Origin of the sequence: Thermomonospora cellulosilytica (assembly GCF_014138835.1) — a bacterium.
Classification (GTDB): Bacteria; Actinomycetota; Actinomycetes; order Streptosporangiales; family Streptosporangiaceae; genus Thermomonospora; species Thermomonospora amylolytica.
Genome location: NZ_JACJII010000001.1, coordinates 1,919,168 through 2,034,510, shown reverse-complemented (window position 1 = coordinate 2,034,510; position 115,343 = coordinate 1,919,168). Strand labels below are relative to the sequence as shown.

Annotated in this window: 105 protein-coding genes and 5 pseudogenes (2 of these 110 running past the window's edge); 61 read left to right on the top strand and 49 right to left on the bottom strand. The window is 68.7% G+C overall.

All coding sequences use genetic code 11. From position 1 onward, the window contains the following. Window positions 1–395: the 5' portion of a hypothetical protein gene (locus HNR21_RS09790; protein WP_182704960.1), read on the bottom strand. 328 nt of this gene lie to the left of the window's left edge; the window shows 395 of its 723 coding nt (coding positions 1–395); it begins with the start codon at window positions 393–395; its stop codon lies off the left edge, out of view. A gap of 557 nt (window positions 396–952) precedes the next feature. Here HNR21_RS09790 and HNR21_RS09785 point away from each other — a divergent pair. From HNR21_RS09785 to HNR21_RS09750, 8 genes are all read left to right on the top strand, one after another. After that, complete coding sequence (locus HNR21_RS09785; RefSeq protein ID WP_182704959.1) at window positions 953–1,738, top strand: RNA polymerase sigma factor; 786 nt, start codon at window positions 953–955, stop codon at window positions 1,736–1,738. Window positions 1,739–2,074: 336 nt separating this feature from the next. Beyond that, window positions 2,075–2,302, top strand: a complete 228-nt coding sequence (locus HNR21_RS35140; RefSeq protein WP_246442056.1) for a pilin — start codon at window positions 2,075–2,077, stop codon at window positions 2,300–2,302. 467 nt (window positions 2,303–2,769) lie between these two features. Continuing rightward, window positions 2,770–4,104: a TrbL/VirB6 family protein gene (locus HNR21_RS09775; protein ID WP_182704958.1), complete on the top strand. Its 1,335-nt coding sequence runs from the start codon at window positions 2,770–2,772 to the stop codon at window positions 4,102–4,104. Further along, complete coding sequence (locus tag HNR21_RS09770; RefSeq protein WP_182704957.1) at window positions 4,101–5,072, top strand: PrgI family protein; 972 nt, start codon at window positions 4,101–4,103, stop codon at window positions 5,070–5,072. The genes HNR21_RS09775 and HNR21_RS09770 overlap by 4 nt, the downstream gene beginning before the upstream one ends. Before the next feature lie 104 nt (window positions 5,073–5,176). Then, the gene (locus HNR21_RS09765; RefSeq protein ID WP_312880954.1) at window positions 5,177–6,841 is read left to right on the top strand and encodes a VirB4 family type IV secretion system protein; all 1,665 of its coding nucleotides are present in this window, start codon (window positions 5,177–5,179) and stop codon (window positions 6,839–6,841) included. Further along, on the top strand, window positions 6,838–9,246 hold the full coding sequence (locus tag HNR21_RS09760) for a DUF8128 domain-containing protein (RefSeq protein ID WP_312880953.1): 2,409 nt from the start codon (window positions 6,838–6,840) through the stop codon (window positions 9,244–9,246). Before HNR21_RS09765 ends, HNR21_RS09760 begins: the two co-directional genes overlap by 4 nt. Continuing rightward, the gene (locus HNR21_RS09755; protein WP_182704956.1) at window positions 9,243–10,157 is read left to right on the top strand and encodes a replication-relaxation family protein; all 915 of its coding nucleotides are present in this window, start codon (window positions 9,243–9,245) and stop codon (window positions 10,155–10,157) included. The genes HNR21_RS09760 and HNR21_RS09755 overlap by 4 nt, the downstream gene beginning before the upstream one ends. Beyond that, on the top strand, window positions 10,157–11,125 hold the full coding sequence (locus HNR21_RS09750) for a C40 family peptidase (protein WP_182704955.1): 969 nt from the start codon (window positions 10,157–10,159) through the stop codon (window positions 11,123–11,125). Before HNR21_RS09755 ends, HNR21_RS09750 begins: the two co-directional genes overlap by 1 nt. A 961-nt stretch (window positions 11,126–12,086) precedes the next feature. Here the strand turns inward: HNR21_RS09750 and HNR21_RS09745 are convergent. From HNR21_RS09745 to HNR21_RS09715, 7 genes are all read right to left on the bottom strand, one after another. Next, the gene (locus HNR21_RS09745; protein ID WP_182704954.1) at window positions 12,087–13,046 is read right to left on the bottom strand and encodes a hypothetical protein; all 960 of its coding nucleotides are present in this window, start codon (window positions 13,044–13,046) and stop codon (window positions 12,087–12,089) included. Between the two features lie 688 nt (window positions 13,047–13,734). After that, window positions 13,735–14,337, bottom strand: coding sequence for an ATP-binding protein (locus HNR21_RS09740; RefSeq protein WP_182704953.1), 603 nt, complete (start codon window positions 14,335–14,337; stop codon window positions 13,735–13,737). 208 nt (window positions 14,338–14,545) lie between these two features. Then, window positions 14,546–15,448 (bottom strand): YwqG family protein, encoded by a 903-nt coding sequence (locus HNR21_RS09735; RefSeq protein WP_220500110.1) that lies wholly within the window; start codon window positions 15,446–15,448, stop codon window positions 14,546–14,548. 120 nt (window positions 15,449–15,568) lie between these two features. Next, on the bottom strand, window positions 15,569–15,850 hold the full coding sequence (locus tag HNR21_RS09730; RefSeq protein WP_182704951.1) for a hypothetical protein: 282 nt from the start codon (window positions 15,848–15,850) through the stop codon (window positions 15,569–15,571). A 10-nt stretch (window positions 15,851–15,860) separates the two neighbouring features. Then, the gene (locus HNR21_RS09725) at window positions 15,861–16,112 is read right to left on the bottom strand and encodes a hypothetical protein (RefSeq protein ID WP_182704950.1); all 252 of its coding nucleotides are present in this window, start codon (window positions 16,110–16,112) and stop codon (window positions 15,861–15,863) included. 210 nt (window positions 16,113–16,322) lie between these two features. Beyond that, window positions 16,323–16,475 (bottom strand): hypothetical protein, encoded by a 153-nt coding sequence (locus HNR21_RS09720; RefSeq protein ID WP_182704949.1) that lies wholly within the window; start codon window positions 16,473–16,475, stop codon window positions 16,323–16,325. Continuing rightward, on the bottom strand, window positions 16,475–16,930 hold the full coding sequence (locus HNR21_RS09715) for an ATP-binding protein (RefSeq protein WP_182704948.1): 456 nt from the start codon (window positions 16,928–16,930) through the stop codon (window positions 16,475–16,477). The genes HNR21_RS09720 and HNR21_RS09715 overlap by 1 nt, the downstream gene beginning before the upstream one ends. A gap of 369 nt (window positions 16,931–17,299) precedes the next feature. Here HNR21_RS09715 and HNR21_RS09710 point away from each other — a divergent pair, with 369 nt between their 5' ends. Further along, window positions 17,300–18,958, top strand: coding sequence for an NsdA family TPR-like regulatory protein (locus HNR21_RS09710; RefSeq protein ID WP_182704947.1), 1,659 nt, complete (start codon window positions 17,300–17,302; stop codon window positions 18,956–18,958). On the opposite strand, the gene HNR21_RS09705 is transcribed toward HNR21_RS09710, so the two are convergent. Beyond that, a complete protein-coding gene (locus HNR21_RS09705; protein ID WP_182704946.1) occupies window positions 18,913–19,482 on the bottom strand; it encodes a GNAT family N-acetyltransferase in 570 nt (189 codons plus the stop codon). The genes HNR21_RS09710 and HNR21_RS09705 overlap by 46 nt on opposite strands. Before the next feature lie 294 nt (window positions 19,483–19,776). Here HNR21_RS09705 and fxlM (HNR21_RS09700) point away from each other — a divergent pair, with 294 nt between their 5' ends. The 11 genes from fxlM (HNR21_RS09700) to HNR21_RS09650 all read left to right on the top strand — a co-directional run bounded on the left by fxlM (HNR21_RS09700) (window position 19,777) and on the right by HNR21_RS09650 (window position 31,548). Then, window positions 19,777–21,006 (top strand): methyltransferase, FxLD system, encoded by a 1,230-nt coding sequence (gene fxlM, locus HNR21_RS09700; RefSeq protein ID WP_182704945.1) that lies wholly within the window; start codon window positions 19,777–19,779, stop codon window positions 21,004–21,006. A 361-nt stretch (window positions 21,007–21,367) separates the two neighbouring features. Continuing rightward, window positions 21,368–21,691 (top strand): hypothetical protein, encoded by a 324-nt coding sequence (locus HNR21_RS09695; RefSeq protein ID WP_182704944.1) that lies wholly within the window; start codon window positions 21,368–21,370, stop codon window positions 21,689–21,691. Next, window positions 21,612–22,124 carry a DUF6879 family protein gene (locus HNR21_RS09690; protein WP_182704943.1) on the top strand — a complete coding sequence of 171 codons (513 nt, stop codon included), beginning with the start codon at window positions 21,612–21,614 and terminating at the stop codon, window positions 22,122–22,124. Before HNR21_RS09695 ends, HNR21_RS09690 begins: the two co-directional genes overlap by 80 nt. Before the next feature lie 3 nt (window positions 22,125–22,127). Next, complete coding sequence (locus tag HNR21_RS09685) at window positions 22,128–22,988, top strand: helix-turn-helix domain-containing protein (protein WP_182704942.1); 861 nt, start codon at window positions 22,128–22,130, stop codon at window positions 22,986–22,988. Window positions 22,989–23,098: 110 nt separating this feature from the next. Next, the gene (locus HNR21_RS09680; protein ID WP_182704941.1) at window positions 23,099–23,422 is read left to right on the top strand and encodes a hypothetical protein; all 324 of its coding nucleotides are present in this window, start codon (window positions 23,099–23,101) and stop codon (window positions 23,420–23,422) included. 162 nt (window positions 23,423–23,584) lie between these two features. Then, complete coding sequence (gene fxlM, locus HNR21_RS09675; protein ID WP_376766579.1) at window positions 23,585–24,880, top strand: methyltransferase, FxLD system; 1,296 nt, start codon at window positions 23,585–23,587, stop codon at window positions 24,878–24,880. 15 nt (window positions 24,881–24,895) lie between these two features. Beyond that, entirely contained in the window at window positions 24,896–25,087 is a 192-nt protein-coding gene (locus HNR21_RS09670; protein WP_182704939.1) for an FxLD family lanthipeptide, read from the top strand. 107 nt (window positions 25,088–25,194) lie between these two features. Beyond that, on the top strand, window positions 25,195–28,326 hold the full coding sequence (locus tag HNR21_RS09665; protein ID WP_182704938.1) for a lantibiotic dehydratase: 3,132 nt from the start codon (window positions 25,195–25,197) through the stop codon (window positions 28,324–28,326). Beyond that, window positions 28,323–29,558, top strand: a complete 1,236-nt coding sequence (locus tag HNR21_RS09660; protein ID WP_312880951.1) for a lanthionine synthetase C family protein — start codon at window positions 28,323–28,325, stop codon at window positions 29,556–29,558. The genes HNR21_RS09665 and HNR21_RS09660 overlap by 4 nt, the downstream gene beginning before the upstream one ends. Further along, a complete protein-coding gene (locus tag HNR21_RS09655; protein WP_182704937.1) occupies window positions 29,540–30,616 on the top strand; it encodes a thiopeptide-type bacteriocin biosynthesis protein in 1,077 nt (358 codons plus the stop codon). Before HNR21_RS09660 ends, HNR21_RS09655 begins: the two co-directional genes overlap by 19 nt. Beyond that, on the top strand, window positions 30,616–31,548 hold the full coding sequence (locus HNR21_RS09650; RefSeq protein ID WP_220500109.1) for a hypothetical protein: 933 nt from the start codon (window positions 30,616–30,618) through the stop codon (window positions 31,546–31,548). The genes HNR21_RS09655 and HNR21_RS09650 overlap by 1 nt, the downstream gene beginning before the upstream one ends. An 8-nt stretch (window positions 31,549–31,556) precedes the next feature. Here HNR21_RS09650 and HNR21_RS09645 read toward each other — a convergent pair whose 3' ends face one another. Next, complete coding sequence (locus HNR21_RS09645; RefSeq protein WP_182704936.1) at window positions 31,557–32,498, bottom strand: hypothetical protein; 942 nt, start codon at window positions 32,496–32,498, stop codon at window positions 31,557–31,559. 270 nt (window positions 32,499–32,768) lie between these two features. On the opposite strand from HNR21_RS09645, the gene HNR21_RS09640 reads away from it, so the two are divergent. Together HNR21_RS09640 and HNR21_RS36610 are read left to right on the top strand one after the other, a co-directional pair. Next, entirely contained in the window at window positions 32,769–33,998 is a 1,230-nt protein-coding gene (locus HNR21_RS09640; RefSeq protein WP_182704935.1) for a hypothetical protein, read from the top strand. A gap of 364 nt (window positions 33,999–34,362) precedes the next feature. Then, window positions 34,363–34,722 (top strand): annotated as a pseudogene (locus HNR21_RS36610) (transposase family protein); the annotation flags it as partial. A 145-nt stretch (window positions 34,723–34,867) separates the two neighbouring features. On the opposite strand, the gene HNR21_RS09630 reads toward HNR21_RS36610, so the two are convergent. The 3 genes from HNR21_RS09630 to HNR21_RS09620 all read right to left on the bottom strand — a co-directional run bounded on the left by HNR21_RS09630 (window position 34,868) and on the right by HNR21_RS09620 (window position 36,591). Then, complete coding sequence (locus HNR21_RS09630; protein WP_246442054.1) at window positions 34,868–35,617, bottom strand: DUF6879 family protein; 750 nt, start codon at window positions 35,615–35,617, stop codon at window positions 34,868–34,870. A gap of 65 nt (window positions 35,618–35,682) precedes the next feature. Beyond that, window positions 35,683–35,880 carry a hypothetical protein gene (locus HNR21_RS09625; protein ID WP_182704934.1) on the bottom strand — a complete coding sequence of 66 codons (198 nt, stop codon included), beginning with the start codon at window positions 35,878–35,880 and terminating at the stop codon, window positions 35,683–35,685. A 255-nt stretch (window positions 35,881–36,135) separates the two neighbouring features. Then, window positions 36,136–36,591 (bottom strand): hypothetical protein, encoded by a 456-nt coding sequence (locus HNR21_RS09620; protein ID WP_182704933.1) that lies wholly within the window; start codon window positions 36,589–36,591, stop codon window positions 36,136–36,138. Window positions 36,592–37,009: 418 nt separating this feature from the next. On the opposite strand from HNR21_RS09620, the gene HNR21_RS09615 reads away from it, so the two are divergent. After that, on the top strand, window positions 37,010–37,534 hold the full coding sequence (locus HNR21_RS09615) for a hypothetical protein (protein WP_182704932.1): 525 nt from the start codon (window positions 37,010–37,012) through the stop codon (window positions 37,532–37,534). Between the two features lie 585 nt (window positions 37,535–38,119). On the opposite strand, the gene HNR21_RS09610 is transcribed toward HNR21_RS09615, so the two are convergent. Beyond that, window positions 38,120–38,326 (bottom strand): hypothetical protein, encoded by a 207-nt coding sequence (locus HNR21_RS09610; RefSeq protein WP_182704931.1) that lies wholly within the window; start codon window positions 38,324–38,326, stop codon window positions 38,120–38,122. A 133-nt stretch (window positions 38,327–38,459) separates the two neighbouring features. Between HNR21_RS09610 and HNR21_RS35940 the strand changes: the two genes are divergently transcribed. From HNR21_RS35940 to HNR21_RS09560, 10 genes are all read left to right on the top strand, one after another. Beyond that, a complete protein-coding gene (locus HNR21_RS35940) occupies window positions 38,460–39,041 on the top strand; it encodes an SAF domain-containing protein (RefSeq protein ID WP_182704930.1) in 582 nt (193 codons plus the stop codon). Window positions 39,042–39,044: 3 nt separating this feature from the next. Continuing rightward, window positions 39,045–39,830 (top strand): CpaE/TadZ family protein, encoded by a 786-nt coding sequence (locus HNR21_RS09600; RefSeq protein WP_182704929.1) that lies wholly within the window; start codon window positions 39,045–39,047, stop codon window positions 39,828–39,830. After that, window positions 39,827–41,185: a TadA family conjugal transfer-associated ATPase gene (locus HNR21_RS09595; protein ID WP_182704928.1), complete on the top strand. Its 1,359-nt coding sequence runs from the start codon at window positions 39,827–39,829 to the stop codon at window positions 41,183–41,185. The genes HNR21_RS09600 and HNR21_RS09595 overlap by 4 nt, the downstream gene beginning before the upstream one ends. 173 nt (window positions 41,186–41,358) lie before the next feature. Beyond that, window positions 41,359–42,051 (top strand): type II secretion system F family protein, encoded by a 693-nt coding sequence (locus tag HNR21_RS09590; RefSeq protein ID WP_182704927.1) that lies wholly within the window; start codon window positions 41,359–41,361, stop codon window positions 42,049–42,051. Next, the gene (locus tag HNR21_RS09585; RefSeq protein WP_182704926.1) at window positions 42,048–42,941 is read left to right on the top strand and encodes a type II secretion system F family protein; all 894 of its coding nucleotides are present in this window, start codon (window positions 42,048–42,050) and stop codon (window positions 42,939–42,941) included. Before HNR21_RS09590 ends, HNR21_RS09585 begins: the two co-directional genes overlap by 4 nt. Window positions 42,942–42,958: 17 nt before the next feature. Then, window positions 42,959–43,183 carry a hypothetical protein gene (locus tag HNR21_RS09580; RefSeq protein WP_182704925.1) on the top strand — a complete coding sequence of 75 codons (225 nt, stop codon included), beginning with the start codon at window positions 42,959–42,961 and terminating at the stop codon, window positions 43,181–43,183. Continuing rightward, entirely contained in the window at window positions 43,180–43,572 is a 393-nt protein-coding gene (locus tag HNR21_RS09575) for a pilus assembly protein (RefSeq protein ID WP_182704924.1), read from the top strand. Before HNR21_RS09580 ends, HNR21_RS09575 begins: the two co-directional genes overlap by 4 nt. Continuing rightward, window positions 43,569–44,021 carry a TadE/TadG family type IV pilus assembly protein gene (locus HNR21_RS09570; protein WP_182704923.1) on the top strand — a complete coding sequence of 151 codons (453 nt, stop codon included), beginning with the start codon at window positions 43,569–43,571 and terminating at the stop codon, window positions 44,019–44,021. Before HNR21_RS09575 ends, HNR21_RS09570 begins: the two co-directional genes overlap by 4 nt. A gap of 5 nt (window positions 44,022–44,026) precedes the next feature. After that, window positions 44,027–44,473, top strand: coding sequence for a TadG family pilus assembly protein (locus HNR21_RS09565; protein WP_182704922.1), 447 nt, complete (start codon window positions 44,027–44,029; stop codon window positions 44,471–44,473). Beyond that, a complete protein-coding gene (locus HNR21_RS09560; RefSeq protein WP_182704921.1) occupies window positions 44,470–47,139 on the top strand; it encodes a BTAD domain-containing putative transcriptional regulator in 2,670 nt (889 codons plus the stop codon). The genes HNR21_RS09565 and HNR21_RS09560 overlap by 4 nt, the downstream gene beginning before the upstream one ends. A 114-nt stretch (window positions 47,140–47,253) precedes the next feature. Here HNR21_RS09560 and HNR21_RS09555 read toward each other — a convergent pair whose 3' ends face one another. The 8 genes from HNR21_RS09555 to HNR21_RS09520 form a co-directional block, all read right to left on the bottom strand. Continuing rightward, a complete protein-coding gene (locus tag HNR21_RS09555; protein WP_182704920.1) occupies window positions 47,254–47,622 on the bottom strand; it encodes a hypothetical protein in 369 nt (122 codons plus the stop codon). 449 nt (window positions 47,623–48,071) lie between these two features. Continuing rightward, the gene (locus tag HNR21_RS09550) at window positions 48,072–49,577 is read right to left on the bottom strand and encodes a class I SAM-dependent DNA methyltransferase (RefSeq protein ID WP_182704919.1); all 1,506 of its coding nucleotides are present in this window, start codon (window positions 49,575–49,577) and stop codon (window positions 48,072–48,074) included. Continuing rightward, window positions 49,574–50,878, bottom strand: coding sequence for a restriction endonuclease subunit S (locus HNR21_RS09545; protein ID WP_182704918.1), 1,305 nt, complete (start codon window positions 50,876–50,878; stop codon window positions 49,574–49,576). The genes HNR21_RS09550 and HNR21_RS09545 overlap by 4 nt, the downstream gene beginning before the upstream one ends. Further along, complete coding sequence (locus HNR21_RS09540; protein ID WP_220500108.1) at window positions 50,875–53,997, bottom strand: type I restriction endonuclease subunit R; 3,123 nt, start codon at window positions 53,995–53,997, stop codon at window positions 50,875–50,877. The genes HNR21_RS09545 and HNR21_RS09540 overlap by 4 nt, the downstream gene beginning before the upstream one ends. A 553-nt stretch (window positions 53,998–54,550) precedes the next feature. Then, entirely contained in the window at window positions 54,551–55,519 is a 969-nt protein-coding gene (locus HNR21_RS09535) for an ImmA/IrrE family metallo-endopeptidase (protein WP_182704916.1), read from the bottom strand. Continuing rightward, window positions 55,489–55,830, bottom strand: coding sequence for a hypothetical protein (locus HNR21_RS09530; protein WP_182704915.1), 342 nt, complete (start codon window positions 55,828–55,830; stop codon window positions 55,489–55,491). The genes HNR21_RS09535 and HNR21_RS09530 overlap by 31 nt, the downstream gene beginning before the upstream one ends. Continuing rightward, complete coding sequence (locus HNR21_RS36600) at window positions 55,823–56,056, bottom strand: colicin E3/pyocin S6 family cytotoxin (protein ID WP_182704914.1); 234 nt, start codon at window positions 56,054–56,056, stop codon at window positions 55,823–55,825. The genes HNR21_RS09530 and HNR21_RS36600 overlap by 8 nt, the downstream gene beginning before the upstream one ends. A gap of 720 nt (window positions 56,057–56,776) precedes the next feature. Beyond that, the gene (locus HNR21_RS09520) at window positions 56,777–60,082 is read right to left on the bottom strand and encodes a type ISP restriction/modification enzyme (RefSeq protein WP_182708566.1); all 3,306 of its coding nucleotides are present in this window, start codon (window positions 60,080–60,082) and stop codon (window positions 56,777–56,779) included. 1,069 nt (window positions 60,083–61,151) lie between these two features. Here HNR21_RS09520 and HNR21_RS09515 point away from each other — a divergent pair. The 4 genes from HNR21_RS09515 to HNR21_RS09495 all read left to right on the top strand — a co-directional run bounded on the left by HNR21_RS09515 (window position 61,152) and on the right by HNR21_RS09495 (window position 64,113). Next, the gene (locus HNR21_RS09515; protein ID WP_220500106.1) at window positions 61,152–62,255 is read left to right on the top strand and encodes a hypothetical protein; all 1,104 of its coding nucleotides are present in this window, start codon (window positions 61,152–61,154) and stop codon (window positions 62,253–62,255) included. Then, window positions 62,252–62,854 carry a 3'-5' exonuclease gene (locus HNR21_RS09510; RefSeq protein WP_220500105.1) on the top strand — a complete coding sequence of 201 codons (603 nt, stop codon included), beginning with the start codon at window positions 62,252–62,254 and terminating at the stop codon, window positions 62,852–62,854. The genes HNR21_RS09515 and HNR21_RS09510 overlap by 4 nt, the downstream gene beginning before the upstream one ends. Further along, a complete protein-coding gene (tmk, locus tag HNR21_RS09505) occupies window positions 62,835–63,497 on the top strand; it encodes a dTMP kinase (RefSeq protein WP_182704912.1) in 663 nt (220 codons plus the stop codon). Before HNR21_RS09510 ends, tmk begins: the two co-directional genes overlap by 20 nt. Window positions 63,498–63,747: 250 nt before the next feature. After that, the gene (locus tag HNR21_RS09495) at window positions 63,748–64,113 is read left to right on the top strand and encodes a MazG C-terminal domain-containing protein (RefSeq protein WP_182704910.1); all 366 of its coding nucleotides are present in this window, start codon (window positions 63,748–63,750) and stop codon (window positions 64,111–64,113) included. An 857-nt stretch (window positions 64,114–64,970) separates the two neighbouring features. Here the strand turns inward: HNR21_RS09495 and HNR21_RS36595 are convergent. Further along, window positions 64,971–65,036, bottom strand: coding sequence for a hypothetical protein (locus HNR21_RS36595; protein ID WP_182708564.1), 66 nt, complete (start codon window positions 65,034–65,036; stop codon window positions 64,971–64,973). 223 nt (window positions 65,037–65,259) lie between these two features. Here HNR21_RS36595 and HNR21_RS09485 point away from each other — a divergent pair, with 223 nt between their 5' ends. The 9 genes and pseudogenes from HNR21_RS09485 to HNR21_RS09450 all read left to right on the top strand — a co-directional run bounded on the left by HNR21_RS09485 (window position 65,260) and on the right by HNR21_RS09450 (window position 73,069). Then, window positions 65,260–66,072: a Crp/Fnr family transcriptional regulator gene (locus HNR21_RS09485; protein WP_246442051.1), complete on the top strand. Its 813-nt coding sequence runs from the start codon at window positions 65,260–65,262 to the stop codon at window positions 66,070–66,072. After that, the gene (locus tag HNR21_RS09480) at window positions 66,041–66,766 is read left to right on the top strand and encodes a nucleotidyl cyclase domain-containing protein (protein ID WP_182704909.1); all 726 of its coding nucleotides are present in this window, start codon (window positions 66,041–66,043) and stop codon (window positions 66,764–66,766) included. Before HNR21_RS09485 ends, HNR21_RS09480 begins: the two co-directional genes overlap by 32 nt. Beyond that, window positions 66,759–68,621 (top strand): hypothetical protein, encoded by a 1,863-nt coding sequence (locus HNR21_RS09475; protein ID WP_182704908.1) that lies wholly within the window; start codon window positions 66,759–66,761, stop codon window positions 68,619–68,621. The genes HNR21_RS09480 and HNR21_RS09475 overlap by 8 nt, the downstream gene beginning before the upstream one ends. A gap of 41 nt (window positions 68,622–68,662) precedes the next feature. Then, window positions 68,663–69,343, top strand: coding sequence for a hypothetical protein (locus HNR21_RS09470; RefSeq protein WP_182704907.1), 681 nt, complete (start codon window positions 68,663–68,665; stop codon window positions 69,341–69,343). Further along, window positions 69,340–69,615: a helix-turn-helix domain-containing protein gene (locus HNR21_RS09465; protein WP_182704906.1), complete on the top strand. Its 276-nt coding sequence runs from the start codon at window positions 69,340–69,342 to the stop codon at window positions 69,613–69,615. The genes HNR21_RS09470 and HNR21_RS09465 overlap by 4 nt, the downstream gene beginning before the upstream one ends. After that, window positions 69,612–70,751 (top strand): hypothetical protein, encoded by a 1,140-nt coding sequence (locus tag HNR21_RS09460; protein WP_182704905.1) that lies wholly within the window; start codon window positions 69,612–69,614, stop codon window positions 70,749–70,751. The genes HNR21_RS09465 and HNR21_RS09460 overlap by 4 nt, the downstream gene beginning before the upstream one ends. 210 nt (window positions 70,752–70,961) lie before the next feature. Then, window positions 70,962–71,081, top strand: a pseudogene (locus HNR21_RS36745) (IS30 family transposase); the annotation flags it as partial. 426 nt (window positions 71,082–71,507) lie between these two features. Further along, entirely contained in the window at window positions 71,508–71,762 is a 255-nt protein-coding gene (locus tag HNR21_RS09455) for a helix-turn-helix domain-containing protein (RefSeq protein WP_182704904.1), read from the top strand. A gap of 50 nt (window positions 71,763–71,812) precedes the next feature. Next, window positions 71,813–73,069, top strand: coding sequence for an IS256 family transposase (locus HNR21_RS09450; protein ID WP_376766621.1), 1,257 nt, complete (start codon window positions 71,813–71,815; stop codon window positions 73,067–73,069). A 72-nt stretch (window positions 73,070–73,141) separates the two neighbouring features. Here HNR21_RS09450 and HNR21_RS36590 read toward each other — a convergent pair whose 3' ends face one another. After that, window positions 73,142–74,029 carry a transposase domain-containing protein gene (locus HNR21_RS36590; protein ID WP_376766578.1) on the bottom strand — a complete coding sequence of 296 codons (888 nt, stop codon included), beginning with the start codon at window positions 74,027–74,029 and terminating at the stop codon, window positions 73,142–73,144. Here HNR21_RS36590 and HNR21_RS35125 point away from each other — a divergent pair. Further along, window positions 73,944–74,432 (top strand): annotated as a pseudogene (locus HNR21_RS35125) (transposase family protein); the annotation flags it as partial. The gene HNR21_RS36590 and the pseudogene HNR21_RS35125 sit on opposite strands and share 86 nt — an antisense overlap. Before the next feature lie 13 nt (window positions 74,433–74,445). Here HNR21_RS35125 and HNR21_RS35120 read toward each other — a convergent pair. Then, a complete protein-coding gene (locus HNR21_RS35120) occupies window positions 74,446–74,916 on the bottom strand; it encodes an ATP-dependent nuclease (protein ID WP_312880949.1) in 471 nt (156 codons plus the stop codon). Window positions 74,917–75,293: 377 nt separating this feature from the next. After that, a complete protein-coding gene (locus HNR21_RS09435) occupies window positions 75,294–75,575 on the bottom strand; it encodes a helix-turn-helix domain-containing protein (protein ID WP_182704901.1) in 282 nt (93 codons plus the stop codon). 29 nt (window positions 75,576–75,604) lie between these two features. Here HNR21_RS09435 and HNR21_RS09430 point away from each other — a divergent pair, with 29 nt between their 5' ends. From HNR21_RS09430 to HNR21_RS34635, 5 genes are all read left to right on the top strand, one after another. Beyond that, on the top strand, window positions 75,605–76,735 hold the full coding sequence (locus HNR21_RS09430; protein ID WP_220500104.1) for a hypothetical protein: 1,131 nt from the start codon (window positions 75,605–75,607) through the stop codon (window positions 76,733–76,735). Window positions 76,736–76,854: 119 nt separating this feature from the next. After that, window positions 76,855–77,979, top strand: coding sequence for a hypothetical protein (locus HNR21_RS09425; protein ID WP_182704900.1), 1,125 nt, complete (start codon window positions 76,855–76,857; stop codon window positions 77,977–77,979). A gap of 45 nt (window positions 77,980–78,024) precedes the next feature. Next, window positions 78,025–80,232: an ATP-binding protein gene (locus HNR21_RS09420; protein ID WP_182704899.1), complete on the top strand. Its 2,208-nt coding sequence runs from the start codon at window positions 78,025–78,027 to the stop codon at window positions 80,230–80,232. A gap of 858 nt (window positions 80,233–81,090) precedes the next feature. After that, window positions 81,091–81,666, top strand: coding sequence for an SDR family NAD(P)-dependent oxidoreductase (locus tag HNR21_RS34640; RefSeq protein ID WP_220500103.1), 576 nt, complete (start codon window positions 81,091–81,093; stop codon window positions 81,664–81,666). 42 nt (window positions 81,667–81,708) lie between these two features. Beyond that, the gene (locus HNR21_RS34635; protein ID WP_220500102.1) at window positions 81,709–81,876 is read left to right on the top strand and encodes a hypothetical protein; all 168 of its coding nucleotides are present in this window, start codon (window positions 81,709–81,711) and stop codon (window positions 81,874–81,876) included. Between the two features lie 87 nt (window positions 81,877–81,963). Here the strand turns inward: HNR21_RS34635 and HNR21_RS09410 are convergent, their stop codons facing one another. The 4 genes and pseudogenes from HNR21_RS09410 to HNR21_RS09400 all read right to left on the bottom strand — a co-directional run bounded on the left by HNR21_RS09410 (window position 81,964) and on the right by HNR21_RS09400 (window position 84,474). Continuing rightward, entirely contained in the window at window positions 81,964–82,173 is a 210-nt protein-coding gene (locus HNR21_RS09410; protein WP_182704898.1) for a hypothetical protein, read from the bottom strand. A gap of 23 nt (window positions 82,174–82,196) precedes the next feature. Continuing rightward, entirely contained in the window at window positions 82,197–83,120 is a 924-nt protein-coding gene (locus HNR21_RS09405) for an aldehyde dehydrogenase family protein (RefSeq protein WP_312880948.1), read from the bottom strand. A gap of 39 nt (window positions 83,121–83,159) precedes the next feature. Continuing rightward, a pseudogene (locus HNR21_RS36585) lies at window positions 83,160–83,322 on the bottom strand (aldehyde dehydrogenase family protein); the annotation flags it as partial. A 129-nt stretch (window positions 83,323–83,451) separates the two neighbouring features. After that, window positions 83,452–84,474, bottom strand: a complete 1,023-nt coding sequence (locus HNR21_RS09400) for an SDR family NAD(P)-dependent oxidoreductase (protein WP_182704897.1) — start codon at window positions 84,472–84,474, stop codon at window positions 83,452–83,454. A gap of 169 nt (window positions 84,475–84,643) precedes the next feature. On the opposite strand from HNR21_RS09400, the gene HNR21_RS09395 reads away from it, so the two are divergent. After that, entirely contained in the window at window positions 84,644–87,406 is a 2,763-nt protein-coding gene (locus HNR21_RS09395; RefSeq protein WP_312880947.1) for an AAA family ATPase, read from the top strand. Between the two features lie 79 nt (window positions 87,407–87,485). On the opposite strand, the gene HNR21_RS09390 is transcribed toward HNR21_RS09395, so the two are convergent. The 5 genes and pseudogenes from HNR21_RS09390 to HNR21_RS09370 form a co-directional block, all read right to left on the bottom strand. Next, complete coding sequence (locus tag HNR21_RS09390; RefSeq protein ID WP_182704895.1) at window positions 87,486–88,751, bottom strand: multidrug effflux MFS transporter; 1,266 nt, start codon at window positions 88,749–88,751, stop codon at window positions 87,486–87,488. 549 nt (window positions 88,752–89,300) lie between these two features. Next, window positions 89,301–90,293 (bottom strand): alcohol dehydrogenase, encoded by a 993-nt coding sequence (locus HNR21_RS09385; protein WP_312880946.1) that lies wholly within the window; start codon window positions 90,291–90,293, stop codon window positions 89,301–89,303. A gap of 394 nt (window positions 90,294–90,687) precedes the next feature. Further along, window positions 90,688–90,914, bottom strand: a pseudogene (locus HNR21_RS09380) (transposase); the annotation flags it as partial. A gap of 223 nt (window positions 90,915–91,137) precedes the next feature. Continuing rightward, window positions 91,138–91,488 (bottom strand): VOC family protein, encoded by a 351-nt coding sequence (locus tag HNR21_RS09375; protein WP_182704893.1) that lies wholly within the window; start codon window positions 91,486–91,488, stop codon window positions 91,138–91,140. Between the two features lie 287 nt (window positions 91,489–91,775). Then, window positions 91,776–92,330, bottom strand: a complete 555-nt coding sequence (locus HNR21_RS09370) for an SRPBCC family protein (RefSeq protein ID WP_182704892.1) — start codon at window positions 92,328–92,330, stop codon at window positions 91,776–91,778. A 58-nt stretch (window positions 92,331–92,388) separates the two neighbouring features. On the opposite strand from HNR21_RS09370, the gene HNR21_RS09365 reads away from it, so the two are divergent. Then, complete coding sequence (locus tag HNR21_RS09365; protein WP_182704891.1) at window positions 92,389–92,865, top strand: winged helix-turn-helix transcriptional regulator; 477 nt, start codon at window positions 92,389–92,391, stop codon at window positions 92,863–92,865. A gap of 185 nt (window positions 92,866–93,050) precedes the next feature. After that, window positions 93,051–94,295, top strand: coding sequence for a PP2C family protein-serine/threonine phosphatase (locus HNR21_RS09360; RefSeq protein ID WP_182704890.1), 1,245 nt, complete (start codon window positions 93,051–93,053; stop codon window positions 94,293–94,295). Window positions 94,296–94,412: 117 nt separating this feature from the next. On the opposite strand, the gene HNR21_RS09355 is transcribed toward HNR21_RS09360, so the two are convergent. From HNR21_RS09355 to HNR21_RS09345, 3 genes are all read right to left on the bottom strand, one after another. After that, window positions 94,413–95,459, bottom strand: coding sequence for a TerC/Alx family metal homeostasis membrane protein (locus tag HNR21_RS09355; protein ID WP_312880943.1), 1,047 nt, complete (start codon window positions 95,457–95,459; stop codon window positions 94,413–94,415). A 564-nt stretch (window positions 95,460–96,023) separates the two neighbouring features. Continuing rightward, complete coding sequence (locus HNR21_RS09350) at window positions 96,024–96,473, bottom strand: STAS domain-containing protein (RefSeq protein ID WP_182704889.1); 450 nt, start codon at window positions 96,471–96,473, stop codon at window positions 96,024–96,026. 196 nt (window positions 96,474–96,669) lie between these two features. Then, window positions 96,670–96,948 (bottom strand): hypothetical protein, encoded by a 279-nt coding sequence (locus HNR21_RS09345; RefSeq protein ID WP_182704888.1) that lies wholly within the window; start codon window positions 96,946–96,948, stop codon window positions 96,670–96,672. Between the two features lie 262 nt (window positions 96,949–97,210). On the opposite strand from HNR21_RS09345, the gene HNR21_RS09340 reads away from it, so the two are divergent. After that, window positions 97,211–97,504, top strand: coding sequence for a hypothetical protein (locus tag HNR21_RS09340; protein ID WP_157995718.1), 294 nt, complete (start codon window positions 97,211–97,213; stop codon window positions 97,502–97,504). A gap of 166 nt (window positions 97,505–97,670) precedes the next feature. Here the strand turns inward: HNR21_RS09340 and HNR21_RS09335 are convergent, their stop codons facing one another. Next, window positions 97,671–97,829 carry a hypothetical protein gene (locus tag HNR21_RS09335; RefSeq protein WP_157995717.1) on the bottom strand — a complete coding sequence of 53 codons (159 nt, stop codon included), beginning with the start codon at window positions 97,827–97,829 and terminating at the stop codon, window positions 97,671–97,673. Between the two features lie 456 nt (window positions 97,830–98,285). Between HNR21_RS09335 and HNR21_RS09330 the strand changes: the two genes are divergently transcribed. The 3 genes from HNR21_RS09330 to HNR21_RS09320 all read left to right on the top strand — a co-directional run bounded on the left by HNR21_RS09330 (window position 98,286) and on the right by HNR21_RS09320 (window position 102,603). Next, the gene (locus tag HNR21_RS09330; RefSeq protein WP_182704887.1) at window positions 98,286–99,335 is read left to right on the top strand and encodes an NAD(P)-dependent alcohol dehydrogenase; all 1,050 of its coding nucleotides are present in this window, start codon (window positions 98,286–98,288) and stop codon (window positions 99,333–99,335) included. A 62-nt stretch (window positions 99,336–99,397) separates the two neighbouring features. Continuing rightward, complete coding sequence (locus HNR21_RS09325) at window positions 99,398–101,227, top strand: glycoside hydrolase family 15 protein (protein ID WP_182704886.1); 1,830 nt, start codon at window positions 99,398–99,400, stop codon at window positions 101,225–101,227. Beyond that, window positions 101,224–102,603 (top strand): glucose-6-phosphate dehydrogenase, encoded by a 1,380-nt coding sequence (locus HNR21_RS09320; protein ID WP_182704885.1) that lies wholly within the window; start codon window positions 101,224–101,226, stop codon window positions 102,601–102,603. Before HNR21_RS09325 ends, HNR21_RS09320 begins: the two co-directional genes overlap by 4 nt. Here HNR21_RS09320 and HNR21_RS09315 read toward each other — a convergent pair. From HNR21_RS09315 to HNR21_RS09285, 7 genes are all read right to left on the bottom strand, one after another. Then, window positions 102,600–103,544, bottom strand: a complete 945-nt coding sequence (locus HNR21_RS09315; protein WP_312880938.1) for an SMP-30/gluconolactonase/LRE family protein — start codon at window positions 103,542–103,544, stop codon at window positions 102,600–102,602. The two genes, HNR21_RS09320 and HNR21_RS09315, sit on opposite strands and share 4 nt — an antisense overlap. Window positions 103,545–103,807: 263 nt before the next feature. Beyond that, window positions 103,808–104,047, bottom strand: coding sequence for an EF-hand domain-containing protein (locus HNR21_RS09310; protein ID WP_182704884.1), 240 nt, complete (start codon window positions 104,045–104,047; stop codon window positions 103,808–103,810). A gap of 309 nt (window positions 104,048–104,356) precedes the next feature. After that, complete coding sequence (locus HNR21_RS09305) at window positions 104,357–105,082, bottom strand: nucleotidyl cyclase domain-containing protein (RefSeq protein WP_182704883.1); 726 nt, start codon at window positions 105,080–105,082, stop codon at window positions 104,357–104,359. A gap of 28 nt (window positions 105,083–105,110) precedes the next feature. Next, window positions 105,111–106,439, bottom strand: coding sequence for a DUF4407 domain-containing protein (locus HNR21_RS09300; protein WP_182704882.1), 1,329 nt, complete (start codon window positions 106,437–106,439; stop codon window positions 105,111–105,113). Further along, complete coding sequence (locus HNR21_RS09295) at window positions 106,439–107,728, bottom strand: hypothetical protein (protein ID WP_182704881.1); 1,290 nt, start codon at window positions 107,726–107,728, stop codon at window positions 106,439–106,441. Before HNR21_RS09295 ends, HNR21_RS09300 begins: the two co-directional genes overlap by 1 nt. A gap of 1 nt (window position 107,729) precedes the next feature. Next, entirely contained in the window at window positions 107,730–109,874 is a 2,145-nt protein-coding gene (locus HNR21_RS09290; RefSeq protein WP_182704880.1) for a hypothetical protein, read from the bottom strand. Beyond that, entirely contained in the window at window positions 109,871–110,719 is an 849-nt protein-coding gene (locus tag HNR21_RS09285; RefSeq protein ID WP_182704879.1) for an AfsR/SARP family transcriptional regulator, read from the bottom strand. The genes HNR21_RS09290 and HNR21_RS09285 overlap by 4 nt, the downstream gene beginning before the upstream one ends. Window positions 110,720–110,939: 220 nt before the next feature. Here HNR21_RS09285 and HNR21_RS09280 point away from each other — a divergent pair, with 220 nt between their 5' ends. After that, entirely contained in the window at window positions 110,940–111,134 is a 195-nt protein-coding gene (locus HNR21_RS09280) for a DUF397 domain-containing protein (RefSeq protein WP_182704878.1), read from the top strand. Window positions 111,135–111,199: 65 nt separating this feature from the next. On the opposite strand, the gene HNR21_RS09275 is transcribed toward HNR21_RS09280, so the two are convergent. Continuing rightward, window positions 111,200–112,042: a DUF5753 domain-containing protein gene (locus HNR21_RS09275; protein ID WP_182704877.1), complete on the bottom strand. Its 843-nt coding sequence runs from the start codon at window positions 112,040–112,042 to the stop codon at window positions 111,200–111,202. A gap of 107 nt (window positions 112,043–112,149) precedes the next feature. After that, entirely contained in the window at window positions 112,150–112,326 is a 177-nt protein-coding gene (locus HNR21_RS09270; protein WP_182704876.1) for a hypothetical protein, read from the bottom strand. A gap of 153 nt (window positions 112,327–112,479) precedes the next feature. Between HNR21_RS09270 and HNR21_RS09265 the strand changes: the two genes are divergently transcribed. Next, window positions 112,480–113,328, top strand: coding sequence for a helix-turn-helix domain-containing protein (locus HNR21_RS09265; RefSeq protein ID WP_182704875.1), 849 nt, complete (start codon window positions 112,480–112,482; stop codon window positions 113,326–113,328). A gap of 595 nt (window positions 113,329–113,923) precedes the next feature. Here the strand turns inward: HNR21_RS09265 and HNR21_RS35115 are convergent. Continuing rightward, on the bottom strand, window positions 113,924–115,343 hold the 3' portion of the coding sequence (locus HNR21_RS35115; RefSeq protein ID WP_246442048.1) for a glucuronyl esterase domain-containing protein. It continues 134 nt past the right edge of the window; only the last 1,420 of its 1,554 coding nucleotides appear in the window; the start codon falls outside the window, past its right edge — the gene reads right to left on this strand; the stop codon is at window positions 113,924–113,926.

Below are 115,343 nucleotides of genomic sequence, written 5' to 3'. Positions count from 1 at the left end.
GCCCGGAACCGATCCTCGCCCGCCATCCAGAACCCGGTACGGCACGCCGGACATCGCCGCGTCTCTTCCGGCCGCGCCCGCTCGTCCCGCGGGTAGGAGGGCGGTCCGGCGATGACCAGCCCGACACGCCCGAGCTGATCGGCCAGGCCACGCGCCATCTGGTCCGGTCGACACGGCCGCAAGACCGCCATCACCGCCACGTCATGAGGCAGGACGGCATCCAGCCGCCCACGGATGCGGCGGGCCAGAGAGAAGTCCGGCAGACAGGCCACCGCCCGCCGGCCCAGACTCGCAGCCGCCGCGAGTGTCTCCTCGTCGGTGGTGTACGCCTCGGCGACCAGGTCACCGGGCTCGGTGCACGTACTGATCAGGTGGTGCGCCAGCCGGTGCCCCACCGTTTGGTGGTGCGCCGAGCAGTACTCGTCTCTGGCGTCGCCGGTGTTTCTGTCGCCTGAGCCAGCCGCTTTGTGCTCGTCGGAGCACAACCAGACGGTCATCGGCAGCAGTCGCCGCACTTTGGCTCCGGCTCCCGGACCGTGCCGGTCGGCGCCTGAGGCGCCCTTGGAAGGTGTGTTGTTCATTCGACGGGTGACCCGAGACGGTCACCCGATCCCCGCACCAATAACCACCGCTCCTGTGGCCTCGATTGGAACAGCACACAGGTAAAAGACGAGGTGGGGTGCCGGGAGTCTCCGCCGATGACCTGATTATTACGAGGGCAGATGTCAGCAGACGGAGGGCAAGGTCGCCGCCCTTTTAGGCATGTTCCTGCTCTTTACCAGTACCGCCCCCGCCTTGAGCAGGGAGCGTGTTTCCGGTGGCCTTCGCCGTTCTGGGCGAATCACAGGCGGGGTGTGGGCGGAGGAGAGTGCTCGTGGAGTGCCCGAGAAGTGCTCAGGGCGTGGCGGATACCTGGGGCGTCCGCTCCGGCCACGACCTTTCGGGGGCTGCCATGACCGACCGCCAGACCGGCGAGTACACCGACAACGCTCTGACCGTCGCGGAGAGAACGTTCTGTCTCCTGACCGCCGGGCCGTGCCCCTTGGGGATCGACGGCCGCAAGCTCGGGCACGGGCTGCCGGCTCGGCTCATCGATCTGGGAGAACTGCGGAACCTGCTGCTCAGCCGTTCCTGCTCTGATGAACTCAAGGACGCGGCTTGGGCCGAGCTCGTCCGGCAGGCTCGTACAGGCGACCCGGCCTGGGTGGTCGGGTGCGTCGGGGTGGCCATGCCGGGGCTCGCGGGCATCGCGCAGCGAGTGATCCGCTCCGGCTCTCGTCACTGCGCCGACGACATCGCGGCGGAGCTGGTGACCGAGTTCGTCGCGCAGCTGGCCCGCATCGACATCGGGCGTCCCCGTATCGCGGCGCGGCTGCTGCTGTGGGCGCGCAAGGCGGCGTTCCGTGCCCGTGGACGGGAGACCCGCGCGGTTCCTCTGGACCCTGCCGAGATGCCGGTCGCGCGCCACAGGCCCGACAGCGATCCCATGCTTCCGCTTCTGGAAGCGGTGCGCCGGAACGTCATCACGCCCTCCGCCGCGTCCCTGATCATCGCGACCCGGCTGGAGGGGGCGTCCGTGCAGGACGTGGCCCAGGCCCTGGGGGTTCCGGCGGATCGGCTCTACAAGCGTCGCCAGGCCGCTGAGGCACGGCTTCGCGCGGCGATCCAGGATGGTCAGCTTTCGGTAAGGCCTGACGACGAGCTCTCCAATCGGGGCCTGTGCAGCGGTGTTTCTTGATGTCAGGCCAAGCGCGGGCGGGGCGGTACGGCCGGATGGTTCACCCGGTCCCCGCCGTGTCGATCCACTCGAGTTCCTCTGAGGAGGACACCCAGGGCCGACCGCCCTCGCCCGTCGCTTCGCCTGGCGTCCCAGGTCACCCCTTGTCACGTGTCCAGCGGAGGCCACGTCATGAACACCGGACGCCCTTTTCCACAGCCACCTGAACCGCCATGCCGGCCGAGTCGGACACGGCGGACCATCGCTGCCTGTCTATGGGCTGCGGGTGTCATCGCGAGTGCGCTCACGGTTCCCGATATCGCTGAGGCGGGGACGCGGCTGGTTGCGGTGGCCTCGTTGGAGCAGGTCATCGAGAACCTGCGGGATGTTCTCGTGGGGTTGCTGGTCGGGCTGGCGACGTTGTTCGCCACGATCGGCGGGGTCCGCTACATCCTGGCCGGTGGCGATCCCGGTGAGGTCGAGGCGGCCAAGCGGACGCTGCGGTATGCGGCGATCGGGTACGGGATCGCGGTGCTCGCACCGGTGCTGGTGCAACTCCTTCAGAAGGTCGTGGGCACGGCATGAGCAGCCGCCGCGCGGCCTGTGCAGAACGTAGGCACACCGTAGGCAGGCGCCGCCGCAGGCTCTCCACGGGTCACCGCTGGGCGGCGGTCGGGCTGGCGTGTGCGGGGTTGGTGCTGGTCTTCGCCGAGGGTGCCGGCGGGGCCGGGGTGCGAACGGTGGGGGCTGCGGTTCCGGTGGAGCCCTCGCCCTCGTCTTCGCCGGCTGAGACGCCTGGGCCGGTCGAGGCCGGCCCGACCGTGGCGCCTGGGCCGGTGGAGGCCGGCCCGACCGGGTCGCCGTCTTCTCCGGGGCCTTCGGGGTTGGAGAAGTGCCCGGGGCGGCAGCAGACGGTGCCCGTTCCGGGGGCTCCGTTCCCCGAGGTCTTGTGCGAGGTCGAGCCCGGTAAGTGGGTGACGGATCCGCAGTCTCCTTACGCGCATTGGAAGAAGCAGCAGGAGGACGGCTGTGGATTCGCGGAGTTCAGCTGCATGGCCAAGGAGGCCGTGAACGGGTGGTTTCAGGAGCTGGTCACCTCGGCGGCCAAGCCGGTGTTCCGGTTTCTGGGGGACACGGTGCTGGGGACTCCGGAGGTCGATTCTGCGGAGATGGCGCGGGCGCGTCAGTTATGGGGCGCCTCGCAGGTGATCGCCAACACCTGTTTCGTGCTGCTGGTGGCCTTTGCGGGTGTGCTGGTCATGTCCGGGCAGACGGTTCCGGGTGGGCTCGCTCCCGGTGAGGTGTTGCCTCGGCTGGTGCCGGCGTTCATTGCGGCGAACGTGAGCTTGATCTTCGTCGGGCATGGGATCTCGTTCGCCAATGGGCTTGCGCAGGCCTTTCTGCAGTCCGGGGCGGAAGCGATCGATGCGGGTGTGGTCGCTGATTCGCTCGGCGGGAGCGTCGTCGCGCTCGTTGCCACGGGCGGGACGTTCTATGCGCTGGTGGCGCTGGCGGTGATCGTGATGGCGCTGATCGTCGCCTTCATCTACATCGTGCGGTTGGCGATCACGATGGTGCTCGTCGCGGCGGCTCCGGTGGCGTTGATGTTCCATGCCCTGCCCGTGACCGAGGGGATCGCTCGGTTGTGGTGGCGCGGCATCACCGGGGTGCTGGCCATTCAGGTCTGTCAGGCGCTCGTGCTGGCCACCGTTTTCCGGCTGTTGTTCAGCGAGGTCGAGGAGAACGACGGGGAGGTTCTCGGGATCTCGCCCCAGGCCGATCTGACGGATCTGCTGGTGGCGATCGCGCTGCTGTGGGTGTTGATCCGCATTCCGTCGTGGGTGGCGCGTTCGGTGTGGCAGCCCGCCCAGCCGCGTCTGCTCGGCCAGATGTTGAAGACGTTCGTGCTCTACCGAAGCGTGGGGGCGCTCATGAACAGACGTGGCGGCGGCATGTCGCAGGGGCTCGTCAAGCACGGCGGTCGTCGGCCGGCTCCCAGGCCTGCGGCTCCGGCGGGACGTGGGCGAGGTGCTCCTCCGCCGCCGACATCGGCCGGACTGGGGTCTTCCAGGCAGCCGCCTACTGCTCCATCCGGATCGAACGAGCCCGAGGAAGGCGAGGCACCGGCGAGCGGACGGGCGGTGCAGCTCGCCTTGCCGATCCCCATTCAGCGCAAGCCGCAGAAGGCGCGGCCGGTGCAGCTGGCGTTGCCGATCAAGGTGACTCGCGTTCCTCGGCCACCGGCGCCGAAGCCGCCGGCCGGTGCGGGGAGGCCGCGGGCGCGTTCTCGTCAGCTGATGCTTCCGGGGATGCCCAAGCGGCCGGTGCCTCGGCGTCAGCTCACCCTGCGCATTGACCCGCCCAAGCGGAACGGCGGGACGTCGTGAGCGACCAGGACGAGGGACTGACGGCGAAGATCCCGGCGGACGTCGAGCAGCCCGACAAGATCCTGTACGGGCTGACGGCGCGGCAGGTCGCCATTCTCGCCGTGACGGGGCTGGTGGCCACCTGGGGCTACATGGCCCTGGGTGACAGGCTGCCGTTCCCGCTGGTGGCGGCGCTTCTGCTGCCGGTCGTCGGTGGTGGGGCGGTGCTGGCGCTGGCCCGGCACGACGGGATGAGCCTGGACCGCTACCTGCTCGCGGCGCTGGTCCATCTGCGTTCGCCCAAGGAACGGGTCAGTGCACCGGAAGGTGTGCAGCCGCCTCCGGTGTGGTGCCGGGTGCGGGGGCGGCTCCCCGACCCGTTGCGGTTGCCGGTGCGGGCGGTGCGCGAGGACGGGGTGCTGGAGCTCGCCGACGGCGGTACGGCTGCGATCGTCCGGGCCGGAACGGTGGCGTTCGGGTTGCGGACGGCCGCCGAACAGGCCGCGCTGGTGGCCGCGTTCGGGCGGTGGCTCAACTCGCTGGAGGCTCCGGCGCAGATTCTCGTGCGGGCGCGGCCGGTGGATCTGTCTTCGATCGTCGCTCAGGTGAACGAGGCGGCGCCGCGGCTGGCCGATCCGGCATTGGAGCAGGCCGCCCGTGACCATGCGGCGTACCTGGCCGAGCTGGAGGCGTCCCAGGAACTGCTGACACGCGAGGTCCTCGTCGTTCTCCGCGATGCGGCCTACGAGCAGCGGCCTGCTACGTGGGGCCGGTCCCGGAAGGTGCTGCGGGATGCCGGGGCCGCGGTGGTAGTGCGCCGGGCCGAGGAGGCGGTGCGGGCGCTGGGCGTGCTGGGTGTCAGCGCGCGGCTGCTGGACGCCACGGCGTGCGCCGAGGTGCTGGCCTCCTCACTGGCCCCGGCGGACATCCGCCCGCCGGAGATGGCCGGTCCTGGTGACGTCATCACCGCTCGTGGAGGTGGGTCGTGATCCCGTCGTTTCTGCGCCGCCCTCCCGCGCCGACGAACGCCACAGAGGGGATGGGGCCTTCGGCGCTACGGGTCGGGGCTCAGTCGCTGGAGTTGCCCGGTGGGGTGTGCGCATCCTTCGCCGTGGTCGGCTATCCGCGCGAGGTCGGCGCGGGCTGGCTGGAGCCTTTGATCACCTATCCGGGGCGGCTGGATGTGTCGCTGCATGTGGAGCCGATCCCGCCACTGGTGGCGGTGCAGCGGTTGCGGCGTCAGCTCGCCCTGCTGGAGGCGTCGGCTCGTACGGATGCCGATCACGGTCGTCTGGCGGACTTCGCCGCCGAGGCCGCCGCCGATGACGCCGCCACTCTCGCGGCCTCGCTGGCGCGGGGACATGGCCGTCTGTTCCGGGTCAGCCTGTATCTGACGGTGCACGCCGGCGACACCGAGGAGCTGGAGGCCGAGGTTCAGCGGGTCCGGGCGCTGGCCGCGTCGCTGCTGCTGGATGCGCAGCCGACGACGTTCCGGGCCTTGCAGGGGTGGGTGGCGACGCTGCCGCTGGCCAGCGATGCGGTGAAGCTGCGGCGGGCGTTCGACACGAGCGCGTTGGCGGCCTCGTTCCCGTTCACCTCGCCCGACCTGGAGCCGCGGCTGGGGCGGACGCCGGTGCTGTACGGGCTGAACGTCTACTCGTCGGGGGCGGTGTGGTGGGACCGGTTCGCCTGCGACAACCACAACTCCGTGACCATCGCCCGGTCGGGGGCGGGCAAGTCGTATTTCACCAAGCTGGAGGTGCTGCGGCTGCTGTTCCACCAGGTCGAGGTGGCCGTGGTGGACCCCGAGGACGAGTACCGGCGGCTCGCTCAGGCGGTCGGCGGTACCCACATCGGGCTCGGTGCGCCTGGGGTGTGCTTCAACCCGTTCGATCTGCCCGACCAGCACGACGATGACGCCCTGATCCGGCGGGCGCTGTTCATCCAGACGCTCGTGAGCGCGATGCTCGGCGAACCGCTCGGCCCCGCGCACCGGGCCGTTCTGGACCGGGCGGTGGTGGCCGCTTATGCCGAGTGCGGGATCAGCTCCGACCGGCGTACGTGGAGGCGCCCGGCGCCGCTGCTGGCCGACCTTGCCGCCCGGCTTTCCCGTGACGACAGCCCGGAGGGTGCGGACTTGGCCGCGCGGCTGGCTCCGTATGTGACCGGCTCCTACCGGGGGTTGTTCGCCGGGCCGACCACGACCCGGCCGGAAGGGCACTTGATCGTGTTCTCGCTGCGGGACCTGCCGGAGGAGACACGGCCGGTCGGGATGCTGCTCGCGCTGGATGCGATCTGGCGGCGGGTCTCCAACCCCGACGACCGGCGCAGGCGGCTGGTCGTGGTCGACGAGGCGTGGACGCTCATGCAGGAGGGCGAGGGCGCGAAGTTCCTGTACCGGCTGGCCAAGGCGGCGCGCAAACACTGGGCGGGGCTGGCCGTGGTCACCCAGGACGCCGCCGATCTGCTGGGTTCCGATCTGGGCCGCGCGGTGATCGCCAACTCCGCAACGCAGATCTTGCTGCGGCAGTCTCCGCAGGTCATCGAGGAAATAGGCGCGGCGTTCAACCTGACCGGCGGGGAGAAGGCGTTCCTGCTCGCCGCCGACCGGGGCGAGGCGCTGCTGTGCGGCGGGGTCGGCAGTGACCGGGCCGCCTTCTACGCGGTGGCCAGCCATCAGGAGCACGACCTGGCCACCACCGACCCGGCCGAACTCGCCCAGCGCGAGGCCGCCGGTGAGGAGGTCGATCCGCTGTGAGCCTGCTTGCCCATGCCGGCGGCTGGGTGGACCTCGCCGACAATCCGGAACGCTTCCTCGCGCTGGCCGGCGAATACGGTCCGCCTCTTGCCGTGCTCTCGTTGGCGGGGGCCAGCCTGTGCGCCTGGGCGCGGCGGCTGGTGTGGACGTGGCGGAACGACAGCCTCGCGCACGGGGCACGGCTGATCGAGGTCGCCGTTCCGCCGCATGTCGAGGAGTCCAGCGCCGCGGCCTGGTGGACGCACCTCGTCGGCCTCACCGCCCCGGCATGGAAGCGCGCCCTCTTCGGGCAGCCGCATCTGGCCTGGGAGTACATCGCCGACGCCACCGGGCTGCGGGTGCAGATCTGGGTTCCCGGTGTGGTGCCGCCAGGGCTGGTCGAGAAAACGATCCGATCAGCCTGGCCCGGCGCGACGATCACCACCCGGCCAGCGACGCCGCCGGTCCCGTCCTCGGTGTCCTTGGTTGGGGGCAGTCTCGTCCTGGCGCGGCCCGATCACTACCCGCTTGAGCATCGGCACGACTCCGACCCGTTGCGGGCGCTGCTGGGAGCCGTCTCCGGGCTGCGCCGAGGCGAACGCATCGCCGTGCAGGTGGTGGCCCGCCCGGTCACCGGCCGCCGCCTGCGCCTGGCCCACCGCGCCGCCTCGGCCCTGCGTGGAGGCCGTTCGACCGCCGCGCAGGGCAAGGTGTTCGACCTGCTCATGCCCGGTGGGTCCGGGCACGCGCGGCCGGGTGAGCTGGCCCGGATGTTTCCCGAACGCGCCGAGCAGGTCCGGGCGATCCTCGACAAGGCCGCCCAACCGCGGTTCGCCGTGCAGATCCGGTACGCCGTCGCCACCGACCGCCCGGAAGACACGGCGAGAGGGTGGCTACGAGGCCGGGCGCACGAGGTCGCCTCGACGTTCGCGCTCTACTCGTCCGGTCACCAGTACCTGCGCCGCAAGCGCCTGCACGCACCCGCCGCCCGGCTCGCGTCCCGCCGCCTAGACCGGGGCTATCTGCTGTCGGTGGCCGAACTGGCGGCCATCGCACATCTCCCGTACGACCTGGCCGCACCGGGCGTCACCCGGGCCGGTGCCCGTCCGGTCCCGCCGCCCCCGACCGTGTCGGCGCGCACGGCCGGGCCGGTGCGGGTGCTGGGTGATGCGGACGCCGGATATCCCCGGCCGGTCGCGTTGACCGTTCCCGCCGCCCGGCAACACGTGCACGTCCTCGGGCAGACCGGCGTCGGCAAGTCCACCTTCCTGGCCAGCCTGATCCTCGCCGACGCCCACGCCGGACGGGGCGCGCTGGTCATCGATCCCAAGGGCGACCTGGTCACCGACGTTCTGGGGCGGCTCCCGGAACGGGCGATCGGCCGCACGGTGGTCTTCGACCCTTCCGAGGACGGTCCACCACCCTGCATCAACGTCCTGGCCGGCCCAGACCCGGCGTTCGCGGTGGACTCGATCGTGACCATCTTCCGCCGCTGCTTCTCCTCGGCCTGGGGCCCCAGGTTGGACGACCTCATGCGTTCGGCCTGCCTGACGCTCACCCGAGCCCACGGGCCGAAGGCCACCCTCGCCGATGTCCCGAGGCTGCTCACCGACAGTCCGTACCGGGCGCGGGTGGTCGCCAGGCTCGATGACGAGCTGCTGCGAGGCTTCTGGGCCTCCTACGACGAGCTGTCACCGGCCGCCCGGTCGGGGGTGATCAGCCCGGTGATGAACAAGCTCCGCGCGGTCCTGCTGCGCCCGTTCGTCCGTGACGCCCTGTCCGGCCGCGCCTCGACCGTCGCCCTCGGCCGCACCCTGGACCGGGGCGGGCTGGTCCTGGCCCGCCTGCCCAAGGGCGTGCTGGGTGAGGACGCCGCCCGGCTCTTCGGGTCGATGCTGCTGGCGCACACCTGGCAGGCCATCACCCCGCGCGCCAAGGTCCCCGAGGGCGACCGGCCCGATGCCGCCGCCTATGTGGACGAGGCCCACAACTTCCTCAACCTGCCCGGCTCCATCGGCGACGTCCTCGCCGAGGCCCGCGCCTACCGGTTCAGCCTCGTCATCGCCCACCAGCATCTGTCGCAGCTCCCCAAGGATCTGCGTGAGGCGGTGTCGGCGGATGCCCGCAACAAGATCTACTTCACCACCTCCCCCGAGGACGCCACCGACCTCGCCCGGCACGTCACCCCGCTGCTCACCCCGCACGACCTGTCCCACCTGGGCGCCTACCAGGCCGCCGGCCGCCTGGTCACCGGCGGTGGGCTCTCGTCGGCCTTCACGTTCCGCACCCGGCCGCTCCCCGATCCCGTCCCCGGACGCGAGGAGGCCGTACGCGCGGCCTCCCGCCAGACCTACGCAGTCAAGACACAGGCACGGCGACCCGTGCTCCCGACCGATCCACGGACAGACGAAAGGCGAACCCGATGACCCGACCGAAGACCCCGGCCAACCGGATGCGCGGCCTCGCCACCCTCGCGCCCAGGATGAGCCCGGAACTGATCGCCGACCTCGCGTACCGGCTCACCGACCGCGACCGGCAGCTCCTCGAACTGGTGTGGGAACACCGCGTCCTCACCACCGACCAGATCACCGCGGTCTTCTTCCCGAGCCCGAGCCGAGCCCGCCAGCGCCTCGCCGAGCTCCGCGGCCTGTCCGTCCTGCTGCGGTTCCAGCCCTGGACGCCCATCGGGACCCGCCCCCAGCACTGGGTGCTCGGCCCCGCAGGCGCTCACGTCCTGGCCGCCCAGCGCGGCGTCAGCCCGAAGGAACTCGGATACCGCCAGGACAGGGCCTCGGCCATCGCCCTGTCCTCCAGACTCGGCCACCAGGTCGGCGTCAACGACTTCTTCACCCGCCTGCACGCCCACGCCCGCCGCCAAGGGAACGGCACGGCCCTGACCGAGTGGTGGTCCGAGCAGCGATGCGCCTCCCTGTGGGGCGACCTCGCCCGCCCCGACGCCTTCGGCCGCTGGACCGAGCCGCAGGAGAACGGACAGCCGGCCACGGTCGACTTCTTCCTCGAGCACGACACCGGCACCGAAACCCTCCGCCGGGTCGCCGCCAAACTCAACGGCTACGCCGCACTCGCCGAGTCCACCGGCATCACCACACCCGTCCTGTTCTGGCTCCCCAGCCCGACCCGCGAAGCCAACCTCCGCGCCGCCCTCGGCGCCCCGGACGTTCCGGTGGCCACCGCCGTCCACACGCCCGCCACCGCCCCGGACGGCCCCGCCGGGCCGGTATGGCTGCCGGTCGGCACCACCGGCCCGCGACGGCGCCTGTCGGCGCTGGCACACGCATGGGCCACCGGCAGCCCGCGTCCCGCCGGGGGCGCCTGATGCCGGTAGCGGTCGCCGTCCCGGCCATCGTGGGCATCCTGCTGATCGTCGTCTTCGTCGCCGCCCTCGGTGCCACGTCGCCGGGCGGGGATGCCTCCTGCCTGTCGGCCCCGGGCCGCACGGCACGCGCCCAGATCCCCGCCGCCTATCTGGCCCTCTACATGCAGGCCGAGTCCCACTACGGCGTCCCGTGGAACGTCTTAGCCGCCGTCGGCTCCATCGAGTCCGACCACGGCCGAGGCCCCCACCCCGGCATCGCCTCCGGCACCAACCACGCCGGAGCCGCCGGACCGATGCAGTTCATGCCCGGCACCTGGGCGGCGTTCGGAGTGGACGGCAACGGCGACGGCCACAAGAACGTCTACGATCCCGCCGACGCCATCCCGGCCGCCGCCGCATACCTCAAACACAACGGCGCACCCGCCCACATGGAACGCGCTCTGTTCCGGTACAACCACGCCACCTGGTACGTGCAGAAGGTCCTGGACCGCGCCGCCGAGTACGCCCGAGACAGCGGCACCTGCACAGCCCTACCGGCCACCGGCCGCGCCGCCATCGCCGTCAAGGCCGCCCTCCGCCAGATCGGCACCCCCTACTCATGGGGCGGCGGCAACATCAACGGCCCCACCCGAGGCTTCGGACGAGGCGCGGCAACCGTCGGCTTCGACTGCTCATCCCTCGTCCAGTACGCCTGGCACCAGGCCGGAATCACCATCCCCCGCACCACCCAGGAACAGTGGCGCACCCTCCCCCACGTACCCGCCGCACACGCCAGACCAGGCGACCTGGTGTTCTTCCGGGGTGCCTACGGAACGTCCACCGCCCCCGGTCACGTCGGCCTGGTCATCGGCCCCGGCCGCATGGTCGAAGCCCCCCGCACCGGCCTCACGGTCCGCATCGCCAGCATCAACACCCGCTCCGACATCGTCGGCTACGCCCGCCCCACCCACCGACACCCGCCGCCCTGACGCCCGGTCTGACGCCCGCCCTCACAACACCCCCCAGTGGGCCTTCGCCACGCCGGGGTCCGAGTTGGCCGTGTTCGCGGGCATCCGCGGTCGGGCTCAGTCAGACAGGGGTTTCGGTCAATAGGGACAGGCACCCGTCAGCGCATCTACTGTCCAAATGTCCAAATCAGCTGTACAACCTGGTACGGTTCACGGTAGGTACTTAGCGTAATCAGCTCTGTTGTCCGGCTCTGAGTGATCAAACCTATGGAGCCGTGCATGAAGAGGGGCCCCATGGCGGCCATGGTGTCTGGGGAGACGCACCGCCAAGGAGCCCCTGTCGGGAGGCCCTGGGGGTCGTCACCTCGTCAGAGGTGAGGTCCCGCGGGGCCTTCGCTGTTCAACCACTCGCGGACCCAGCGCACCAGTTCCGCCACGAGCCGCCCTGCCGCCGCGACGACGAGAAGCCTCTGCCAGAGCGACGCTCGGTTCGTGGAGGGCTGGCACCGGTCCTGACGATCACGGTCGTCAGCCACCCTTGCATCACCTCCCTTCCGGGCCGGTAGGCCGCCGGCGAGGTCTACCAGCAGGGAGTACTGGGTGATGCCGCTCTTAACGTACAGGTCGGGCAACGCTGATGCAATTGCATCTGCACGCGTGCATATGCACACGCACGCCCTCTGCCCGTAGGGTGCGGCCACCTCTAGGTCCGGGACGGCGTTTCAGCATGGGCAACCAAGCCAGACCTCGGCCTGACCAGCCGCGCCTTCGACGATGAAGGTTCCGATGGCTGCAGTCATCAGCCGGATAACCAGCCATGCCGTGCAGACCGCTCAACCCTGCAACAACGTTTCGGTCTGCACCTTAGGTCTTTTAAGCCCAAATCATCGTCCAGAACAGGCGTCAGCAGCGATCTGAGCGCCGCAAACGGACGGGGCGGGGGCCGGATCCGGCCCCCGCCCCGTCCGGAGCATTGGACGCCCTACGAGGCGTCAGCCTGGCCACCGGCCGCCGGGATCGCGGCGGTGTAGCGCATGGGACGTTCGCTGGTCAGCACGGCCTCGCCGTTCTTGGCCAGGGTCTCCAGGGCGTTGGCCACCGCACCCGAGGACCGGCCCAGCACCTTGGCGATCTCGGCTGGGGTGAACTCCTTGCCTGGGTGCGCGTTCAGGTGCGCGATCACCTCCGGCCGCAACGGCCGAGGCGCGGCCCGGTCCGCGCCCGCCCCACCGCCGCCCTTGCCGCCGGTGCGGACCGTGCCGACCTTGGATGCCTTCCGCACGGTGTTCGTGGCGGCATAGATGCGCTCCAGACCCGCCGTCATCGCCGCCTCATCACCCGACACGACCGCCGTGTAGGTGGTGGTCACCGCCGCCAGCAGGTCGGCCAGCGCCCTGCGGGTCTCCTCCACCGTCCGCGCCTTGGCCAACTCCGCCAGCACCCTCGCCCGCCGGGCCTCCTCCTCGGCCGCCGCACGGGCCAGTTCGGCCTCCGCCTGCGCGCGGCGGTCGGCCTCGGCCTGCATGATCCGCATCGCCTCCTGGATCGCCTCCGCCGTCACCGCCGGCCCGGCCGGGGCGACCGGTTCGGCCGGGCCGGTGGCGTCCGCCGGTTCAGCGGCCTGTGCGTCCCCGTCCGGGATGCCGGGGGCGGGTGCCCAGGTGTCCGGCAGCGCCCGCCCGTTGTCCCCACGGCCGCCGGACGTGCACACCACCCGCCCGGCCTCGGCCAGCGCCGCCAGTTCGGCCTTGGCCACCGCCCGCGTGACCCCCGCCGCGTTCGCGATCACCGGCACGGTCGCGCCGGGGTTGGCCACCACCGCGTCCCACACCGCCGCAGCGGCCCCGCCCGTAGCGCCGGTGGTGTCCGGGCCGGTGGCGGTGGTCGTGGCGTCAGCGGCGATGTCAGCGGCCGGGGTGGCGGTGTTCTTCTTCGCAGCCATTTTCACGGTCCCTTTCGTTCGGCGTTCGCGGCGGCGGCATTTTTCGCCGCCGTGTTCCGTGTGATGGCACCACGATTTCTCGACCACCCGCCGAACTCAAGCCCGCGCACCGATTTTCCCGGTCACCATAACGGCTGGAGAGGCTTACCTCTCCATACTGAACACCAGCACGGTTTGACGAAATAGCAGCCCGCCGGCACTTGAATGCACTCAAAAGCGGGACCAGCAGAACGAGGATGGCGGCACTTCTCGCGCCACACCATAACAAGAGAAGGGAAGCAGGAAAATAGAGCGCGTCCACTCAACATCCCGTCGGCAGCGCAGCATCCTTACGGGCGTCCGTCACCGGACTCACCGGCCGTCTCCTGCCTACGCCTACATTCATGGTTGTGCCTCCCCGGAGGCAGTTGGGGCCACGAACAGCAGACCCAAAACCCGCCCGACCCGCAGAGACTCCACCCCTCGGATCTGCCGCTCATAAGGAGCAGCCCGAACAGCACACCAAGCGACAGACCGAACAACATCCCCAACGACGAACAAGCGACGAGCCCGCCTCGTACCAGCCGTAGAAAGCCCAAAGGCCCTGCCCGCCACCCTCGTCAGAGGGCCGAGCGGGCAGGGCCAGAGGTCAGGCTCGCCTATCGTGGAGCGGGGACCAGCCTGCCACTTTCAGGCTGGTCCCCGCCGGTCACGAGGCCAGGACCGCATGCAGATCTGGCCTGGTACTGGTCTCGACGCACAAGTCCAGGTCAGCCCAGACCGTGTGCCCTCCGTTCGGGCTGCCGTGGATGCCCAGGGCCATGGCGAGCTGGGAGACGGCACGTAGGCCCCGCCCGTGCTCCGCCTGCGGCTCCCCCGGTGTCTCTGGCACGACGGTCGGAACGCCTCCGCCGCCCTGGTCGGTGACCCCGATATAGGCCACGTCATCGAGCACCAGCTCGACGCCGAACCAGCCTCCGTGGTGTCCGGAGTTCGTGTGCCGGATCGCGTTGGCCGCCAGCTCGCTGACAATGAACGCCACTTCCTCCTCGTAGCCGGTGCCCGCGAACAGTGACACGGCGAACTTCCGCGCCACCGCCACCTGATCAGCCCGGCCCGGATAAGTCCGACGCCACCGCATCGGTTCCGGCGACCGCAGCCACGCCGCCGCCGACCCGTACCCGATCGTGCATTTGCCCATGGATTCGTCCCCCATTCGGATCACGCCGCCCACACCCCCGGCGAGCACCGGCAGGCCATTCACACGGGCGGCCCGACCCCCATCAGGGAACACCTCGTCACCAACGGTCAAGTCACGTTGAAGAACGCACCTTACTCGGACAAGCAGATGGCCGCGCAGCTGATTGCTGTGCGGCCATCTGAACTGCCCGGCCGAATGCAATCTGCTCCGCCATTAGACAGCGGGGACCACCGGACAGAGACAGACCGGAGCCTACCGTCCCGCAGTCCAGACTGACCACCTGGTCACGGTACAAACAGCGGCAGAGGCCGCCATCGTTTCAGGAGCACTGGGTGAGTGTGGTGATGGGGCGGTGTTCACACTGCGGGCAGGTGAACAGGTAGACGTCTCCGACGTCGCCGATCATGAGGTCGGCGGGTCTGCGATCGAGCCTTCGGCGCGGGCGCCCGTTGGCGTCCATGCCGGGATGCTCCTCGGCGGGGGTCCAGGTTTTCCAGGACTGGCCATCTGATTCACCGCTGGCGATGGTCAGCAGGTGCTCCAGGGCATGGCCGCACTCACAGGTCAGCCAGATGGGGTCCTGGATCCAGTGGACCCAGCCGCCAACCTTGGTGCCGGGGGCGACCGACAGGTGATAGTGGTAGCGCCACCGGCGCTCAATCTGCTCCTCCCATGCGGTGATCCGCCGGGCCAGCTCCGGGTCCAGATCGCTGTAATGAGGGAACTCGGTGACGCGCTCGGGGGCCAGGGCGCACGGACGAGGCAGGTAGTTGTCCGCGCTGTACTCCAGGTCGACAGGTGGAGGCTCTGTGCGCGGGCGGGTGATCGAAGCGCTGTCCCGCCAGCGGACCTGCACGTCCGGGCAGTAGAGGGGATCGTGGTCCAGCGGGCACCACAGCACCTGGCAGACGTCAGTGCCCGCGGGGAAGGGCAGCTCGGGGACGTCCCGGGCGAACAACTGCAGGATCGGCACCAGCGGCAGCGGCTCACTGGGCAGATCCCGTTCGAAGGCATAGTGCCGGTCGAACTCCGCGCAGTGCGGCCACGGCTCGTCGGCGGGCCACAGCAGCGGACCGCCCAGGGAACTCTCGGTCGTTCCCGGCCGGCCAGGACGCGGGTGCAGGCGGACCGTCGTACGCGCCAGCGACCGCAACTCGGGGAAGACCTGCTCGATGCGCACCGGCTTCGGCGGCGTGGTCAGCCGCGGCGACTCTCCAGCCAACGTGGCTCCTCCCATCGGTCGAGCAGGAGCCTAGGGGCGGCCGGTGACAGCGCAGAGTCCGAGCCGAGGAGGCAACCGTTCGCGCCAAGCGCGCGACCAAAAGGTGGTTCTGCGTACAGATCAGGTCGCTACCGAATCACCGGGGGTGCTGGGGGCGAAAATTGACCAGGACCTCATTGCCCCCCGGATCTGCATCCGCAGATCCTCGGGATGAGGGGAGTCCAGCACCCACCAGCCGCCTGGAGCGGGCACCAGCGCCCACCACTTGCGTGTGGCCAGCCCGAACCAGATCGTGATGCTGGGGAACTCGTTGCCGAACTCCCGCCGTGCCAGCAGCCACACCGCATACAACGGGTCGGCACATGCCGCAGGAACCCAGCGGCCCGCCTCGTCCACCGCCACCGTTACCCGCTCACACCCGTCCCCTCCAGGAGTCGCAGGCGGTCGCGCGGACCATTTCCTCCGGGTCATCGGCCGGGGCTACGGCCCGGCCATCGCTCCACCATTCGCCCTCTTCCCGCTCGCAGACGATGTCCTCGGGCGGCCGGAACGGATGTGAATACGTGGCCTTCAACACCGCCGGACCGCACCGGTTACGCATCAGCGAGATACCGATGCCGCCGTTCTGCTCCAGGCACCGGCTAAGGACCTCCAGGTGGGCCACACACGGATCGGATGTCGACATCCCAATACTCGCCACCCCAGGCAGGTCAATGCCCTGCAGCAACGCACGCTGAGCGTGCCCACCTCCGCTATGGCCGAGCACCGGTGGCCTCGTCCGGCAGGTGAACGAAAGCGCCCGTACTCTCCCCTGCGGCATGTGCCGCCTTCTCCAGCAGCCGCATGCCATCACGAGCAACGGCAGCCCGCCCCATCACTTCCTCCTGCGGTGGCGAGCGCGACGCCGGGCACGCCGGAGGTACAGCGCCGTGACCGAGCCGGCGATCCCTACCACGGTGCCAACGGTCAGCAGGATCCCGGCCAGGACGAACAGTTCGGTGAGCGCCTCGCCCAGCTGACCACCCATCACAACGTCGCGAACACGGTCTTGCCCACCCGCTCCGCCCGCCACCCGGAGGAGTGAGCCAGGGCATCGACCAGCAGCAGCCCCCGGCCGCCCTCGGCGAGAAGATCGGCGGAACCGTGCGCTACCGGAACGTCCTCGCTCGCATCCCACACCTGGATCTGCGGTCGCTCCCCATCCATGACGATCCGCACCGCAACAGGAATCTGCAGACCAGAGCGTTCCAGCGCCTGAACGGCGTTGCTCACCAGCTCCGAGGTGATGAGCACGCCGTTCTCCACCAGGTCGGTGCGGCCGATAACGGTGAGCCGACGCGCTACGAACGCCCGCGCGATCCCAACGGACGCTGCAACGGGCGGGACCGACATGCATATGCGTTCAGCAAGGCATGGCAGCCCCTTTGAGACGGGTGAATGCAGCACCGCAGGATTGTCTGATTTGTTGAGATGCGGGGACATGTGGGGCGGGACCTCCTGGTGCTGACGTTATGAGGCAGGGCCGGCGCCGGAGCTTGGCTCGTGGAGCCCTCTACTGCGGGGGTGGGGAGCGAAGGCTCACCACGGCGCCGACCCTGCGCTTGTCACCACCAACCAGCGCGCCCTCCTCGGAAACTGGTCGGTGGCAGGCTTCCGACGTGTGCTCACACCGTCCCAGCCGTGCGTTACGTCACTCCACCCTGACCAACCGTGACCTTCTCGGGGACTTCCCGGTTTCACCGGGAACTCCGGCGAAGGCGGCCTCCGAGGGGCTAACCCCGCCTGCAGCACGGGGGTACTGTGCTGAAGCAGGAGGTCAAACGGCATAGCCGGTTTCCACCAGGAAGGCGGATGGGCATGCGCGAACGGCCCTCAAGTGTCAGACAGCAGCAGGCCGCGCTCAGTGCACAGCTCCGAGCCGAAGGAAAAACCTGGTCGGAGATCGCCGCCGTCTTCCGTGAGCGCTACCGCGTCAATGCTCGGGTAGCGATGCGCCTGGTCCATGGCATGAGCCAGAAGGACGTCGCCGACGCCTGGAATGAACGCTGGCCGGACGAGCCCCGCACCTTCAAGAACATCTCCTATTGGGAGCAATGGCCCAGCAGCACCGGCCATCAGCCGTCGCTGGGCGTACTCAGCCGTTTGGCGGAGCTCTACGAGTGCAGCGTCGTCGATCTCCTCGCCGACTGCGCCGACTACCGCCACCTTGATGACGCCTACCAAACGCGGATACCGAACGCAAAGAACACCGTAGTACCCAGCGGTGCCATTACCGACGACGCAGCGCCCGCTGAGCCAGCGACGAAGTCGTCGTCACTTGCGCTGTATCCGCCCGGCGCTGCTCTGGTTCCCGTGGAGAGCGCCGAAAAGCTGATGGCAGGTGTGCAGCACGTTGATTTCAATGAACTGGCACGGATACTGACCATGTGGGCTGAACGCTTCAATCCCGACCTTGACCGACGGACGCTCCTCTTCAAGCTCAGCAGTGCCTTGGCTGTGGCCGCCGCCTCACCTGTGTTCGACCAGTTGAACCCAGACGAAAATGAGCGCGTTGCCGCCGTGCTGGCTGATCCCAGCCGTCTCGATGGCGTCACCATTTCTCATGCCGAGCAGATGGTCCGGGACTTCCGGCATCAGGGTGATGTACTTGGCCCGCAGGTCACCCTGCAGTCGGTCATGGCCGAGCGCCGCGTTATCCAGAGCATCCTGACAGGCAGCGCGCCGAGCAGACTCCTTCCTCGCATACAGTCCATCTATGCCGAACTGACGCAGCTCGCGGGATGGCTCCTATTCAACTTGGGCGACTATCGGGCTGCAGAGCACTATTACGAGGAAGCCCGCACGGCCGCCCACGATGCACATAACGTGGAGTTGGTGACGTACATCCTGTGCACGATGAGCCACCTGGCGACCTGGCAGGGGAAACCGCGCGTCGGCATCGATCATGCGGTCGCGGCGGAAGTCTGGGCGAGGAAGTCCCACAGCCCTCGGGCGCAGGCCTACGCAAGCGACGTGGCGGCTCGCGCCTACGCCGCGGACAGGGAGTGGGATGCCTGCCGTGAGGCGCTGGACAACGAACGCACCGAACTGGCCAAGGTAGAGCCGACCGAACCAGCCGCGAGCTGGTGGTACTTCCATGACGAGTCGTTCTACTGGGGGACGGAGAGCGAGTGCGCGCTGCTCCGGCACCGACCCAACGAGGCGCTCGACGCCACCGCCGCATCACTCGGCTTGATCGATCCCACCAACCTGCACAACTACGCGGTGACGCTCACCTTCCAGAGCGAAGCCCATATCCAGCAGGGCAACGTCTCCGAGGCATGCCGCATCCTCGGAGACGTTGCCCGGCTCACCGTGGTCAACACGTCGCGGCGCATCGACCAGCGTCTGGTCGTGCTGCGTGGCCAGCTGGACGAATGGAGCAACGCCAAAGCAGTCGCCGAACTCGACGAGACGCTGAGGCTCTACCGTGGCCGCTCGCTGGCGAGCGGCAGAACGAACAAGTCGTAGGCGTCGAAGTAGTCACCTGACGTACCCGGCACCTGGCCGACCATCTGCCAGCCCCATGCCTCGTACACGGCGTGCGTGTCGGCGGCCTTGGGGTTGGTGGCCAGCGTTGCCCGCTCCTCGGAACGACCGGACAGCAGTTCGTCATGGAGACGCCGGCCGACGCCCCTACCCTGCCACGCGCGGCGAACCTCGATCTCCGCCAGAACGAACGTGCGGGTGCCGGTCTCCACCGTGAACCCCTCGGGCGGCTCAGGCCGCAGGCCCTCCCACCAGTAGGTGTTGCCCGCCGGCAGCGGATACCCGAAGGCGAACCCGACCAGATCGCCATCAGCCTCGGCCGTCACCAGCTCGAACCCCTCACGCTCCATCCCCTTGCCCGCCCGCTCGCGAAAGGCGTCCGTCTTCCTCTCGGAGGGATCAACTCCGTAGGCGTCGGCGTAGACCACGCACAGGGCGTCCAGGAGCGAGCGGGCCGCCTGGCTGGTGTAGTGGGTGAGGACGACGTCGCGTGCAGTGCCGGCCATGAGCTCATCGTCGCAGACGCCCATGATGACAACTACGGCCATACACACGCTGGTCGCGGCACTCGACGCCGAAAGAAGAGCCAAGCCATCGTCTTCGGCAACCTGACGTTGGCGCTGATCCGGCAGGACAGGCTGGACGAAGCAGGCGCAGCCATGCACAGCACGATCGACGCAGTGGAGCTGACACGCGTGGGCGGCGGGCTTAATGCGGCCTTCACCGCGGGACCGTACTCATCCCAGATGAATCCACTGAGGTGCCGTACGAGCGGGTGCCGTGGTCGTAGGCTTCCTGGGGTGAGCATCGACGCGGGCCAGGTGTCCCCGGCAGAGCTTCGGAACACGATGGTCGACCAGCTCGTCAAGTGGCGGTCGGTCCGTACGGCGCGGGTCGAGGCCGCGATGCGTGCGGTTCCCCGGCATCTGTTCGTCCCCGGCGTCCCAATCGAGAAGGCCTACGCTCACGACGGAGTCGTCACCCACCCGGGGACGGACGGCCGGCCTCGCAGCATGGCCTCTGCGCCGGCGGTCGTCGCGCAGATGCTCGAGCAGCTCGATGTGCGGCCAGGGCACCGCGTCTTGGAGATCGGCGCGGGCACGGGCTACAACGCTGCGCTTCTTGCGCACCTGGCGGGCCCGGACGGGCAGGTGACGACCATCGACATCGACGATGACGTCGTCGAGGCAGCCCGGCGCGGGCTCGCTGCGGCGCGCTGCGACAACGTGCAGGTGGTCTGCGGCGACGGCGAGTACGGCCATCCCGACCATGCCCCTTACGACCGGCTCATCGTCACCGCCGGCGCCTGGGACATACCGCCCGCGTGGACCGATCAGCTCACCCGGGACGGCAGGATCGTGGTGCCGCTTCGAGTACGGGGGCTGACCCGTTCGGTCGCTCTCGAACGCCAGAACGGCTTCCTGCAGAGCCAGTCCATGCAGTACTGCGGATTCATCCCGATGCGAGGCGCCGGGCACTGCCCCGAGCCCACCCTCAAACTCAGCGACGACATCAAGGTCTACCTGCGGCTCGACGACCGGCAATCGGCAGACGCCCAGACCCTCGGCCGTGCCCTCGATCACCCTGCGTGTCACATCTGGCTGGGCGTCACCGCCGGCGAGGAGGAACTCGGCCACTTCGAGTTCTGGCTGGCCACGATGGACGGGTTCTGCCGCCTGCTCGCACAAGGCGACGCGGTCGACAAGGGCTTGGTCAAGCCCATGTACCTCTGGGGCAGCATGGCCGTGTTCGATCACGACACGTTCGCCTACCTCACCATGCGCGAGGCCCCCCGCGCCAACAACGCACAGAGAACGTTCGAACTAGGCGTCTGCGCGTACGGCCCCCGCGGCAGGGAGCTGGCCGACCGGCTCGCCGATCAGATCCGCAGGTGGGACCGTGACGGCCGGTCACTGACCACGTGGATCGAGGTCCATCCGGCCGGAACCGCCCCCAACGCCGAAGGCGTGCTGGTTGCGGACAAACAACACACGCGCGTGATCGTCCGGACCGCCCGCCCAGGCAGCTGAGCCCTGCGGCGGCCGCGTGGGTGTGGTGTGTACGCGGGTCACTTGGACGTGGTGCTGGACTGGTTCGGCTTGGGCAAGGCCGTGGCGATCTACCAGGTCGCCGAAGTCCTGGTGAACAAGAACCAATGAGGTTGATCCGTCCGTCACAGCCGGATACCTACCAAGACCACACCGGCGCTCGGCGGCCAGTAGAACATCGACACCCGGTCATCGTGACGCTCTGGCTGCCGGCTGAGGTGCCGCAGTGCGGACAGGTGTTCGGCGGGCTGACATCCTGGCGGCCCTTGATGACCTTGACCGACCATCAGGAGGTAGGCGACAGTCGCGGTTGAGAAGGAATCTTCCTGGAAGGTGCAAATACATGCAATATCCTGACGACGGCGACGACCTGCTGGCCACCTTCTTCTGCAAGGACCCGGGTTCGGTGGACATGGACGACTGCGCGGCTTTCTACCGGACCGACCGGCATACCTGGATCGTGCAGGGCAAGCGGCGCGGGGCCAAGGTGGCGGCTCAGCTTCGGGCGCTGGGGGACGATGAGACGTTCGTGGAGATCCCCGAGCCGCTGGTGGAGCTGTTCGTCCGCCGGTACGTCAAGGAGCGATATGGAACTGATCTCGGTAGCGCAGCGGGGCGAGCTGATCGGGAACGCTCGGAGCGTCCTCAAGCTGGAGCTGAGGGATGACTACGCGGTCGACCGTGAGCTGTTCGCGGCGTGGCGGGCAGGTGACTTCGAGGCGGTGGCCCGCAGTGCCCAGGCTTCACGTGACAAGGTCGCCGCGCGTGTCGCGGCGGGGATGAGTCTGCGGCGGGTGAAGGTGGTGTCCGAGCCGCTGTCGGAATACCAGCGGTTCGCCTTCGACTACAGCGAACATGCCGTGGATGCCGGCGAGGACATCCGGTGGGTTCCCCGGCGGCTGGTGTCCACCGTGCTGCTGCCGGGCAACGACTTCTTCGTCCTGGACGACGAGATGGTGATCTTCAACGTTCTCGATGGCGCCAACGACCGGGCCGAACAGCAGCTCTACCGGGACGCCGAGGTGGTGAAGCTGTGCCGCGATTCCTTCGAGGCGGCCTGGGCGGTGTCGATCCCGCACCGTGAGTACCACCCTGCCTAAGCATTGTCCGATCAGGCGGTCGCCGCCCGCAAAGCGTTCGCCGTGCGGCTCCGTGATCTGCGCAGGGACGCGGGCCTGACGGGGCGGCAGCTGGCTGCGCTCACCGGCCTGCACAACACCAAGATCTCCCGGATCGAGCACGCTCAGCAGAACCCGTCAGAAGACGACATCCGAGCGTGGTGCATCGCCTGCGGCGCGGCTCGGCAGATCCCCGAGCTGATCGCCGCGCACCGCGAGGTCGAGCAGATGTGGGCCGAGCACCGGCGCGAGCTGCGCGCCGGGATGGTGCACATCCAGTCGCGCAGCACACCGCTGTATGAGAACACCCGGTTGCTGCGCGCCTACGAATCCAACGTCGTGCCCGGCATCCTCCAGACACGCGGGTACGTGGTGGCGGCCCTGACGACCAGCGCCCGCGTCCACGGCCTTCCCCTTGAGGACGTGGAGGGGGCGGCCGATGCCCGGCTGTCCCGCCAGCACCTGGTGACGGAGCCGACCGGCGACAACACCTACAGCTTCGTGATCGAGGCCGGCGCGCTGGAACACGGCTTCGGGGGCGATGCGGTGATGCACGAGCAGCTCGACTTCCTGCTGCGCGTGACCCGGCTGCCGAACGTGGCGTTCGGGATCATCCCTCCCCTGAGCGGCCGGACCATCCGACCGGGGGAGGGCTTCTACATCTTCGACGACCAGCTCGTACGCAGCGAGATGTGGTCGGGAGGGTTCCGCACACGACGGCCCGACCAGATCGCCTACTTCGTGAGGATCTTCGACATGCTGCGCGAGCTGGCCGTCTATGGTGCCGCCGCGCGAGAGTTGATCGAGGCGGCGCGAGGGTTCCTGCAAACTCGTGAAAACTCCTAGTCCTGTCGGAACTGGCGCTCCTACGGTCGAAGCGAACCCGCTGCTGACCCGGAGGCCACCGTGAACAACCCTGTCGGCACGCCCGTGACGATGTTTGCGGTCGAGGCGTGATGGAGTTCGACGCATCACGCAACAGGACCCTGACCGCTGAGCCGTTCGCCGCCCACTCGACCAAGGCTCATTTGTCGGCCCTGGCCGACACGTTGGAAAAGGCGGGGATGCGGGCGCGGATCATCGACAGGAGCACTGGCCCGGACGTGATGCGCTGTTGGAACCCACAGGTGATGTGCACCTCGCTGGAGGTCACCTGCCAGCAGCACCCGGAACGGGACGAACTGGCGTTCTTCATGGGCGGAGAGGTCCTTGCCGCCGCTGACCGTCCAGAAGACGCCGCCGCGATCCTGACCGAACGCCTTCAGGGGTGCGGCCCATAGAGCCCGGTAGTCAGCCATAGAGGTCGCCCGGCTCCTGGCACGGTACGGCGGTTCAACGGGTCCGCATCGCGGTCGTCGTTCAGGCTGTGGGCAAGCCGGTCGTCGTCCGGCAGCCGGAATGGCGGTTACGGCACCGCATGAGACATCCGGCGACCAACACCAGTGACAACCACGAAACGCAGTGTGGGAGAGGAACGTTCAGTGTCTGATGCCGCCGATTCAGCCCGTGCCGAGCAGCTGCGCAGCGGGCTTGTCGACGCACTCGTCACCGACGGTGTGATCACATCCAGGGAGGTCGAGACCGCGTTCCGTACGGTGCCCCGGCACATGTTCGCCCCCGAGGCGTCCCTGGAGGAGGCGTATGCCCAAGATCGGCTGGTCACCAAGCGGGACGAGCACGGAATCACGATCAGCTCGGTCTCGGCGCCCCAGATCCAGGCGATGATGCTGGAGCAGGCCGAGCTCGGGCCGGGCATGCGGGTGCTGGAGATCGGCTCGGGCGGTTACAACGCCGCGTTGATGGCGGAACTGGTCGGCCCGGGCGGCGTGGTCACCACCATCGACATAGACCCGGATGTGATCGACCGGGCCCGCCGCTTCCTGAAAGAAGCCGGCTACCCCCACGTCAACGTCGTACTGGCCGACGGCGAGCAGGGGTGCGCCGAGCACGCACCCTTCGATCGGATCATGGTGACGGCCGGGGCCTGGGACATCCCGCCTGCGTGGGTGGACCAGCTCACCGAGGGCGGGTCCATCACGGTACCGCTGCGGATGCGGGGTCTGACCCGCTCGATCACCTTCACGCGCGTTGGCGACCACCTGGAGAGCCGCTCGGCGAGGGTGTGCGGGTTCGTCGCGATGCAGGGAGCCGGGCGGCACCGCGAGCGGCTGCTGTTGCTGCGCGGCAAGGAGATCGGGTTGAGGTTCGACGACGGCTGGCCGGCCGATCCCGATCTGCTCAACGGCGCGTTCGAGGCCGGAGACGCGCGCGTGTGGTCAGGGGTGACGGTCGGGCGCAGGGAGCCGTTCGACACGCTCCAGTTGTGGCTGGCGACGGCCCTGGACGGCTTCTGCTTGCTGTCGGTGGACAAGGACCTGGACAGCGGGCTGGTCCGCCCGGTCAACCGCATCGCCGCTCCCGCCGTGGTCGAGGGGGCCGGCTTCGCCTACCTCACCGTGCGCGGCGTGGACGAGACCTCGGTGGAGTTCGGCGCGCACGCGTTCGGGCCCGATGCCGTCAGGCTGGCCGAGACGATGGCCGAGCAGGTGGGGGTGTGGGACCGCGTCCACCGCACCGGGCCTGGCCCGCGGTTCGCGGTGTATCCAGCGCATATCCCCGTGGGGCGGTTGCCCGACGGGCTGGTCATCACCAAACGGCACGTCCACGTCACAGTCTCCTGGCCGGCGGCGCAGCCTTCCGCCGCAGGCCAGCGTGTCCCCGCACCCCCAACCGAGTAAGGAGAAGTGATCCACATGGGCACGGGTAACGGCATCTCGGGCGTCCTGGCGTCCGCCGGCACCGCCTTGGATGAGGAGTTCGCGCTGGATGTGCGCGTGGTGGAGGCGTCGCAGCCGGTCGGCGGTCTGCTGCTGAGCACCAGCGACAACTGCGGCTCCACCTGCGATGGCACCGCCTGCACCTCCGCCATGGCCTACCCCGCCTGACGTTTGCACCGGGATCGGTACGCCTGCTGGTGCGCTGGCGCATGACGCGCCCGGCGTACCAGCGGGCGCCAGCGGCAGCGGCGACGCGGAGGGAGGGCGAGCGGCCGATGGCGGCGGGAGAAGCGGTGTATCGGCATACCGGTGCGGTCTTGCTCCGCGGCACTACCTGCCCGGGTGGGCTGACGCTGCCCGATGATGTGGACCTGTTCGGTGACACCGTGGTGGAACGGGGCCGCGCCTGGTTGACACAGGTATGGCAACGTAGTGAAGTTCGCCAGGCGGTGCAGCTCGCCAGCCCGGTGCTGTCCCGTCGCGTCGAGCGGACGCTGGCGGGTGAGCCGGATGCCCGGCAGATGCGCCGCGTCGTGCTCTCGCTGGTCTCCTACCTGCTGCGCTGGCAGGGCCGGGCGACCCCGTTCGGGCTGTTCGCGGGGGTGACAGCCGCCGGTGTGGGCGGGGACCCGGTGGTGCGCTGGGGCCAGGACCACCGGGTGGTGGCGCGGGCGGACGCGGCGTGGGTGGGCGCCGTCCTCGGCCGTCTGGAACGGTGTCCTCGCCTGTTGGACCGGCTGCCCGTGATGGTCGACAACACTGCGGTCGTGCGTGGCGACCGGCTGGTGATCTGCGGCCAGCCCTCGGACGAAAGGCCCGCCCAGCTGGCCCCAGCGGAGGTTTCCGTCCGCAATATCCGGCCGGTGGACGCCACGGTCCGAGCCACCCAAGAGCCCCTGCCGTTCGGCGAGTTGGCCAAGTTGCTGCGCACCGATTACCCGGCTGTGCCAGCGGACCAGATCCGCGCGATGCTGACCAAGCTCGCCGCCCAGCACATCCTGATCACCGCCCTTCGGGCGCCGATGACCACGCCTGACGCCTTGGCGCACGTCAACGCTCAGCTCAAAGCCGTCGGTGCCGAGGAACTGAGCGGCCTGGCGGAGATGGCGGCGGAGCTGGCAGCGATCCACGACGAGCTTTCACGCATGACCTGCGCCACGACCTCGTCCATCGGCGGGATGCCCGGACCTGAGCGGCTGGCCGACCGGATGAGAGCGGTGTGCGATGCCGTCGAGCAGCCGCTGCATGTGGATGTGGGCCTGGACTGTGACGTCACCCTTCCCGGCTCGGTGCTCCGCGAAGCCGAGGCCGCCGCCGCGACGTTGTTGCGGTTGACGCCGTATCCGTTCGGCTACCCGCACTGGAAAGATTTCCACGTCCGTTTCAAGACCCGATATGGCATCGGCGCCGTCGTACCCGTTCGCGACCTGGTGGCGGACAGCGGGCTGGGGCTGCCTGCCGGATTTCTCGGCTCTCCGTACGCACGCACCGCCCCCACGTTGACCGAACGCGACCACGCGCTGCTCGCGTTGGTCCAGCAGGCGACGCTGGAGGGCCGCGAGGAGATCGTGCTGACCGAAGCCATCATCGATTCCCTCACCGTCGGTGACCAGGGAGAAGTGCTCCCTCCGCCCCAGGTGGAGCTGGCTTTTCAGCTCCACGCTCCATCCCTGGCCGCGGTGGCGGATGGGACGTTCCGCCTGCTGGTGGTCGGCACGCCCAGGCCCAGCAGCAGCATGGCCGGGCGATTCGCCCAGCTACTGCCTGACGCCGACCGGGACCGGCTCTGCAACGCTTACCGCGCGGTGAGCGGTAGCGGCGCTGTGGCGGCTCAACTGTCGTTCCCGCCGCGGCGGCGCAGCAGCGAGAACGTCGCACGCACGCTCCAACTGCTGCCCCAGGTGATCTCCCTGGCGGAACACCGCCCCTCCGGCGGCGAAGGGCTGATCGCCCTGGACGACCTGGCGGTCACCGCCGATGCCCGGCAGATGTACCTGGTGCAACTGTCGACCGGCCGCCGCATCGAGCCGCGTATCGTCCATGCGCTGGAGGCCGGGGTGCTGACCCCGCCGCTTGCGCGGTTCCTCGCCGAGGTGACCACGGCCCGATGCGCCGTCTACACCGGCTTGGACTGGGGAGCCGCCGCACGCCTGCCCTACCTGCCCCGGGTGCGTTACGGCCGGGCGGTGCTGTCGGCGGCCCGCTGGCTGCTGACCGCCGCCGATCTGCCCGCCCATGGCGCCCCGTGGCCCGAGTGGGACAAAGCGCTGCATGCCTGGTGCCGTCGTCGGGGTGTCCCGTCTGCCGTCGTGCTGTGCGAAAGCGAACGGCGCTTGCCGCTCGATCTGGGCCATCATCTGCACCGGGCATTGCTGCGCACCCGACTCGATCGCGCCCGCCAAGTCGAGTTGCGCGAGGCTCCCGACCCGAGCGGCCTGGCCTGGATCGGCCGCGCCCACGAGTTCCTCGTTCCCCTCCGCCTGGCTCAGCCCAAGATGGCCGAGAATCAGCCGAAGAGCGTGCCCGGGAGCACGTCTGCACACACAGCTGGGCGAACGGCCGGTCGGGAGGCAGGGCATCCGCCGGGAACATCGGTGTGGCTGTATGCGCAGATCGGCGGGCACCCGGCCCGCCAGGATGAAATTCTTCTCGATCATCTGCCCCGTCTGTTCGACGGCTGGGACGAGCAGCAGGTGTGGTGGTTCTCCCGTCATCGAGAGATGACGCGCCCCACCGATGAGCAGCACCTGAACGTGTACGTACGGTTGTCCGACCCTGCCGGCTACGGAGACGCCGCCGCCCGTGTCGGCAGGTGGGCCGTCCACCTCCGCAACCGTGGCCTCGTGCCGTACCTGCGGCTGGACACCTACCATCCCGAGACCGGGCGGTTCGGCCATGGCACGGCGATGGCCGCGGCCGAGGAGGTCTTCGCCGCCGACTCGGCCTCCGCCCTCGCCCAGCTCGCGATGGCGGCCCGAAGCGGCACACCGGCGCAGGCGCTCATCGTCGCCAGCCTGGTCGACCTGGCCTCCTCCTACGCCGACATCCCCGGCCGGGGACTGCGCTGGCTGATCGACCGGCTCCCCCGTCAGCAGGGGTGGGTGGATCCCGCGCTACGCGAGATGGCGCTGGAACTGGCCGACCCTTGCCAGGAGTGGTCGGCGTTGCGAGCCCTGCCCGGCGGTGAGGACGTGGTGGCGGCCTGGGCCAGGCGGCGAACGGCGCTGGCCGCCTACCGTACCCACCTCGCCACGCAGCGAGATCCTTCCTCGGCGATGCGGTCCCTGCTTCACCTGCACCACGTCCGGGCTCTGGGCGTCGACCCCGAGCGCGAGCGCATCAGTAACCGACTGGCTCGCGCCGCCGCACTCCGCCAGATCGCCCTCTCCCTCGGGAACGAGCAGTGACCGTGCCCATCCGCCTCAAACCGGCCCTGAGCCAAGCCGCCGAAACACTCTCCCGGCAGTTGGCGCCGTTGGCGGTGCCCGCTGACCAGCCCGGGTGGGGCCAGTCACTGGCCAAGGGAGCCGCGGGGATCGCACTGCTGCACATCGAACGCGCCCACACCGGCGAGGGAAGCTGGCATACCGCACACGACTGGGTGAAGGCGGCCACCCGCGAGGACGTCAGCGCCGCCAACGACGCGGGGCTGTACTTCGGCGTGCCCGCGATCGCCTTTGTCCTCCACGCGGCCGGCGCTGACGGGACCGCCCGTTACGGTGCCGCGCTCGCGCGGATCGACACCCATCTCACCGCGTTGGCGCACCGCCGGGTCGACCTCGCCCTGGAGCGCATCAATCACGGCCGACGGCCGGCGTTCGCCGAATACGACCTGCTGCACGGCCTGACCGGGATCGGCGCGTACCTGCTCACGCACGCCCCTGGCAGCGACGCCCTGGGCCGCATCCTGGCGTATCTGGTCCGCCTGACCGGCCCGCTGCACGCCGACGGCCAGACCCTGCCCGGCTGGTGGGCCCCACATGCTCCCAACCTCAGGAGCTCACCCGACCTCCCAGGTGGACACGCGAATCTCGGCATCGCCCACGGCATCACCGGACCGCTCGCCCTGCTCGCCCAAGCCATGCGGGCAGGAATCACCGTCGACCGGCACGCCGACGCCATCCACGGCATCTGCGCCTTCCTGGACACCTGGCGGCAGGACACCGACACCGGACCGTGGTGGCCGCAATGGATCACCCTCGACGACCTGCGCACCGGCCGCCCGAGCCAGCCTGGCCCTGCGCGGCCGAGCTGGTGCTACGGCACTCCCGCAATCGCCCGTGCCCAGCAACTGGCCGCCATCGCCACCGGCGACCCCCACCGCCGCCAGTTCGCCGAACATGCCCTGGCCGCCTGCCTGTCCGACCCCGACCAGCTCGGCCAGATCGTCGATACGAGCCTGTGTCACGGATGGGCCGGGCTGTACCAGACCGCCGCCCGCGCCGCCCACGACGCGCTCACCTCGCGGATCAGCGCCAGCCTGCCGTACCTGACCGAGATGCTGATCCACCGCGCCGCCACGCGGTGCCAGGCTGCCGGGCTCCTGGAAGGTCAGGCGGGTCTTGCGCTCGCTTTGCACACCGCCGCACACACCGAGCCGCCGATCTCCGGATGGGACACATGCCTGATGATCAACTGACCCGCCCCCAGGGCAGCCGCACAGAGGGCCAGGCGGCAGCGAACATTGCGCCGCACGAAACGGCCGACGGCGTACTGGCGGTCCTGGCCGGTGTACCGGTGGTCCACGCCGCAGCCCGCATCGGGATGCAGCCCGCCGACCTCGCCGACGCCGTCGAGGTGTACCGAGCGGCCGGATACGCCGCGCTTCACGCGCAAGCTACCGACCGTACTTGGTACCAGGCCCGCATTCAGTTCACCGACTGGGGCACCGCCGAGCACATCGCCGCCGCCCACCTCGCCCCGCGCTTGAGTGCGCTCCAGGAAGCGCGGCTCGTCGTGTCGTGGTGGTTCATCCGCAAGGCCCCCTCATGGCGGCTGCGCGTGCTACCTGCCCCCGCTGCTTCCGCCGACATGAAGGCGGCCGTCAGCACCATCCTGGACGGCCTTGCGGCAGAAGGGCTGATCGCGCGGTGGCGGGAAACCATCTACGAACCGGAATCAGCCGCGTTCGGCGGGCCCGCGGCGATGGAGCTCGCCCACGCTCTCTTCCATGCCGACAGCCGCGGCATCCTCGACTATGCGCTCCGCCCCACCGCGCCGAGCGGATCGACCATCGGACGCCGGGAACTATCGATCCTGCTGTGCAGCGCCCTGCTACGCGGCGCGAAACAGGACTGGTACGAGCAAGGCGACGTCTGGCACCGCGTCGCGCGGCTACGCCCCCTCGCCCCCGACACGCCCACCCAGCGGCTGCCCGAGCTGGCAAGGGACCTTCGGCTACTGATGACCGCCGACACCCGCCCCACCGGACCGCTCTTCGGCCCGAACAGGCCACTGGCCTTCGCCTCGTCCTGGATCACCGCGTTCGACGTCGCCGGCCGCGCCCTGGAGGAAGCGGCAGGCAACGCGAGCCTGGAGCGGGGACTGCGCGACGTTCTCGCCCACCATGTGATCTTCCACTGGAACCGGCTCGGTCTGCCAGCCAGCACCCAGAGCATCCTCGCGCGAGCGGCACGCGACACCATCCTGGACCAGCCGCTCCCGTCACCCGGCTCCCACTCCGCGGATGGCCGGTGATGTGGCCACGGCCCGACGACCCCGAGGTCGTCAAGCGGATGCGCGCCGCCCACCGGCGTGCCCGAGCCGCCATGGGCGTCACCACGGACAAGGACGCCCACGAGACGTGGGGCTGGCGCGGCAGAACACTGGGCCGGCCCGTCACGACACCGGACGGCTCGGCCTGGCTCCGCGTGGCCTGCGCCCCGATCGGCCAGGTCGTCGCCACGTTCTGGGACGGTTCCGTCCAAGCCGAAAAGTCCATGCCCGGCTCGATCCCCCGCCCCCGGCTGCGTTCCTGGCACGACTGGAACGATCAGCGCTGGCAGTACCGCGCGGAACTGTACGGCCGCGTGACCGCCCGCCCCGTCGCAACATCTCCAGTGCTGACGACGAACCCCGACCTGCCGCCCGGCTGGTGGACTGCGGTACGAGCCGTGCTCAACGACATCGCCGCAGTTCCCACCCGGCGCGTCACCATCCACCAGACCTTTCTCGACCACGCCATGCCCCGGCTACTCGGCACGCCCATCGACACCACGGCCCCGCACCCCTGGACCACGGCCCACGGCGACTTCCACTTCGCCAACATCTGCGCGCCCACCCTGCACGTATTCGACTTCGAAGGCTGGGGCCTGGCCCCAGCCGGATACGACGCCGCGATGCTCCACAGCTACAGCCTGCTGGTCCCCTCGACCGCCGACCGCATCCGCAGCGAGCTCGCCCACATACTCGACACCCCTTCCGGCCGGTTCGCCGAACTGGCCGTCATCACCGAACTCCTCCACGCCACCACCCGCGGTGACCACCTCGCCCTGGCCGAACCCCTACGTCAACGCGCCAGCCTTCTCCTGGGACGCGCCATCCCTCCCCCACCGCCTGTCGAGCAGGTGATGACGGCCCTCAACCCACCGCAGCAAGGACAGCAGCCGACTTTCGGCGCAAATAGCTAGGCCACTCATTAATCTTCGAAATAAGACTCGTAGTCCTCGGAGTCGACGTAGTTCTCAACGAACTTGTCCAGCCCTGCGGCCTCCAACTCATCCGGGCCGTCCAGCCGCAACTCACAGCAACCGCAGACGAAACGTTCGATGACCAGCGTGCAGTAGGCACCTGCAATGTAGGACATGTAGCCGCCGCGGCCATCCGGCTCTACATCAACGTCCACATCATAATCAGGTTCACCGAAATAGCTCGCTTCCTCATCCTTGCAGGCCGGACAGGTGGCCGCTGCCCGCCTCTGCGTGGGGGTCACGAAGATGAGAGGGGTCTGAGCCTGCCGGGCCACCATGAACGGGCCATGCTCATCTTCGGGGATCCTTTTCAACAGCTCGGTGATACGAAGCTTGGCCGCCGCCACCCGATGCCGAACATCCCGCTCGATCTCAGTCAGCGCATGTGAGATCAGCGAGTCGACCAGCTCTGCATGGATGCCCCACCGGTCACCGGCGCCGACCTCCAGTTCTTCGAACAACTCGTTGGCGTACCGCAGGAACGCCGTCAGGATCTCCCGGGTGTTCTCCGTGGTCAGATAGCCGACGTGGACGACACCGTCTCGCACCTCGACGAGCTGGCTCAGCTGTGTCTTGGGTGCCCGCAGCGTCGGCAGGACGTGCTCGACCCGCGCCAGGGCCTCCTTGGCGCTGATGGTCTTGGGATGCTGGAGCTTGCGTGCCTTCGCCCCCAGGCCGACCAGGTGCAGCAGGGAGTCGAGCTGGCCGTTGCGGAGCTCCATCAGCAGAGCCGGATGCAGGCTGTACAGGTACGCCTTGGACAGGTGCTCCATGGCGATGGCCGCGTTGGCCAGGATGACCCGAGTGTCGTCCTCCAGGTAGGCGCGCAATGCCCGGTCGGCGAAGTCACGGGCAGAGGTGAGGAGCTGGTCGCGGTCGACGATCGTCACGTCGATGACGGTACGACCGGGACGTGCCGAACGCACCCTGGTTCCTGGCCGTAGCCGGCATGACCGGAGTCTGTGGGGCTCCTGCGCCTTGAGGATCCCAGCTCTGTTGTGCGTGACCCAGGCTGGCCTGAGTTGGGTTGATCAGGTGTACGAGCGGTGAGCGACGGGACTGCGTACTCTTGGGCGGTGTTCTACAGGGTTCTTGGGTGGAAACGAAACCGGGCCATACGCCGATAGAACGATGATGGAATGCATGACGGGGACTGGTGTATGAGCTTTCCGCATAGGGAAGAAGAAATCCACCGCTCGGCTACCGACTATGACAAGCGACTGCAGCTCGCGATCAGAAAAGCACGGGATCTTCCTGAAGAAGTCCTGGAGAGGCTGCCAGTCGACGCCGCCGCAGAAGCCGTAGTGAATGAGTGTGCCGCCGCACCAGTGGTGGTCGACCATGCGGGACTTTGGCTGGATTCGAAGGAAGCACCTCCCCGCAGAGGGCACGAGCATGAAGAGTGGCGGGTGATTTTTTCGTTCAATGTCACCGTCGATGGAGCAACGCATGCACTGACTCAGCATGCTGCTCGCGCCGGCCTTCCACTCTCGTCACGTACGGTCGGAGATCAGCCGTCAACGGTGACGCTGAGCTTCGTGGGCACCAACGATGAGATGGCGATGCTGGATTCCGAGAGGCTTCGTCAATCCATCGACGACTTCCACGAACGCATCAGGCAGGCTGCCGAGGCGGCGAACGAGGAGATCAACGCGCATCGGGCGCAGGTGCGCGAGCAGGTCACAGCGATCTTGGAGTCGAGGGCGCGTCGCATCAAGGCATTCAAGGCCGCGACTAGCGCGCTGGGAATCCCGGTCGCACCAAGGGATGAGAACCAACGGATCCCGTTGCGATCCCGCGCATTGACGCTTCAGCAACTCGATCAGGCCGTTGGCTCCGGGCGTCCGGAGTGGCACCTCCAAGAGGAGATAGCCGAAGATGTGATATCCATGATCATGTCGTTCACGGCCGCGCTGGAACGGCTCGTGGAGACCACGAACAAGCTGGCCAGAGAGGATGAGGAGACCCTACGAGACCTTCTCCTGTTCATCCTCAATGCCAACTACCAAGGGGCCGCCACCGGGGAGACGTTCGTCGGAAAGGGCAAGACGGACATCCTGCTCCGTTGGCACGACCGGAACGCCTTCATCGGCGAGTGCAAGTTCTGGAACGGACCTGAAAAGTTCGTCGAGGCCGTCGACCAGCTACTCGGCCTGTACACGGTCTGGAGAGACACCCGGGTAGCCATCGTGCTCTTCATCCGCGACAGGAAGAACGTAACCGCCGCAATCGACAAGGCCCGCTCCCAGCTGGCCGAGTACGAACGCACCCTCCAGGTGATCACCCCGGATGACCCTATGAAGCGAAGCGACTTCCTCATCCATGCGGCAGGTGATGAACAGCGCGTCATCCGCCTGTCCTTGCTGCCCGTGGTGATCCCCCGAGCCTAAAGCCTGTTGCAGAAGGCTGAGGTCAGGGCATTTTTCGTGTATGGGCAGGGTGGTGCTGCGGACTGAGCCGCGGTGGATCGAGGTGTTCACCGGGCTGCGGGAGGCCCGGTTCCGGCGGCTGGTACGGGCGGTGCGCGAGCGTGGCGGCAACGGCTCGCCATCGGGCGTCCGTGGTGTCTGCCGCTGGCCGAGCGGGTGCTGCCGGTGGCGGTGTTGGACCGCACGAACCTGACGATGCGGCAGCCGGCGCCGCTGTTCGGCACCTCGGCGGCGACGGTATGCCGAGTGGTGCAGCGGCTCGGCTCGCTGCCGGCGCTGGAGCCGGCGCCCCGCCCCAAGATGCGGGGGAGCGATTGTGGATCGCATGCGGCACCATGGTCCCGTCCGTGATCGGCAGGTGGCTCTTCTGGCCGCAACTACCGGTTCTCGGCCAACGTGCAGGTCATCATCGACGCCGACACCCGTCTGGTCGTGGCCGCGGGCCCGCCCGGTGCCCGGCACCACCGCTGGCGCCCAGGCCTGGCGCGCCTCCGGGCTGGCCGCCCACTGCCAGGGCGTCACGCTCTTGGGCGACGGCGCCTACATCGGCTGCAGGCCGGCCGTCCTGCACCGCAAACGCCCTGACCGGCCGCTGTTCCCGGTCCAGGAGGAGGACAACGCCGAGCACTGCAGAGTCCGCGTCCGCATCGAGCACGCCTTCGCGCGGATGAAGAACTACAAGACCCTGCGTGGCTGCCGACACGCGGCGGCGGCCTTCACCACGCCGTCCAAGCCATCGCCCACCTGCACAACATCGCCCTGGCCGCATGACCCGGCACGAACACACGAGCGGCCCGAACCTGCCCGCTCACAGCCTTCTGCAACAAGCTTTAGGGCAGCTGGTATTGCTCATGTGGGATCGCCCGTTCCCACACCTGCTCGAACGCCGCCAGGCAGCGCGCGACCACGGTCGGGTCGTTGCTGCTCTTCTCCTCGGGGATCTCGGTGCCGTCCCCTCCACAGAAGTTGAACATCACCAGTTTGTGGTCGAACAGCCAGAAGTCCGCACCGGGCAGCATCAGATCCCACGCCCGGTCACGCGGCAGCCACCGCACCTGCTCCCCCGCATCGACGTTCTGGGCGGTGAGCATGTGCTCCCACCGGATGTAGTCCGACGGCGGTTCGGAGATCACGCGAGCGCGACGGATCGTCACGCCGCGTCCCACCGCGTCCTGGACGATCTGACGCCAGTTGGTCATCTCGTACCAGCCCGAGCCGCCCGACAGGAAGTCCTGATAGGCCGGGTGGGAGGGGTCGTAGGTGTCGCGCATCTCCAGGTGCAGCGCGGTGTGCTTGGCGACCTTGAGCGCTTCGGTGCTGTCGGCCGGACCGTGCCCCAGGCGGCCCGGTTCGTAGGTGCCGGCGGCGGCCTCGGCGATGATCGATGTCATGCGGGCCGGGAGCCGCACCACCGCCTCATCGGCGTGGAGGGTGCCGTGCCGGGCGATCTCGGCGAGGACCAACGGGTCGGTGATGAGCAGGCCCCGGAAGTAGAAGTCTCCCGTGTTGGGGTCGATGTACACGATGGGGCAGTGTCCCTCGGGCGAGTCAGGGTCCTCACCGATCAGTTCGAGCGGCATCACGGCCCTCCGTTCCACACCGAACCTGAGACGTCTTCGCCGCCTGACAGTCGCCCGCGTCGACTTCAGGCCTCAAGGCCATCGTGGAGCCTGGTGATGATCTGTCGGGCCTTATGGCCGGTGACGGCCAACGACGTCAACCGCTTCCACACCGCCAGATAGTCTGCGGCTTCTGCCGGCTGGGACACCGGCAGAAAGCCTGACACCCGTTCCACGGTGACCAGCTCGGTGTCGCTGATGACGAAGGTGTGCTCCGGCCACACCCGACGCCTGGCGTGAGTGCGGTCAGCGTTCAGCGGGATGATCCCCCAGCGACACCGACGGCCACCGCGCCGTCGTCAGCAGATACTGCACTGCTCGGCGTGTACCTCTGCCAGAACGACACCAACACCTACAAGCACTGGTGCTGGCGCAGGGTGTCCCGCCTGCGCTGGCTGGCTCGATGCCTCCCTCATGGACGTCCTCACTCTCGTCCTGCCGCTGGCCTCCTAACAAGCGGACCCGAAGCCAGCCGGTGATCACCGGTAGGGGACGTGTCGGGTGCGCTGTCCCCAGCGGGTCCAGAACGGCAGCGGCAGGCAGCCTCTGAGCCCGGTGTTCGTGGTCGACGTCTCCCGGGAGCCGTCGGGCAGGGTGACCACGACCCGAACCCGGTGGGGAGCCTGGATGGAATACACCCTGCCGTCGATGAGAGCCTGGGTGATCTTCTCGATGAAGTCCAGGTCCTCGGGAGTGCGGCCCAGCTCCCAGCGCACCCCGCCGACGTCGAGCTGGAAGATGATGTCACCGCGGTAGATCCAGCCGAACCCGAGCGCGCCAGGACGTGTCGGGGTGACCCACGCCATCCACCAGTCACCGTCGTCATCCTGGACCTCGATGGCCGGACCGAGGTCGTCCTTCAGACGGTCCAGCAGCCGCCTGAGCCGAGCGCGGGTTTCCTGGTCCCCCAGGTCCGGGGATTCGATCTTGGCCACGGAAGCACCATAAGCCCCATGGGCAGAGCCGATCATGGTCAAGGCTCTGCCCGTTCCGGCGAGCGGGCAGAGCAGCCACATCAATCGCTGCGGACGTCCGGGCTCCCGCCTCGACGGCAAGCTCTCATGCATTACCGGATCACCTCTGTTTCAATCTGGCACATTCCACCCATAACAGACTTGATGGCGACCGGACATGGCAGCGCTTTGAAACTTGCTGATGCATTTTTTCTCAAGGTCAGGCCGGTTTCGAAGCGAAGGTGTTGCCGCAGGATTACCATCACAGCTCGCACAGGCTTGCGAAGCCTTCTCACGCATAGGTGGGCGAGCCGGTCGTGATCAAGGGTCTGGAGGTGCCGAGTTGGACAGCATTGGCCGATATGGGGCCTCCACCACACCGTTTCGCCGAATCTTCTCCTTGGCCACGGTTCAGCTCGGCATCCTTGTCTCACTGGGATGCAGCAACAACGATGGCGCGGCGGTCGACCTCCCGCCGAAGCCGAGTACGGACATCACAGTTCCCACAGCCGTCACCCCGTCCCCGGCAGACGAGACGGCCGAGGTCCGGCGTACCTATGTCGAGTCGGTGGCGCTTCTGGACCGGGCGGACACCCTCCCGGAGGGGACCCGTCGGCAGCGGCTGGCCCAGTACCTGACTGATCCGCAGCTCTCCCGCATCCTCGATCGGATCAAGGACCTGCACGCGGAGAACCTCACCTCGTACGGCGCCTCAGTCCCGCACATCAAGAGCGTCAAGGTGGAAGGCGACAAGGCGACTGTTCACGACTGCCAGGACAGCAGCAACTCCGGCCTGATGGACGCGACGACTCAGCGGAAGATCAACCGCGGGGTCAAGGAAGAGAGCATCAAAGCGCTCATGCAGAAGCACTCGGACGGACGCTGGAGGATCAGCAAGTTCGTTGTGCTGGGTGAGGGTTGCTGACGGAATGTACGTGACCGCCGCTCTGGTGGGCTCTCCTGTGCTCGCGCTCTTGATGGCCGGTGCCCCATCCGCACTCGATCCCATACCGCCTCAAGTCAATAAGAAAAGTTATTTCTACGGCGTTCGATCGGACAGCCGCCCGCAGGCTGTTGGAGTCGGCGGCCAAGGACAGCCTGTGCAGAACTCGGCCGGCGACAGTGCATCCGGGGAACCACCGCCCAGGTTGTGCGCCTGGTGGCGAGCCGGACTGGGCGCTTGCGATGAAATCCCGCTCCCGGCTGAGGGGGGCGGCAAGCCGAAAGTCTCGCCTGGGCAGTTGGCGATCACGGAGTGGGGGCGGTTGCCGGTTCCGGCACCTGTGGTGCGGTCTGCTCCGCCTCGGGGGCGTGACGGGCTGGTGGGGTTGCCGCATTGGTTCTGGGTGGCGAACTGGCGGCCGTTGACCAGCCGGGCCGAGGCGGGCGGGGTGTGGATCGAGGTCACCGCCAGGCCGCAGACGCTGTTGATCGAGCCGGGGAACGGGCAGGCGGCGGTGCGGTGTGCGGGGCCTGGGGCGGCGTATGACCGGTCTCGGCCTGCGGTTTCTCAGCGGACGGATTGCTCGTACACGTTCACGCGGTCGTCGGCCGGGCTGCCGGGCGGGGCGTATCGGGTGCGGGTGACGGTCGTGTGGGGCGGTACGTGGGTCGGTTCGGGCGGCGCGGGTGGGGCGTTGCCGCCGCTGACTCGTTCGGTGACGTTCCCGGTCCGGGTGGCCGAGGCGCAGGGCTTGTACAGGTAGGGGGCGTTCATGGCGACGAGTGGTAAGACTTCGCCGAAGGTTCCGGGGCCGCGGGAGGCGGGGGACGTCTCGGTGGGGCGTGCGCCTGGGCGGGTGTCTCGGCGGTTGGCGCGGCAGCGGCGGCCTGGGTGGATCGCCGCCGGGGTGCTGCTGGTGGCGTTGGCGGTGTTGACGAACGTCTACCTGTTCCAGAGCTCCAGTGAGCGGGTGCCGGTCGTTCGGGTGGCTCGGGATGTGCCGGTGGGGCAGGAGATCGGGCGGGCTGATCTGGATGTCGCCCAGGTGGCGGTGGATTCGGTAGTGCAGACGATTCCTGGCGGCCGGTTGGACGAGGTGGTCGGGCGTCGGGCGGCCGTGGGGTTGAAGCGGGGGACGTTGCTGGCGGCGTCGCAGGTGACGGGGCAGGTGTCGCCGCAGCCGGGGCAGGCGTTGGTGACGGTGCCGCTGAAGCCGAGTCAGGTGCCGGCGGGGCTGGCTCCTGGGTGGCAGGTGCGGGTGGTGTTCACGCCCGGGAACGGCTCGCAGGCGTCGGCGGGTGCCGCTGGCGGCGTGGAGAGCCGGGCGGGGGCCGGGGACGTTGCGGCGGTCGTCGATCAGGTGGGCGAGCCGGATGCCGAAGGCACGGTCGCGGTGTCGTTGCTGGTGGCCGATGCGCAGAGCAGCGCGGTGGCGCGGCAGGCGGCGGCCGGGCTGGTGGCGCTGGTGGTCACGGCGAGGAGGGGCTGAGCCGTGGCGTTGTACTGCCTGATCTCGCCCGGTGGGGCGCCGGGGGTGACGACGACGGCGCTGGGGCTGGCGTTGACCTGGCCGGGGCGGGTGCTGCTGGCTGAGTGCGATCCGGCGGGGCGGCGGGTGCTGCCGGGGTTCATGGCGGAACGGTTGCGGCAGTCTCCGGGGCCGGGGCTGCTCGGGCTCGCCATGGCGGTGCAGCCCGATCCTCGTGCCACCGCTGAGGCGCTGGGCGAGTACACGCTTCCGCTCACCGAGGACGGGCAGGCGGAGCTGCTGCACGGCATCCGCGATCCCCGCCACGTTCAGCAGGTGGCGCCGTTGTGGCGTTCGCTGGCGGAGACGTTCGCGGCCGTCCCGGGTGATGTGGTCGCCGATCTGGGGCGGGTGGGGTCGCCGGACACGCCGGTGCCGCTGCTGGAGGCGGCGGATGCGGTCGTGGTGGTGATGCGTCGGACGCTGGCGCAGGTGGACGCGGCCGTTCCTCGGCTGGAGGTGCTGCGTGGGCTGGTCGGCGGTGGGGTGCCGATCGGGTTGTGCCTGATCGAGGACGGCTCGTACGGCTCCGCGGATGTGGCTCGGGTGTTGGAGCTGCCGGTGTTCGGTGAGCTGCCCTTGGCGGTGGCGGACGCTCGGGTGCTGTCGGACGGAGCCCGGCCTCGGATGACGTTCAGGTCCTCGCTGTTGATGCGGGCGGTGGACGGCCTGGGCAGGCGCGTCCGCAAGGCCGTTGAGGATCGCCGCCTGCTCGAAGGCGACCAGGTGCTGTTGGGGAGTGGCCGGTGACGGGCTGGGCCGGGATCGATGCGGGACAACGGATGGACGGCTCCTCGCCACAGGCGCATGCCCCGGTGGACATGTGGGCGGCGGTACGGGAGGTCGGCCAGCGTCTGGTGGACGTGCTGGGCGATGACATCGACCGCGACGAGGCCCGCCGGCTCATCGCCGTTCAGGTGCGGACATGGGCGCACGAGCAGATGGCCGCCGGCCGGCCGATGCTGTCGGTCGAGGACCAGCGGCGGGTGGAACGGGCGGTGTTCGACCACCGGTTCGGGCTCGGGCCGCTGCAGCCATACCTGGAACGGTCGGACGTGGAGAACATCGTCGTCAACGGCTGCCGCCAGACCTGGATCACCTACACCAACGGGGTCAAGGAGCCCGGGCCGCCGGTCGCCGAGACCGACGAAGACCTGGTGGAGTGGATCCAGCTGCTGGCCCGGCGGGGCAACAGCGGCCGGGAGTTCTCGCACGCCAACCCGTTGCTGGATGTCGCTTTGGCCGATGGGGTGCGGCTGGCGGTGGTGCATTGGGTGTCGCGGCATCCGCATCTGGCGATCCGGGTGCATCGGCTGGTGGACGTCACCCTTCGGCAGCTGACCGACATCGGGACGTTGTCCGAGCCGCTGGCGGCGTTTCTGGGCGCGGCCGTGCGGGCGCGGCGGAACGTCATCGTGTGCGGGGAGGTCAACACCGGCAAGACCACGCTGGTGCGGGCGTTGGCGAACGAGATCCCGCCCGAGGAGCGGATCATCACGCTGGAGAGCGACTTCGAGCTGTTCCTGGACGATCCGCGGCTGGCGCATCGGCACCATGACGTGGTCGCGTTGGAGGCCCGGCAGGCGAACGCCGAGGGCGCCGGCCTGGTTCGTCTTCAGGATCTGGTGCCTGCCTGTCTGCGGCTCAACCCGGACCGGGTGATCGTGGGTGAGGCCCGGCAAGGGGAGCTCGCGCCGATGCTGGAGGTGATGTACAGCGGGGCGCGCGGCTCCATGTGCACCCTGCACGTTCACCGGCCCGAGCACGTCTTCAACCGGGTCGTCCAGCTCGGCCGCCGCGCCGATCTTGGGTTGTCGCCTGAGGATCTGCATCTGATGTTCGGACTCGCCGAGCCGCTGGTCATCTACATCCAGCGCGATCCTGCGACCAATGAGCGGTACGTGTCGGAGGTGATGGAGGTCGGGCCGCCGGGGGACTCGGTGGAGCCGACCCGCAATCACATCTTCGTGCCAGGTCCTGACGGGCGGGCGACACCGAGCGGCGGGCACATCAGCTCCGAGCTGCTGGCCGAGCTGTCGGCGTGCGGGTTCGACCCTGCGCTGTTGCAGGCGGATGCGGGCGTGGCCGCAGGGGGCTGGGGCTGATGGTGCTGCTGGCGGCATGTGCGGGGGGCTGCGCCGCTGCGGCCGTCCTCGTTCTGTGGACGGGCATCACGGGGGCCGGCCCACAACAGCGTGGTACTCGTCCACCGTCCCGGTTACGGCTGTGGATACGCGACGTCACGTCACCGGCACGGCGTAAGCGGCTGGCCGGGGCGGTGGCGGTCGGGCTGGTGGTGTTGCTGGTGCTGCGGTGGCCGGTGGCGGCCGTCGCGGTCGGCGCGGCCGTGTACGTGCTGCCGCCGATGCTGTCGGGCCGGGAACCGCAGCAGCGGATCACCCGGCTGGAAGCGCTGGCGGCGTGGGCGCGGCGGCTGGCCGAGGTGATGGGCGCCAGCCGTGGCCTGGAGCAGGCCCTTGCCGACAGTGCCCGCATCGCCCCGGCGGCCATCGGTGAGCCGGTGTCGCGGCTGGCGGACCGGCTCAACAACCACGCCAACACCGAGCAGGCGCTGCGCGCGTTCGCCGACGACCTCGACGACCCGATCGGGGACCTGATCGCCTGCGCCCTGGTGCTGGCCGCCAAGCGCCGCGGCCCCGGAACACGGGAGGCGTTGAGTCTGCTGGCCGACGCGGTGGAGCAGGAGGTCATCGTCCGCCGCCAGGTCGAGGCCGAACGCGCGAGCCTGCGTACGACGCTGCTGGTCATCGTCTTGTCGATCGGAGCGTTGAGCGCGTTGTTCGTCATGTCGCAGACGCTCGCGGCCCCGTACGGGACGCCGCTGGGGCAGGCGGTGCTGGCCGTGGTCGCCGGGATCTACGCCGTGGGCTTGTGGTGGATGCGGCGGCTGTCGGTGCTGTCCACCGGGACTCGCTTCCTGCGGGGCGACCGGGCGGAGGTGGGGCGGTGACCACGCTCGCCATCGTGGCCGGTCTGCTGGGGGCCTGCGGGGTCCTCCTCATCGTCCGGGAGCTGCGGCCGGCGCCGCCTCGCCTGGATGCCGCGCTCGCCCGGATCCAGGCCACGTCGCTGCCCGCCTCGACGCTGCCGCGTTCCGCTGGTGGGCGTGAGGATCTGGGCCGGTGGCTGGCCGAGCATCTGGCCCGGCCTGCGGGGATGCTGGCCGTTCCGCGTCGTGATCTGGCGTTGCTGGACCGCACGGTCGAGCGATTCATGCTGGACAAGCTCGCCCTGTTCGTCACCGGGCTGGTCACGCCGTCGGTGTTCTTCGGGCTGGTGGCGCTCGTCGGCGGCTCGGTGCCGTGGACGCTGCCGGTCCTGGCCAGCCTGGCGCTGGGTGTGGGGTTGTCGTTCGTTCCGGACCTGGACATACGGTCGGCGGCTCGCCGGCACCGGCGGGACTTCCGGTATGCGTTCACCTCCTATCTGCAGCTCGTCGTGCTGGAACGCGAGGCGGGCGCGGCCCTGAACGCCGCGTTGGAGGAACCGGCCAAGGTCGCCGACGGGTGGCCGTTCCAGCGAGTCCACCAGGCGCTGACCCGAGCGCGTCACGCCCAGCAGCAGCCGTGGCGGGCGCTGGCGCGGCTCGGTGAGGACATCGACGTTCGCGACCTGATCGACCTGGCGCACACGGCCGAGATCGCCGGGGGCGAGGGCGCCAAGATGCACGACGTCCTGGTCGCCAAGATCGCCGCCATGCGGCACGAGGCCTCGGCCGCCGCCCGGTCGGAGGCCAACTCCCGCACGACCGCCATGTGGGTGCCGACCTCGCTGCTGATGCTCGGCTTCGTGATCCTGGTCGGTTTCCCGTTCTTCTCCCGGCTTCTGGGCTCGGGCTGACCTTTCTTGGAGGCATCTTGCGACAGCTACGCATACTCCCCTACGCCGCGGCGGAGGCCACCGTGGCGTTCTGGGAGGACCGGGTGGAACGCGCCCGGCGGGACCTGCGCGAGGACTCGGAACGGGGCTCCAATGTCGTGGAGACCATCATCATCGTGGCGGGCTTCGCCGGTCTGGCCTTCACCATCTACCTCGCCGTCTCCGGCAAGGTGCAGAGCTGGATCAGCAAGATCCCCGGGTGAGCAGGGCCATGACCCGGCGGACCGACGATCAAGGTTCGTCCTCGATCACCATCGCCATCGTCTTCCCGGCGATCGCCACGCTGTTCCTGGCGCTGGCGCAGGCGGTCATGGTGTCGGTCGCCCGTGACGTGGCCCAGGCTGCGGCCGAGGAAGGACTCCGGGTCGCCCGTGCGCACCAGGGATCGCACGCGGCCGGGCAGGCGGCGGCCGTCGGGTTCGCCCGCCGTGAACCCGTCCTGTTGGCCCCGGCGGTGTCGGTGAGCGGCTCGGACACCATCACCGTTCGCGTGACCGGGCACGCGCCGACCGTGCTGCCCGGGATGCGCATCGCCGTGGCCCGAACGGCACGGGGCGCCCGCGAACGATTCACCACACCACAGCAACCATGACCACTACCGCAAGCCACCGTGGCCGACGTGTCCGGCGCCGTGACGACGCCGGGAACGCGGTCGTCGAATCGGCGATCCTGGCGCCGCTGTTCGTGCTGTTCCTGGCCGCGCTGCTGGTCGCGATGCGGATCCAGCACGGCAGCGCGGTCGTCAGCCAGGCCGCCGCCGACGCCGCCCGCCATGCCTCCATCGCCCGCACCGCCGCACAGGCACGCGCCGACGCGACCGCCAGCGCCCTGGCCACCCTGCGGGACAAGGGACTGCACTGCACGCCACAGGTGACCCTCGACCTGTCCGACTTCGCCCGCCCGGTCGGCAAGGAGGGGACGGTGACCGCCCAGGTCCGCTGCGTCATCCAGTTGAGCGACATCGCCCTACCGGGGATGCCCGGCTCCCGGACCGTCACCAAGACCCACCGCTCCCCCATCGACCCGTATCGAGGGCGGTGACGTTCATGCGGTTGCGGGGCGTGGTGTTGGCCAGGCGAGAAGCTTCGGACCGGGGCGCGCTGAGCGTGTTCGCCATCATCATCTCGCTGGTCGTGGTGGTGTTCTTCGGCGCTGTGGTCGACTTCGAACGCAAGCTGGAAGCCCGCCACGACGCCGGCATCGCCGCCCAGGAGGCGGCCCGCGCCGGCGCCGGACAGGTCGACCTCGACCGGGCGTACCAGAACGGACGCTACGTCATCGACCAGCAGGCGGCCCTGCACGCCGCCCAGCGGTACCTCCGCGCCGGAGGCTACTCGGGCACCGTCACCGCAGCCGGGCCGAGAGCCATCCGCGTCCACGTCACGGTGACCAAACCCGCCCTGTTCCTGCCGGTCATCGGCATCTCCACCCTGCGCGCCGAGGCCGAGGCGGTCGCCGACCTGACCACCGGAGTGGAAGGACCCCATCGATGACCCGCCCACGGACTGCTCGTGCCGCCGACGTCTGGCGTGGCCTCGGCGCGCTCACCGCCTTGGTCTTGCTGTTCGTCGCCGTACCGGTCGGCCTGTATGTGGTGGGCGGGTCACCGATCCCGAACGGCCTGCCAACCTGGTCGCAGGTGTCGGGTGTGCTGATGCGGCCGGACACCGATCACAGCCTGTTCCTCGGGGCGGTCCGGCTGATCGGCTGGGCGGCCTGGCTCCTGTTGGTCGTCATCGTCATCGCCGAAGTCATCGGCTACCTGGCCGGCCGTCCCGTACCACGCCTGCCCGGACCGGCACGCCCCATGCAGTACCTGGCCCGTGACCTGGTCGCCATGGCCGCCCTGCTCTTCGGCACGACCGCGACCCTCACCGGCCCGTCCACCACACCGGCGGCGCACGCTGTGCCTATCGCCGCTGCTCAGACAAGCGTTCCGTCTACCGGCTCGGCGCAGGAGACGGCACCGTCCCCGGCGACCAGCGCCGCTCAGCCTGAAGGAAAGGGCTGGCGCACTCGTGTCATCAAGCGAGGCGACACGCTGTGGAGCATCGCCCGCCGCGAGTACGGCGCAGGCCGGCTCTACCCGCGCATCTTCCGGGCCAGCAAGAACCTCGACCAGCCGCAGGGCCTACCGAAGCTGACCGACCCTGACCACATTCGCCCCGGCCAACGGATCCGCATCCCACACCCGGCAGACGGCACGCCCCCACATCAGCGGAACGTTCAACGCACTACGCCGACCACAGGTCAGCCACAGGAGCAGGCCACCGGGGTCGCCTCCCCCACCCCGACAGACCCGGCCCCGGACGCCGTTCCTCCGACCCAGGCGCCGTCCCCACAGCGTTCCAGCCATCCGCCGTCCACCCCTGTGACGTCACCGCCAGCCGACCATGGCCAAACATCCGCACCACAACGGGTGGATAGCGAGCGCAACGACGCCCCACCGTTCACCGCCACCCTGTCCACCGGCACCCACGTGGGCATCGGCCTGGCCACAGCGATCAGCATCGCCATAGCCGCCGCACGCCTACAGCGCCGCCGCCGACGCACCTACGGCGACACCTGGCCCAACCAACCCGCCCCCGAGCCGGTCCCACCCGCGGCCGCGGCCAAGGTCCGCAAAGCCCACCTGGACACCTACGCCGACCAGAACGAACCGATCCCCACCGACACCGAGCTCGTCGAACAGGACCTCGCCACACCGGCACCCGACCGGCTCACCCTCGGTGTCCGCGACGGCCATGAGGTCACCGTCCCGCTGGCAGGCCTGGGCCTCGGTCTCGACGGCCCAGGCGCCCTCAACGTCGCCCGCGCCATCGCCACCGAGCTACTGGCCAAGTCACACCGCGACCGCGCCACGCTCATCATCCCCGAACAGGTGGCCAAAGCCCTGTTCCCCAAGGCCGACCTCACCGCCCTGGCCTCAGCCAAGCCCGGCCTCGTCATCACTCCCACACCGGCCGCGGCCATCACCCACCTGGAAACCGAGACCATCCACCGCGCCCGGCTCCTCGACAACGCCGACCAGCCCAACGTCGCCGCCCTGCGTGCCGCCGACCCCAGCGAGCCCCTCCCCACCCTGGTCGTCATCACCCCCGAGCCCAGCCACGCCCTGCACGCCCTCATCCAGCTCGGAAGCCGCTACGCCATCGCCGCCATCGTCCTCGGCCCCTGGCCCGCCGCCACCACCCTGCACATCACCGACGACGGCACCACAACCCAAGCCCAAGGCCCCCACGCCGACGCCCTCACCGGCACCCGCCTGTTCAAGGTCACCGAACCCGACGCCCACGACCTGCTCCGCACGCTCTGCACCGCCCACAGCCCCGACGACGAACCGGCCCCCATCCCTGCCCCCAGGGCCGCAGAACCCACCCCCTCCACCCCGGCGACACCCGGCCCTGCTCAAACCGACGAACACCCGGTCAAGCTCCACGTCCTCGGCCCCGTACGCCTGGAGGCCGCCAGCGTCCCTATCAACACCGGCCTACGCCGCAGCGCCCGCGAACTCCTCGCCTACCTGGCCCTGCACCCCAACGGCGCCACCCGCGAACAAGTCACCGCCGCCCTCTGGCCCGACCGAGACCCCGAAACCACTCCCATGGCGCTCCACACCGCCATCAACAACATCCGCAAGGTTCTGCGCCAAGCCATCGGCCTCCGCGAACCCATGTTCGTCATCCACGCCAGCGCCCGTTACCGCCTGGACCCCCACCTCATCGACGTGGACCTCTGGCGCCTGGAAACCACCCTGGCGGAAGCCCGCCAAGCCGCCGATGACACTGACCGCATTCACGCCCTGCAGCCGGTCGCAACCCTCTACACCGCAGACTTCGCCACCGACCTCACCCACGACTGGGCCGAAGCCCACCGCGAGCACCTACGCCGCACCGCCATCGACGCACTGGCCCACCTCGCCGGCCTCACGCAAACAGACCACCCGGACCAGGCTCTGGCCATCCTGGAGCAGGCGCTCAACCACGACCCCTACTCCGAGCCCCTCTACCAATCAGTCATGCGTCTACAGGCTCAGCTCGGCCGCTCCGACGCCGTCCGCCGCACCTACCAACTCCTCGCCACCCGCCTGGCGGCTCTCGACGCCGAACCCGACGACCAAACCCATCAGCTTCTCGATGCGCTGCTGCACCGCTCATGATCGGCTTAGCCAGCCGCAAACCCCTCAGATGGCCTGCTGAAAGCAACATATGCCTCTGGGGCATGGTTCACCCCAGAGGCACATGGATCCATCAAGCTGGCTTCGGGTCAGTGCTCACCTGATCCAGTAAGCCGCCAGTCGGGCGCGACGCGAGTCCTCCTCCTGCAGGTCGACCCAGAAGACCCCTGGCTGATCGGCGCCCTGGTAGTCGACGTGCTGCAGGAGCCCTCCCGTATCGAAGGCGTCCTGCGTGAAGTGAGCGCCCGGGATCACGTACACCTCAGAGGCGTCGTGGGCGTCGTCCCCGGTGTAGACGATCAGAGCCGCCCAGTCGAGGTCACCTGGCCAGGCGGTTCCAGGATCGGTGAGACCCGGCCGGTAGGGGCGGATACCGAGGCGTCCGTGCCGAGTGTCGACGATCCGCTGTGTGGCGTCGGGATCGATACGGGATTCCTCCGCAAGTTCCTCGACCGTGCCGAGCACCAGGCCGATGATGTCTTCGGGAGCCGAGTTCGGCGTAGCTGAGACAGCCATGGCGGCCCTTTCCACTAGCGCAGCCCAATCCCATTGATTGGGAATTTCCGCGCCCACCGACAGTCCCGCCACTCGAATCACACCGTCAAGTGCCCCACACAAAGGCCACTTGTCGCCAAATCCAAGATGCTGGTTGCGAAAAGCAAGGAGCACAGCCAGCCCGTCGAAGCCTCCCCTGCAGGCAACCACGGCGGCACTGGCTCCAGCAGATCCGGTAACACGGCGCGGGAGCAGGCATAGCCGACAGCAGCATCCGTAGGACCAGCCCATCAACAAGATGATTCTGGGCCTATTCAGATGCCGTCCTCCGACGAAGCGGCCGGACCAGTTCTTGTGCGGGCGAGAGTCCGCTGCCTCACCCGCACAAGAATCCCGCAGTCACCTTCAGTTTGCGACGGTCATCCTTCAGAAGGACGGCCCTTAGCCTGCTCGAGGGCTTCGGCGATGGCGGTGAACTCGGCCAAGGCCGCCTCCAGGTCCTCCACGATCTCCCGGGCGATCACGTCCGGCGGCAGGAGGCTGTCGGCGTCCTCCAGGCTCGGGTCCTTGAGCCAGGTGATGTCGAGGTTGACCTTGTCGCGGGCGAGCAGGTCCTCATAGGTGAACGCCTTGAACCGTTCGGTCTCGATGCGGTTGTCGCGCGGCTCCCCCGGGCGGTAGCACTTGACGAAGTCGTCCAGGTGCTCGCGGGTCAGCCGGTTCTGCTTGAGCGTGAAGTGCTGACCGGTGCGGAAGTCGTACACCCACAGCTTCGAGGTCCACGCACCGTCCGGCCGGGCCGGCTTCTTGTCGAAGAACAGCACGTTTGCCTTGACGCCGCCCGCGTAGAAGATCCCGGTGGGCAGCCGCAGCAGGGTGTGCACGTCGAACTGCTTGAGCAGCCGCCGCCGGATCGTCTCCCCGGCCCCGCCCTCGAACAGCACGTTGTCGGGCACGACCACGGCGGCCCGCCCGGGGATGCCCAGCATCGAGGCGATGTGCTGGACGAAGTTGAGCTGCTTGTTCTTGGTGGTGACCCAGAAGTCCTGCCGGGTGTACTCGATGTCCTCCCGGCTGGCCTTGCCGTCTCCGGTCACCACGGTGATCGACGACTTGCGTCCGAACGGCGGGTTCGCCAGCACCACGCTCGGATACGTCCGCGACGGCTCGGCCAGCGCGTCGCGTACCTCGATCAGCGACGGCCCGTTGGGCTTGCCGATGCCGTGCAGCAGCATGTTCATCGCCGCCAGCCGGGCGGTGCCGTCCACCAGCTCGACCCCGCTGATCCCGCCCCCGGCCAGCCGATCCCGCTGCTCGGGGGTCAGGTCGCTGCCATGGTGCCGCTGGATGTAGTCGTGCGCCGCCAGCAAGAACCCGCCCGTCCCGCAGGCCGGGTCGCAGATCGTGTCGTCCGGGCCGGGCTGCACACAGTCCACGATCGCCGAGATCAGCGCACGCGGCGTGAAGTACTGCCCCGCCCCCGACTTGATGTCCTCGGCGCCCTTGGCCAGCAGCTCCTCGTAGGCGTCGCCCTTGACGTCCACGCCCTGGCTGGACCACTGTTCCTTGTCGATCAGGTCGACGATCAGTCGCTTGAGCTTGGCCGGGTCCTGGATCCGGTTCTGCGCCTTGCGGAAGATCACGCCGAGCGTGTCCTGCCGCTGCCCGAACTCCCGCAGCACGTGGTTGTACTCGTCCTCAAGCTCCTGACCGTCGGCGTCCAGCAGCCGTTGCCAGGCATCCCCCACCGGCTTGAGCGCCAGATCCGGAAAGCTCCTGCGGTTGGCCCGCTCATGCCCCATCTTGAGGAACAGCAGGTACGTGAGCTGCTCAACGTAGTCGATCGTGGAGACCCCGTCATCCCGCAGCACGTCGCAGTAGTTCCACAGCTTCGCGACCAGCCGCCGCGTCTCCGCCCCGCTCACAGCACCGCCTCCTGCCCCTTGCTCCGCCGGCCACGCCGCACTGGCCCCCGCGCCGCCCGCTCGCTGCGAATCCGTTCCAGCAATACCGAAGCAGGCTCGTCCGCCGGATCCTGAGCCACCAACCGTCCTGCGAACGCCTCCGCCAACAACGCCCTGTGCAGCGAGGACGCCCTTGCTATCACTGGGATGTCTGCGATCCGCTGAATCCCACCCATCGCCTCATCAAGCGCAGAGGCAATCTCTTTCTGCCGCCCCAATTCCGGAATGGGAATCACTAGGTCCACAAGGTCCGGTTTGTTGATTTGAGGCACATTCGAGCCATCCGCAATGGAGGATAGGTCAAGCTGCTCAAACCAGTACCACAAGTAGACCGGATCCAGTTTCTCAGATGGTACAATACCCATCGTATTGAGGTCATACGCAGCAGCTGTTTGCATTATTCGCTTCTTGTTGGTGTGTATGGCTCCACCGCGCTTGGGGATGAGAACCGTCCCAGCTGGCCGTACATGCAGCTTGAGACTCGCCGCGTCTTCGGACGACAGATAAGTGCGGGATTCGCTCATATAGCGGCCTGCGACCAGATTCATGTCGCCAACCTTGTAGTAGGGAATCATCCCAGCGCCCGGCTGGGGCTTCAGATAGTCTGAGACCCCTTTTGGTGTATGGCCGCTCGCAATTGTCGCAACATCCCCCAAACGAAAACGCGGCGCATCCATCGAGCCCAGCCGGGCGCTTATAAGAGATGCACGCAAGTGATCAAGCCTTTTGCGAGCCGTCGCCGCGAGTTGCCGTGCCTTGTCTAGTCGAGAGAGGTGGTCTTCGAGGGCGGCGACGATGCGGCGCTGCTCGGCGAGCGGGGGAACGGGGACAGGCAACTTACCGAGAGCTTCTTTGTTGATCTTCGGCAAAACGACGCGGCTTTGATGACCCGCCGCCAAGCTGGTGAATGTCGGGGTAAGCAGCCACCAGAAAAGGTATCGGCTGTCTATAGACGCCTCAATAGGGTACATGTCCGCACTGCAGACACCCCTGAAATCGACGCGCACAACTTTGGCCAGATACGGACGAATTTTAGAGTACAGGATATGGCCAGGCTCAAACAGATGCTTCGAGCTGGTGACACCATCTTCTGCTGCGGTCTTGTATGGAAGCAGCCGACCCGTCTCGGACTCGATGTGATTGGGCGCAATATGTGGCAGGTCTGGGTACTCTAGAGGCGACACGAGATTGCTCGCTACGCGAGCGACATCCGAAAAAGTCACCCACTGCCAACTCGCCGGAATTGCGAAGGGCTCGGTCATGCGGTGAGGTTCTCGTTCAGGTCGGTGAGGAGGGTTTCGGCCTTGTCGTCGCCGAAGGTGCGGAGGAAGCCGTCGATGCCGCCGCGGCCGGTGAAGGGGGGCTTGTCCAGTTCGGTGGGGTCGATGGCGGCGTGAGTGATGATCACGTCGCGGATGCGGTCGAGCCACCACCGCTGGTCGGCGGTGAAGGTGGCCCCGGCCTGCTGTTGCTTCACAAGCCAGGCAGCGTAGCGCTCCTCGACGACATCCCGGTGCGGTTTGGGCTGCTCGTCCAGGCCCAGCTCGTACCGGATCAGGCCGATCAGGTCGATCGGACCGTGTTCCGCGCCGGGCTTGCCGGCGGCCAGGTTGAGGCGCTGGTAGGCCTGCCAGAGCTCGTCGGGGGTCCACTCGTGCGGGGGGCGGGCGATGCGTGCAGCGAGTTCCTTGAGCTTGGCGTAGGCGACGCGGCCGGACACGCCGCTGCGGTAGGCGGCTTCGATCGCGGTGATCTCGTCGCGGTGTTCGGCCAGGTACGCCCGCCAGGACGTGATGACCTCCTGGGCGCGCAGCTTGGGGTCCTGGGCGGCGGCCTCGATGAGGGTGTCGCGGTTGACCTCGTCCCAGACGATGTCGTGGGCACGGCGAATCTCCAGCAGGCGCTGACGCAGGCCGGGGTTCTCGGCCAGTGGCCGGACCGCCTGGACCACCAGGGAGCGGACGGCGGCGTCACCGCCGGTCTCCTGGGCGGTCTGCAGGGCGTCGGGGTCGGCGCAGCTGGACACCGAGGAGATCACCTCGTGCAGCGGGCAGCCGGCCAGCTGTTCCAGCTCGGCGCGCTCGTCGGGGGTGATCTGCTTGCCCAGGCGGGCGAGCCGTCCGGCGAGGGTGGATGCCTCGTCCGGGGTCAGGGTGAGGGTTCCGGCCTTGTCCAGCAGCTTCTTGAAGCTGATCTTCTTCTCGCCGTACTGGGCGAGCGGGGTGGCGTCCACGCGGGGCGAGTCGGTGACGCCGACCGCGTCGATGATGACGAAGCGGGTCTTGGCGTCGGTGTCCGGGGTGACCTGCTTGAGTTCGGCGGGGTCGACGGTGCGGGCGCCGCGGCCCTTCATCTGCTCGAACAGCGACCAGCTCTTGACCTCGTTCAGGAAGAACACGCACTCCAGCGGGCGGATGTCGGTGCCGGTGGCGATCATGTTGACGGTGACGGCGATCCGCAGGTCCGGGGAGTTGCGGAACTCGGCGATCAGGGCGTCCGGGTCGTTGGCCCGGTAGGTGATCTTCTTGCAGAAGTCGTTGCCCTTGCCGAACACCGTGCGGGTCATCTGCACGATCTCCTCGGCGTGGTTGTCGTCCACGGCGAAGATCAGCGTCTTGGGTACGTAGCTGCGGCCCGGGAAGATCTCGGTGAACAACCGGTCGCGGAAGGTCTCCAGCACCAGCCGGAGCTGCCCGGTGCTGATCACCTTGCGGCCGAGCTGGGACCCGGTCCAGATCAGATCATCGTCCAGCTCTTCGTACCGCCGCCGGCGGGTGGGACGGTTCATGATCGGCACGACCGTGCCCTGGCCGATGGTGGCGCCCTGCTCGGTGTGCTCGGTGCGGATGCGGTAGACGTCGAAGTCGACGTTGACACCGTCGGCCACCGACTCGCGGTAGGTGTACTCGCTGACCAGGTTCTGGTGGAAGAACCCGAACGTCTGCTTGACCGGGGTGGCGGTCAGGCCCACCAGGTAGGCGTCGAAGTACTCCAGCACCTGCCGCCACACGCCGTAGATGGAGCGGTGGCACTCGTCCACGATGATCAGGTCGAACGTCTCCGGCGGCAGGTCGGCGCTGTACTCCACCTCGACCACGCCGCCGGTGTCGGTCTGGTAGGAGTCGAGTTCCTCGCTCTCGACGTCCGGGTCCACCGGCTGGCCGCGCAGCCGGGAGTACAGGCGCTGCACGGTGGAGATCACGACCTTGGTCGAGTCCTTCATCGGGGCGGCGCCGAGGCGTTCGACGTTGTACAGCTCGGTGAACTTGCGGCCGTCGTCGGGGGTGACGAAGTTGTCGAACTCGGTGTACGCCTGCTTGCCGAGGTTGTTGCGGTCCACCAGGAACAGCACCCGCCGGGCCTTGGCGTGCCTCAGCAGCCGGTAGGTCTGGGTGACCGCCATGTAGGTCTTGCCCGCCCCGGTCGCCATCTGGATCAGGCTCCGCGGCTCGTCCCGAGCCAGCGATGCCTCCAGCCCGGTGATCGCACGGACCTGGGCGGCGCGCAGGCCCCGGGGGTCGAGCGGCGGCAGCTCCCGGAGCCGGGCGCGGAACGTGGGCGCGTCGGGCTCGGCGTCCGCCTCCCGCATCCAGCGGGCCAGCGTCTCCGGCCGGTGGAACGAGAACACCCGCCGGGCACGCGGGGCCGGGTCGAGCGTGTAGGTGAAGTGCGTCTCCACCGCCGTGGTCTCGTACCGGAACGGCAACGGGGTCCGCCAGGCGGCGACCTGCTGGGAGGCGGTCAGCGAGTCGGCGTAGCGGGCCGACTGGGTCTCCACCGGGGTCAGGATCGTGCCTTCCCGCTTGGCCTCGATCACCCCCACCAGCGCCTGATCGACCCACAGCAGATAGTCGGCCACGCCCTGGGCGGTCGGCACCTCCCGGACGGCCACCCCCCGGGCGGCGAACAGGTTGACCTCGTCTGCGTCCTGCACGGCCCAGCCGGCCAGCCGCAGCATCGCATCCACCCGTTCGCGGACCTCGGCCTCGGTCAGCGGCGTCCCCGCGGCCTGCTGAGCACGGGCGATGAAGGCGTCCCGCTGCACCGCGCCGACCTTCGGCGCCCGGGCCATCTTCGCGTCCAGGCGCGCCCAGGCCTCGGCCGCCCGCTGTTCACTCTGCTCGACCAGGGCGCGCAGCTGCTCCCGGTCGGCCAGCACACGGGCCAACTCCTCCTCGGCCTGCCGCCGCGCCCGGGCCTCAGCCTCCAGCCTGGAGATCTGACCGTCCCGCAGCACCTTGACCTCGGCCAGCCGCTGCCGGTACTCCTCCAGCTCGCGCCGCAGCTCAGCCAGCTCATCCCGCTCCGCCGCAGAGCCGGGGACCTGCGTCGTCGGGTCAGGCGGCGGAACGAACCCGAGCGGACCGGTCTCGCCGGTCACGGCACGGTGGAACCACACCCCCAGCTCAAAACACGTCCGCACGCACTTCAGGGCCTCCCGCACATCACCCCAGTGCGTATGGACGGCCCGATTCCCCGAGATACGGACTTCATCAAAAGCCCGACGCACAGCCGGCACCAACACACCCACCTGGCTGAGCGCCTGAAGCCGAGCGCTCTGCGTCGTCCCCTGCACAGACGTCTGTGTCCGGCTGACCAGCAACTTCGCCAACGTCTCAGTGAACCGCCGGGCCTTGCCCATCGACGCGTCCGGATCGCTGTAGACGTAAGCCTCAGCAGCCGCCCCGTCCGCCACCAGCAGCGGCTCGTGCTCCATCAGGAACCCGAAGTTGCGCGACCGCCCAGCCAGCTCATCGATCGGCTCCGCCATGACCCCTCATCTGCCCTCGACGCTGCGCAGAACATTGCAGGATAAGCGAATCAGCCGGGTTGGTCATAGAGGCAACCCTGGCCGGTTGTGGCCACACTGCATACGCTCAGGACCGCAGAGGGCATAACTTGTTTTTCAATCAGAGGGGTCCCGGCATCCAGCCTCACCCTGTCTTCCGGGACTCCGTTATCTCTATTGCCCTACGCTGCAGAAAAACATCAAACTCAGGGTCCCTTGCAAGGTCGATATAAAGATCATGGCTGGCAAACCTGTACCGAAGGATCCCTATCACCTGTGCAGGATCTTGCACTTTGTACTTCGACAGCAGCCCACCGATCACACCATAGATGCTACGAACAAGCGAATCACAATCCTCGTTCGGCCGTAGGCGTTGCAGGATGCTCACCAGGATGTGACGGGTCTCGCTCGGATCGCTATGAGTTAGCTCAACATGGCCCGCCTCGGCGAGCTGAAACCATCGAATGGACCGCCCCTGATGACAGGAAACCCCATGATTGACAGCAGCACTCTTGAGTTCTGCTATGTTTCTAGCGTGAACCTGAGTTCCGCTGCTACATATCCAACTGTCCACACCTGGAACTACGAAGATATATCCAGGAAGAAGCACACGCCGCAGCGCAATGATGCCTGCAGCAGCGGATACCTCTGCAATCTCCAACGTCTCCAGGATTTCCGGTACAGGAACGTATCCTCTCCCCAGGGGTCCAATCAGAGAATCAGGAATTAGCAGGTGGGATGCAAATTGGTTTGCCTCCTGCTCTTGGAGTCGCTTGAGCGATCCACCATCACCATTATCCAGAGGGTCAATGTGACAACCGACCGTGCCGACATGCCAGCCGATAACAACATGCCCTAGCTCGTGGGCCTTAGTGAATCGCTTCCTGCGATGCGGTGCGTCACTCTTGATGAAGACTTTAGCTCGATCCCCACGAAGGTCGGCCACCCCATCACAGTCAAATGGCCAGCTAAGCTCTACCAGGTCGGCAAAATTTTCGATCGCACAGTCGACATCGACAGGAGGCTTCAGCCCCAGCCGCACCAAAATTTGTTCTGCGATTCTGGCGATGATAGGGGGAGATGTCAAGCAATCCGCCCCGTCTGCTGAAGCCATGCCAGAACACTGGCCGCTTCCTCATCATTAGCAGCTCTCGCAGCTGCCGCCAGTAGTTTTATGTCGCGACCGATGTGCGGGCTTACCCCACTAAGGTTCCTCCGTGAACTCAGGACGAACCGCAAGGACTCTGGCCGCTCCACCCACAGCTCATATTCTTCTGGGGTGAGGCCCAGGTAATCAGCCAAAGTTATCTGCTGGCCTCCAGGCGCCCCAGCCTCATCATGCCAACGGTCGACCCAGTCGTCGATATCAACGATTAGAGCGTCGCCTGCCAGGCAGGCCGCGACGAACGTCTGCTGCCTAGACATCGATCTTCCTCCCTGGGACTGGCCCCTTGATCATCCTCCCGGTCACGGCATCGAGGACACCGAGGTGCCGGCCCCGCTTGTTGTACACCTCGATGTGCCCGTGGAAGGGGTCCCACTCGTAGTATCGGTCACCTCGCTCGTTTCGCCAACGCTTACTTCCTCCAGGAGCGCCACACGCGACCTGTTGATCTAGGAAGCACGGGGTTGGCCGGGGGATGTAGGGCAAGCGGTCAGCTCCCGTCCGACTACGACGAAGTCACAATCTAGCCAACACGACCCCTAGTTGTCCGGAGACTTTTGGGCAACCGGTACATCGAGCCAAATGTCACTCAGAGTAGCCATCTGGATGCAAAGTGGTGGTTGGTGAGTGACATGTTGGCTGCCCTCAACGTCTAGCCAACCCGGCAACGATCTTCGCCAGATGTGGCTCCACCCCCCTCAGCTAGGAGGGGGGTGGATCAACGAACCACTGCATACGGCTGGACTATCACTTGCTTCCCGCTAGGTTGTGTCTGGCAATTCGTGGTGGTGGAGTCAGAGGATGAGGCCGGCCAGCGGCACGCCGGAGCGGTAGCGGCTGGGTCGGCCTGTCCAGGCGGGCGGCGAGGGCGCGGGACGGCGACCAACCCGGCACTGCCCGTGGAGACCATGCACCGGCTCTTGGACCACGCCAGAGTCGTCTGATCACAGCGGCCTGGGGAAACATGAGCAGGAACGCTTCCCGCCGATGGCGCTCACACCACCGACGAGGAAGAACCCCACCGACCCAACCGAGTACCTGAGCCGGCAGCAGGCAGCGTAGATGCCCACCAAAAGCTGTCCGGAAAGCTCGAAGCACCTCGCTCCCACCAGCAGACCGCAACCACACGACCGACCGGCCAACGTGATACATCGGCCGCTCCACGGCGACACTGCACCAGCAACCCTGCACGAGCTCGTTGGTGAATTACATGAGGACTCCCTGTCCCTCGCCATCGGATTCTGATGTGCTGAGGCCGTAGCGGGGCTTGCGGTCCTTGGACGTCGCGGGGAACTTCACCCCGGCAGAGGCCAGAGCGGCTCGGGTGATGATCGGCCCGTTCAGGATGCGGTCCAGGAGCGCGGCTTGGTCGGGTTCCAGGTCGGTGATGCGGCGCAGGGCGGTGAGGAGTTCGTTGAGCTCGGTCACCCATTCGTGGGGCCACTGGTCGAGGTGGGTGTCGTCGAGTGGGCTGGTCTTCTTGCCTGCGGGGTTGGCCTTGCGGTAGCCGAACCAGTGCCGGATGACGTTCATTCCGCTGACCTCGTACTCCCACATGCGGGGTGTCACTGGGGTGAAGGTGCCGGCGCCGACATGCAGCCGCTGGGAGGGCTCCTCGTAGGTGATCTTTTCGGGAAGCTGGTCTCCGATGGGGGTCAGGTTGGTGACGCGCCGTTCGTCCCCTGGGGGAAAGGTGATCGTGTCGGCCGGGCGTCCTTGGTCAGGGTCGGCGGCTGCCGCCCCGTAGGTGGCCGCCCAGATCAGAGTGTTGCCGAGGGCCACGGCCTCAGCGAACAGTTGCGGGTCGCTGGTGATCGGTACCCGCACGCCTGGAGTGGCCAGCTCGTCCAGGAAACGGGCGGTGAAGGCCGCGTGGGAGGTGACCGCGGCGATGTAGGCGATCACCTCCTGGACAGTGACGGGGACGCGGAGCCGGCGGGTGAGCTCGGCGGTCAGGCCGGGCGCGAGGTTGGGCGATCCGTTGGGGTGAAGCATCGGCAGGACACGACCGCCCTCGCTGCCCTTGAAGTGGTGCATGTCGGGAACCAGAGCGGCGAACGTGATCGCCGGGCCAGGCGCGATGGGCTGGGCATGCTGCTCGCTGATGAAGATCTGCCCGGCCTGTTCGGCATCCCACAGTTCTGGTCGTGGGAAGTCGATGACCCTGCGGTCGGGGATGACCCAGTGCCGGTCGAAGGATCGGTAGGCGATGCGCCGGGGCTCGGGGCAGGGCCCGGTCTCCTTCCCCAGCGTCGTCGAGTGTTTGTTCCCGCGAGGGAGCGGCTGCACGTTGGAGTCGAGGTCACGGTCTCGGGTGGCCTTCAGCAGGGCGCGTTTGCGGGTGGGGTTGGTCTCCCCGATGAGCCTGGCCCAGCGACGCTGCAGAATCTCAGGAGAGGGTGCGTAGACCCATGTGCGGTTGGGCTTCATTCCCGGTGCCGTCCATGGGAACAGATCACCCAGTGCGGGGTAGTCGTCCCAGGCCGAGTCGGCGGCCGGGGTGAAAGGGGCCTCCCAGTCGGTCCGGACCCTGCGCCACTGGGGGCTGTCGAGGGTGAGGGCGGTCAGTTGCCGGTACTTGTCCTCGCGAAGGCCGGTGACCTTGGTGTGGTGCAGGGTGGCGGGAGTGTCGGGGTCGGTGTCGGAACGGCGGACGAAGATGCCGATGGCCAGGGGCTGCTGCACACCGCGGAAGACCCGGGTGGATACGTCGGGGCGCATGCCTTCGGGGGTGACGTCGATGATCCAGCCCTCGCTGCAGGTGCGGCGCAGATAGCGGCGCATGCCCTTGAACCCGGGCCCCTTGAGGTAGCCGGAGGTGGTGATGAAGGCGACCACGCCGTGGCGGTCATCGACGTGGGCGTCGAACACCTTCCAGGTGGCCCACGCCCAAAAGTAGACGTACAGGTTCTTGAGCACATACTCCATGCGGCCGTTGCCGGTCAGGCGGAACCGGTCCAGCGGTATGGCCGTGCTGGGGTTGCCGGATTCGACCCAGCCGCCTTCTCCATCGGCGTGTTCGCGGTAGGGCGGGTTGCCGATGACGACGGTGACGGGAGTGTTGGCCTTGACCTCGTTGGCGCGGCGGCGGGAGCGGGCGATCGGCTCGAAGGTGGCCGCGAGCTGCATCACCTCGATGTAGGGGTCATCGAGGGTGTTGGTCACATACAGGCGCAGGCCGCCCTTGGGGGACTTGGCGCCGTGGCGCTTGAGCAGGTCGGCGGTGCGCATCTCCGCCACCGCATACGGGCCCATCTGCATCTCGAAGCCGATCAGTCGACGGACCAGCCCGGTGATCGCCTTGGGGACCGCGCCGACCCCGTCGGCGGCAGCCGCCTGCCGGGCGGAGTGCTCGATGATGGCATGCAGGTAGGTCCCGGTGCCCATCGCCGGATCCACCGTGGTCACCGACGGGGCCAGGTACCGCCCCGGTGTGTCCAGCCGCGTGGCCAGTACGTCGCCGACCAGGCGCACCATCGCGTCGACCACCTCACGCGGGGTGTAGTACGAGCCGCTGTCCTGCCGTAGTTCTGGGTCGTAGACGTCTAGGAACGACTCGTACAGGTGCAGGTAGGCATCGTGGCGGCCCGCGCGGACTCGCGGCCAGTCGACTGCGCCGATCACCCGGCGCAGCAGATCCAAGGTGACGGTCAGCTGGTCGGTGGCCGAGTCGGTCAGCAACTGCAGCGCCTTGCTCATCAGCGCGTGTTCCTGCCCGGCCCCCAACTGCCTGGCGATCCGGTGCATGTCCGCACCTGCCACATCGATGTTCTCGCTGCGGGCCAGCAGCAGCGCAAAGGTCAGAGTCTGGGCGTAGTAGTCGGCGAAGGTGGTGTCATCGGCGGTGGGAAACAGCAGGTTGCGCCAGTCACGTGCCAGTCCGATGAACGGCTGCTGCCACTTGTCGGCGCCTTCCCGGACGGCTCTCCGCTCGGCCGCCAGCTGGTCCAGCACCGAGGCACGCAACAGCCGGCACAGCGGCGCGACCGCCTTGACCAACGCACCCACGGAGATGATGGGTTGAGGCGCCCACAGCAGGAACCCCACCAACACCTGCTCGAGCAAGGAATCGGACGCCGACAAGGTGCGGCCCGCGGTGCGCAGGTCGCCGTTCAGCACGGCCTCCCCCACCAGCTCGCCGTCCCTGTACAGCCGCCAGTGGGTGCCGGTGGTGTAGAGCAGATTCGGTAGATCCCGCAGCCGCCGCCACTGGCGCAGGTTGTGACCCTTGAACGCGGCCGGATCCAGCGGGGCACCGGGCTTCTTGACCTCGATGTAACCGGTGACCACGCCGTCCACCCGGATCGCGTAGTCAGGCCGGACCCCCAGACCCGACAGCGGCGCCTCCCCATGCGGCACGACGTCCAAACCATGCCGGCTACCCACTGTTCGCAGCAGCTGCTCCAACGGACCCCGGATCGCTGCTTCGGCTTCTCCGACATCCCCGGCGAGCCGCTCCCGGCAGGATTCCCCGAACTCCGCCACCGCCTCCGCAAGCCAGTCCGGCGCCATGATCACCACAGCTGCTCCGCCCTCTGCGCACCACCCCACACCCGGGCTTGCCAGCCATGTTGATCACCATCTGATTCACAGAAATAGGAGACCGAGGGCGATGAGTTGCTATCCGCAAGAGTTGGGTTGACCTGTAAGGGGTGATGAGATAGCCCCGATTAGGGCGAAGCGATATCCCTAAAACGGATGTCCTGACAGAGCTCTACTACTCCAGTTTAAGTTTCGTCCCACCAGGTGCGGAGTGCTAGCCTCGAGCTAGCCAGCCATGTCCCGATCATTCTTCAATGCTGCATTAGTGCAGGTCAGGAAGCGAGTTCGAGCAGGGGTGGCCACAGAATCGACTCGCTTCTCCGCCGTGGCCGCCGCTGTTCTGATCACCACTACTCTGGCTGCCCGCCTGCACCGCTCACACCGTGCAGGCACCGGGACGATGCCTGACCCCTCCTTACCTGGACGATGATCCCGATTTATGTTATTGAGTCCGGAAAATAGGAGCTTGGGTGGCACTGCCAAACAGCGAACTATGCCTGTTCTCTCGTCCGGTCTGGCAGGCGGACGGCTGAGCGCAGAACGCTGAGTTGGAAGCACCCATCATGTAGCGCACCTCAGCATGGGAGGGTCGCGTTCGATGGCTGCTCAGATAATGGTCACCACCGCGGACCCAATCGTCGCGCTCTCCTCGCGTGGGGACAACCCAAAGGACTACCCGGACTGGCATGCCCAGAGCTGATGCCCCGCACGAGCGAGACAGTCGGCCGCCACACACCCCATGAACGTTGAAGCAGATGATGATCACTAGTTCGCAACGGGTGATAGCCGTGAAGGATGCAGCAACCATCTGATTTGGTCCGTTGAGGATTCGAACCCAGGCAGAGCGAAGGCCTAGCGTGTTGGTGGGACGCTGGGCCTTGTTGCTGTCAGTGTTCGGTTAGGTGCGTGGCGTCTAGCCGCCTATCGGGATGCGGTGGACGTCGCCGATGGGGTGGGTGGTCCATGTGCGGTTGGGTGGGGTCGCCCCACCGTCATGAACCCCCATGCGTGGCGGCCGTGTTCGCTCGTTGTTCGCTCGGTGGTTTCGGTCGTGCAGGGCTGCCCGCTGGGCTGTGCGTACTGCATCCGCCACACCTACGGGTTGTGGGACGCCGCCAGGCCGGTGGCGCTGATGTCGGACGCCCAGGCCGTCCGGCAGCTCGTCGCCCACCGGTACTTCCGGCCGCACCACACGCCCCTGCAGATCTTCAACCGGGCCACCGACCCGTTCCTGCCCAGGGTCCGGGAGCACCTGTTCGCGGTGCTGGAGGACCTGGACGGCCGCGGCCTCACCAACCACGTGCTCGTGATCACCCGTGCGGTGGTGCACCGGGCCGACTGCGAACGTCTCAACCGGCTGGCCGGCCTCAAGGTGACGGTCCTGTTCACCTATTCGGGCATCGAGGACCCGCGCATCGAGCCCTACCCCAGCGCGGTGGCGGCCCGGTCGATGCGTCTGGCCACCGAGTACGGCGGTGGCGAGGAGGGCGCCCGGCGGTACCGGACGGTGTTCTACTGGCGTCCGCTGGTCCCCGGCCTCAACGACACCCCCGAGATGCTCGCGCGGGCGGCGGACCTGTCCCGCCACGCCGACGCCGCCGTGTTCACCGGCCTGTTCTACCGGGACGAGATCGCCGAGTACTACCGGGCGCACGGGCTCCCCGAGCCGTACCAGGGCACCGCCCGCCGCAAGATCGTTCCCGAGACGCTGGAACAGCGGGTGCTGGCGGCGTTCGCGCAACGCCCGCCCGGCTCGCCCCCGCTGTTCCGCAAAACGTCCTGCGCCGTCTCCTACGCGCACGGCCTGCCCGACTACAACGGCCACTACGGCATCCGGGAACTGTGCGACATCTGCCCGGCCGTCCAGCTCGGCCGGTGCACCCGAGCCCACCGCGTCCCGACCGACACGCAGCTGCGGCAGGCCGCCGCGTCGTTGCCCGAGGCGAACGGCCTGCGGATCCTGGACGTCACCGACCGGGCCGCGATCGTGGACGGGCTGCCGGACGAGCAGCCGCGCTACTACCTCCAGCACCGCTTCGGCTTCCAGATCCACGACGCCGGTCACCCGCACCTGCACCGCCGGCACGGGCGAGCCCGGATCGGCTGGATGTCCGAGCCTGATGAACAGGAAACCCGCGCATGACGACCCGACCCGGCATGGACCTGACGGCCTCCTGGCAGCGGTACCGATACGCCGTCGTGGACGTGGAGGGCAACGGCCAGCAGCCACCGGACCTGGTCGAGCTGGCGCTCGTCCCGATCTGGGAGGGGAGGATCGGGACGGCCCGCCAGTGGCTGGTCCGCCCCCCGCGTCCCATCACCCCGATGGCCCGGCGCATCCACAAGATCAGCAACGCTGACGTCGCCGACCGGCCCCCGGTCTCGGCGGTCGCCCACGAGATCCGCTCGGCCCTCACCGGAGCGGTGCTCGTCGCCCACAACGCGCCCGTCGACCTCTCGGTCATCACCCGGGAGCTGGCGTACACGCCCGAGCACGTCATCGACACGCTCAGGCTCGCCCGCCGCCTCGCCCCCGGCCTTCCGTCCTACAGGCTCGGCCGCCTCATCGAACACTTCGGCCTGGCCGGCGACGAGGACGACCTGCCGGAGCAGACGGCCCACCGCGCGGGCTACGACGCGCTGATGTGCGCGCGGTTGCTGACGGTCCTCGCCCAGGAGCTCACCCTGTCCAACCTGCTGAACCGCCCTTCCAGGGACACCGATGCCCCATCCCTTTTCTGACCGCCAGCGCGGCCTGTTCATCTCCGTGGACGGCCCGTCCGGCGCCGGGAAGTCCACGATCGTCGCCCACTTGGAGCAGTTCCTCATCGCAGACGGCGAGCACGTCCACACCACCGCCGAGCCGTCCAACACGGCGATCGGCAGGCTCGCCCGCGAACTCACCGATACCGTCACCGGCCCGGCCCTGGCCTGCCTGTACTCCGCCGACCGCTACCACCACATAGAAACCGAGATCCGCCCGCACCTGGACGCGGGCAAGATCGTGCTCTGCGACCGGTACGTGCCCTCCGGCCTGGTCATGCAACGCTTCGACGGCGTGGACCCGGCATTCCTGTGGGCGCTCAACTCGGCCGCCGACCGTCCCGACCTGGCCGTGCTCCTGGAGGCCGACCCCGCCGTCATCGCCCAGCGGCTGGGCGACCGTGGCCCGCGCAACCGGTTCCAGACCGCCCCCGGATCCAGCCACGCCGAGGCCCACTTCTACCGGCAGGCGTTCGACCGGCTCGTCCACGCCGGATACGACGTGCTCCGACTCGACGTCAGCACCCGCACCCCCGAGCAGGCCGCGGCGCAGATCCGCGACCGGCTGCACGACTTCTTCGCCGTCCCCGCCGACAAGGCCCGCCATGCCCAGCCCTGGTGACCCACCGCCCCGCCGAACGAACCCCGGCCGCCCCTGCGGGCAGGACGACTTCCTGGCCCGCCTCCGCCGCGAGTTCCCCCACTGGGCCATCCTGCCCGGCACACTCCGCACGCCCTGGACAGCCGTACGCGGGCGGCACCTGGAACTCACCGCCGCCGACGGCATCTCCCTACGGGAAAAGCCGCTGGCCGCCACAGCACGCGACCGCAGACCCAACTGAACCCGCGCCCCTGATCATCAAGTCCCCCGGATGCCGATGATGCGCTTCGACGACCGCTTCCCACCAGGCGAACGGCTCCCCCGCCGCTGGCACGCCGAGTTCACCACCGAACCCGGCCCCTACGGGCAGACCGTCCACCTCACCGTCAACGGAACCAGAGTCGGTGACCCGCTCACCGACCGCGGCTGGTCCGAGACCGGCTACCGCTGGCACGACGCCCTCCACCTCGCCCACGCCGTCTGCCTCGGCTGGTCACCGGTGTTCCGTTCCCTGGCCGGACTGCGCCGCCGCTCGAACCCCCGCATCGACCACATCGAGGACGGCGGCCGGGCCATCGTCGTCAAGACATCCACTGCTACACCTGGACCACCCGGGAGAGGGTTTCTCGGCCGATAGCCGCACCAGACACGGACGCTTCGCCAGCCCGAAACCGGCGGGGCGTCCGTGCTCCTACGTCAGGAGGCCAAGCCGACGTTGCCGGGCAACGTCGTCCAAGCGGGACCGTCGGCGGAATCCATCCAGATCCGATGCTCCCCGTCGGGGTGACGGTCAGGCCATGGCGGGTGATGCCGGGACGGTCGCGCTCGCACCACCGCCGATAAGCGGCTTCCACCTCATCCCAGAGCCGCTGTGGCCCGTGCTGCTCCACACGGTGGGTGCTGTGGCCTTCGTAGTCGACGCTGGACCACGACCGTCCGCCGTCTCCGGTATGCCGGGGCCAGATGATGAACTCCCCGCAGTTGTCAAGAGCACCGAGCCGATGCCAGAACGCTGCCGGGACCTGAACGCCGATCGCCAAGTCCGCTTTGGGGTGGCCGAACATCTCGCGGGGTCGAGGTTCGTGGTGGATAGGTCGGGGCATCGCCGGGGTGGACGTAGTCGCCGAGCCTTCCGAGCAAGACCCGGTCGCGATGCATCCACATAAACGCGGCCTGCACGACGAACCGGCCGGACGCCGACCCGTCACCGTGCACGGTCAGCCGCAGAAGCGCGTCGTTGTGGTACGGATTGCCGAACGGGTGAGAATGAGCCCGTCTGGCCGCATCTGCTCGACCCACGCCTTGGGGATGCGCTGCACAGCGGCCGTGGCGATCATCCGGTCATAGAGAGCGCCCGTCGGCGCCGTCTCCGGCGATCACCTGCACCGGGAAGCCCTCGTCGTGCAGGACACCGCGCACGGCCGCAAGCTCAGGATCGACCTCGATCGTGGTGACGTTGCCGGCACGGAGACGGGCGGCCGGCAGGGCGGCGTTTCAGCCAGTGCCCGTGCCGATCTCCAGCACCCACATACCCAGCTCGACCTGGAGCTCTTCCAGCATGCGCAAGACCAGGCTGGGCTGGCTGGCGCTGTTGATGGAGTACTTCCCCAGCTCCGGGTCGGCGGGTTGACCGTCGTCGATCTGTGTGATGGCCTACCCGTCCCCGTTGACGGCTCCCCACCAACCGCTCGGGTCTGCCACGCGTGACAGGGGACGCCATCCCTGGTGTCGAGGCGGGCCAGTAGCCGAGCGGCTTCGCGCGGTCACGTCCAGTATTGACGACATGGCAGCGCAGATAAGTTTCCCCGATGATCGGAAGACGTCCGTCCCCGCCTTGTGTGATAACGGAGGAATGGAGATACCAACGAAGTTCTGGGAGCGCTTGGCCGTCCATGGTTCGGAACGACGCTACCCCGCTGGGCATCAGATTATGCGGCAGGGCGAGCCGCCCACCCATGTCGTGCAGTTGCTCGCTGGCCGCGTCAAAGTGGTCGTCCATCTCCCGGACGGTGAGATCTTCGTGGCCGCGGTCCGTGGGCCAGGAGAAACGCTCGGCGCGATGGGCGTCGTCACCGAACGCCCTCGCTCGGCAACAGTCATCGCACTCGTCCCCTGCCATACCCGTGTACTGCCTGCCGAGCGCTTCCTCGCGCTCATGTCCGCGCCTGGCGTGACGTCCGAGTTGTTCCAGCAAACGCTGCGACGGTTCGCGGAAGGCGATGTGCGGAGAGCCGAGATGGCGACGCTACCTGCAAGCGGTCGAGTCATCCACGCACTGCTCCGGCTGGCCTACCCGGGCCCGGGCGGCCGGTTCGAACTGCATCTCAGCCAGGAGGAGATCGGTCAGGCCGTGGGTCTTTCCAGGAGCGTGACCGCCGCTGAGCTCGCTCGGCTCCGTGAGCGTGGCGTTCTCTTGACGGGCCGCCGACGCGTCGTGATCACCGATATGTCCCTGCTCTGCTCGCTGGCCGGATTTAACGCTCCAACGTCTGATTCCAGACATTCCCGCAGGCCGTCGCCTCGCAAGCTGGACGTGTCCAGCCGATCCAGCGGAAGGCACCAGCGTGGAGGACTACAAGGCCCTGCTCGCCGTTGACGCCGAGGGGTTCAGCACCCACAGCGACGCGGCACTGCCCGATCTTCATCTCGACATTCAGGAAACCATCGGCCATACCTGCATGGCCTCCGGGCTCGCCGAGGCGTGGGCCTCGGCGACCTTCAAGGAGAGCACCGGGGACGGCGTCCTCGTGATCCTGCCCCTGACGGCCCTTCCACGGCTCGTCGCTCCGTTCGCGTCCTGCCTCCAGAACGCCCTCGCCGCCCTTGCTCCACGGCTGCGGGCGAAGGGCGTTCGCCTCCGAGTCCGGGTCGCGGTGCACGTGGGTCCAGTGGACGACCGGCGCACGCAGGCACCGGGTATCTCCAAGGCGACGATCGACGTCTCCCGGTTGCTCGACAGTGACTCGCTGCGCGCCGCCCTGTCCAACAGCGATCCCGACGTCACCTTCGTAGCGCTCCTCCTGTCGTCCGAGGCCTTCGAGTATTGCGTCGAAGGCGGCCGGACGTCCCTGCGGCCCAGCCAATTCACCCGGGTGGAGGCGACGGCGAAGCAATTCCACCGGCCAGCCTACCTCCACGTTCCCACTCCGTCCGTGCGGCCCGACCAGATTGCCGCCGAGCCCGCTACCCGTCTGATCCGGCAGGCCCGGACGGTCAACCGGGTGCGGCAGGGCAACCTCAACACCGGAGTCATCCACGGCGACCAGATCTTCCGAGGCCGAGATGTATGACGGTGTGCCGAAGGAGCCGGTCCTGGTCATCAACGTCGCCCACAATTTGAACAACGGCGTGGTCAAGGACCAGTACTGGGCCACTACCTCCGGGCCGCTCTCGGATCGGCCAGTCGCAAAACCCGGGGTGAGGCTGCCCGACGCCGTCCTCACCGAGGCCTCACGAGGCTTCGTCCCTCCGAGTGGGATACGCGAGGCGAGACGAAGGCTCCGCGAAGGGATCGTGTTCCTGTCCGGGGAGCGCGGTACAGGACGGCGGACCATGGCGTTGAATCTCCTTCGCGGGTCCCGCGGCTGCGGCGCCGTCATCCACCGCGTGGACGCCGACCTCGACTTCACCGCCTGGGTCCCCGAGCCCGGCGAGGTCCACGGCTATCTGATCGACGGACTACCCAGCACGCTCGTGCGTTCCGCCTCGACCCTCGCGTCACTCAGAGCGCGGCTGCTGGACGCGGGAGCGGTCATGGCCGTTGTTCTGCCCGAAGGACCGCACATCGATGCGCGGATTGCGGAGACCCTCGGTACCGCGCTTGTACGCTGCGTCCCGCCGTCAGCCGAGCATGTCTTCGCCGCGCGTCTCAAGGCGGCTGTCCCAGACGAAGAGGAGCGGCGGAAGACGATGCGGGGCCTGCCCAAGGGATTTGCCGGGGCGGTGCTCTCGCGCGATGGGTCCCCCCAGGACGTGATGGACGTACTGGAGGCCGTCATGGACACCGCGCACAACACCCGCGGAAACAGGACGACGCTGATCCGGGCAGTCCTCGAAGAGAAGGCGGACAGGGAGATCAGCACCCTCCTGCCGGACTGGTTCGGCGACCATGGTCTCCGCTGTGCCCTGATCTCCGCGGCCGTCTTCGCTGGTTGGCCTCCGGACACCGTGGCGGAGCAGGCCGGACGCCTGGCGCGGCTTACCGAAGCTGGACCGGCCCAGCAGGAGTACCGGTTTCCTGCGGACCTTCTTCGCCCGGCTGGTGTGCGTGTCGAGACCGTCCGGCACGGGCACGGCGACCCGCCGATAAGGATGGTCTTCGCCCGCTACCACTGGGCGGGGGCGATCCTCCGGTCGGCCTGGAGGGGTCCGCATTCCAGGGCTCTCGCCCGGTGGCTCCAGAGCGTCAACGAGACAGAACTGATCGAGCCCGCAGGTCGGGCGCTGGCGTTGTCGGCTGCGGCTCACCCACAGCCCACCCGGCTGACCCACATCCGGGCCAGCGCAGTCTCCCGCGGACATGCCGGGCCAAGGGTCGCCGCGACGGCCCTGCGGACGATCATGGCCGAATCGCGCTACGCAGACGAGACCGCCGCACGGCTCGGCGGCTGGGCGTCCGGATCCGACGAACGCCTTCGATACGTGACCGCGCTGGCCTGCGGCGGAGGCTTCAGAGCATCCCCTCTCAAGCCCGCGATGAACCTGATCGTCAGACTCATCAGAAGCCTGGATGACGATCACCATCCACACGTCGCCAAAGCCGTCCAAGACGCGCTGATGAGCATCTTCCACCAAGGCGATCGGCCGGCCGTCCTGAGGGAACTGCGAATCTGGACCGAATCCGGTGCGGCCGAGGCGCGGTACGCGACAGCGATCTTCCCAAGACTCCTTGCCAAGCACCTCTCGTGGTTCCACGAGTGCGCCAAGGAGGAGACCGAGATCGGTTCGGTGGTCGTCCTGATCCGCCGAACCCTGCGCTCTCGCAGATCGGGCGCCGCCCTCCGCGACCCGATGCTCGCCTGGCGGCGGTTCGCGGTCTTCGATCCGGGCGGTGACAAGGCGTTCCAGGCCGTCCTGACGGCTGCGCGCGAGGACCGGCATCCACACGTCCGGCAGTTCCTCACGGTCCTTGACCGGCACACCTGAGGAGAACGATGACACCGCGTACACGGGGCGTCCTGTCCCAGATGATCGCCGCCCGTCTCGACCAGGAGAACCATCCTGGTCTGCCGGTCGACACAGGCTCCGACACAATCCTGCTCTCCCCTGGGGAGGCGCGGGAAGCGGTAAGAGGCTCCGGACCGCGCGAGGCGGTCTGGCGGTCCGCGATACTGGCGGCCCAGCGTGGCGAGCCGGACGAAGAAACGAGCGGGCTGTTCGCCCTCTGGCTGGCCCAGTCTTGGATGAGCCGCACCCTGTCCATGATCACCGGGCGTCTTTTCGAAGACTACGAAGACATCGAGGCCGAGTTCATCACCGCGTTCCTGGAGAACCTGCGAACCGCTGATCCCAGCCGGCCAGACGCGGGTGAAACCCTCCTCAAGGCGGCGTCGAAAAGCGCCTGGTGCCTCGCCCGTGCCCATGCACGTGAACGGCCAACCGGTGATCCGTCAGTTCTCATTGCCCTCGACGAGCTGGATCTGTACTCCGAGGGCGGTTGGGAGCTGGAGTTCACCCCGCCCCCGAGACCAGACCGCCTGTCGGCATCGCTTCGTTTCGTTGCCACCCCCGCTCAGCTCGAAGGAGAACGCCTCGGGACGCTCGCTCACCGGATGGGCTTGGCCGACGTCGTCCTCCGGGCACGGCGGCCATCCGACGACCTTCCGGCTGGAACCCTGAACCTCCGCCCCGCCGGAGCGGCCCGATGACGAAGACACCGCTCACGTTCGCTGAGGTCTTTGGACTTCCGCTGGTACTCGACCTTCGTACCGCTGCCAAGGCCCTCGGGATCTGTCCCGCCACCGCCTACCGGCTGATCCGCTCCGGCGCGTTCCCCTGCACGGTACTTCGCGTCGGCCATCACTACCGCATTCCCACAGCACTTCTTATGGAGGCGCTCGGGGTCGAAGAAGTACCCGTCCTCGCCGAGGACATCGAGTCGGGCGTCGTTCATGCCCAGACGATTGAGGAGGAGCAATGACCGTCACGAACATCCCCATCACCGGAACACCACCGGAAGAGCCGGGTGGCATCAGGTCGTGTTTCGTGATCGGCCCACACGGTGACGCTTTCGCCGATCCCGGCACCCCTGAGCGGATGGTCTACGAGCAGGCACTCCAGGTCTATGAGAACATCGCTCAGGCCGCCTGCCTGGAACTCGGCATCACTCCCATGCGGGCCGACGAACTCCCGAGCACCGGCGAGATCGCCGACCAGATCTGCCGCCAGGTCAAGGAATCAGATCTTGTCATTGCCGACCTCAGCGGCCTCAATCCCAACGTGATCTGGGAACTCGCACTTCGGCAGGGCACAGGGAAGCCTACGATACAGCTCAGCGAGTGCGGGACACTCCCCTTCTACCTCGCGAAGGTCCGAACCATCAGGTTCAGCCGCAGCCCGCACGGCCTGATCAAGGCACGCGAAGAACTCCGCAGGACGCTGGAGGCCGGCGTCCGAGACGGTTTCGACGTCCTCACTCCGGCCCGCATCCTGCACGGCGTGGTCGAGGTCCCCGCCCCCGTGTCCGCCGAAAATGAGGAGGAATCCGGCCTTCTTGACGACTTCGCCCAAATTGAGAGCGAAGCGGCCGCGATGGTCGAGGACATGGCGGAGGTTCGATCCTCGATCGAGGCCATCGGGGAAACGACCGAGGCCTTCACTCCCGACGTCGAGCGAGTCGCCCGCGAGGAACTCCCGATGAGCGCACGGCTCGCCGTCATCCTACGATATGCGACCGCCATCAGCGGCCCTGCGGACGATCTCGACGCGAGCGCGACACGCTTCATCGAGCGAATGCGGGCGACCGACTCCAGCATCCGCAATGTTCTTGCCTATGTCAAATCCATGCCTCACGATGCGCGTCCCGAAGACACTGAGGGGTTCCTCAACACCCTCATCGACCTGGAGGAGTCGGCGGAAGAAGGCATCGCCGGCCTCTTGGAGCTGGCCTCCGCTGCCGACTCGCTGAAAGGCCTCAGTCGTCAGCTCAGCAAGCCTCTCTCGAAGATCTCCTCGGCCGTCGGGCGGATGGTCACGGCGACCGCCTGCATCAGCGAGTGGGCCACCATCGCCCGATCCCTCCTGGCCGACCTTGAACGTACGGATCCGAACATCTAGGCGCAATGCCCATCCAGCAACAATCTCGAGGGAGCACGAGGAGCGTGTCCGGAGGCCCGGACGCGCTCCTCGACTGCGGCGTGCACCAAGAAGCACCAACGACTGCAACTCCACCACGGCATCCTGAGCCCTTTTCTGCAGGCTGAGTGTGGGTGCGGACCACAGGTTGGGCAAGCAGCCCTGGACCCGGGGAACCCCGTGAGTTGAGCTCGTGCGCTGCGCACAGGCCGGGCCATGCGCAAGCCACGTCGCTCGGTCCAGCAGCGCAAGCCGCGCTACGCCACCCTGATGGCGATGATCAGCGAACGGCTGGCCGACGCCGCTGACCGCGAAAGGGTTAGACCGGACTCCCGGCCCGGAAGGAGGAGCACAACGCCCCCGCTCCTCAAGGTGCACGCCCGCGTCGAGCACCACTTGGGTGCCCGGATGAAGAGCTGAAAGATCCTGCGTTACTGCCGACTGGAAGGCGTCGGCGGCCCCCACCATGCTGGGCATCACCCGTGAGCCCTTTCCATCCTGATCGTGCTGGTCACAGGGTGGTTGCGGGATGAGCGACCTGATCACGAAGTAGTGAAGCTCCCGGTAGATGCGGAGTCGACCAAAACGACCGCCCTGCCAGGAGCTTCTGGTGTTGTTCTATCGCGCTGCCCTGGATCTGTCGCCCCGGGCCCGCACCTTCGTGGGCGATCTCATCCGCGAGCACCGCCGCCGGATCGGCTCGCGGTGGCGGGTGCTGCCGCCCGGCCGCCAGAGGCCTTGCTGGTCCTGGTGCACCTGCGCCGCAACGAGACCTTCCCCGCCATGGCCGCCGCCTTCGGGATCGGGGTGACGACCGCCCACCGCTATGTCACCGAGGTGATCGGCCTGCTCGCCGAACTGGTACCCGACCTGCGGCAGGCGCTGCGGATCGCGCAGCGCATGGCGTATGTGACCTTGGACGGGACCCTCGCGCCGATCGACCGGCCGTCGGGGGCGAACGAGGGACTGTACGGTTTTCGGTGTAACTCCTGATCAAGGAGTGACACCTGATGACGACAACTGAAGCGAAGGCGGACGCCGCAGTGGCCAAGTCCGACGAGCCGGCCGGGGTCGACCAGGACCTGATCGGTCAGCTGGTGGCCCAAGCCCGCGGGCAAGGGCTGGATCTGACCGGTGAGGGTGGGCTGCTGCAGCAGCTGACCAAGCGGGTGCTGGAGTCCGCGCTCGAGGGCGAGATCACCGACCACCTCGGCTACGACAAACACGAACGGGCCGCCGTGGCCGGCGCCAACTTTCGCAACGGCCACCGGACCAAGACCGTCACCACCGAGGTCGGCCCGGTCGAGATCGACGTTCCCCGCGACCGTGAGGGCACGTTCGAACCGAAGATCGTCCGCAAACGGCAGCGCCGCCTGAGCGGGGTGGACGAGATGGTGCTGTCGCTGAGCGCCAAGGGCCTCACCCACGGCGAGATCTCCGCCCACCTGGCCGAGGTCTATGGCGCCAGCGTGTCCAAGCAGACCATCTCCACCATCACCGACAAGGTCATCGACGGCATGACCGAGTGGCAGAACCGGCCGCTGGACCCGGTCTACCCGGTGATCTTCCTGGACGCCATCCAGGTCAAGATCCGCGACGGCCAGGTCGCCAACCGTCCGATCTACGTGGCGCTGGCGGTCACCGTCGACGGCACCCGCGACATCCTGGGTCTGTGGGCCGGCGACGGCGGCGGAGAGGGCGCCAAGTACTGGCTGCAGGTCCTCACCGAGCTGCGCAACCGGGGGGTGGCCGACGCGTGCATGGTGGTCTGCGACGGGCTGAGCGGCCTGCCGGATGCGGTCGCGCACGTGTGGCCCCAGGCGCTGGTGCAGACCTGTATCGTCCACCTGCTGCGCAACTCCTTCCGCTATGCGGGACGCCAGGACTGGGACGCCATCGCCAGGGCGCTCAAGCCGGTCTACACCGCGCCGACCGAGTCGGCGGCGACCGAACGATGGCTGGAGTTCGCCGAGGAATGGGGGAGCAAGTACCCGGCGATCGTGCGGCTGTGGGAGAACGCCTGGGCCGAGTTCGTGCCGTTCCTGCAGTTCGACCCCGAAATCCGCACGGTGGTGTGCTCCACCAACGCGATCGAGTCGGTGAACGCCCGCATCCGCCGCGCGGTCAAGGCCCGCGGGCACTTCCCCAACGAGCAGGCCGCCCTCAAGTGCGTCTACCTGGCCATCATGAGCCTGGACCCCACCGGCACCGGCCGCCGACGCTGGATGAAGCGCTGGAAGCCCGCCCTGAACGCCTTCGACATCGCCTTCGAAGGCCGCCTGGCCGCAGCCCGAAACTAACCCGAACAAGATCCAGTTACACCGTTAACTGGACAGACCCGCGAACGACCGGCTGTACTACTCCGGAAAGCATCACCGCCAGTAAGTTATGGCTCGCTTGTGTGGGGTGGTTGGATGGTGATCGTGTAGGTGACCTTGCTCAGCGGTGTTTTCCGGATGGCGCGGTTGTAGGCCAGGGTGCCTTTGCGTTCGCGGGTCTTTGCTCGGGAGCGCCGGATGAACTGGGGGCTGGTCCAGATCTCGCTGAGGGCTGCGGACAGGCCGCAGGGGACGGTGCGACCGATGGTTCGCGTGAGCGCTCGCAGGGTGATGGTGAAGGAGATCCGGTCGGGGTCGACGGGTTGGGATGCAGGGTGCTCGCGTGCTGCTGCGGCCCGGCGCCGATCCGAAGGCGGTCCGGTTGGCCACGGTGTCGGGCACGTCCAGTGTCGTGCCGTCCACCGCGACTTTCAGCAGGGCCAGCCGGCACCCGAACGCGCTCATTCCCGGCTCGTCCCGGCCGGCATGAGCACCGCATAGCCTGCGGAACAACACCTTGACAGGCTCTCGGCCAAGCCTGCGCCGAGCCTGTACCGCCGCCGGCCCGGTCGGGACGCGTATCCGCCCGGCACCGACCTGGTGGTGGAACTGCTCGAACAGCACGCGCAGCACCTCGCCGTATCCGGCGCCAGGACACAGCCACAGCGCCAGGACGAAGTAGAACGTGACCCGCGCGGGCAGGACCCGCACACGCTTGTCGCCGCGTCCGCATCCGCTGATCACCTCATCGACCACCCAGGGCGGTATGAGCTCGGTGACGGCTCCCAGAGTGAGCCGATCCAGCAGATGGCCACGGAGCCCGGCCGCAGACGGGCTGGCAGCGGCCTCCCCCGCGATGCGAGCATGGACAGGCAACGAGGCCTCCCCGAAGACGACGGTTCTCTTGGTCGAAACCAGTCGTCCCAGAGGCCTCGTTGCCACGTCAAACCAGCAAACCGGCCTAACTTACTGGCGTTGCGGAAAGCATCACCGGCACGGCGTGAACGTCCAGTTCCTGACCGATCCACACGGACGATTGCTGTGGGCCTCGCCGGTCCTGCCCGGTTCGGTTCATGACCTGACCGCGGCCCGCATGCACGGCATCATCGACGCGCTCACCAGCCGGGCGATCGCCTGTTACGCCGACAAGGCGTACTGCGGCGCCGGCGACTCCATCGGCACGCCGTTCAAGCGACGCAAGCACCGCAAGCTGGGCCGGCGTAAGAGGCTGTTCAACCGGCACCACGTCCGTATCCGCGCCGTCGGCGAGCAGGCCGCCGCCACGCTCAAGCGCTGGCAGATCCTTCGCAGAGCCCGCTGCTCACCGGAGCGGATCACCATCGTCATCCAAGCGATCCTCACGGTCTCATCGCCTCCTCGGCCTCCGCCGCGCTGCGGACGGTGGGCAACCCAAGCTCGGGGTACTCCGAGCAAAGCGTCCGGTACCGCTTGGTCCGCTCGCCGGCCTTTTCCAGCCGCCGCACCTCCTCGAACGCCGGGTAGGCCAGCGCATGACCCGACAGCTTCGCCGTCCCGTCCTCCCAGCGGCGCCACAGCCGGACGGTCTCCACATCCCCGGCTGCATACTTGCCCAGCGCCGTCCGGTCCAGGTCAGTGAGGTCACAGAACTCGACCTCGACGCTGATCTGCTTACGTTCAGCGCCCGCCCACACATCCTCCTCGGTGAGCGTCTGCGCCGTGCCGTTGAAGAACCAGTCCAGGGCACGTAGGACGGCCGACTTGCCGACCCCGTTCGGCCCGATGAAGGTCGTGATGGCATCGAAACGGATGTCCACATCCCGCAGACACCGATAGTTCTGGATCCTCACCCGTTGTATCCGCACCCACGAACCCCACCGGTCACACCCACCCCAGCGCAACCGGAAATCGCAACCTGGCCGAAGTACGCCACCACCTGGAACTTCACCCGCGGGGCAACCTACCGCGATATACTCTCGCCGAACTCGGTTCGGCATCCAACTGGAGCACTCAGGTCTGTGGAGGCTCCACCCAACCTGAGGTGCTTCATCGGCCAGAACCCTCGCAAGAGCGTCCGCAGCACCCATGACGACGCCCAGAAGGAACTCGCCGACGTCATCATCATCGCAGGCATCGCCATGATCGCCCTTGCTGACAACGACCCCGCCCAGGCCCGCCACCCACCTCGAACAACGTCTTCAAACCGTCACAGGAAAATGGAATGGGCTCAATCATGCCCTGTGTCGGGATCAGTGCAGGTGGGCTCACGCACGAGGATGTATAGCTCGTCAAGCGACAGACCCAGCTCGGTGGCCAGGGCAGCAACGGTGAAGAACTCCGGTGTGGAGGTGCGCCCCTTCTCTATGCTGCGCACAGTCTCCACGGAGATTCCTGCGCTGCGGGCGACGGCCTCGGCCGATCGCCCGGAAGCATGGCGGGCCTGGGTCAGGCGGGAGGCAAGCCGCTGCCCGCGGCGCTGGGCAGCGGAATCAAGCCTCCTACGTGGCATGGTGTAATCATACCTGTATAGTTACACCCATGACGGTGACAGCGGCGCTCCCTTCCCCTAGATGGCCTGAAGATGCGCTGCGACTGAATGCCGTCTGCCCGTACTACACAATGTTTCCACTGGACTTCCCGCTCCAGCAGCTTGCCGCCCACCCCGAGACAACACGAGTGCTGGACCCGTTCTGCGGACGGGGCACTACCTTGTACGCGGCCCGGCTGGCCGAACTACCTTCCGTGGGGATCGATATCAACCCCGTGGCTGTCGCCATTGCGCAGGCTAAACTCATTCGGGTCACGCCCGGAGCCGTGGTCCGTCTCGCTCGCCAGATCCTCGGTGGCGGCATGCAGGGCGAGGTACCCGAGGGCGAGTTCTGGCAGTGGTGCTACGAGCGCGAAACATTGCGCGAGCTGGTGACGCTGCGCGAGGCCCTACTAGGGATGACCACGCCGACGGCGGCGATGTTGCGGGCGATCCTGCTGGGCATCCTGCACGGTCCGCGTAACAAGAACCTGCCGTCGTACCTGTCGAACCAGATGCCGCGTACGTATGCTTCCAAGCCCGCCTACGCGGTGAAGTTCTGGAAGAAGCATGGCATGGAGCCGGTGCGCGTTCCTGCTCTTGAGGTGATCGAGCGCCGCGCGAAGCGCCTGCTGGATGCAGCTCCACTCCCTCACGGCGGCAGGGTCTACCTAGGCGACTCTGTGGAGACCCTCAACAGCCTGCGGCAACGCTTCGACCTGGTGGTCACCTCGCCGCCGTACTACGGCATGCGCACCTACGTCGCCGATCAGTGGTTGCGTTCATGGTTCCTTGGCGGGCCTGCGGATGTCCCCTACGGCACGCAGGGCCAGATCGCCCGCCAGCCGAACCAGGAGGCATTCATCCAGGCCTTGGCGGAGGTGTGGGCCGCCACCGCCCGCCGCTGTCGCCGGGGAGCCCGGCTTGCGATTCGTTTCGGTGCCCTACCCTCGGCCCGCACCGATCCGGAGAAGCTCCTGTTGACCTCCTTGAAGGAGGCGAAGGCCGGATGGATCGTCAAGGAAGTACGGCAGGCCGGGACCCCACCCAAGCGCACCCGGCAGGCAGAACAGTTCGGCAAGGCTGGTTCCGCCGTCGATGAGATCGACGTCGTGGCCGAGCTGATCGGACTGCCTCGCTGATCGTGCAACCCGATTACTTCCCGGAATTCTGTAACGGGTTGTCAGAGACCCGTGCCATGCTGAGGCTAGATGAGTAGACCACTCACCTGTGACAGCCCGGATGTGGTGCGGGGAGAGGCATGTTCGACGCGGACCAGATCAAGCAGCTCAAGGAGCTAATCGGCGATCAGGTCGAAGCTGGCCGCGCGGAGCTGGACAAGCTGGTCGAGCAGGCCCGCGCCATCGGCTCCGGGGTCAAGGTCATCAAGCCGCGCGCGGCGACGTCGGTCGCGCTGATGGCCTCCGATGGCGGCAACAACAAGGTCGCCTTCAACCCCTTCTACCTGCAGATCGTCCGCGTCGTGGACTCCAACGGCAAGGAGCTGTGCCTGGAGGTGGTCTCTCCGATCTCTGACATCGAGGCCCTGGGCCGGCGCCAGTTCCACGAGGACGGCAGCCCGCGTACCGCTCTGGGCAAGATGATGAAGGGACTGGGCGTCGGGACACTCAAGGACTTGTCGCCGATGATGTCCGGCAAGTCTCCCAGCTGGGTCCTGGTCTTCCGCGACCTCTGCGAGTGGGCCACGCTGTACGACCTGGTCTGCCATCGCGACTACGCGGTCGACACCCTGATCGTCCGTGACGGCCTGCTGCGCAGCAAGATCTTCCACGGTGACCTGTTCGTGCAGATGGGCGAGCAGATGTACGAGGCCATCGAGCGGATCTGGCGCCGTGACCGGCGCAAGGTCTGGCTGGTAGGGCTGGCGAAGAAGACCGAGGTCCTGGAGTACTACCGGCTGGCGATCTCACTGTCCGGGGTGTTCGACAACGGCACCCCCTGCTTCGCCAAGGTCCCCACCGAGATGCTCGATGAGGCCTACCGGTGGGACGAGTACACCCGCGACGCGCGTGACGACTCTCCCGGCGAGAAGCCGAAGTTCAACTTTGGTGCGATGTACTTCGTCCGCTTCGGCCCGCACTCCGGCGACCCCATCTGGACCGTCGACCTGATGTCCTACCAGGACAAAGAAGCACAGGCGATCTTCGGCTACCTGCAGGCCGACGCAGTGGCCGGTTTTCCTATCCCGTTCTACCCTAACTGCATCCAGCAGGCCGACAGCTTCTCCCGGGTCGCCGACCTGGATCTAGACATCATCGAAGACCAGCTCGTCGACGCCATCCGTGACCAGGTCGGCGACGACAAGGCCCCGATCATCGACGCCCTGCGGCTGGCATCCGACGTGGCCGCCCGCCGCTACGAGTAGCAACTCTCAACTCTGGCCCCTGCGTCCTGTGGAGCAACATCCCCCATGAGCCTGTTCGAGCGCGACAAAGTCGTCGGCACCTTCCGCGGCTTCTCTGAAAGCGGCATGGAGTTCCATGCTGACCTGGTCCTGCCGCATCACGACGACTTCCAAACCACGGCCATGCACGGTCAGTTCGTCCTCGTCCAGCTCGAACATGAACGAGAGGCGATTCTCGGTCGGATCACCACTATCGCCTCTCAAGGACGTCTGGTCTCCCCCATCGGAGAGGACTACGCTACCCGCGCGGTGCGCGACCAACGGCCCATCCCTGACGAGCTCCGGGAACGCTACCTGAAGTACAAAGTCGACATCCGTATCCTCGGCGTGCTCCGCCAAGACGGTGACAAGCATATCTTCGTTCCCAGCCACCGTCGCCTCCCACAGGTCGGCGCCCAGGTCGCGCTCCTGTCCGAAGACCTGCTCGCCGAAGTCGTCAACGCCAAGGACACCGCCGACGGCGCGGTTCCGATCGGCTACCTCGCCTTCGGCGAGTTCGTCTACGCAGGCAACGACAAGCGCGTCGGCGACAACACATCCTGGATGCGGATCCAGCACCCGACGATCATGCCGACCTTCCAGATCGAGAAGCTCATCGCCCGCCGCAGCTTCGTCTTTGCTCGCGCTGGCTTCGGCAAGTCCAACCTGGTCAAACTGCTGTTCTCAGCTCTTTATGAGAAGCAACCCACCGTTCCACGACTCAGAGGCGATGTACCGGTCGGCACGGTGATCTTCGATCCGGACGGCGAGTATTTCTGGCCCGACTTCAAGGGCCGCCCCGCTCTGTGCGACGTACCGCACCTGCGCGACAAGCTCGTCGTTTTCACCAACCGCAAGGGACCCAGCGACTTCTACGACTCCTTCGTCGTCAACGGAGTCAAGCTCAACATCAAGGAGCTGAGCCCGGCGCGCGTGCTCGGTATCGCACTACCCCCGGAAAGGCAGGATCACCAAAACGTCGTCAAGCTCAAGGCCCTAGATCTGCCCCGGTGGGGTCAGCTCGTCGACCTGATTTACCGCCACAAGGGCAGCACGGACGCCGCCGAGGTCCAGAAGATCTTCGAAAACAAGGGAATGTCAGAGGTCGAGATCAACGCTGCGATCAGCAACATGACGCGCGTGATCAATGCCCTCCACGACCCTAACAGTCAGCTCCTGAGCGCCCTGAAGGACTGCCTGAGCCAGGGAAAGTTGTGCGTGGTCGACATCTCGCAGATGCGCGGTGCTCAAGGGCTGCAACTGGCCGGCGTGATCCTCGGTGACATCTTCGAGCACAACCAGAACCAGTTCACCGAGGCCGACCCGAAGTCCATCCCCACTATCGCTGTCATCGAAGAGGCCCAGTCCGTCCTCGGTGGATCCAACCAGAGCGAGGACGGCCCCTTCGTCTCCTGGGTCAAGGAAGGCCGCAAGTACGACCTTGGTGCCCTGCTGATCACCCAGCAGCCCGGCAGCCTCCCCCATGAACTCCTCAGCCAGGGCGACAACTTCTTCGTCTTTCACCTGCTGTCGCAGGGCGACCTGGTCTCTCTTAAGAAGGCCAACGCCCACTTCTCCGATGATCTTTTGGCTACTCTGCTCAACGAGCCCCTCGTCGGCAATGGCATCTACTGGTCCAGCGCACCCGGCACCGACCAAGCCTCTCGCCCCTACCCCATCTCGGTACGCATCCTGAGCTTCGAGGGTGCTTACGAGAGAGCTGATCCCAACTACGATCAACCGGCTCCCGATCACTTCGCAGCCCGGGCGCGCGCCAATGTCGATGCGCGACGCCACGAGGCGCGCGAAGCCGCCGCTGTCCTTGCTGCCCGCCACGCCGACGACACCACAGATGCCAACGATACGGAGATAGCAGCAGACGAGGGCGCCATCGCTATCCTGCACCTCGACAACACACCCATATTCCATGATCTAATCAAGAGCACACGCGGCATCAAATGGTCTCACATCGTCCACATCCTCAAGGAAAAAGCACCCGAGCACGCCGCGCGCACAAATGCCGACTGGGATTGGGGGTACAACCTTGTCCCAAGAGCACTAGACGAGCTGTACCCAGACAGGTGGGACACGGTTCGCCGTGATGATAAAGGAAAGCCCACAACCTTTGTCATACTTAAGGAGCTCACACCGGAAACAGCGCCGGACTCGACCAAGGACCCGAGCAAAATTTCACCTGAAGCCGCACAGGATATAGAGGAGCCTCCTCCCTTCTAACAAGGAGTCTCAGGACAGGCGTACCTCCCGGCGCGCCGAGCAAAACCAGTGAAGCGATGCCTGGGGTGTAGACAGGTGAGCGGTCCAACTCGTCAGCATCGCCCCGGCGGGTGCGCTGGCCCGCCGACCATCCAGCCCGCCCGTACGGGGAATGTGTTCGCTCGTTGTTCGCTCGGTGGTTTCGGTAGGGGTTGGCACGGGGCGGCATCGGGTGGCATGGCGGGTGGTGCCGATGTGGACGGAGCGGCACTTTCCGGGCCGGGGTGGCACGGGGCGGTACGGGTGGGGGTGGCTTTTAATCCGTAGGTTGTGGGTTCGAGTCCCACGCGACCCACCACACCTGACCTGGGCGAACACCCCCGGCCACGGCCGTCGGCGATCATGCCTGGGGCCGACCTGGGGCCACGGATATCACGCAGGCCAGGCCCAGCGCCCGGTGCCTGCCCGATCCTGACGGTGGCAAGGCCGCATTCCCGTGTCGAGCTCCTCGCAGCTCGACGCGTGTTCGGTATGTGGTTAGTCCTCTCGCAGGTCGACGGGCAAGGGCAGGGAGCGGATGCTCTCAATGACGCCGCAGAAGCCGCCGGGGTGACACGTACCCGGACGGCACGCTGGGCCCGCGTGCGCGGCCGTACCGGTTCGGGACGCGGCCTGCTCGACCGGTGCCGCACCAGCCCCGCCCGGGTGCGGCTCGCCGCCAGGCGCCGGCGCCCGGGCCGGACCACGCCCTCGGTGCCGGGTGGTGCCGGGCATCACGCCCGCGGCCTGCAGGAGGTGCGCGGCGGTCTTCTCCGCGGCGGTGTGCGCGACCTCCGATAGGACGGAGGTGCAGGTGTCGGCGGTCAGCACGATGCTGGAATGCCCGAGCATCTCCTGCACCACCTTCGGCTCCGCCCCGGCCGCCAGGCGAGGGTCGCCGCGCCATGGCGCAGGTCGTGCAGCCGGACCGGCGGCACCCCGTGCTCGGCGATCAGCCGCTGGAAGATGTGCGTCAGCCGGCCTGGAGATATCGGCTCGCCGTTGCGGTTGGTGACCGCAGACCTGTCCACCACCGCCGGGATCGACACCATCGCGGAAATCGCCGCCGCCGAACCCGTGGACGTCCTGATCAACAACACCGGTGTCGCGCACTACATGCCCCTGGCCGACCTGCCCGCCGACAAGGCCACCGAACTGGTCCACGTCAAGATCCTCGCCCCGACGCTGCTCACCCGGGCCGTGATCGGAGGCATGCGGATGCGCGGCACCGGCACCATCAACGTCGTCGGCATGATCGCCTTCAGCGGCCCCGCCCCCAGCTCCGTCATGCCACGCCGCGCGGTCTGCACCGGCGCCTTGGCCGCCCTGCTCGCCTTCTCCCAGACCCTCAGCGCCGAACTGGAGGGCACCGGGATCAGGGTGCAGGTGCTCCTTCCTGGTGTCGTCGCCACCTAGTTCCACACCCGCCAGGGCATGGACCTCAGCGCGGTGCCACGCATGACCGCCGACGACGTCGTCACCGCCAGCCTGCGCGGCCTGGAACTCGGCGAAGTCGTCACCGCTCCCGGCGTCGAGGACACCAGCCTTCTCGGCGCCGCCTTCGAGGCGGGCCTCGCCGCCTTCAACGGGCAATCCCCCAACCTCGCCAGCCGCTACCGCACCTGAACCGCCGTAAGAACACCGGCCGGGCAAGCGCACGGCACCGGGCACCGGGCTGGTGGCCGGACGCAGTGTGCGCCCTGCGGGTACCGGTCAGCGCGTCGTGCGGGCATTGGACCGCGTGCCCGGCAGCGAGAGGGTCCGTAGGAAGGCGGTCGCCTCTGCAGCCGGGACTTCGGCGCGCAGCGCGAAGCCCGCCGCGATCACCTGGACCTCGGCGAAGCCGCGCAGCCGGCGCTCCGGTAGCGGTACCTCCTTCTCAAGGAACCATCCGTCGAGGGTCGTGGCCTCCGACCAGTCCACCGATCAGGTGGCGGAGTACGTGATCAGAGGGCGACCAGGATCGCCTTGTGCTTGGTGAAGGCGTCCATCACCTCGGGTCCGCCCTCACCGCCGATGCCGGACTGCTTGAACCCGGCGAACGGCATGGGCCCGGTGGTCATCTCGTGGTGGGTGTTGACCCAGACCGTTCCCGCGTCGATGCCGTCGGCGACTCGGTGGGCTGTGGTGAGGTCCTTCGTCCACACCGAGGCCGCCAGGCCGTACTCGGTCTGGTTGGCCTTGGCGATCGCGTCGTCGGCGTTGGCGAAGCTCATCAGGGCGCCGACCGGTCCGAAGATCTCCTCCCGCACCACCCGCATGTCCGGGGTGACCTCGTCCAGGAGGGTCGGGGCCACGAAGTAGCCCCGGTCGCCGTACCGTGTGCCGCCGGTGCGGGTGCGCGCCCCATCCTGTGCGGCGATGTCGAAGTAGCCCATCACGCGCTCGAAGTGCCGGCGTGTGGCCAGCGGCCCCATCATCGTCGCCGGGTCGAAGGGGTCCCCGAGCGTGAACGCGGCCATGGCCGCCGTCAGGCGCTCGGTGAACTCCTCGCGGATGCTCTCCTGGACGAGGATGCGCGTGCCGGCGGTGCACGCCTGCCCGCTGCCGCCCAGGAGCGCGGCCGCGACGCCGTGCGCCGTGGCCTCCAGGTCGGCGTCGGCGAAGACGACGACGGGCGACTTGCCGCCCAGCTCCAGGGTGAGTCGTTTGAGGTCGGCGCTCGCCACCTCGTGGACGTGTCTGCCGACCCGGGTGGAGCCGGTGAAGGCGATCTTGGCGACTCCGGAGTGGCGGACCAGTGCCTCGCCGACCACGCTTCCGGTGCCGGTGACCACGTTCACCACGCCAGTGGGCAGGTCGGTGCGCTGGTCCAGCAGCTCCGCGAAGCGGAGCGTGGTCAGCGACGCCCACTCCGGCGGCTTGAGCACCGCGGTGTTGCCGGCCGCGGCGGTCGGGGGCGATGCCGGACCAGGACGGGTCGGCGAACGCCCGCCGCGCCGCCTGGACGGCCGCGTCGACGTCCTCGGCGGTGCCGCGCTGGATGCTCGCGAGCTCCTCCTCGGTGGTGGGGTCGACGTTCGCCAGCGTCTCCCCGGACGAGCCGGGCACCTGGCGGCCACCGATCCACATGAGGCGATCGCCCGGGCGGACGAACTCGGGGACGGTGCGCCGGGCCTCGTCGGCGACCGGCGGGGCGGCGCTGGTGACGTTCTGGGCGGACATGCTGCCGCTCCTTCGTAAGTGGGCGGAGGGGACGGGTCAGGCGGCGAGCAGCCGCTCGCTCAGCGTCCAGAGCCGCTCGGCCGCCTCGGGGTCGATGGCGTGCGGCGCGACGTCCGTGGGCGGCGGGCCGTCGAAGCGGGCGTTCGGCGGGGTGGGGTCGACAGGTGAGATGTCGTTGTCCTTGAGGTACACGCCGCCGATGCCGTCCAGCAGCGGGCTCGTCGCGGCGAAGACCATCGTGCCGGCGCCCTGCTGGAGCGTCTTGAGACCGGCCTCGGGGGCGATGACGGGGTTGCCGTCCGCGTCGACCAGGCCCTGGTCGCGCAGGATCTCCAGCGGCGGACCCGCGCTCACTTCGCCCGCCGGCCGCGCCGGGCCGAGGTTCGTGCTCAGGATGATGCCCGGGTGAACGGCATAGCCGCGGATGCCGTCGTCGGCCCACCGGCGGTCCAGCTCGACGGCGAACAGGACGTTGGCGGTCTTGGACTGCCCGTAGGCGACGTGCCAGTCGTACTCCCCGGTGGTGAAATGCGGGTCGTCCCAGCGGATGCCGGACAGCCGGTGACCGCCCGAGGTCATGTTGACCACCCGGGCGCCGTCCGCGGCGCGCAGGGCCGGGAGCAGTCCGTTCGTGAGCTGGAAGTGGCCCAGGTGGTTGATCGCGAAGTGCGACTCGTGGCCGCGCGCGTCGCGCACCAGCGGGCCGCCCATGATGCCGGCGTTGTTGATCAGAATGTGCAGCGGCCGCGCGGAGTCGAGCCAGCGCTCGGCGAACGCGTCGATCGACGCCGGGTCGGCCAGGTCGAGCCGGCCGGTCTCCACGCCGTCGATCCCGGCCACGGCGGTGGCGGCCCGTTCGGGGTCGCGCACGGCCACCGTCACCGAGGCGCCGGCCTGGGAAAGCACCCGGGTCGCCTCCCGGCCGAGCCCGGAATGCCCGCCGGTGACGACGACGTTCTTGCCGGTCAGGTCGATCCCGGCGATCACCTCCTCGGCCGTCGAGGCGGGCGTGAAGCCCGTGCCGATGGGGTGCTGCTTATGGGACGTGTTCGTTGCCATGGCACCGATCCCTTGGTCTGTGGGGCGCCGGGCGAGGTCGTCCGGCGTTCTCCACCTTCCTCCGGCCCGGGCCACGCTCGCGTCGGTGGTGATCGCCTATCTGCGGGTACGGCGTCGCACGGGCGTCTGTACGTACGACGGCGTGGTACGACGCATTACGCTGCCTGGGGTGAGGGGTCGGCGGACCGAGCGCGAGGCAGTCGACCGACTGGTCGCGGAGGCGCGGAACGCCCGCAGCGGCGTCTTGGTCGTGCGCGGCGAGGCCGGCATGGGCAAGACGACGCTGCTGGCCCACGCCCGCGATGCCGCGTCCGGGTTCCGGGTGCTGCACGCCGCGGGCGTCGAGGCGGAGATCGGGTTCGCGTTCGCGGGGCTGCACCAGCTGTGCGCCCCGCTCCTGGACCACCTCGACGCGCTGCCCGAGCCGCAGCAGATCGCGCTCGGAGTGGCGCTGGGACGCCGCACCGGCGACCGGCCCGACCCGTTCCTCGTGGGTCTGGCCACGCTCAGCCTCCTGGCCGAGGCCACGGGGGAGCGGCCGCTGCTGTGCCTGGTGGACGACGCGCAGTGGCTCGACGAGGTCTCCCTGCAGACGCTGGCCTTCGTGGCGCGGCGGCTGCACGCCGAGCCGCTGGCGCTCGTGTTCGGACTGCGCGACCCGGCACCCGACGACGGCGCCGGACGGCTGCTCGCCGGCCTGCCGGAGCTGCGCCTCGAAGGTCTGGCCGACGACGACGCCCGGGCCCTGCTGGCCGCGGCGGTCCACGAGCCACTCGACGACGGCGTGCGCGACGCCATCCTCGCCGAGGCCCGGGGGAACCCGCTGGCGCTGCTGGAGCTGGGCCGGCACGCCGGGCCGACGGAGCTCGCCGGCGGGTTCGGCCTGCCGGACGCCCTGAGCGTCCCGGACGGGATTCAGGAGAGCTTCCGGCGTCGTATCGCCACCCTGCCCGCGGCGACCCGGCTGCTCTTGGTGGTGGCGGCGGCGGAGCCGGTCGGCGACGCAGCGCTGTTCCTGCGCGCCGCCGACCACCTCGGCCTCGGGCCGCAGGACGCCGAGCCGGCGCAGGCGGCGGGGCTCCTGGAGATCGACTCCCGGGTGCGGTTCACGCACCCGCTGGCGCGCTCGGCGGTGTACCGGGCGGCCGCGCCGGCCGACCGCCGCCTGGCGCACGGCGCGATCGCCGCCGTGACCGACGCGCGGACCGACCCCGACCGCCGCACCTGGCATCAGTCGCGGTCGGTGCTCGGCACCGACGACGCGATCGCGGCGGAGCTGCAGTTGTCCGCCGACCGGGCACGGGCACGGGGCGGGCTCGCCGCGGCGGCCGCGTTCCTGGAGCGGTCGGCGGAGCTGACCCCCGAGCCCGGCATCCGGGCTCGCCGCATGCTGGAGGCCGCCCGCGCCAAGCACCAGGCGGGCGCGTCCGACGCCGCCCTGCGACTGCTCGCCGCCGCCACGCGCGGACCGCTCGACGCGCTCCACCACGCCCGGGCGGAGCTTCTGCGGGCACAGATCGCGTTCTACACGACTCGCGGCAACGACGTGCCAGGCATGCTGCTCGACGCGGCCAAGCTGCTCGGCCCGCTGGACGCCGCGTTGTCCCGAGAGACCTACCTGCACGCACTCAAGGCGGCGATGCTCGCCGGTCCCCTGGCCCGCGGCCACGACGTCACCAAGGTGGCCGAGGCCGCCAGGGCCGCACCCGCGCCGCCCACGCCGCCGAGACCTCTGGACCTGCTGCTCGACGGCCTGGTGACGTACTTCCTCAAGGGTTACACCGAGAGCGTGCCCGAGCTGCGCCGAGCGGTGGAGTCCTTCATGGCCCCGGCGCCGCCCGCTGGAGACGACGAGCCGCAGTGGGAGTGGCTGGCCAGCCACACGGCGATGGCGCTGTGGGACGACACCGCGATCTGCACCCTCGCCGACCGCTTCCTGCGGCTCGCCCGGGAGTCCGGCTCCCTGACGACGCTTCCGTTCGCGCTCAACTTCTCCGCGGCGGTACTGACGCAGACCGGCGAACTCGCCCGCGTGGCCGACCTGGTCGACGAGAGCGACATGATCGCACGGGCGACCGGAGCCGCGCCCATACCCCACGGCAGGCTCCTGCTCGCGGCCTGGCGCGGGCACCGGGACGAGGCCGCCACGCTGCGCCGCATGAGCGTGGAGGACGCCACCCGGCGCGGCGAGGGCACCGCGCTCACGATCGCCGACTACGCGCTGGCCGTGCTGAACAACGGGCTGGGCCGGTACGACGCCGCCCTCGCCGCCGCCGAACGCGTCCGGGAGTCCGGCGAGCTGGTGCACGCCGCCACGGCTTTGCCGGAGGTGGTGGAAGCCGCGGTCCGCGCCGACCGTCCCGGGCCTGCGGCCGCGGCACTGGAGGAGCTGGACGCTCAGGCACGCGCCACCGGTGCCCCGTGGGCGCTCGGGCTGACGGCGCGATCACGCGCGCTGATCAGCACCGGCCCGGCGGCGGAGGAGCTGTACCGCGAGGCGATCGAGCTGCTCGCCCGCGGCCGGGCGGTGTCCCACCTCGCCCGCGCCCATCTCGTCTACGGCGAGTGGCTGCGCCGCGAGGGCCGCCGCCAGGACGCGCGCGAACAGCTCCGCACCGCCCACACGCTGCTCTCCGGCATCGGCGCGGACGGCTTCGCGTCCCGCGCCGCCGGTGAGCTGCGTGCCACGGGCGAGCACCCCCGCAAGCGGTCCGCCCAGCCCTTCGACGCGCTCACCGCCCAGGAGCTGCGCATCGCCAGGCTGGTGGCCTCGGGCGCGACCTCCAAGGAGGTCGCCGCACAGCTCTTCCTCAGCTCGCGCACCATCGACGCTCACCTGCGCAACATCTTCCGCAAACTGGGCATCACCTCGCGCCGCCAGCTCAGGGACATGCGCCTGGCGGAGGCGCCCGTCACGACGGTGCGCCAGTAGCTCTCTTCTCGAGGCCGAACCTGGTTGACGGTCCCCCGTCCACGGGTCCTGGCGTACGAGTGCGCTGGGCGGATGCACCTCACGCGTCGGCGTGCTCAACGACGGTGGAGGGCACGGTGATGGGGGCGGTCGCAGAGGCGTCGCGGCGGCGCTCGCGCGCGGCCGCGAGGGCCAGGCACGCCAACACCGCCGCCCCGGTCATGGACATGACGGTCGCGGCGCCGTCGTTGCCGAGCAGGCCGACGACGGGAGCGACGAGCGCCCCGAGGCCGAACTGGACGGCCCCCACCACGGCCGCGGCGGTGCCCGCCGCCTCGCCATGCCGGGACATGGCCAGTGCGGTGGTGTTCGGCACGACCAGGGAGCCGCCGCCGAGCATCACCAGCACCGGGACGACGAACCCGGCGATCCCCCCGATGCCGGTGGTCTGCAGGGCGATGCCCGCCAGGCCGGCCACGACGACGGCCGCCAGCGCGACGCCCGCGATCCGCTGCGGGGCGTACCGGTTCAGCAAGGCCGGGTTGAGCTGGGCGCCCCCGATGAGGGCCGCCGCGCAGACACCGAACACGATCCCGAACTGCTGCTGGTCCAGGCCGAACTGCTCCTGCAGAACGAAGCTGGAGCCGGACACGTAGGAGAACATCGCGCCGAAGGACAGGCCGGTGACAAGGGCCAGCAGGACGAACCGCCTGTCGCCGAGGATCGTCCTGTACGCGCCGAGAGTCCGCCCGACACCGGCGCGGCGCCGTCCAGCCGGGAGGGTCTCGGGCAAGGAGACCGCCGCCATGACCATGAGCGCGACGCCGAGGACCGCCAGGGCGCCGAACACCCAGCGCCACGATCCGGCCAGCAGCACGAGGCCGCCCAGTGAGGGGGCCAACACCGGGGCGGCGCCCATGACCAGCATCAACCGGGAGAGCGCCGTCGCGGCCGCGCGGCCCTCGAACAGGTCGCGGACCACGGCCATCGCCACGACGGTGGCGGCCGCCGCTCCGACCCCCTGCAGGACTCGCAGCGTGCCGAACACGGTGATGTCCCAGGCGAGGGCCGAGGCCAGCGAGGTGGCCACGTGCAGCCCGATGCCGGCGAGCAGTGGGCGGCGACGGCCCACGGCGTCGGACAGCGGCCCGACGACGAGCTGCCCCAGGCCGAGGCCCAGCAACGTGCCGGTCAGGGTGAGCTGGACCAGGGGGTCGGTGGTCTCCAGGTCCCCGGCGATCGTCGGCAGGGCGGGCAGGTACATGTCGACGGTGAGGGGCCCGAGGGCGACCAGCGCCCCGAGCACCAGGATGATGCGCACGATGCCGGGCTGGACGCTCCGGTCCCGGGGCGGTGTGATCGTCATCTTCCTCTTTCCTTCGCTCTCTGCGAAAAACCGGAGCGCTCCTCCGGAGCTCTTCCGAACGCGCTTTCCGGTTGTGCGGTCCCTCGTGGCCCGAAGGAGCCTCTGTCCCACACGGAGCCGCGCCGCGTGCCGACACCCTTCTCGAAGCGGCCACGAAGGTCTCCGGAGTCTCCGGCGTGGACGCGCCCGCCAAGGAGATCGCCGATCTCATCGGCGTCGGCTCGCTCGGATGACGGGGGAGGGCGGCGGACACGACACCACCCTCCCGGGAGAGGTCGCCTAAGAGACGCAAGGCCGCCGCCTGGTCTCCGTCGGCTGATCCGTAGGTCGTGGGTTCGAGTCCCGACCCTGTCCGACCTGGGAAAACGCAAGAATGCTCCGGCATTCCCCCGCCCGGTTCGCCCCACTTCGTTCCCACGTACGCTCGAAGCGCGCTCGACCGGGCCGACCGCGGGACGATCATGTTCCGGACCCGCCCGTGGCAGTCAGCACCCGGGGACCAGACCGCCCTCAGCCATGGTGTGCGTGTCGGCCCCGGGCGTGGGTGGGTTACCTGCCGGTGGTCAGGACGACGCGGAAGCGGGCGTCGCCGGAGAGCATGCGTTCGTAGCCGGCGGTGATCTGGTCGAGGGGGTAGGTCTCGGTCATCGGGCGGACGCCGGTCAGGGCGGCGAAGCGCAGGGTGTCCTCGACGTCCTTGGCGGTGCCGGAAGGGTGTCCGTGCACCGTCTTGCTGGTGGCGAGGATCTGGAACGGGCTGACCTCGATGGGTTCCGGAGCGGCGCCGACGACGAGGAGTTCGCCGTTGTAGCGCAGTCCGTCGATGGTGGCGGTCATCGCCGCGGAGTTCATCGCGGTGGCCAGCACCGCCTTCGCGCCGCCCAGGGCCTGCAGCCGGGCGGCCACGTCCCCGGCGGTGGAATCGATGTAGTGGTGCGCGCCCAGCCGGGTGGCCAGCTCGGCCTTCTCCTCCCCGCGGGCGATGGCCACGGTCTCGAAGCCCATCTTGTTGGCGAACTGGACACCGAGGTGGCCCAGGCCACCGATGCCGAGCACGGCGACCAGATCACCGGGACGGGCGGCGCTGCGGCGCAGCGAGTTGAAGGTCGCCACACCCGCGCACCCCAGCGGGGCGGCGTCGACCGCACTCAGGCTCTCGGGGACACGGGCCAGCGCGTTGGCCGGCACGACGGTCGCGTCCGCGTAGCCGCCGGGATACTGCCAGCCCGGCACCGCGACCTTCGCGCAGTGGATGAAGTCACCCTCCCGGCAGGCATCGCAGATGCCGCAGTGCCCGCCGAACCACCCCACCGCCACACGGTCCCCGACACTCCACCCCTCAACACCCTCACCCAGAGCAGCGACACGGCCGGCGATCTCATGACCGAACACCGCCGGCCACTCCACCGGATACCCCCCATTGATGAAGTAGTAGTCGGTGTGACACACCCCGACCGCCTCCACCGTCACCCGTACCTGGCCACGTCCGGGGTCGGCCACCTCCCGCGTGACGACCTCGAACTTGCCACCCACCTCAGCCACCTGAGCAGAACGGACCGCAGACATGAGTGCTCCTTTTGTGCAGCGCGATGAACGGTGCAGTGCATTCGCCCCTACCGGGCAGCGACGAGTCCCGCATGGCGCCCTGCCGCCTTCTGTCCCTTCCGGCCGAGCGCATGGCGGACATCGTGGTTTCTCGCTGTCCCGAAGGTTCGATTCACTTCGGCCGCGCCCACCCGAGGGGTTCCGCACGTCGTCCGGCGCGGGTGTGATGTCGACTCATCCGCAGTCGCAGTGGATCACGCCGCAGGAACCGGTCGGGCGGGCACGCACTCACCGTCCCGCACGTCACCCGGCCTTCGCGTCGGCAGGAATTACCTAGGGTCCGATCCCCGAGGGACTGCCCGGTTTCCGGTGTGACTGGATCTTGCTCGGGTCAGTTGCGGGCTGCGGACAGACATCCGTCGAAGGTGATGTCGAGGGCGTTCAGGGCGGCCTTCCAGCGGGCGATCCAGCGTTTGCGGGCTTCCCGGTGGGGTCCAGGGCCATGACCGCCAGGCAGACGCACTTGAGCGTCGCCTGCTCGGTGGGGAAGCGCCCACGGGCATTGACCGCCCGGCGGATGCGGGCGTTCACGCCCTCGATGGCGTTGGTGGAGCACACCCCCCCGGGTGTCGGCGGTCAGCACGATGCCGCAGTGCCCGAGCATGTCCTGGACCACCTTCAGCTTCACCCCGCCGTCCCGACGCTGTAGCTGCTGGAGATGACCGCCGTGCCCTGGTCCAGGTCCACATCGCACCAACGCGGCCCGGCCGCCTCACCCCACCGCAGCCCCCGCAACGCGATCAAAACGGCAGGCCGCGATACCGCGTGGCGACGCCTGGAGTCATGCGTCCTTGAACTGGATGATCTGGAGGTAGTTCCCATCAGGGTCCGCGAACGTCCCGAACCGGCCGGAGGGACGATCCGCGACGGGGACGAGCCAGTTCACACCGGCCGCGCGCAGCTGCGCCTCGACGGCGTCGAAGTCGTCGACGTGGAAGTTGAGGATCATTCGGCCCGGCTCGTCGTTCTTCGCCCCGACGTCGTCGCGCTGATCGATGACCAGCTTGAAGCCGCCGAGATCGATCGGGCCGTCGCCCTGATGTCCCGGGGCGAGCACCCTGCGGTACCAGTCCCGCAGCTCCGCGGGCCGGGTGGTGCCGAGAAGAATGCTGCCGGGTTTCGGCGTGATCATTGCAGTTCTCCTTGTCGTTGTGGGATGCGGCGGGGCGCTGATCGAGTCCTCACCTCGCGCCAGGCCCGAGTGCGGCTGCCCCGTATCGACGCTTCACGTGTGGGACCCGGTGCTCCCGGCTGCGGCGATGGCGGCGTACTCGCACTCCAGTGCCTTGGCCGGACCGCTCTGCCAATCGGGGCCACGGTCTGCGCCGTGGAGCCGGGGAAGATGCCCTCCTCCTGGTTCTGTACGCCGTCGAAGACGGCTCGCGCAGCCGATTCCTGCGATGCCTTCGGGGCGTCGGACTAGCGGGACATGCCGGTGTCGGCTGGGTCGGTGGCCTGGGATGAGCGCCCGGCTCGCAGCACGGAGGCGGCGCGCTGGTGGGCCGGGAGGTCCCCGCCCTCCTTCGGGTTGGGCTGTCCCTTCCCGGTGTTGATCAGATTCCGCAGGCTGCCGTTGATGTAGCCGCCCCACGCGTTGGAGCACACGTCGTAGCACTCGTACTGCGGAACCAGGCCCACGTGGGTGAAGCGGACCTCGGCGCCGCCGTCCCTTCCGGAGATCTCGAAGACGATCTCGGTGTCCTTCCATTCGGCCTGGTCCGCGATGAAGTTGAAGTAGTTGTCCAGGACGCGCCACGCGACCTTCCGGCCGGGCACGAGCTCCGTCACGCGGATCGTGCAGCGGTGGGCGTCCTTGTAGTGGTAGTCGAACTCGCCGCCGACCCGGTCGGTGACGCCCTCGACCTCCTGCGACCACCAGCCGCGGACGTCGGTGATGGCCTCGAACGCCTCCTGGGGAGTCCGGTCCACCGCGATGGTGGTGGTGAAGTTCTGTTCCCTGGTTGCTTGCATCATGAAAGTGACACTAGCCTGGACGCTTTCATGAAGCAAGCACCCCGGTAGACTGGGGTGCATGCTGGGGAGGACCTACGACTCGCAGGTGTGCTCGATCGCCCGGGCCCTGGAGGTGATCGGTGAACGCTGGAGTCTGCTGATCGTTCGCGACGCCCTGTTCGGGGGGACCACCCGCTACGGCGACTTCCAGCGCAACCTGGGCATCGCGACCAATGTCCTCAAGGCCCGGCTCGACGGCTTCGTCGAGGCCGGGATCATGCGGCGCCGCAAGTACTCCGAGCAGCCCGAACTGTACGAGTACCTGCTGACCGACAAGGGGCGTGCGCTCGCGCCCGCGCTGGTGGCGCTCACCGAGTGGGGCGACCGGTGGGCGACCGACGGGGAGCCGCCGATCCTCTACACCCACTCGGTGTGCGGCGCCGGAATCACACAGCAGACGGTGTGCGCCCACTGCGGTCGCGTGGACGACCCGACCGAGATCCAGGCCACCATCGGACCCGGCATGCCCCCTGAACGCATGGCAAAGAAGGCATGACCGTCAGCGCGATCGGCTCGCGCTCAAGGCTCCGGACCAGGCCACGAACGGGCCCCGATCGGCCCCACCGCGTCCCCGGCTGGCCGGCCGTGTTCCCCGGGGACGGACCGGTCGTTCGGGACGGTCCGCATGCGGTCGTGGCCGGGTGGATCGTGTGAAAGGCCGGGACGGGGAATCACCCGACCATGGGGGAAGGTGAACAGCGGTCGTTCGATGCCTCGCTGGACCGGTCGGAGGGGTTCGGTGAGCGGTTGCTGGGCGGGCTGCTGGACCGGGCGCACGAGATACCGCCGCAGCTGGTCGGCCCGATGGTCGCCGAGGAGGTCGGCAGGATCGGAGGCCGGGACGTCTCCATCCTCCTGCAGGACTACGACCAGTTGACGCTCACGCCGTTGCCGGGCCGGAAGCTGACGGTCGGGGAGCCCGAGCGGATCGACGGCTCTGCGGCCGGGCGGGCCTTCCTCCAGGAGGTCGTCGTCGAACAGCCGCTGGCCGAGGGCGTCCGGGTGTTCCTGCCGCTGCTGGACGGCGGCGACCAGGTCGGGGTGCTGGCCGTCACCCTCGACTCCGCCGACGACGACGACCGGCGGCTGCTGTGGCGGCTGGCCGGTCTGGTCGGCGACCTGCTGACCACCAAGAACGGCTACACCGACCATTTCTCCCGGGTGCGGCGCCGCGAGGCGATGAGCGTGGCCGCCGAGATCCAGTGGTCGCTGCTGCCCCCGCTGGCCATGACCACCCCCCGGGTGTCGGTCGCCGGGATCCTCGAGCCCGCCTACGACATCGCCGGCGACAGCTTCGACTACGTCCTCAACGACGACATCCTGCATCTGGCCGTCATCGACGCGATGGGCCACGGCCTGAACGCCGCCGTGCTGGCCACCGTCGCCATCGGCGCCTACCGGCACGCCAGGCGGACCGACGTCGGGCTGGCCGAGCTGTACGTGTACATGGACACGGCGATCAACGAACAGTTCGGGCCCGAACAGTTCGTCACGGCGCAGATGTCGCGACTGGACATCGCCACGGGCCGCCTGGAATGGGTCAACGCCGGTCATCCCGCGCCGCTCCTGATCCGCGACCGGCGGGTGATCGGCAGGCCGGAGAACCCCGGCACCCTGCCGGTCGGCTTCGGCGGCTCCCAGCCCAAGATCAGCGAACTGGACCTGCGGCCCGGCGACCGGCTGCTGTTCTTCACCGACGGGCTCGTCGAGGAGCACCGCGCCGAGGGAGAGCAGTTCGGCGAGGAACGCCTCATCGAGGTCATCGAGAGGGTCGGGCCCGGTGGCGGGAACGTGCGGGAGGCGGTGCGGACGTTCTCCCACACCCTCATGCGGGAACGCGGCGGGGTCACCACCGATGACGCGACGCTCCTCCTGGTCGAGTGGCACGGAGGCCGCGCCGACCACCTCGCCACGCCGCGAACCTGACGCTCCCGCCTCCCGCCGGCCCGCCCCACCGCGGCGCCGGGAGAACCACTGCACACGACCTCGCCGCGACCGCCGACGACAAGTGCAGGCCGAAGAGCAGGCTCATGGGCGCGGGGATCAGGGAGGAGGCGTTCCACCCGGATGGCCGCCCGCAGGCGGCGGGGTGCGGTCATCGGGCGGGGTGCGCCGGACGCGTACGGCGCCGGGGTGCGCGCGTTCCTCGGGATGGGCGCGGACGCGCAGCACGCTGGCGATCGTGGTGGCGATCAGGATGAGCAGAATGAGACCCAATGAGAGCGGGGTCGGGATCTCCGGCACGGCCGCCGTGACGTCCCGGTGCAGGAACAGCAGGACGAGCTTGACGCCGATGAGCGCCAGGATCAGCGACAGCCCGATCGCGAGGTAGACCAGGCGTTCCAGCAGGCCCTCGATGAGGAAGAACAGCGCGCGCAGGCCGAGCAGGGCGAAGGCGTTGGCGGCGAGCACGATGAACGGTTCGGCGGTCACCCCGAACACCGCGGGGATGGAGTCCAGGGCGAACAGCAGGTCGGTGCTGCCGATGGCCAGGAACACCAGCAGCACCGGGGTCACCACCCGCCGCCCGTCCTCGACCGCCAGCATCCGGCCGCCGTGGTACCCGGTCCCGACCGGCATGATCTGACGTGCCCGGCGGACCAGCCAGGTGTCCTCCACGTCGGGGTCCTCGTTGCGGTGACGGATCAACTGCACCGCCGTCCACAGCAGCACCAGGCCGAACAGCAGGAAGGTGAACGAGAACAGGCTGATCGCCGCCGCGCCGATCGCGATGAACACCGCGCGCAGGCACAACGCGAACGCGATGCCGAACAGCAGGATCTTCTGCCGGTACTCGGCCGGAACGGCGAAGCGGGCGAAGATGATCGAGAAGACGAACAGGTTGTCCACCGACAGGCTCTTCTCCACCACCCAGCCCGCGAAGTACTCGGTGCCCGCCGCCGCACCCGCCGTGGCCCACAGGACCAGCCCGAACCCGACCGCGACGGCGATGTAGAACACCGACCACACCGTGGCCTCGACCAGCCCGACGGCATGCGGCCGCCGCACCGCCACGAACAGGTCGAACGTGAACAGCACGACGATCAGGCCGATCATCGCCGCCCACGCCTCCACGGCGAAGCCGTTCACCCTCCCCCACCACCCTCCCGCGATCGTCCGTGTCGTTCCTGCATCGGCATTTCCCCAGACCGGCGGCCCAACGCAGCGCCACAGCAGGGCTCGCGGACCGCACCGAGCCGGGCGCCGTGCCGGCTCCCGGGACCGACCGGCCGTTCCGCCTCGGGACAGGGCGAATCCGCGGCCGGTGGCCACGCCTCATGCCGGCCCACCCGGACCGCCGCCGGGCAACGGCGCGCACCACCCGCGCGGGACCGGCTCCGCCCGGCCGCACGGGGTGCAGAACGCTCCCGGCGGCCGACAGTCGTACGAGCCGCCCAGGACGTGCACTTTCACCAGGTGAAAGCAGTGGGCGTACCAGGCGGCGAGGCCGCCCGTCCACAGGTGATGGCGACGGCCGTGATGTGGCGGTGCGGCGGCCCGGCGAAGGAATGTGGTCACCGCACCGGGGAGTGACGCGGTCGGGGAGCGCCTCGGGAGGTCACCGCATGTGAGTCGTTTTGGCCGTGCGGGGTGTGGTCGGCCTGTGGTCATGCGGGTCCGGTCGGAGGCCGTCCGGTCCGGTCGGGCGATGGGTCAAGAACGTGTCGCGGGCGACGGCCGGTCGAAGCGGTGCGCGTTCCCGGTGGCACGCCGCTCGCCGGCGCGGGCCGGGAGCCGGAGGGAAGATGCGGCGAGCGCGTCATGGAGCGTGGGATGAACGGTCAGGCCGCGGTCCAGTCCGGTGATGCGCAGCAGCCCGCTGACCTGGGGACGGGGAGCGACCAGGCGCAGGGCGACACCGAGCGCCGTGGCGCGGCGTTGCGTGCCCACCAGCATGCCCAGTCCGGCGGCGTCGCAGAACGACACCCCGCCCAGATCGATGATCAACAGCCGGGTGCTGTGACGCAGCGCGGCCAGCAGGCGCTCGCGCAGCACCGCGGTGGTGGCAAGGTCCAGGTCACCGTGCAAGGCGACAACGGTGTACTCCCGGCCTTGCGGAGTGGGCGCCCGGGAAGGCCCGCCGGCGAGGATCGAGGTGGTCATGATGAAGCTCCGTTCGTGAAAAGGGCGCGGTCGGTCGATCGTGTCACGGCGCCACCGGACGTCCTCACAGGCGACCACCCTCGGATTCTCAGGTGCTCTGGGTGGTCGCGCGTTCGGCGGTGGTCCGCATGGCCGTGACCCCTCTCTCCGGGCCGCCGGTCGGGCGGCCCGGGGTGGACGGCGGAATCGGGATCGGTCAGTGCCGCAGCTCCGCGATGAGGAGGCGGAGCCGGGTGATCCAGGCGGTTCCGGACACCAGAGTGGCCAGGACTCCCCCGGCCACCAGGGTCGCCAGCGCCATGACCGCCGCCAGCGGCAGCGTGGCCTGCATGCGGAACACGGCGAACACGATCACCGCGGTCGGCACGATCGCGGTGGGCCAGACCTGCTTCCGCCAGGACGCCTGCGAGACCGGAACGGCCGCGGGCCGTGCCACCCAGTGGGCGGGTCCGTAGCCGTGATTCAAGATCGGCATGGACATCCCCCTCGTCGGGGTGAGCCGGTATGGCGGATCAGCCTCAGGACGAGGATGTCGTCGTTGCCGGATATTCGTATTCTAGCGCACGAATCCATGATGCGCCGAAATATCGAATCAATCGCCGGTAATGGATTTCGGCATTTTTCGGTCCACGGGGGCCGATGCCGTGGACCGGTCCTCCTCGAGATGGGCGAGACCGGTCGCCCGGCGTGCGATCCTGGGTGTCAGAGCCCGGTCCAGGGTTCGGGAGGTGTTCCCCATGGGTGGTGTTGGGCCCGAGGTGTGGATCGCCACGGCCGACGGCCGGGACATGGTCCGTGCGGACGCGATCGTCGTCGTGCGCCTGGACGGTGGCCGGCTGACGGCCCAGCTGCGCGACGAGTCCAAGCAGACCGTGACGCTGATCGACGGGTCGACCGGTGTGCATCCGCCGGCCGATTTCCACCGCCGGCTCGTCCGGGCGGTCGCCGAACTGGCCGATTCCAGCGGCGCCCAGCTGGTGCGGGCGGTGCGCGACGGCGACAGGTGGCGGTGGGTGACCGAGCCGCTGTGACGGATCGCGGCACGCCGGTCCGCCGTCGTGCCGCGCACCGGGGCGTTTCGCCCTCGTCATCCCGCACGGCGGGCGCGGTGTCCGCAGTGGGTGGGGCCGATGCGACACGTCGTCCGCCTGCGCGCAGGTTCGCCGACGAACCGTCCCAGGCGTCCGCGCGGGAGCTTTACCGGCGGCCTCTTCGGGCGCGCCGCCGGACCATCACGATCCGCCACACCACGAGCAAGGCCACCAGCGCTATCAGCCCGAGCGAGAGCATGACTATGTGGATGGCCTCCAAGTAGTAGGCCAGCGCGCTGATCACGACACCCAGGATGAACGACATCTTTCCCCTCGTGGGGCCGTACCCCGGCGACGTCGGGCCCATTCCGGCCAGGGGTTCATGCGGATTTTAAGCGCGCTTTGGGTCTGGCAGGGCGTAGGCCGGTCGGGTCCGGGTAGGGCATATGGGCGGTCCGGCCGGGGCAGATGGAGAACGCACACGCGATGCCACCGGAGGCTCGGGGAGCCTTTGGATCGGAATGCATATCGCCGTGGCCGTCGTCCCCCCTGATTTCTGCCGTGCTCGGCGACAGCTCACCCGCACATGGAGTCCTCCTCGATTTCTCAACACTGCAAAGTTCGCACAACCCATGCATGGACGGGCCCGGAGCGGAAAGGGCGATTGAGCATTGAACCGACGAGGGTGGACATGCCGGGCCGGGACGTGGTTTTTGGTGACACGGGCCGGTTCCATGCGGCCAGACGACGTCCGACGGCGTTCACCAGATCAGGGGGTGGGATGAAGGCGTTCGTGATGAAGGAGATCGGGCAGGTCGGCCTGGTGGAAAAGCCCATGCCGCAGCCGGGTCCGCTGGATGCCGTCGTGCGGACGACCGCCGCGCTGATCTGCACTTCGGACTCCCATACGGTCAAGGGCGGCATCGGGCCGCGGGAGAACCTCACGCTCGGCCATGAGGCCGTGGGCACGGTTCACGAGGTGGGGTCCGAGGTGAAGGATTTCCGGCGGGGCGATCGCGTTCTGGTCGGCGCCATCACTCCCGACTGGGGCGACCTCGCCTCCCAGAACGGGTACCCGGCACAGTCCGGAGGTCCCTTGGGGGGCTTCAAGTTCGCGAACTCCAAGGACGGGGTGTTCGCCGAGTACTTCCATGTGAACGAGGCCGACGCCAACCTGGCGAAGATACCCGACACGGTTTCCGACGAGATGGCGGTGTACTGCGCCGACATGCTCTCGACCGGGTTCATGGGCGCGGAGAACGGAGACATCCCGATAGGCGGGACGGTGGCCGTCCTGGCCCAGGGACCGGTGGGGCTCATGGCCACGGCGGGGGCCAAGCTGCGCGGCGCCGGCCTGGTCATCGGGGTCGAGTCGGTTCCCAGCCGGCAGGAACTCGCCCGCGCCTACGGGGCGGACGAGATCGTGGACTTCACCAAGGAGGACGTCGTCGAGCGGGTCCTGGAACTGACCCAGGGGCAGGGCGTGGACACCGCCATCGAGGCGCTCGGCGCGAACGTGACCTTCCAGACGGCCGTCAAAATCACCAAGCCCGGCGGGACGATATCCAACACCGGTTATTACGGCGAAGGCGAGTTCGTGAACATTCCCCGCGTCGAGTGGGGCGTCGGGATGGCCGACAAGACGATCGCCACCGGCCTGTGCCCGGGAGGGCGGCTGCGCATGGAACGGCTGCTGCGAATACTGGAGGCCAAGCGCCTCGATCCCACGCAGATGACGACGCACACGTTCTCCTTCGATGACATGGAGCGGGCGTTCGAGGTGGCGGACAAGAAACTCGAGGATGTCGTGAAGGTACTGATCACCTTCTAGCATCACGGCCGACGCCGTTTCCCCGTGATGGCGGTGCGGTCCGTATGGAGGAGGAGTTCGGCATGCTCGATCCCGATCCATCATTCCGGCCGGTTCGCCGGTGGGAGGGCTACCCGCGCCTGGAGGACCTGGGCCTGATCGGGGACGGCGCCACCGCGGCTCTGGTCGGCCTGGACGGTTCGATCCCGTGGTTGTGCCTGCCCCGCTTCGACAGTGAGCCGCTGCTGTGCGGCCTGCTGGATCACGCCAACGGCGGGCATTTCACCCTGACGGTCGAGGACCTGCGAGAAGCCCGCCAGTACTACGAGCCCGACACCGCGGTGCTGGTGACCGAGCTGCGCGGCCCGACCGGCCTGGTCCGGATCACCGACGCGCTGGCCCTGCGCGCGGGCGCCGACCTGTCCGACGACGCGGGCGCGAGCCGGGCCGAGCTCGTCCGGTCCGCCGTCGTCCTGGACGGAACCGTCCGGCTGCGGGCGGAGCTGGCGCCCCGAGGCGGCGCACGGACGCGCGTGCTGGCCAGCGGCCTGGAGGTGCAGGCCGCCTGGCGCCCGGACCTGCGGCTGCATCTGCGCTCCAACCGTTCGCTGACCGGCCTGCACACCGTGCACGACCTGGAACAGGGCGATCGTCTCGATCTGACGCTGTCCTGGGGACGCGTTCACCGCCACCACCGCTTCGACCCTGCGACGGTGCTGCGGGAGACCGCCGAGGCATGGCGCCGCTGGATGGGGAACTTCAGCTACGACGGCCCGCAGGAGCCGCTGGTCCGGCGCGCCGCGATCACGTTGAAGCTGTGCGACGACTGGATCAACGGCTCCATGGTGGCCGCCCCGACGTCCTCGTTGCCCGCGCCGATCGGCGGGGTCCGCAACTGGGACTACCGCTACGCCTGGATCCGGGACGCCGCCTTCACCGTGTTCGCGTTCCGCCGCGTCGGCTTCCACGGCGAGGCGGACGCCTTCCTCGGCTGGGTCCTCGACGCGTTCGAGAACAGCCGGCAGCCGCGGATCATGTACACCCTCCGCGGCGACCCCGTTCCCGACGAGATCCAGGACTCCGGCCTGGAGGGCTACCGGTGCTCGGGGCCCGTGCGATGGGGCAACGGCGCGGCCGACCAGCGCCAGCACGACATCTACGGTGAGGTCCTGGACTGCGCCGACCAGTGGCTGCTCGCCGGCGGTGACCTCCAGCCCGCGCTCTGGGCCGACCTGGCGGAACTGACCGAGACCGCCGCGACCGCATGGCGCCAGCCGGACCAGGGCATCTGGGAGGTGCGCAGCGAGGGCAGGGTGTTCACCTACTCGGCCGGGATGTGCCAGGTGGCCCTGGACCGGGCCGCCACCATCGGCGAACGGCTCGCCCTGCCCGGACCGATCGCCACGTGGCGCGCCACCGCCGACAAGTTGCGCCGGCACATCCTGGAGCAGTCCTGGGACGAGGACTCCCGGAGCCTGAGCGAGCACCTCGGCGGCGGCGGCGGGTTGGACGCCAGCCTGCTCGCACTCCCCCTGCGGAAGGTCGTCCCGGCCGACCACCCGCGGATGACGGCCACCACCGCGGCCATCGCCGAACGCCTGTCCGCCGGTGACGGCCTGCTCTACCGCTATCTGCACGACCAGTCGCCCGACGGCCTGCCCGGCGACGAAGGCGCCTTCCTGCTGTGCAGCTTCTGGCTGGCCGACAACCTCGCCCTGCAGGGCGAGATCGAACAGGCCGAGGAACTGTACGCCTCGCTGTGCGGCCGGGCCAGCCCGCTCGGGCTGCTGCCGGAGCAGATCGACCCGTCGACGGGCACGTTCATGGGCAACTTCCCCCAGGCGTTCAGCCACATCGGCGTCATCGCCGGCGGCGTCACTCTCGCCCGAGCGAAAGCAGGTGACACGGCATGATCAACCGGCTCGTCGTCTTCGGCGCCACAGGCGACCTCAACGCCCGCTACCTGCTGCCGGGGCTGGCCGCCCTGCGGGCCGCCGGGCACCTCGCCGACGGGTTCCAGCTCACCTGCGCCGACAGAACGGGCTGGAGCGACGAGGAGTTCCGGAGCTGGACGGCCGGGCAACTCGACCGGCATGGCCATTCCTGTCCCGCCGACGCCAGGACGTGGATCGCCGACACCGTCCGCTACCGCCAGGCCGACGCCACCGACACCGCCGACCTCGCCTCCCTCATCGCCGGTGACGGGCCGGTCGCCCTCTACCTCGCCCTTCCCCCGGTGGTCTTCCCCGGCACCGTCACCGCCCTGCGCGGCGCGGACCTGCCGCCGGGCAGCCGGATCGTCCTGGAGAAGCCGTTCGGCGAAGATCTGGACAGCGCGCAGGAGCTGAACCGGCTGCTGTCGGAGGTCGTCCCCGAGCAGGCGGTGTTCCGCGTCGACCACTTCCTGGCCATGACCACCGTCCAGAACCTGCTCGGCAGCCGCCTGGCCAACCGCGTCCTGGAACCCCTCTGGAACAGCGCGCACATAGCGGAGATAGAGATCGTCTGGGACGAGTCGCTCGCGCTGGAGGGCCGGGCGGGCTACTACGACGGTGTCGGGGCGCTCAAGGACATGGTGCAGAACCACCTGCTCCAGGTGCTGTGCCTGGTGGCCATGGAACCGCCGCTCAGCCTCGGCGAGCGCGACCTGCGCGACCGGAAGATCGATGTGCTGCGCTCGGTGCGCCCGCTCACCGAGGAGGACGTGCTGCGCCATACCCGCCGGGCGCGCTACCTGGCCGGTCGCCTCGGCGAACGCGAGATTCCCGCCTACGCCGACGAGGACGGCGTGGACCCGCGGCGCCGCACCGAGACCTTCGCCGAGGTGGAACTGCACCTGGAGAACTGGCGCTGGTCCGGCACGACCTTCCGGCTCCGCAGCGGCAAAGCGCTCAAGGACGACCGCAAGGAGGTCGCGGTCCACTTCCGGCCCGTCCCCCACCTGCCCTTCGGCCACACCGGGGAGGCCCTGCCCAACGTGCTCCGCTTCGGACTCGACCCGGAGAACATGACCCTGGGGCTCACCGGCATCGGCTCCGGCGCGCGAACCCTCACCCCCCTCACCCTGACCGCGCAGATGGAGGCCCCCGACCTGCCCGCCTACGGACGGCTGCTGCTGGACGTGCTGCACGGCAACGCCGCCCTGTCCATCCGGGGCGACGAGGCCGAGGAGGCCTGGCGCGTCCTCGCCCCCGTCATGTCCGCCTGGTCCGGCGATCGCGTGCCGCTTCAGGAATACCCGGCCGGCTCCCACGGGCCGGCCCCCGAGAGCGGAAAGGACCCGCGCTAGCCGGCGAACTCGCGCACCGGCCTGCCCTGCACGCCCACCGCCGCCCGGAACAGTGATCCGGCCGGCGGATCGTCGCCCGGGGCGAGACCTTCGCGGGACGTGGTGATGAAAAGCTCGTCCAGGGCGGGGCCGCCGAAGGTGCAGGCGGTGACCCCCCGCACCGGCACCTCGACCACCTCGTCCAGCGCACCGGCCGGCGTGTAGCGGCGTACCTCCCCGCCCTGGTTCAGCGCGACCCACACCCCGCCCTGCGCGTCCACGGTCAGGCCGTCCGGAGCACCGTCCTCCTCCGGGATCGACACGAACGTCCGCCGCCCGGTCAATCCCGAGGCCCCGTCGTAGTCGAATACGGCAACCTGCTGTGCGGCCGTGTCGACGTAGTACGCCAGAGCGCCGTCCGGGCTCCACTCCAGCCCGTTCGAAACGGTCACACCGTCCAGCACCACCGCCGTGGAACCATCGGGGTCGAGCCGGTAGAGCGCACCCGCACCCGTCGTCTTGTCATAGGCCATGGACCCGCAGTAGAAGCGGCCGTCCGGATCGCAGCCGCCGTCGTTCATGCGAACACCCTGATCGGCCCACAGTTCCGGCAGGTGCGTCAGCGTTCCGTCCGCCTCCTCCAGCGCGAAACCCCGCTCGACGCCGATGACCGCGCCTCCTCCGCGCCGAGGACGCAGCGCGGCCGCGACCCCGCCGACATGCCTGCGGCCGACCGTTCCATCGGCCCCCAGCGACATGACATCACCGGCCAGCATGTCGACCCAGCGCAGCCCTCCCCAGCGTGACGACCAAACCGGCCCCTCCCCGTGAAAGGTCACCGCATCGGTGATCCGTTCGGCACGCGGCAAAACCTTCCCCTCCCCAAGCACCCGGCACGTCAGAGAGATCCCACCCTCTGCGGTCATGTCGCCACGCTCCTTACCCGACCGGCGGAACACCACCCGCCCATCCGGAAAGCGGAACCGCCCATGGCCGGGGGGAACGGCAGGCCGGTGGGCCTCGGAAGGCGTTGCGGACGCGGCCGAACGCCGCAGCGGCCGGTCGATGCGTCAGGCCCCGGCGGCGGGTGGGGTGCTGCCGGGGCCTGACGGTGGGGCTTGGGCCGGTGTGCGGGGCGCCTCTCGGCGGGTGGCACGACGCGGCTCCAGCCGGACGGTATTCCGCGAAGGGGCGGAGGGGTGACCCGTTCGTGCGGGTCGGGTGTTCAGTCTTCGGAGCCGAGTTCGGGGAGGTTCTCCGCCAGGGGCACGAACTCGGTCACCGACAGCAGCCCGTCGTGGTCGGTGTCGTACTCGGTGAACAGCGCCTTGACGATGCCCGACAGATCATCAACCTCGGCCGCCGGGAACATCCCCGCGATCGCCGCGGTCACCTCGTCCACGGTGAGCTGCCCATCCCCATCGGTGTCGTATCGGGCGAACACCGCCTCGTACTGATCGGACATGATTTCCTTCCGCGAAGCAGCCGTGGTCCCCGATCGTAGCCACTCGCGGAAGAGACGGTGGCCCCAGACGGCGCGGAGTCCGACGGACCGGTGAGCCCGCCGACCGGCATGGTCATGGTCATCGTGAACCCGAGTCACCAGATGACGGCCCGCGGGTTCGATCGTCGCCGGATGGAGCGGCCCGGTCTTGGCCATCACCCAACCCGCCGGCGAACGCTCCGGCCGCAGTCGCACCGTCGCGTGGCCAGACCCGCCACATCTTGGGCGCATGCACGACCGCATGAAGGACGCGACCGAAGGCGGGGCGGCTCACCCTGTTCGGGTGCGGCTCGTAGCCACGCCAAAGGTGGCACCCGACGCGTCAACGTGGTCGTAGAAGTTGTTCTGGACCATAGGGGCGCTCCGTGCCGGATGCGGTTCCGGCGGACCGCCCGAGACCAGGTCAAGGGCGTGCACGTCGTAGCCGGGCACGAACAGGAAGGCCTCCGTCGCGAACTCCTTCACCTTCACCTGCACCTTCCGGAAATCGGACGCGCTCAGGGAGGTGTGCTCGCCGTCCACCACGTCGTGGAACACCCGGTCGGAAACGATGACCGCCAGGTCGGCGCCCGTCTCCTTCAGGGCGGCCCGTAGCGGCGCGCTGTCGCACAGCCTGCTGACCTCGACGACCCCTCTGCCGTCGTAGCTTTCGGCACCGCGCAGCGCAGGCCCGTAGTGGATCGCGAGCCGAAGCCGCAGCCGCTGGTCACCGTGGACACCGCGGTTGTACCGGCGCAGCGCCGCCTCCAGGTGCCGCACGTAGTCGTCCACGACGCGGGGTTCGGGCTGGTCATCGGGCAGTACGGCCAGTTCGCCGTCCCCGGCGACCTGGCGGTCCCAGGTCGAGCGGTCCAGCCCGGCGCCCTCCGCCGCCTCGCCGAGCACCGTCAGCATCCCGCGCTGGAGCCTGGCCTGGCCGCGATCGGTACGCCGTCCGTACCCCGTGGCGTCCACCGAGGTCAGCAGGTGCCGTGCGAACTTCTCTTCTTCGGTCACGTGTCCCCAGCCTTTCTCCGGTGGCGCCTCAGATCTCGCCGCGCAGCCGCCGGGCGTACTCGTCGATCCGCCGGTTGAGTTCCTCGTCCTGCCGGATACGGGAGCGTTCCTCCTCGGCGTCGCGGCTGCGCTGCCGGTCCTGATCGAGCCGGTCCAGCTCACCGAGCGCGGTCTCCCTGGGCAGTCGGTCGCGTCGCCGCAGCAGCTCGTTGTTCAGCTCGAACAGCTCCTCGCTGGTCTCCAGTTGCCGGGCGATGTTGCGGTCGTAGGCGGTGGGCCCGGACAACCGCTTGGACAGCACCGGCAGACAGTCGATCATGATGAGCATCAGCCGCAGCACCCACGGCCCCAGCATGACCAGCAGGCTCTCCCGGCTGAGCGAGCCCAGCGCCTTGTGCTCCTCCAGCAAGCCGATGTCGCCGTCCGGGCTGGGCAGCTGCGCCCTGATGGCCCGGTCCATCTCGACGGCGTAGTGCTGCGCGACCGTGTTCCGCTGCTCGATCAGTCGGTCGATCCGGCCGTCCAGTGCGTTGATCTCCTGCTGGCGCGCGTCCAGCCGGCTCTGCGCGGAGAAGTCCGCGGCGTCCCGGTTGGCCTCCGCGCAACGCGGACCGGCGCCGACGACACCGCTGAGCCCGGGTCCGTTGTGGCCGTTGCACTCCCGGCGAGCGCCGTCCTGCAGCTTCCGCAGCGTTCCCTTGTCGGCGTCCAGCCTGCGCTGCTTGAGGTCCCGTTCCTGCTGCAGGTTGACGATGTCGACGGTGACCCCGGCGGGGTCGGAACGAACGGTCAGCAGCAGCCTGCGGGCGTTGCACCGGTCGCGCTCGGCCTGCTTCAGCTCCCGATAGGGCACGGGATTGCATGCCTTCAACGCGGACTCCCGGGCGGCCCGGTCCAGCGTGCGGTTCTCGGCGACCTGCCGGTGGACGGCCGGTTCGAACACCTTCAGCAGCAGCGGTTCGGCGATGATCGCCCCGAGGAACACGGCCAGCAGCAGCCGCACCCAGAACGCGCGCCCTCCACCCGGGGAGCCGTGCATGGTGGTGATCAACCAGCTGTCGATGCAGAAGATCACCCAGCCCCAGAACAGGGCGGCCGGCATCAGCAGGAGCCAGTGCGCGTCCAGGAACTTGGCCAGCGCGGTCCACATCGACACCGCCGCCAGCGCGCTGGTGGTCAGCACCAGCGCACCGACCTTGGTGTAGTGCGGACGGAGTTCCGGGGTGTAGTCGAGCACCTCCTCGACCACGCCGATGCGCGCGCGCAGCCAGCGGCCGACCCCGCCACCGGCCGGCGCGGGGCGGAACATCTCCTGCTCCGTCTGCTTCGTGGTCGGCGGGGCGAGCTGGGCGACCATCAGTCCTCCTCCTCGGAGAACGGCTCGTCGCCCTCGGCCTCGGCGAGCTCGCCCTTGGGCTCGGCGGGCGCGCCCAGCTCCGTCTTGGAGGTGGCCTGGCCGACCAGCCGGTCCATGAGGCGGTCGAGTTCGTCGATGCTGACCTCGTCGAGATGTCCGTGCTTGGCCAGCTCCTTCATCACGTCGAGGCGGGAGGCGAAGACCCGCAGCCTGTCCTCCCGTTCCCAGTCGGCGGCACGGTCTTCCAGAGCGCGCCGGCGATCCCGCTCGGCCTTCTCGAGTTCGAACTCGCGGTCCTCCCGGGCCCACTGACGTTTCCGTTCGGCCATCCTCAGCTCGAACTCGCGGTCCTGCAGCTCACGACGACGCGCTTCGACTTCAGCCTGTGCCTGCTGGAGGTCGGCGGCGATCTGCTCCGCCGATCCCTCGTTCCGCTGCAGGGCGAAGTAGGCCGCCGTCGTCGGATCGTCGCCGATCTCGCTCCTGAGCCGCCGCGCCTGGTCGGCGGCGAACCGGTTCTCGCTGGCGGTCATCTGCTGGCGGCCGAGCTGCCGCGCCATGTCGAGGTTGTACTGCTGCTCGGCCAGCTTCAGCTCGTAGCTCTTCTTCTGCAGCTCCAGCTGCTCGGCGTGCGCGGCCTTGAGCCGCTGCAGCTCCATCTCGTACTGGGCCTGCGCGGACTCGGTCAGATACCGCTGCTCGTTCTTGAACCGGCTGTCGTGGAAGGCCACCAGCTCGTCGGGGGTCAGCACCTCGGTGCTGGCGAGCACCGCCCGCATCCCGGGCGCCTGCGGCGGAACGTGCTTGTGGTACGACTCCAGCTGGCTCTGCACCAGCAGCCGGACCTCGTTGACAGCGGAGATCTTGTAGTCCAGCCCCAGCTGGAACAGCCGCTGGTACCCGCGCAGGTAGTCGAGCAGAACGGTGGCCGCGTCGCCCTGCCCGCACTTGACGATCTTGTCGGGCTCCAGCACCGTGCACAGGAAGTTGGCCCGGACGGTGAACTGCTTGGCGTCGGCGGACGGGATGGTCAACTCGACCGACACCCCCCGGTTGGTGGTGAGGTCCACGACGCTGACGTGCGTGGCCCGCACCACTATGTCGTCGCCCGGCCCCAGCCGTCCGCGGTCGACGACATGCCTGCCGTCCACCAGGTAGACCTGCGCCTGGTCGGCCTTGATCGGCGGCAGGTCCGCCCAGTCGCGCTTCCGGTCGCCGAGCCCGAAGAGACCGGACCTGCCCACCGGCGGAAGAATCCGCGACTCGATGATCGGATAGGGCTTCGGCATATCATTCCCTCCTCTTTCGGCCCGCTCGTTCCAGCGCCTTGATCAGGATCTGGGCGAGCGCGGCGGAACGATCGGCGTGCTTGCGGTGACGGGTGCGTTTGGCGAAGTCGCGGGCGAGCGCCTCGTGCTCGGTGGCCGGCAGCGTCTCGCCCAGCGCGTTCCCCAGGGACCGGGCGTGGTCGGACGCCGCGGGGGTGAGCCTGTCCATCGCGAGGAGGCCGGTGTGCAGCGCGGTCAGCGCATCGTGCCGGATCGGCCGGTGCCGCAACAGCGCCGCCCACATCCGGGCGACGACCGGGATCTCCTCCGGGCGGGCACAGATGTACTCGATGATCGCGGGACGTCCGGTGGCGGGATTGCGCGCCCGCACGACGGCGAGTGCGGCGCGCAGCGACGCCCGGCGGAGCCGGGCGTTCCGGCCGGGCCGGTGTAGCCCGCCGACCTGCCTGCTGAGGTGGTTGACAACCTGCCGTCCGCCGCCCTCCCGGGAGGCCAGGCTGGCGAACAAGTCGCCGAAAGCGGCGGCGGCCACCGGGCTCAGGTCACCGGGCTGCTCGACCAGCTGCCACAGTCGGCGGGACGCCTCCGTCGGGTAGCGAGCACCCAGTTCGCCCGCGAAGGCGACGATCGCGGTGAGCCGCTCCTGGGGCGACCCGTAGGACGCCCAGCGCACGGCGGTGCGCAGGGCGATCGGCCGCAGTTCCTCGTCCAGGCACATGAACCAGAGGGTGGAGGCCGCCGCGTAACGCCCCTTCCAGCCCGCGATCCCGGACCCCCAGGGGGTGAGGTAGGACTCCATGACCTCGTCAAAGGAGGCGTGCGCCAGCAGGGCCAGCCCGGACGCTATGCGCAGCCGCCAGGCGTCCTCCAGCACCGCCTCGTGCAGCCATCTCCGCACCGGGTTCCAGAAGTCGATGCCGTATTCCTCGAACAGCTTCTCCAGGACATGGCGGCGGTATCCGTCCTCCCGGAACGCCAAGAGCTTGCGCGGCACCCCGTCGACCACGACCTGTTCGAGCCGGATCAGGTCGTGCCTGAACAGCCGCTCGGAGCGACGTTGCAAGGTCGGCGGCGCGGCCGTCGTGGCCTCGTCGGCTTGGGCGTCGTCGGCCTGCGGCTGCTGCTCTTCGATCAGCAGGGCGTGGAGCCGGGACTGCCTGTCCTCGAAGTCGCGTACGCCGATGCGGGACGCGAAGGCCAGCGTGGTGATGTCGAGGATCTGTGGCAGTGCGGGATTCTTGGCGAACCACTCCTCGACCGCGCGTCGTTCGGACTGGTCGAACACCGCCGCGACGGCGCGATCCGGCACCGCACCGTCGTTCGTCATGCGCTCGGCCACCGCGACCAGGTCGGCCATGGTGTAGGCGGCCGGCAGCGCCGCGACGACCTCGCCGATCATCTCCTCGGCGATGGCGTCGCCCATGTGGACGCGCAGCGCCCGCGCCGGTTCGGGGTGTGCCCAGCGGATCCGCCGGACGGACTCGTGCGGGCGGTGTTCCTCCTCCCAGGTGGTGATGACCAGGTACTTGCCGGTCTCCTGCACCTTGCCGCAGAGGACCTCCCACTGGTGGTCGGCCTCGCGGCCCCGTTCGGTGACGAGCCGGTCGAACACCACGTAGCCCTGGGCCTCGTCGCTCTTTCTCCTGGCCAGCCTCGCGGCCAGTTCCTTGAGCGTGGCGGTGGGAGACAGCGACACGATCGGCGCGTCCGCCGGGAGCACGTCGCGCAACAGCACGATCGCCCCCGTCCGCTTGCCGCGGCCACGCGCGCCCTCCAGGACGACCATGTGGTCCTCGACCAGTGCCTGCCGGGCCTCCGCGTACGACGCGGGTTCGGCGTACCGTTCCACCGTCGTGGAGACGACGGCCGAGTCGATGCGACCGGTCTCCGGCGCCTCACCGGTGTTCCCCCGGGTGGAGACGCCGAAGTTCGCCCCGTCCGCGGTGACCGCGTCGTGGAAGGCGTTGAGGATGAAGTTGATCGTCTGGTCCGTGGCCGGCGACTCGGACCTGTGGTCCTTGTCCTCCGAGGACGTGTGCTCCTCGGTCTCGTCTCCGCCCTCGTCCTCGAGATCCCGGTTGCCCTCGTTCCCAGGCTCGGGCTCCGCCCCGTTCTCATCGGTGTCAGGGGGTTCGTGCGTGGTCATCGCTCCCTCGCCCCGTGGTGGTGGACGATGCCGAAGTTCGCGTGGCGCGCGTCGACCCGGTCGTTGAACACGTTTTGCACAGTCGGGTTCTCGCTCCCGGCGGTGTCGGCGGTCTTCCGCCGCTTCTCCTTCGGGTCGGAGGCAGGCTCCTCCTTCGCGTCCTCGGCGTGGAGTCGGGGATCGTTGCTGACCATCCGCTGGTACAACTCCTGCAGCTCGCGGCCGACGTCCTGTCCGGTGGTGTCGGCGATGTGCCGCTGGGCCTTGAAGAAGACGTCGAAGGCCTCCTTCTGCCGTCCCACCCGGTACAGCGCGATCATCAGCAGCCCGGCCACGGTCTCGTCGCCCGGGTCGTTCTCGAACTCGGTGCTCAGGTGCGGAATGCGGTCCCGGTGCCGGCCCAGGCGCAGCGACACGTTCTCCAGTTCGATCCGGGCCTGCCTGCGTTCCTCGGCCAGGCCCCGTCGTTTGGCGTCCACACGCAGACCGGCAAGGTCGGCCATCGGTTCGCCCGAGGCGATGCGCAGCGCCTCCTCCAGCAGTTCGGCGGCCCGTTCGTCCTCGGCGTGCACGGCCTCCCGGACCAGGGTGCGGAACCGCTCGACGTCGACGGAGCCGGGCGGCGTCCGCAGCCGGTAGAGCCCGTCCCGGATCTCCAGCGCCCCGGTCAGTCCGGCCTCAGCCAGCAGCTTCCTGAGCCTGCCGACGAGCTTGTAGAAGTCCTCGCGCGCAGTGTCGGACGGGTCGTCCCATAGAACGCCGATCAACTCGTCCCGGGGAACCCAGCCGTCGGCGAGCAGCAGGACCGCCAGCAGGCAGCGCAGTTGCCGGGGTCCCGCGTCCAAGGTTCGCCCGTCACGCGTGACGTCGACCGCTCCAAAGAGCTGAAACCGCACCGCGGTGGCCGCTTCGGCGAGGCTTTCGGTCATAACTCGGTCCTTTCCGTGCCGGGGAAGTCGAATTCCCGGTGGCGTTCCCGGTCCCTGTCCCGGCTCCCCGCCCATGACGCCATAGGACGCTCCAACCGTCCGGAACAAACGGTTCTCGTAGATTGGAGCAAGGACCATGAACAACGACGGAACAACGCAGCCGGTCTTTCGGAAGAGCTCCTGGTCGGGGGCCGCCAACAACAACTGTGTGGAGGTCGCCGCCACGCCCGGCGACATTCTGATCCGCGACTCCAAGCACCCCGACGGCGGCGTCCTGCGGCTGAGCAGGTCGGCGGCCCGGGCGCTCCTGGAGGAACTGCGCACCGGATGAGTCCTCGGAGGGAGAGCGCCCCGGTCCCCTCCCGCCGGGGCGCTCTCCCACGCTTGCGACGGACATCAGCAGCGGGCCGCCAATCCGGCGATGAACTCCACCGATTCGCCGGGGTCGAGCGCGCCCGCCAGCGCCCGGCCGAACGCCTCTCGGTAGAGTGCGATTTTCTCCGCGCAGCGGATGAACTGCTCGCGGTCGAGCAATTCCGTCTGCACCATCGGCCGGTCCGCCGTGAACTCGAACAGATGGAAGGTGAAACTCGTGGCCCGGTGCGGTCCGGCGTTCAGCGGGCGCACCCGCAGGGTCAGCTCGGGTTCTTGCGCCACCGCGATCAGCCGCTCGTACTGCGCGCGCATCACCGCCGGGCCGCCGACGGGACGGCGCAGTGCCGCCTCGTCGAGCACGACCGTCACCTGCGGCCGAGGGCGGCGCTCGAGCGCCTTGCGGCGGGCCTGCCGCAACTCCACCAGCCGCTCGACCCGGTCGAGCGGCTGGTCGGACATGGTGCTGATCAGCTCCCAGGCGTAGTCACGGGTCTGCAGCAGACCCGGGATGAGGCCAGCCTGGTGACTGGACAGCCGGTCGGCGCCCTCCTCCAGGACAAGCAGCGTTTCAAAGGCGTCGTCGACCAGGTCGGAGTACGGTGCCCACCAGCCCGAGGTGCCCTCCAGCAGTTCGAGCACCCTCGCGTCGTCCTCGTCGCCGGCCCCGTAGACGGCGAGCAACTCCTTGACGTCGGCCCGGCGGATGGTCGCCAGGCCGGCCTCCAGGCTGCCGAGACGTTGAGCCGTCCAGCCGAGGACGGCCGCGGCCTCGTCCAAGTCGAGTGCGGCCCGCCGCCGCAGGGCGTGCAGGGCGTGACCGAGTCGTCGGCGGCGGTCGTGAGTGCTTGGGGGGCGTTGCGGCATGCCGTCCCTTCGGATGGATCCCAGGGGTCTGTGATCAAGGTGATTTGCTATCTGCATTTTGCAGTATGACGATCGCGGACAACCCCCCGCAACCTGGACGGGTCACCTCACCTGACATGACGTCCCCGCCGAGACGGCCAGATCGCCCGTTTCACCTGTACGGCCAGGCCCGGGAGCAGGCAGGCCAGCGCCAGCAGCAGGCAGCCCATCGCGGCCCGACCCAGCCCGCCGATCATGCACAGCGTGCCCGTCAGCACCAGCAGGCGCTCCACGACCTCCAGCACGCTCCGGGAGCTTCCGACTCCCCGCTCCGAGGGGTAAGGCAAGTGTTGCCGTGTGGACATGTACGCTCCATCCCCCGCGGCCACGTACCCCGGCTCGAGGTCGGGGCGGGCCGGCGCGTTACACTACGAAAATTGCTACTTGCAAGGAGTGGAATGGCACGAGGTAGAAGCCCGGTGATGCAGCGCCGCAGGCTCGCCGCCGAGCTGCACCGGCTGCGCAGCCGGTCCGGCAAGACCCTCGAAGAGGTCGCGGCCTACCTGGAGTGCTCCCCCGCCAAGGTCAGCCGGATCGAGAACAACCAGGTGGCCGTGCGGATCCAGGACGCCCGCGAACTCCTCGACCTGTACGGGGTGACCGGGGACCGACGCGAGGAACTGCTCCAGATGGTCCGCGAGGCCCGGGTCAAGGGCTGGTGGTCCGGCTATGCCGACCTGCTGGACGAGGCCACCGAGACCCTGCTCAGCCTGGAGGAGGAGGCGGCTGCGATCCGGATCTACGCGAGCGCTGTGGTGCCGAGCCTGCTCCAGACCGCTGAATACGCCCAGTCGTATCTACGGGCCTGGGCCGATCTCCCCTTGAACGTCATCCGCCGGCGGGTCGACCTGTGCATGGAGCGTCAGCGCATCCTCCACCGGCCGGACCCACCCGAGCTCACCGTGGTCCTCGACGAGGCCGCCCTGCGCCGCCCCATCGACTCCCCAGGGGTGATGCGGGCCCAGCTCGACAGGCTGGTCGCCGACTCCGCCCGGCCGTCGGTGACCCTGCTGGTCCTGCCGTTCGCCGCCGGCCCTCACCAGGCGATGGGGTTCCCGTTCCGGGTCTTCGAGTTCGCCGGCGAAGATCCCAAGGTCGCCTATGCGGAGGTGCTGGATCGGGGCCATCCGATCGAGTCGGCCGAGGAGGTCGGCCGCTACAGCGCCGCCTTCGAGCAGGTCCGGGCCCGCTCCCTCACTCCTCATGAGTCCCGTCGCTTCCTCAAAGAACTCCTGGACAGCATGTGATCGACCACCGCTCCACCCCTTCGTCCCACTGTGTGCGATGCGGTGTCCACACTGCCGACGAAGACCGGGCTCCCGACCGGGTGCCGAACCGGGATTCGAGCTCACAAAGCGTCGACACGAGAACCACTGCCGAGCCTGGAGCCATGCCGACCATAAGCCCGGTTTTCCTCATGCGGTTGCGCTAGACGGCGGGCGGGAACGGGAGTGCGTCGGTCACGGTGATGGGCCCGGGGATCTGACTCGTACGCTCCCGCCGTCACGAACCCCATGGATGGGTGGTCGTATTCGCTTATTGTTCGGTCGGCACGGGGGCATGGAGGACGATACCGGTGCGGACGGGGTGGCGCTTTTCAGACTTGGGCCGCATGGGGCTTTTGGGAGGTCTGTAGGGTGCGAGTTCGAGCCTCAGGTGACTCACCGCCATGACCGGGCGAGGTGCCGGTGTCGGCGCTCGCCCGGTCATTGCGGATTTTGGTTGCGGTCACCCTGGTTAATCGGGTCCAGAAGACGCCTCCCATGTGACTCGCAGCGGCCTTCGTGAAATCCGTCCGTGAGCGGCGTATATCGGCTGGGAGACATTCTTCCGCCCGGTGGGTCAGGTCGTTGTGCAGGGGGTGTTGTTGAGGGTGAACGTGGTGGGTTCGGCGGGGTTGCCGTCGTGGGTGGCCTGGAAGCCGATGACGGTGGATCCGCCCGGGGGGATGGCGGCGTTGTGGCCGAGGTCGGCGGCGGTGATGGTGCCGTCGGCGGGCGGGTAGGCGGCGTTCCAGCCGGAGGTGATGGTCTGCCCGCCGGGCAGGGCGAAGGACAGCCTCCAGCCGTTGATCGTCGTGCGGCCGGTGTTGGTGATCGTGATCGATGCGGTGAGGCCGGTGTTCCAGGCGTTCGTCGTGTACGTCACCCGGCACGGGGATCCCGGGGGCGGGGTGGGCGGCGGGGTGGTCGGGCCGCCGGTGGGGATGGTCCAGGGGATGGCGGCCGGGCTGGGCGGATAGGGGTTGTCGTCGAAGGTGCGGGTGACCGGCAGCCCCCTGAGGTGCTTGTCGGAGAAGTCCATGATCGCGTTGTAGTCGTTCATGTCGATCTGGTGGCCGCCGGGGCGGTAGGCGACGCCGATCCGGTCTGCGGCGCCGAGGTACTCGTAGACCGCCTTGGCGGCGCGATAGGTCAGGCTCGCGCCCTGGGGGTTGGTCCGGATGTCCGAGCCCTCGGTGCCGTTGGTGGCCAGCAGCGGCCGGGGCGCCACCAGCGCGGCCAGCGAGTGCTGGTCGAACGGCAGCCGGGTCGCCTGCCCGCGGAACGGGGCGAACCGCGGGGTGAACCAATAGGGGAAGGCGTTGACGATGTCGTCGAGGGTCTCGTTGTTGCCGCCGCCGGCGAAGAAGAAGCGGTAGTTGCCCATCCCCGCGGTCCCCGACGATCCGGGGAAGGTCGCCGCGATCCGCTCGTCGAACGCCCCCGCGACCAGGGCCGCCTTGCCGTACCGGGAGTATCCCGACACCCCGACCCTGCCGGTGTCGATCTGCGGCACCGCCCGCAGGGCGTCGAGCGTGCGGTGCACGCCCCACGCCCACGCCATCAGCACACCGGTGTCCACGTTGGAGCCGTACAGCTCCCAGAACGCGCCGGTCTTGGCCGAGCCGTCGGCGGCGATGCCGTTGGGGTCGATGCTGATCTGGGCGTACCCCCGCGCGGTGACGCCGGCCGCCAGCGGGTTCAGCAGGATGAGGGCCGGGAACGGGCCGTTGCCGCTGGGCAGGCCGAGGGTGGCGTTGAACGAGGCGGTCCGGCCGTTGGCCTGGACGGTCACCGTCAGCGTGTTGCCGTTGCGGGTGCCGGTGACGCCGGCGGGCGCGGGCGGCAGATGCCCGTACTGGTAGTGCTGCAGCAGTTCGGCGAGCTGTGCCCGGCGGCAGTCCCACTCGGCCGGGCTGGTCATCCTGGTGCCGTCGTAGTGGGTGAACGGGTCGGGCAGTTCGCTGACCGGGCGCAGCGCCCCGGCCTCGGGCAGCGGT

Coding starts and splice junctions, on each gene's coding strand:
- tmk (WP_182704912.1), top strand. CDS start 62,835: ATGCCCCATCCCTTTTCTGACCGCCAGCGCGGCCTGTTCATCTCCGTG.
- HNR21_RS09335 (WP_157995717.1), bottom strand. CDS start 97,829: ATGTCGTTCATCCTGGGTGTCGTGATCAGCGCGCTGGCCTACTACTTG.
- HNR21_RS09425 (WP_182704900.1), top strand. CDS start 76,855: ATGTTCGACGCGGACCAGATCAAGCAGCTCAAGGAGCTAATCGGCGAT.
- HNR21_RS09750 (WP_182704955.1), top strand. CDS start 10,157: ATGCCGGTAGCGGTCGCCGTCCCGGCCATCGTGGGCATCCTGCTGATC.
- HNR21_RS09520 (WP_182708566.1), bottom strand. CDS start 60,082: ATGGCGCCGGACTGGCTTGCGGAGGCGGTGGCGGAGTTCGGGGAATCC.
- HNR21_RS09655 (WP_182704937.1), top strand. CDS start 29,540: ATGCCTGATGATCAACTGACCCGCCCCCAGGGCAGCCGCACAGAGGGC.
- HNR21_RS09345 (WP_182704888.1), bottom strand. CDS start 96,948: ATGCCGATCTTGAATCACGGCTACGGACCCGCCCACTGGGTGGCACGG.
- HNR21_RS09715 (WP_182704948.1), bottom strand. CDS start 16,930: ATGTCCCCGCATCTCAACAAATCAGACAATCCTGCGGTGCTGCATTCA.
- HNR21_RS09745 (WP_182704954.1), bottom strand. CDS start 13,046: ATGGCTGCGAAGAAGAACACCGCCACCCCGGCCGCTGACATCGCCGCT.
- HNR21_RS09485 (WP_246442051.1), top strand. CDS start 65,260: ATGGCAGCGCAGATAAGTTTCCCCGATGATCGGAAGACGTCCGTCCCC.
- HNR21_RS09710 (WP_182704947.1), top strand. CDS start 17,300: ATGGGCATGCGCGAACGGCCCTCAAGTGTCAGACAGCAGCAGGCCGCG.
- HNR21_RS09695 (WP_182704944.1), top strand. CDS start 21,368: ATGCAATATCCTGACGACGGCGACGACCTGCTGGCCACCTTCTTCTGC.
- HNR21_RS09670 (WP_182704939.1), top strand. CDS start 24,896: ATGGGCACGGGTAACGGCATCTCGGGCGTCCTGGCGTCCGCCGGCACC.
- HNR21_RS09680 (WP_182704941.1), top strand. CDS start 23,099: ATGGAGTTCGACGCATCACGCAACAGGACCCTGACCGCTGAGCCGTTC.
- HNR21_RS09460 (WP_182704905.1), top strand. CDS start 69,612: ATGACCGTCACGAACATCCCCATCACCGGAACACCACCGGAAGAGCCG.
- HNR21_RS09690 (WP_182704943.1), top strand. CDS start 21,612: ATGGAACTGATCTCGGTAGCGCAGCGGGGCGAGCTGATCGGGAACGCT.
- HNR21_RS09350 (WP_182704889.1), bottom strand. CDS start 96,473: ATGACCACCTCGATCCTCGCCGGCGGGCCTTCCCGGGCGCCCACTCCG.
- HNR21_RS09325 (WP_182704886.1), top strand. CDS start 99,398: ATGCTCGATCCCGATCCATCATTCCGGCCGGTTCGCCGGTGGGAGGGC.
- HNR21_RS09320 (WP_182704885.1), top strand. CDS start 101,224: ATGATCAACCGGCTCGTCGTCTTCGGCGCCACAGGCGACCTCAACGCC.
- HNR21_RS09465 (WP_182704906.1), top strand. CDS start 69,340: ATGACGAAGACACCGCTCACGTTCGCTGAGGTCTTTGGACTTCCGCTG.
- HNR21_RS09430 (WP_220500104.1), top strand. CDS start 75,605: ATGACGGTGACAGCGGCGCTCCCTTCCCCTAGATGGCCTGAAGATGCG.
- HNR21_RS09720 (WP_182704949.1), bottom strand. CDS start 16,475: ATGGGTGGTCAGCTGGGCGAGGCGCTCACCGAACTGTTCGTCCTGGCC.
- HNR21_RS09535 (WP_182704916.1), bottom strand. CDS start 55,519: ATGGCTTCAGCAGACGGGGCGGATTGCTTGACATCTCCCCCTATCATC.
- HNR21_RS09530 (WP_182704915.1), bottom strand. CDS start 55,830: ATGTCTAGGCAGCAGACGTTCGTCGCGGCCTGCCTGGCAGGCGACGCT.
- HNR21_RS09545 (WP_182704918.1), bottom strand. CDS start 50,878: ATGACCGAGCCCTTCGCAATTCCGGCGAGTTGGCAGTGGGTGACTTTT.
- HNR21_RS34635 (WP_220500102.1), top strand. CDS start 81,709: ATGACCGCCGACGACGTCGTCACCGCCAGCCTGCGCGGCCTGGAACTC.
- HNR21_RS09400 (WP_182704897.1), bottom strand. CDS start 84,474: ATGGCAACGAACACGTCCCATAAGCAGCACCCCATCGGCACGGGCTTC.
- HNR21_RS09375 (WP_182704893.1), bottom strand. CDS start 91,488: ATGATCACGCCGAAACCCGGCAGCATTCTTCTCGGCACCACCCGGCCC.
- HNR21_RS09785 (WP_182704959.1), top strand. CDS start 953: ATGACCGACCGCCAGACCGGCGAGTACACCGACAACGCTCTGACCGTC.
- HNR21_RS09300 (WP_182704882.1), bottom strand. CDS start 106,439: ATGGTCGCCCAGCTCGCCCCGCCGACCACGAAGCAGACGGAGCAGGAG.
- HNR21_RS09435 (WP_182704901.1), bottom strand. CDS start 75,575: ATGCCACGTAGGAGGCTTGATTCCGCTGCCCAGCGCCGCGGGCAGCGG.
- HNR21_RS09560 (WP_182704921.1), top strand. CDS start 44,470: ATGACCCGCCCACGGACTGCTCGTGCCGCCGACGTCTGGCGTGGCCTC.
- HNR21_RS09295 (WP_182704881.1), bottom strand. CDS start 107,728: ATGCCGAAGCCCTATCCGATCATCGAGTCGCGGATTCTTCCGCCGGTG.
- HNR21_RS09510 (WP_220500105.1), top strand. CDS start 62,252: ATGACGACCCGACCCGGCATGGACCTGACGGCCTCCTGGCAGCGGTAC.
- HNR21_RS34640 (WP_220500103.1), top strand. CDS start 81,091: ATGCCCGAGCATCTCCTGCACCACCTTCGGCTCCGCCCCGGCCGCCAG.
- HNR21_RS09390 (WP_182704895.1), bottom strand. CDS start 88,751: ATGACGATCACACCGCCCCGGGACCGGAGCGTCCAGCCCGGCATCGTG.
- HNR21_RS09630 (WP_246442054.1), bottom strand. CDS start 35,617: ATGCCGCTCGAACTGATCGGTGAGGACCCTGACTCGCCCGAGGGACAC.
- HNR21_RS09420 (WP_182704899.1), top strand. CDS start 78,025: ATGAGCCTGTTCGAGCGCGACAAAGTCGTCGGCACCTTCCGCGGCTTC.
- HNR21_RS09340 (WP_157995718.1), top strand. CDS start 97,211: ATGGGTGGTGTTGGGCCCGAGGTGTGGATCGCCACGGCCGACGGCCGG.
- HNR21_RS09650 (WP_220500109.1), top strand. CDS start 30,616: ATGTGGCCACGGCCCGACGACCCCGAGGTCGTCAAGCGGATGCGCGCC.
- HNR21_RS09495 (WP_182704910.1), top strand. CDS start 63,748: ATGCCGATGATGCGCTTCGACGACCGCTTCCCACCAGGCGAACGGCTC.
- HNR21_RS09705 (WP_182704946.1), bottom strand. CDS start 19,482: ATGGCCGGCACTGCACGCGACGTCGTCCTCACCCACTACACCAGCCAG.
- HNR21_RS09370 (WP_182704892.1), bottom strand. CDS start 92,330: ATGATGCAAGCAACCAGGGAACAGAACTTCACCACCACCATCGCGGTG.
- HNR21_RS09365 (WP_182704891.1), top strand. CDS start 92,389: ATGCTGGGGAGGACCTACGACTCGCAGGTGTGCTCGATCGCCCGGGCC.
- HNR21_RS09475 (WP_182704908.1), top strand. CDS start 66,759: ATGTATGACGGTGTGCCGAAGGAGCCGGTCCTGGTCATCAACGTCGCC.
- HNR21_RS09610 (WP_182704931.1), bottom strand. CDS start 38,326: ATGAACGCCCCCTACCTGTACAAGCCCTGCGCCTCGGCCACCCGGACC.
- HNR21_RS09665 (WP_182704938.1), top strand. CDS start 25,195: ATGGCGGCGGGAGAAGCGGTGTATCGGCATACCGGTGCGGTCTTGCTC.
- HNR21_RS09775 (WP_182704958.1), top strand. CDS start 2,770: ATGGCCAAGGAGGCCGTGAACGGGTGGTTTCAGGAGCTGGTCACCTCG.
- HNR21_RS09280 (WP_182704878.1), top strand. CDS start 110,940: ATGAACAACGACGGAACAACGCAGCCGGTCTTTCGGAAGAGCTCCTGG.
- HNR21_RS09470 (WP_182704907.1), top strand. CDS start 68,663: ATGATCGCCGCCCGTCTCGACCAGGAGAACCATCCTGGTCTGCCGGTC.
- HNR21_RS09290 (WP_182704880.1), bottom strand. CDS start 109,874: ATGACCACGCACGAACCCCCTGACACCGATGAGAACGGGGCGGAGCCC.
- HNR21_RS09330 (WP_182704887.1), top strand. CDS start 98,286: ATGAAGGCGTTCGTGATGAAGGAGATCGGGCAGGTCGGCCTGGTGGAA.
- HNR21_RS09275 (WP_182704877.1), bottom strand. CDS start 112,042: ATGCCGCAACGCCCCCCAAGCACTCACGACCGCCGCCGACGACTCGGT.
- HNR21_RS09755 (WP_182704956.1), top strand. CDS start 9,243: ATGACCCGACCGAAGACCCCGGCCAACCGGATGCGCGGCCTCGCCACC.
- HNR21_RS09360 (WP_182704890.1), top strand. CDS start 93,051: ATGGGGGAAGGTGAACAGCGGTCGTTCGATGCCTCGCTGGACCGGTCG.
- HNR21_RS09565 (WP_182704922.1), top strand. CDS start 44,027: ATGCGGTTGCGGGGCGTGGTGTTGGCCAGGCGAGAAGCTTCGGACCGG.
- HNR21_RS09570 (WP_182704923.1), top strand. CDS start 43,569: ATGACCACTACCGCAAGCCACCGTGGCCGACGTGTCCGGCGCCGTGAC.
- HNR21_RS09310 (WP_182704884.1), bottom strand. CDS start 104,047: ATGTCCGATCAGTACGAGGCGGTGTTCGCCCGATACGACACCGATGGG.
- HNR21_RS09640 (WP_182704935.1), top strand. CDS start 32,769: ATGAGCTTTCCGCATAGGGAAGAAGAAATCCACCGCTCGGCTACCGAC.
- HNR21_RS09265 (WP_182704875.1), top strand. CDS start 112,480: ATGGCACGAGGTAGAAGCCCGGTGATGCAGCGCCGCAGGCTCGCCGCC.